This window comes from Pedobacter sp. KH_004 (assembly GCF_057840755.1).
Genome location: NZ_CM174519.1, coordinates 402612 through 517954, shown reverse-complemented (window position 1 = coordinate 517954; position 115343 = coordinate 402612). Strand labels below are relative to the sequence as shown.

At 37.7% G+C, this 115343-nt stretch carries 109 protein-coding genes and 5 tRNA genes (2 of these 114 cut by a window edge); 41 read left to right on the top strand and 73 right to left on the bottom strand.

The window, feature by feature from the left end; all coding sequences use genetic code 11:
- Positions 1-418, top strand: partial view of an acyl-CoA thioesterase gene (locus AC3ITD_RS02370; protein ID WP_056849543.1) — the 3' portion only. The gene continues 104 nt to the left of window position 1, outside the view; the window shows 418 of its 522 coding nt (coding positions 105-522); its start codon lies beyond the left edge, outside the window; the stop codon is at positions 416-418.
- A 69-nt stretch (positions 419-487) separates the two neighbouring features.
- Positions 488-1678, top strand: a complete 1191-nt coding sequence (locus AC3ITD_RS02365; protein WP_489363653.1) for a cation:proton antiporter domain-containing protein — start codon at positions 488-490, stop codon at positions 1676-1678.
- Here AC3ITD_RS02365 and AC3ITD_RS02360 read toward each other — a convergent pair.
- The 4 genes from AC3ITD_RS02360 to holA form a co-directional block, all read right to left on the bottom strand.
- Positions 1668-2267: a hypothetical protein gene (locus tag AC3ITD_RS02360; protein ID WP_489363651.1), complete on the bottom strand. Its 600-nt coding sequence runs from the start codon at positions 2265-2267 to the stop codon at positions 1668-1670. The two genes, AC3ITD_RS02365 and AC3ITD_RS02360, sit on opposite strands and share 11 nt — an antisense overlap.
- A gap of 45 nt (positions 2268-2312) precedes the next feature.
- Entirely contained in the window at positions 2313-2717 is a 405-nt protein-coding gene (locus tag AC3ITD_RS02355) for an EVE domain-containing protein (protein WP_489363649.1), read from the bottom strand.
- 129 nt (positions 2718-2846) lie between these two features.
- Positions 2847-3206, bottom strand: a complete 360-nt coding sequence (locus AC3ITD_RS02350; RefSeq protein WP_489363647.1) for a VOC family protein — start codon at positions 3204-3206, stop codon at positions 2847-2849.
- Between the two features lie 444 nt (positions 3207-3650).
- Entirely contained in the window at positions 3651-4673 is a 1023-nt protein-coding gene (holA, locus tag AC3ITD_RS02345; protein WP_489363645.1) for a DNA polymerase III subunit delta, read from the bottom strand.
- A 133-nt stretch (positions 4674-4806) separates the two neighbouring features.
- Here holA and AC3ITD_RS02340 point away from each other — a divergent pair, with 133 nt between their 5' ends.
- On the top strand, positions 4807-5265 hold the full coding sequence (locus tag AC3ITD_RS02340; protein WP_489363643.1) for a type I restriction enzyme HsdR N-terminal domain-containing protein: 459 nt from the start codon (positions 4807-4809) through the stop codon (positions 5263-5265).
- Between the two features lie 280 nt (positions 5266-5545).
- On the opposite strand, the gene AC3ITD_RS02335 is transcribed toward AC3ITD_RS02340, so the two are convergent.
- The 8 genes from AC3ITD_RS02335 to AC3ITD_RS02300 all read right to left on the bottom strand — a co-directional run bounded on the left by AC3ITD_RS02335 (position 5546) and on the right by AC3ITD_RS02300 (position 16558).
- Complete coding sequence (locus AC3ITD_RS02335; RefSeq protein WP_489363641.1) at positions 5546-6736, bottom strand: Gfo/Idh/MocA family protein; 1191 nt, start codon at positions 6734-6736, stop codon at positions 5546-5548.
- A complete protein-coding gene (locus AC3ITD_RS02330) occupies positions 6737-8101 on the bottom strand; it encodes a 3-keto-disaccharide hydrolase (protein ID WP_489363639.1) in 1365 nt (454 codons plus the stop codon). It abuts the gene before it with no gap.
- Positions 8102-8210: 109 nt separating this feature from the next.
- Complete coding sequence (locus tag AC3ITD_RS02325; RefSeq protein ID WP_489363637.1) at positions 8211-9566, bottom strand: Gfo/Idh/MocA family protein; 1356 nt, start codon at positions 9564-9566, stop codon at positions 8211-8213.
- Positions 9567-9581: 15 nt separating this feature from the next.
- Positions 9582-10445, bottom strand: a complete 864-nt coding sequence (locus AC3ITD_RS02320) for a sugar phosphate isomerase/epimerase family protein (protein WP_489363635.1) — start codon at positions 10443-10445, stop codon at positions 9582-9584.
- A 409-nt stretch (positions 10446-10854) separates the two neighbouring features.
- Positions 10855-13545 (bottom strand): valine--tRNA ligase, encoded by a 2691-nt coding sequence (locus tag AC3ITD_RS02315; RefSeq protein WP_489363633.1) that lies wholly within the window; start codon positions 13543-13545, stop codon positions 10855-10857.
- Between the two features lie 397 nt (positions 13546-13942).
- Positions 13943-14248, bottom strand: coding sequence for a Uma2 family endonuclease (locus tag AC3ITD_RS02310; protein WP_489363631.1), 306 nt, complete (start codon positions 14246-14248; stop codon positions 13943-13945).
- Positions 14249-14376: 128 nt separating this feature from the next.
- The gene (locus AC3ITD_RS02305; RefSeq protein WP_489363629.1) at positions 14377-14556 is read right to left on the bottom strand and encodes a hypothetical protein; all 180 of its coding nucleotides are present in this window, start codon (positions 14554-14556) and stop codon (positions 14377-14379) included.
- A 28-nt stretch (positions 14557-14584) separates the two neighbouring features.
- Entirely contained in the window at positions 14585-16558 is a 1974-nt protein-coding gene (locus AC3ITD_RS02300; RefSeq protein WP_489363627.1) for a heavy metal translocating P-type ATPase, read from the bottom strand.
- Positions 16559-17131: 573 nt separating this feature from the next.
- Between AC3ITD_RS02300 and AC3ITD_RS02295 the strand changes: the two genes are divergently transcribed.
- Both AC3ITD_RS02295 and AC3ITD_RS02290 read left to right on the top strand, forming a co-directional pair.
- Positions 17132-19168: a M13 family metallopeptidase gene (locus AC3ITD_RS02295; RefSeq protein ID WP_489363625.1), complete on the top strand. Its 2037-nt coding sequence runs from the start codon at positions 17132-17134 to the stop codon at positions 19166-19168.
- Positions 19169-19437: 269 nt separating this feature from the next.
- Positions 19438-20214: a DUF2625 family protein gene (locus AC3ITD_RS02290; RefSeq protein WP_265797961.1), complete on the top strand. Its 777-nt coding sequence runs from the start codon at positions 19438-19440 to the stop codon at positions 20212-20214.
- 13 nt (positions 20215-20227) lie between these two features.
- Here AC3ITD_RS02290 and AC3ITD_RS02285 read toward each other — a convergent pair whose 3' ends face one another.
- A complete protein-coding gene (locus AC3ITD_RS02285; protein ID WP_489363622.1) occupies positions 20228-20572 on the bottom strand; it encodes an MmcQ/YjbR family DNA-binding protein in 345 nt (114 codons plus the stop codon).
- A gap of 146 nt (positions 20573-20718) precedes the next feature.
- Here AC3ITD_RS02285 and mnmC2 point away from each other — a divergent pair, with 146 nt between their 5' ends.
- The 7 genes from mnmC2 to AC3ITD_RS02250 all read left to right on the top strand — a co-directional run bounded on the left by mnmC2 (position 20719) and on the right by AC3ITD_RS02250 (position 25643).
- Complete coding sequence (gene mnmC2, locus AC3ITD_RS02280; RefSeq protein WP_489363620.1) at positions 20719-21393, top strand: tRNA (5-methylaminomethyl-2-thiouridine)(34)-methyltransferase MnmC2; 675 nt, start codon at positions 20719-20721, stop codon at positions 21391-21393.
- 112 nt (positions 21394-21505) lie between these two features.
- On the top strand, positions 21506-22453 hold the full coding sequence (locus AC3ITD_RS02275; RefSeq protein ID WP_489363618.1) for an aldo/keto reductase: 948 nt from the start codon (positions 21506-21508) through the stop codon (positions 22451-22453).
- Positions 22454-22534: 81 nt separating this feature from the next.
- Positions 22535-23644, top strand: a complete 1110-nt coding sequence (locus AC3ITD_RS02270; protein WP_489363616.1) for an AI-2E family transporter — start codon at positions 22535-22537, stop codon at positions 23642-23644.
- Between the two features lie 3 nt (positions 23645-23647).
- Positions 23648-23944 (top strand): hypothetical protein, encoded by a 297-nt coding sequence (locus AC3ITD_RS02265; RefSeq protein ID WP_265797966.1) that lies wholly within the window; start codon positions 23648-23650, stop codon positions 23942-23944.
- 35 nt (positions 23945-23979) lie between these two features.
- Positions 23980-24429, top strand: a complete 450-nt coding sequence (locus AC3ITD_RS02260; RefSeq protein WP_489363613.1) for a DoxX family protein — start codon at positions 23980-23982, stop codon at positions 24427-24429.
- Positions 24430-24439: 10 nt separating this feature from the next.
- Positions 24440-25246 (top strand): nucleoside triphosphate pyrophosphohydrolase, encoded by an 807-nt coding sequence (gene mazG / locus AC3ITD_RS02255; RefSeq protein ID WP_489363611.1) that lies wholly within the window; start codon positions 24440-24442, stop codon positions 25244-25246.
- A 1-nt stretch (position 25247) separates the two neighbouring features.
- Positions 25248-25643 carry a hypothetical protein gene (locus tag AC3ITD_RS02250; protein ID WP_265797969.1) on the top strand — a complete coding sequence of 132 codons (396 nt, stop codon included), beginning with the start codon at positions 25248-25250 and terminating at the stop codon, positions 25641-25643.
- On the opposite strand, the gene AC3ITD_RS02245 is transcribed toward AC3ITD_RS02250, so the two are convergent.
- A complete protein-coding gene (locus AC3ITD_RS02245) occupies positions 25640-26014 on the bottom strand; it encodes a YchJ family protein (RefSeq protein ID WP_489363608.1) in 375 nt (124 codons plus the stop codon). The two genes, AC3ITD_RS02250 and AC3ITD_RS02245, sit on opposite strands and share 4 nt — an antisense overlap.
- Before the next feature lie 78 nt (positions 26015-26092).
- Between AC3ITD_RS02245 and AC3ITD_RS02240 the strand changes: the two genes are divergently transcribed.
- Positions 26093-26893, top strand: a complete 801-nt coding sequence (locus tag AC3ITD_RS02240) for a tRNA pseudouridine synthase A (protein ID WP_489363606.1) — start codon at positions 26093-26095, stop codon at positions 26891-26893.
- Between the two features lie 60 nt (positions 26894-26953).
- Positions 26954-27358, top strand: a complete 405-nt coding sequence (locus tag AC3ITD_RS02235; protein ID WP_489363604.1) for a hypothetical protein — start codon at positions 26954-26956, stop codon at positions 27356-27358.
- Between the two features lie 80 nt (positions 27359-27438).
- On the opposite strand, the gene gyrB is transcribed toward AC3ITD_RS02235, so the two are convergent.
- Positions 27439-29397, bottom strand: coding sequence for a DNA topoisomerase (ATP-hydrolyzing) subunit B (gyrB, locus tag AC3ITD_RS02230; RefSeq protein ID WP_265797973.1), 1959 nt, complete (start codon positions 29395-29397; stop codon positions 27439-27441).
- A gap of 1036 nt (positions 29398-30433) precedes the next feature.
- Here gyrB and AC3ITD_RS02225 point away from each other — a divergent pair.
- Together AC3ITD_RS02225 and AC3ITD_RS02220 are read left to right on the top strand one after the other, a co-directional pair.
- Entirely contained in the window at positions 30434-31033 is a 600-nt protein-coding gene (locus AC3ITD_RS02225) for an OmpH/Skp family outer membrane protein (RefSeq protein WP_265797974.1), read from the top strand.
- Between the two features lie 66 nt (positions 31034-31099).
- Positions 31100-31576: a nucleoside deaminase gene (locus AC3ITD_RS02220; protein WP_489363601.1), complete on the top strand. Its 477-nt coding sequence runs from the start codon at positions 31100-31102 to the stop codon at positions 31574-31576.
- 37 nt (positions 31577-31613) lie between these two features.
- Here AC3ITD_RS02220 and AC3ITD_RS02215 read toward each other — a convergent pair whose 3' ends face one another.
- On the bottom strand, positions 31614-33533 hold the full coding sequence (locus AC3ITD_RS02215) for a redoxin domain-containing protein (protein WP_489363599.1): 1920 nt from the start codon (positions 33531-33533) through the stop codon (positions 31614-31616).
- A gap of 107 nt (positions 33534-33640) precedes the next feature.
- Here AC3ITD_RS02215 and AC3ITD_RS02210 point away from each other — a divergent pair, with 107 nt between their 5' ends.
- Positions 33641-34411, top strand: coding sequence for an EcsC family protein (locus AC3ITD_RS02210; protein ID WP_489363597.1), 771 nt, complete (start codon positions 33641-33643; stop codon positions 34409-34411).
- On the opposite strand, the gene AC3ITD_RS02205 is transcribed toward AC3ITD_RS02210, so the two are convergent.
- A complete protein-coding gene (locus AC3ITD_RS02205; protein ID WP_265797977.1) occupies positions 34408-34809 on the bottom strand; it encodes an RNA-binding S4 domain-containing protein in 402 nt (133 codons plus the stop codon). The two genes, AC3ITD_RS02210 and AC3ITD_RS02205, sit on opposite strands and share 4 nt — an antisense overlap.
- A 186-nt stretch (positions 34810-34995) precedes the next feature.
- On the opposite strand from AC3ITD_RS02205, the gene AC3ITD_RS02200 reads away from it, so the two are divergent.
- Both AC3ITD_RS02200 and AC3ITD_RS02195 read left to right on the top strand, forming a co-directional pair.
- Complete coding sequence (locus AC3ITD_RS02200) at positions 34996-35814, top strand: 2,3,4,5-tetrahydropyridine-2,6-dicarboxylate N-succinyltransferase (RefSeq protein WP_056849511.1); 819 nt, start codon at positions 34996-34998, stop codon at positions 35812-35814.
- Positions 35815-35846: 32 nt separating this feature from the next.
- On the top strand, positions 35847-37034 hold the full coding sequence (locus AC3ITD_RS02195) for a glycosyltransferase family 4 protein (RefSeq protein ID WP_489363594.1): 1188 nt from the start codon (positions 35847-35849) through the stop codon (positions 37032-37034).
- Here AC3ITD_RS02195 and AC3ITD_RS02190 read toward each other — a convergent pair whose 3' ends face one another.
- Positions 37035-37601 (bottom strand): DUF4136 domain-containing protein, encoded by a 567-nt coding sequence (locus tag AC3ITD_RS02190; protein WP_489363592.1) that lies wholly within the window; start codon positions 37599-37601, stop codon positions 37035-37037. It abuts the gene before it with no gap.
- 196 nt (positions 37602-37797) lie between these two features.
- Between AC3ITD_RS02190 and AC3ITD_RS02185 the strand changes: the two genes are divergently transcribed.
- The 4 genes from AC3ITD_RS02185 (at position 37798) to miaA (ending at position 41604) form a co-directional block, all read left to right on the top strand.
- Positions 37798-38364, top strand: coding sequence for an L-threonylcarbamoyladenylate synthase (locus AC3ITD_RS02185; RefSeq protein ID WP_489363590.1), 567 nt, complete (start codon positions 37798-37800; stop codon positions 38362-38364).
- A gap of 109 nt (positions 38365-38473) precedes the next feature.
- Entirely contained in the window at positions 38474-39880 is a 1407-nt protein-coding gene (locus AC3ITD_RS02180; RefSeq protein WP_489363588.1) for a CCA tRNA nucleotidyltransferase, read from the top strand.
- 98 nt (positions 39881-39978) lie between these two features.
- Positions 39979-40623 carry an IS1096 element passenger TnpR family protein gene (locus AC3ITD_RS02175; RefSeq protein ID WP_489363586.1) on the top strand — a complete coding sequence of 215 codons (645 nt, stop codon included), beginning with the start codon at positions 39979-39981 and terminating at the stop codon, positions 40621-40623.
- Between the two features lie 75 nt (positions 40624-40698).
- Positions 40699-41604 carry a tRNA (adenosine(37)-N6)-dimethylallyltransferase MiaA gene (gene miaA / locus AC3ITD_RS02170; RefSeq protein WP_489363584.1) on the top strand — a complete coding sequence of 302 codons (906 nt, stop codon included), beginning with the start codon at positions 40699-40701 and terminating at the stop codon, positions 41602-41604.
- A gap of 46 nt (positions 41605-41650) precedes the next feature.
- Here miaA and AC3ITD_RS02165 read toward each other — a convergent pair whose 3' ends face one another.
- From AC3ITD_RS02165 to rpsU, 20 genes are all read right to left on the bottom strand, one after another.
- Positions 41651-42925: an SGNH/GDSL hydrolase family protein gene (locus AC3ITD_RS02165; protein ID WP_489363582.1), complete on the bottom strand. Its 1275-nt coding sequence runs from the start codon at positions 42923-42925 to the stop codon at positions 41651-41653.
- A gap of 11 nt (positions 42926-42936) precedes the next feature.
- Positions 42937-44160, bottom strand: coding sequence for an OmpP1/FadL family transporter (locus AC3ITD_RS02160; protein ID WP_489363580.1), 1224 nt, complete (start codon positions 44158-44160; stop codon positions 42937-42939).
- 90 nt (positions 44161-44250) lie between these two features.
- On the bottom strand, positions 44251-44562 hold the full coding sequence (locus AC3ITD_RS02155; protein ID WP_056849503.1) for a DUF3467 domain-containing protein: 312 nt from the start codon (positions 44560-44562) through the stop codon (positions 44251-44253).
- 136 nt (positions 44563-44698) lie between these two features.
- Positions 44699-48985 (bottom strand): DNA-directed RNA polymerase subunit beta', encoded by a 4287-nt coding sequence (gene rpoC, locus AC3ITD_RS02150; protein ID WP_056850016.1) that lies wholly within the window; start codon positions 48983-48985, stop codon positions 44699-44701.
- Between the two features lie 80 nt (positions 48986-49065).
- Positions 49066-52869: a DNA-directed RNA polymerase subunit beta gene (gene rpoB / locus AC3ITD_RS02145; protein ID WP_489363577.1), complete on the bottom strand. Its 3804-nt coding sequence runs from the start codon at positions 52867-52869 to the stop codon at positions 49066-49068.
- A gap of 157 nt (positions 52870-53026) precedes the next feature.
- Entirely contained in the window at positions 53027-53404 is a 378-nt protein-coding gene (gene rplL / locus AC3ITD_RS02140) for a 50S ribosomal protein L7/L12 (RefSeq protein ID WP_029279312.1), read from the bottom strand.
- 64 nt (positions 53405-53468) lie between these two features.
- Positions 53469-53990, bottom strand: a complete 522-nt coding sequence (rplJ, locus tag AC3ITD_RS02135) for a 50S ribosomal protein L10 (protein ID WP_056849501.1) — start codon at positions 53988-53990, stop codon at positions 53469-53471.
- Positions 53991-53992: 2 nt separating this feature from the next.
- A complete protein-coding gene (rplA, locus tag AC3ITD_RS02130; RefSeq protein WP_025143259.1) occupies positions 53993-54691 on the bottom strand; it encodes a 50S ribosomal protein L1 in 699 nt (232 codons plus the stop codon).
- Positions 54692-54711: 20 nt separating this feature from the next.
- On the bottom strand, positions 54712-55155 hold the full coding sequence (gene rplK / locus AC3ITD_RS02125; RefSeq protein WP_010601094.1) for a 50S ribosomal protein L11: 444 nt from the start codon (positions 55153-55155) through the stop codon (positions 54712-54714).
- 249 nt (positions 55156-55404) lie between these two features.
- Positions 55405-55944: a transcription termination/antitermination protein NusG gene (gene nusG / locus AC3ITD_RS02120; RefSeq protein WP_029283241.1), complete on the bottom strand. Its 540-nt coding sequence runs from the start codon at positions 55942-55944 to the stop codon at positions 55405-55407.
- Between the two features lie 9 nt (positions 55945-55953).
- Positions 55954-56151 carry a preprotein translocase subunit SecE gene (secE, locus tag AC3ITD_RS02115; RefSeq protein WP_025143264.1) on the bottom strand — a complete coding sequence of 66 codons (198 nt, stop codon included), beginning with the start codon at positions 56149-56151 and terminating at the stop codon, positions 55954-55956.
- Between the two features lie 92 nt (positions 56152-56243).
- Positions 56244-56317 (bottom strand) — tRNA-Trp (locus tag AC3ITD_RS02110).
- 61 nt (positions 56318-56378) lie between these two features.
- On the bottom strand, positions 56379-57566 hold the full coding sequence (tuf, locus tag AC3ITD_RS02105; RefSeq protein WP_056849498.1) for an elongation factor Tu: 1188 nt from the start codon (positions 57564-57566) through the stop codon (positions 56379-56381).
- Between the two features lie 120 nt (positions 57567-57686).
- Positions 57687-57758, bottom strand: a tRNA-Thr gene (locus tag AC3ITD_RS02100).
- Between the two features lie 76 nt (positions 57759-57834).
- Positions 57835-57910, bottom strand: a tRNA-Gly gene (locus AC3ITD_RS02095).
- A 77-nt stretch (positions 57911-57987) separates the two neighbouring features.
- Positions 57988-58073, bottom strand: a tRNA-Tyr gene (locus AC3ITD_RS02090).
- A gap of 37 nt (positions 58074-58110) precedes the next feature.
- A tRNA-Thr gene (locus AC3ITD_RS02085) sits at positions 58111-58183 on the bottom strand.
- 230 nt (positions 58184-58413) lie between these two features.
- A complete protein-coding gene (hpf, locus tag AC3ITD_RS02080; RefSeq protein ID WP_056849497.1) occupies positions 58414-58761 on the bottom strand; it encodes a ribosome hibernation-promoting factor, HPF/YfiA family in 348 nt (115 codons plus the stop codon).
- 14 nt (positions 58762-58775) lie between these two features.
- Complete coding sequence (locus AC3ITD_RS02075) at positions 58776-59660, bottom strand: phage lytic cycle repressor MrpR family protein (RefSeq protein WP_489363571.1); 885 nt, start codon at positions 59658-59660, stop codon at positions 58776-58778.
- A gap of 159 nt (positions 59661-59819) precedes the next feature.
- A complete protein-coding gene (gene rpsU, locus AC3ITD_RS02070) occupies positions 59820-60014 on the bottom strand; it encodes a 30S ribosomal protein S21 (protein WP_010601088.1) in 195 nt (64 codons plus the stop codon).
- A 166-nt stretch (positions 60015-60180) separates the two neighbouring features.
- Here rpsU and AC3ITD_RS02065 point away from each other — a divergent pair, with 166 nt between their 5' ends.
- Positions 60181-60555 carry a hypothetical protein gene (locus AC3ITD_RS02065; RefSeq protein ID WP_489363569.1) on the top strand — a complete coding sequence of 125 codons (375 nt, stop codon included), beginning with the start codon at positions 60181-60183 and terminating at the stop codon, positions 60553-60555.
- A gap of 111 nt (positions 60556-60666) precedes the next feature.
- On the opposite strand, the gene AC3ITD_RS02060 is transcribed toward AC3ITD_RS02065, so the two are convergent.
- The 5 genes from AC3ITD_RS02060 to AC3ITD_RS02040 form a co-directional block, all read right to left on the bottom strand.
- A complete protein-coding gene (locus AC3ITD_RS02060; RefSeq protein WP_200926367.1) occupies positions 60667-60843 on the bottom strand; it encodes a DUF6496 domain-containing protein in 177 nt (58 codons plus the stop codon).
- Between the two features lie 218 nt (positions 60844-61061).
- Positions 61062-62213 carry an acyl-CoA dehydrogenase gene (locus AC3ITD_RS02055; RefSeq protein ID WP_265797991.1) on the bottom strand — a complete coding sequence of 384 codons (1152 nt, stop codon included), beginning with the start codon at positions 62211-62213 and terminating at the stop codon, positions 61062-61064.
- A gap of 534 nt (positions 62214-62747) precedes the next feature.
- Complete coding sequence (locus AC3ITD_RS02050; RefSeq protein ID WP_424056733.1) at positions 62748-63821, bottom strand: IS110 family RNA-guided transposase; 1074 nt, start codon at positions 63819-63821, stop codon at positions 62748-62750.
- A 224-nt stretch (positions 63822-64045) separates the two neighbouring features.
- Positions 64046-64231 (bottom strand): ComEA family DNA-binding protein, encoded by a 186-nt coding sequence (locus AC3ITD_RS02045; RefSeq protein ID WP_489366620.1) that lies wholly within the window; start codon positions 64229-64231, stop codon positions 64046-64048.
- 62 nt (positions 64232-64293) lie between these two features.
- On the bottom strand, positions 64294-64689 hold the full coding sequence (locus AC3ITD_RS02040) for a ComEA family DNA-binding protein (RefSeq protein WP_489363565.1): 396 nt from the start codon (positions 64687-64689) through the stop codon (positions 64294-64296).
- Positions 64690-64781: 92 nt separating this feature from the next.
- Here AC3ITD_RS02040 and AC3ITD_RS02035 point away from each other — a divergent pair, with 92 nt between their 5' ends.
- The 3 genes from AC3ITD_RS02035 (at position 64782) to AC3ITD_RS02025 (ending at position 69169) form a co-directional block, all read left to right on the top strand.
- Positions 64782-66533 carry a bifunctional lysophospholipid acyltransferase family protein/GNAT family N-acetyltransferase gene (locus AC3ITD_RS02035; protein ID WP_265797993.1) on the top strand — a complete coding sequence of 584 codons (1752 nt, stop codon included), beginning with the start codon at positions 64782-64784 and terminating at the stop codon, positions 66531-66533.
- A gap of 1103 nt (positions 66534-67636) precedes the next feature.
- Entirely contained in the window at positions 67637-68767 is a 1131-nt protein-coding gene (locus tag AC3ITD_RS02030; RefSeq protein ID WP_489363563.1) for a hypothetical protein, read from the top strand.
- A gap of 126 nt (positions 68768-68893) precedes the next feature.
- A complete protein-coding gene (locus tag AC3ITD_RS02025) occupies positions 68894-69169 on the top strand; it encodes a hypothetical protein (RefSeq protein ID WP_265797995.1) in 276 nt (91 codons plus the stop codon).
- Here the strand turns inward: AC3ITD_RS02025 and AC3ITD_RS02020 are convergent.
- A complete protein-coding gene (locus tag AC3ITD_RS02020) occupies positions 69166-69408 on the bottom strand; it encodes a hypothetical protein (RefSeq protein ID WP_265797996.1) in 243 nt (80 codons plus the stop codon). The genes AC3ITD_RS02025 and AC3ITD_RS02020 overlap by 4 nt on opposite strands.
- A 60-nt stretch (positions 69409-69468) precedes the next feature.
- Between AC3ITD_RS02020 and AC3ITD_RS02015 the strand changes: the two genes are divergently transcribed.
- Positions 69469-69777 carry a hypothetical protein gene (locus tag AC3ITD_RS02015; RefSeq protein ID WP_265797997.1) on the top strand — a complete coding sequence of 103 codons (309 nt, stop codon included), beginning with the start codon at positions 69469-69471 and terminating at the stop codon, positions 69775-69777.
- Positions 69778-69838: 61 nt separating this feature from the next.
- On the opposite strand, the gene AC3ITD_RS02010 is transcribed toward AC3ITD_RS02015, so the two are convergent.
- The 7 genes from AC3ITD_RS02010 to pheT form a co-directional block, all read right to left on the bottom strand.
- The gene (locus AC3ITD_RS02010; protein WP_489363560.1) at positions 69839-71038 is read right to left on the bottom strand and encodes a hypothetical protein; all 1200 of its coding nucleotides are present in this window, start codon (positions 71036-71038) and stop codon (positions 69839-69841) included.
- A 101-nt stretch (positions 71039-71139) separates the two neighbouring features.
- Positions 71140-73917, bottom strand: coding sequence for a TonB-dependent receptor (locus AC3ITD_RS02005; RefSeq protein ID WP_489363558.1), 2778 nt, complete (start codon positions 73915-73917; stop codon positions 71140-71142).
- A gap of 150 nt (positions 73918-74067) precedes the next feature.
- The gene (locus AC3ITD_RS02000) at positions 74068-74583 is read right to left on the bottom strand and encodes an Mpo1 family 2-hydroxy fatty acid dioxygenase (protein ID WP_489363556.1); all 516 of its coding nucleotides are present in this window, start codon (positions 74581-74583) and stop codon (positions 74068-74070) included.
- A gap of 641 nt (positions 74584-75224) precedes the next feature.
- Positions 75225-76796: a ribonuclease Y gene (gene rny, locus AC3ITD_RS01995; protein ID WP_056849484.1), complete on the bottom strand. Its 1572-nt coding sequence runs from the start codon at positions 76794-76796 to the stop codon at positions 75225-75227.
- A gap of 296 nt (positions 76797-77092) precedes the next feature.
- Entirely contained in the window at positions 77093-77383 is a 291-nt protein-coding gene (locus AC3ITD_RS01990; RefSeq protein ID WP_489363553.1) for a cell division protein ZapA, read from the bottom strand.
- A 33-nt stretch (positions 77384-77416) separates the two neighbouring features.
- Positions 77417-77707, bottom strand: coding sequence for a hypothetical protein (locus AC3ITD_RS01985; RefSeq protein ID WP_463483525.1), 291 nt, complete (start codon positions 77705-77707; stop codon positions 77417-77419).
- A gap of 31 nt (positions 77708-77738) precedes the next feature.
- Positions 77739-80138, bottom strand: coding sequence for a phenylalanine--tRNA ligase subunit beta (gene pheT, locus AC3ITD_RS01980; RefSeq protein WP_489363551.1), 2400 nt, complete (start codon positions 80136-80138; stop codon positions 77739-77741).
- Positions 80139-80390: 252 nt separating this feature from the next.
- Between pheT and AC3ITD_RS01975 the strand changes: the two genes are divergently transcribed.
- Positions 80391-80525, top strand: coding sequence for a nucleotidyltransferase domain-containing protein (locus tag AC3ITD_RS01975; protein ID WP_489363549.1), 135 nt, complete (start codon positions 80391-80393; stop codon positions 80523-80525).
- 194 nt (positions 80526-80719) lie between these two features.
- Positions 80720-80932, top strand: coding sequence for a HepT-like ribonuclease domain-containing protein (locus tag AC3ITD_RS01970; protein WP_489363547.1), 213 nt, complete (start codon positions 80720-80722; stop codon positions 80930-80932).
- Between the two features lie 205 nt (positions 80933-81137).
- Here AC3ITD_RS01970 and AC3ITD_RS01965 read toward each other — a convergent pair whose 3' ends face one another.
- The 8 genes from AC3ITD_RS01965 to rpsT all read right to left on the bottom strand — a co-directional run bounded on the left by AC3ITD_RS01965 (position 81138) and on the right by rpsT (position 86152).
- A complete protein-coding gene (locus AC3ITD_RS01965; RefSeq protein WP_056849478.1) occupies positions 81138-81326 on the bottom strand; it encodes a hypothetical protein in 189 nt (62 codons plus the stop codon).
- 1 nt (position 81327) lies between these two features.
- The gene (locus AC3ITD_RS01960) at positions 81328-82722 is read right to left on the bottom strand and encodes a radical SAM protein (RefSeq protein WP_489363544.1); all 1395 of its coding nucleotides are present in this window, start codon (positions 82720-82722) and stop codon (positions 81328-81330) included.
- Positions 82715-83485, bottom strand: a complete 771-nt coding sequence (locus tag AC3ITD_RS01955) for a prolipoprotein diacylglyceryl transferase (protein WP_489363542.1) — start codon at positions 83483-83485, stop codon at positions 82715-82717. The genes AC3ITD_RS01960 and AC3ITD_RS01955 overlap by 8 nt, the downstream gene beginning before the upstream one ends.
- Before the next feature lie 10 nt (positions 83486-83495).
- Positions 83496-84332 carry an endonuclease/exonuclease/phosphatase family protein gene (locus tag AC3ITD_RS01950; protein WP_489363540.1) on the bottom strand — a complete coding sequence of 279 codons (837 nt, stop codon included), beginning with the start codon at positions 84330-84332 and terminating at the stop codon, positions 83496-83498.
- 796 nt (positions 84333-85128) lie between these two features.
- On the bottom strand, positions 85129-85308 hold the full coding sequence (locus AC3ITD_RS01945) for a JAB domain-containing protein (RefSeq protein WP_489363538.1): 180 nt from the start codon (positions 85306-85308) through the stop codon (positions 85129-85131).
- Positions 85256-85417, bottom strand: coding sequence for a JAB domain-containing protein (locus tag AC3ITD_RS01940; protein ID WP_489363536.1), 162 nt, complete (start codon positions 85415-85417; stop codon positions 85256-85258). The genes AC3ITD_RS01945 and AC3ITD_RS01940 overlap by 53 nt, the downstream gene beginning before the upstream one ends.
- 42 nt (positions 85418-85459) lie before the next feature.
- Complete coding sequence (locus tag AC3ITD_RS01935; protein WP_489363534.1) at positions 85460-85825, bottom strand: UPF0758 domain-containing protein; 366 nt, start codon at positions 85823-85825, stop codon at positions 85460-85462.
- Between the two features lie 72 nt (positions 85826-85897).
- A complete protein-coding gene (rpsT, locus tag AC3ITD_RS01930; protein WP_010603296.1) occupies positions 85898-86152 on the bottom strand; it encodes a 30S ribosomal protein S20 in 255 nt (84 codons plus the stop codon).
- 243 nt (positions 86153-86395) lie between these two features.
- Here rpsT and purN point away from each other — a divergent pair, with 243 nt between their 5' ends.
- From purN to rodA, 7 genes are all read left to right on the top strand, one after another.
- The gene (gene purN, locus AC3ITD_RS01925) at positions 86396-86974 is read left to right on the top strand and encodes a phosphoribosylglycinamide formyltransferase (RefSeq protein ID WP_265798377.1); all 579 of its coding nucleotides are present in this window, start codon (positions 86396-86398) and stop codon (positions 86972-86974) included.
- A gap of 456 nt (positions 86975-87430) precedes the next feature.
- Positions 87431-88957: a bifunctional phosphoribosylaminoimidazolecarboxamide formyltransferase/IMP cyclohydrolase gene (gene purH / locus AC3ITD_RS01920; RefSeq protein WP_489363531.1), complete on the top strand. Its 1527-nt coding sequence runs from the start codon at positions 87431-87433 to the stop codon at positions 88955-88957.
- 456 nt (positions 88958-89413) lie between these two features.
- Positions 89414-90436: a rod shape-determining protein gene (locus AC3ITD_RS01915; RefSeq protein WP_010601761.1), complete on the top strand. Its 1023-nt coding sequence runs from the start codon at positions 89414-89416 to the stop codon at positions 90434-90436.
- Between the two features lie 74 nt (positions 90437-90510).
- The gene (gene mreC, locus AC3ITD_RS01910) at positions 90511-91350 is read left to right on the top strand and encodes a rod shape-determining protein MreC (protein ID WP_265798374.1); all 840 of its coding nucleotides are present in this window, start codon (positions 90511-90513) and stop codon (positions 91348-91350) included.
- A complete protein-coding gene (locus AC3ITD_RS01905) occupies positions 91343-91858 on the top strand; it encodes a rod shape-determining protein MreD (RefSeq protein ID WP_489363527.1) in 516 nt (171 codons plus the stop codon). Before mreC ends, AC3ITD_RS01905 begins: the two co-directional genes overlap by 8 nt.
- Positions 91858-93864 (top strand): penicillin-binding protein 2, encoded by a 2007-nt coding sequence (gene mrdA / locus AC3ITD_RS01900; protein WP_489363525.1) that lies wholly within the window; start codon positions 91858-91860, stop codon positions 93862-93864. Before AC3ITD_RS01905 ends, mrdA begins: the two co-directional genes overlap by 1 nt.
- 1 nt (position 93865) lies before the next feature.
- Positions 93866-95128 (top strand): rod shape-determining protein RodA, encoded by a 1263-nt coding sequence (rodA, locus tag AC3ITD_RS01895; RefSeq protein ID WP_489363523.1) that lies wholly within the window; start codon positions 93866-93868, stop codon positions 95126-95128.
- A gap of 471 nt (positions 95129-95599) precedes the next feature.
- Here the strand turns inward: rodA and AC3ITD_RS01890 are convergent, their stop codons facing one another.
- Positions 95600-96793 (bottom strand): DUF8457 domain-containing protein, encoded by a 1194-nt coding sequence (locus AC3ITD_RS01890; RefSeq protein ID WP_489363521.1) that lies wholly within the window; start codon positions 96791-96793, stop codon positions 95600-95602.
- A 122-nt stretch (positions 96794-96915) separates the two neighbouring features.
- Here AC3ITD_RS01890 and AC3ITD_RS01885 point away from each other — a divergent pair, with 122 nt between their 5' ends.
- Both AC3ITD_RS01885 and AC3ITD_RS01880 read left to right on the top strand, forming a co-directional pair.
- Positions 96916-97497, top strand: a complete 582-nt coding sequence (locus tag AC3ITD_RS01885) for a thymidine kinase (RefSeq protein ID WP_265798321.1) — start codon at positions 96916-96918, stop codon at positions 97495-97497.
- A 59-nt stretch (positions 97498-97556) separates the two neighbouring features.
- Positions 97557-98345: an SDR family oxidoreductase gene (locus AC3ITD_RS01880; protein ID WP_489363519.1), complete on the top strand. Its 789-nt coding sequence runs from the start codon at positions 97557-97559 to the stop codon at positions 98343-98345.
- A 185-nt stretch (positions 98346-98530) separates the two neighbouring features.
- Here AC3ITD_RS01880 and AC3ITD_RS01875 read toward each other — a convergent pair whose 3' ends face one another.
- A complete protein-coding gene (locus AC3ITD_RS01875) occupies positions 98531-101908 on the bottom strand; it encodes a DEAD/DEAH box helicase (RefSeq protein WP_489363517.1) in 3378 nt (1125 codons plus the stop codon).
- A gap of 205 nt (positions 101909-102113) precedes the next feature.
- Here AC3ITD_RS01875 and AC3ITD_RS01870 point away from each other — a divergent pair, with 205 nt between their 5' ends.
- Positions 102114-102881, top strand: coding sequence for a DeoR/GlpR family DNA-binding transcription regulator (locus AC3ITD_RS01870; protein ID WP_489363515.1), 768 nt, complete (start codon positions 102114-102116; stop codon positions 102879-102881).
- 61 nt (positions 102882-102942) lie between these two features.
- On the opposite strand, the gene AC3ITD_RS01865 is transcribed toward AC3ITD_RS01870, so the two are convergent.
- The 8 genes from AC3ITD_RS01865 to rhaT all read right to left on the bottom strand — a co-directional run bounded on the left by AC3ITD_RS01865 (position 102943) and on the right by rhaT (position 111952).
- Positions 102943-103662 carry a glycerophosphodiester phosphodiesterase family protein gene (locus AC3ITD_RS01865; protein ID WP_489366618.1) on the bottom strand — a complete coding sequence of 240 codons (720 nt, stop codon included), beginning with the start codon at positions 103660-103662 and terminating at the stop codon, positions 102943-102945.
- Positions 103659-103883: a hypothetical protein gene (locus AC3ITD_RS01860; RefSeq protein WP_489363513.1), complete on the bottom strand. Its 225-nt coding sequence runs from the start codon at positions 103881-103883 to the stop codon at positions 103659-103661. The genes AC3ITD_RS01865 and AC3ITD_RS01860 overlap by 4 nt, the downstream gene beginning before the upstream one ends.
- A 6-nt stretch (positions 103884-103889) precedes the next feature.
- The gene (locus AC3ITD_RS01855; protein ID WP_265798316.1) at positions 103890-104489 is read right to left on the bottom strand and encodes a histidine phosphatase family protein; all 600 of its coding nucleotides are present in this window, start codon (positions 104487-104489) and stop codon (positions 103890-103892) included.
- A gap of 39 nt (positions 104490-104528) precedes the next feature.
- Positions 104529-105560 carry a GntR family transcriptional regulator gene (locus AC3ITD_RS01850; protein ID WP_489363511.1) on the bottom strand — a complete coding sequence of 344 codons (1032 nt, stop codon included), beginning with the start codon at positions 105558-105560 and terminating at the stop codon, positions 104529-104531.
- Between the two features lie 179 nt (positions 105561-105739).
- Positions 105740-107119 carry an FGGY-family carbohydrate kinase gene (locus AC3ITD_RS01845; RefSeq protein ID WP_489363509.1) on the bottom strand — a complete coding sequence of 460 codons (1380 nt, stop codon included), beginning with the start codon at positions 107117-107119 and terminating at the stop codon, positions 105740-105742.
- Between the two features lie 17 nt (positions 107120-107136).
- On the bottom strand, positions 107137-108417 hold the full coding sequence (locus AC3ITD_RS01840) for a sugar isomerase (RefSeq protein WP_489363507.1): 1281 nt from the start codon (positions 108415-108417) through the stop codon (positions 107137-107139).
- A 294-nt stretch (positions 108418-108711) separates the two neighbouring features.
- The gene (locus AC3ITD_RS01835) at positions 108712-110832 is read right to left on the bottom strand and encodes a bifunctional aldolase/short-chain dehydrogenase (RefSeq protein ID WP_489363505.1); all 2121 of its coding nucleotides are present in this window, start codon (positions 110830-110832) and stop codon (positions 108712-108714) included.
- A 25-nt stretch (positions 110833-110857) separates the two neighbouring features.
- Complete coding sequence (rhaT, locus tag AC3ITD_RS01830) at positions 110858-111952, bottom strand: L-rhamnose/proton symporter RhaT (RefSeq protein ID WP_489363503.1); 1095 nt, start codon at positions 111950-111952, stop codon at positions 110858-110860.
- Between the two features lie 379 nt (positions 111953-112331).
- Between rhaT and AC3ITD_RS01825 the strand changes: the two genes are divergently transcribed.
- Complete coding sequence (locus tag AC3ITD_RS01825; protein ID WP_489363501.1) at positions 112332-113051, top strand: SDR family NAD(P)-dependent oxidoreductase; 720 nt, start codon at positions 112332-112334, stop codon at positions 113049-113051.
- Here AC3ITD_RS01825 and AC3ITD_RS01820 read toward each other — a convergent pair.
- The 4 genes from AC3ITD_RS01820 to AC3ITD_RS01805 all read right to left on the bottom strand — a co-directional run.
- Positions 113048-113911 carry an alpha/beta fold hydrolase gene (locus tag AC3ITD_RS01820; RefSeq protein WP_489363499.1) on the bottom strand — a complete coding sequence of 288 codons (864 nt, stop codon included), beginning with the start codon at positions 113909-113911 and terminating at the stop codon, positions 113048-113050. The genes AC3ITD_RS01825 and AC3ITD_RS01820 overlap by 4 nt on opposite strands.
- A 10-nt stretch (positions 113912-113921) precedes the next feature.
- Positions 113922-114389 carry a pyrophosphohydrolase domain-containing protein gene (locus AC3ITD_RS01815; RefSeq protein ID WP_056851782.1) on the bottom strand — a complete coding sequence of 156 codons (468 nt, stop codon included), beginning with the start codon at positions 114387-114389 and terminating at the stop codon, positions 113922-113924.
- A gap of 158 nt (positions 114390-114547) precedes the next feature.
- Complete coding sequence (locus AC3ITD_RS01810) at positions 114548-115270, bottom strand: LytR/AlgR family response regulator transcription factor (protein ID WP_265798308.1); 723 nt, start codon at positions 115268-115270, stop codon at positions 114548-114550.
- A 9-nt stretch (positions 115271-115279) separates the two neighbouring features.
- Positions 115280-115343: the final stretch of a hypothetical protein gene (locus tag AC3ITD_RS01805; RefSeq protein ID WP_489363496.1), read on the bottom strand. Its footprint extends 173 nt past the window's final position; 64 of the gene's 237 nt are visible here — the last part of the coding sequence; its start codon lies off the right edge, out of view; its stop codon occupies positions 115280-115282.

Below are 115343 nucleotides of genomic sequence, written 5' to 3'. Positions count from 1 at the left end.
ATTGCATTGGATGGATATTGCTGCAGCTATTTCTGCTCAAAAACACTGCAATCGTATTGTAGTGACTGCTTCTGTAGATAACGTTTCTTTTAAACACCCCATCAAATTAGGTGATGTAATTACTATTGAGGCCAAAGTTACAAGAGCTTTTAATACATCAGTAGAAGTGAGGCTGGATGTTTGGGCAGAAAATATTCCCAGTGGTGCCCGCCAGAAAAGTAATGAAGCCTATTATACTTTTGTAGCGGTAGATCAAAGCGCCAGAACTATTCCAGTACCCGAACTTATTGCAGAAACTCCAGAAGAAATTGAGCTTTTTGAGGGTGCTTTAAGGAGAAGACAGTTGCGCCTGGTTTTAGGCGGCAAAATGAATCCGGACGATGCCAGCGAATTGAAAGCGCTATTTTTTAAAGCATAATTTTTACAAAAAACTTCTTGGTGCTTAACATGTTTGTTTTATTTTAGTAGCTTAACATTCGCTCAAAATATGACTACATATACCATACTGATAATTTTAAGCGGATTAGTTATCTTTTCCTATCTGTTTGATTTAGTGGCAAGTAAAACTAAAATACCATCGGTTTTACTACTGCTTTTGCTGGGCATTGGCCTTCGTTTTTTAGTAGAGAACTTAAAAATTCAAACCTTCAATTTTCTATCCATTTTACCAACTTTAGGTACCGTTGGATTAATTTTAATTGTTTTTGAAGGTTCATTGGAGCTTAAATATGATCGAAATAAAAACAAGATTATCAAGAGTGCGTTTTTCTCTGCGCTTACTGTGTTACTTGGCACAGCCACCATTATTACCGTAATTATTTACCAAATTTCGCATAAAGATTTATACACCTGCATTGCAAACGCCATACCTTTTAGTGTAATCAGTTCTGCCATCGCCATTCCCTCTGCAGCGGCTTTGGGTGGTAAGGATAAAGAATTTGTGGTGTACGAATCTTCGTTTTCTGATATTTTAGGGATTATCATTTTTAACTTTGCCATTACCAATCATTCCCTCACCACATCAGCATTTATCGGACTAGGTTTAAGTACATTTTTGATTATTCTTTTATCGGCAATTGCTTGCGTTGTTTTATTGTATATCATGGGCAGATTGGTGCACCACATTAAGTTTTTCTTGATTATTTCCATTTTGATACTCGTGTATGCCATCGGTCAATCTTATCATTTATCGTCGCTGGTATTAATTCTGAGTACAGGATTATTTTTGAATAATGCCGATACCATTCAAAACGTTTGGTTCAGAGGTGTATTTTTATACAAAAATCTCTCTGCTGATTTATCTCAACTGTACCAGTTATCAGCAGAAAGTGCATTTATTTTAAGAACCTTTTTCTTCGTCATTTTCGGCTTTACCATGAACATAAACGAACTTAATAATTGGCCCATTATTGCCAACGGACTTATTATTTTAGCCTCAATTTATGTGATCAGACTTATTTTCCTAAAGATTTTCAAGAAAGATTCGATTGCCCCGATTTTATATATTGCACCGCGGGGATTGATTAGTATATTGCTTTATTTCAATTTACCAGCTTCGCTGAAAATTGCTGAAGTAGGGCCTTCATTCTTGTTTTTGGTAGTATTGGGATCTAGTTTGGTAATGACTTTAGGAATAGCATTTAGCAATAAAAAAGTAGAGGAAAGCACTACGGCTTAAAGCCCGCCGACAATGCTTTAATTTTGTTTAGCTCGGCCAGGGTATTTGGATTCTGCTGATAATAAACGGAATAGTAATTAAGTGCTTCCAGCTGACCATAATCAAACCCTTTACTAAATTTATAGTTAGCAATGCTTGGATTTATATTGTGCAAAGACCCGGCAATAATATTTGCAACGCCTTCCATCGCTGTTCCAAATATAGCCCCGCCAACAGCTCCAGCAAGTTCTTCATCTGGTGTAGGCTCTTCTCTTCCCCATTTATCTACCGCTTTTCCTTGCTGGTTGGTGTATTTGTATTCGTTGGGATCTTTCTTTCCAACGTATTTAAAAACATAACTCTGCAATTCATAGCTTGCTTTCGTTACCCTTAATTTTATTGACTTTATTTCGGAAGTTTTTATTTCATGGTATTTTTCATCAGAATAAAGCAGAACCGTTTGAGAATCTATTTTAAAAAACAAGCCTTTAATTTTGCTGTCATTCGTTTTTACAATGGCAATGTAGGGTTTAATTCCATCCGAAATTTGCGCTTTGCAAAACAACGTACTGATTGATAAAATAGCTAAAACTACGATTCTTGTTTTCATAATACGGTGTTTAAAATGAATAATTATCCTGGGTTTGATAAAAATTTAACTGCCCATTTCTAAAATCTTATCAAATTCTTCCCCTTTTAGCGGCATTACAGAAAGGCGCCCCTGGCGAACTAATGAAATATCCACCAAACTAGGTTCAGCTTTAATTTGCTCAAGAGATACAGGGTTTTTTAAGGTTTCAACTGGCGATAAATCTACCACTACCCAATTGGCATCATCAGTAGTTGGATCCTGATAGAATTCTTTCACCACTTTGGCAATTCCAACTACATTCTTACCTTCGTTGCTATGATAGAAAAGAACTAAATCCCCTTCTTTCATGGCTTTTAAATTATTTCTAGCCTGATAATTGCGCACACCATCCCAAAAAGTTCTTCCATCTTCGTTAAACTTTTGCCAGCTGTATTTGAAGGGTTCTGATTTTACTAACCAATGATTCATATATAGATTTAAGATTCAAATTTACAATTAAGAGTTGATTTTATAAACCAGAATCCTCCTAAAATGACAATGGCATTCCTCTTTTAGAAACGTCTTTGCGATAATTAAGCTGAAAATTTTTCGATTACGTTAACCTTCTAATGTTGGGTTTTCTATTAATCCGATCACATTACCAAAGGGATCAAAAATACTTCCTACCCAAATCGGTCCGCCTACATTTTTAGGTTCTTCATGAATTTCGACTTCTAATTCTTTAAACCGTTCGAAAACACCTTTAATATCACTAACACCCCAATAAGTAGTGGAATGGTTTCCATTGCTAAAACCCGAATCATCCGGATCTAGACCAAGTTCGAAACCACCGACGTTGTAGCCAGCGTAATAAGGCTCATCAAAATACGGTTCAATATCAAAAACTTTTTTATACCAATTTTTGGCAGCAGTTAAGTCGCCAACGTAATAAACTATAGTTCTTAATCCTTGTAGCATGGGGTTTAGGGTTAATTTATTTATATTTATTTTATGATCAAATAAACAATTTATGGCTAAGATAAAAATAATAACATTGGCTCTTTTAGTCTCAAGTAATTACATAGTCAATGTCCAATCAATCGACTTGGTAAAAAAGTAGCTGTCTCTGATGCTAAGTCTTTTAGACTCGATCAGATTTCGCTTAGGGTATTTAGAAAAACTAAAAATCCAAATTCTAATTATTTCAAACCCAATCAAAATACGGCAAGTAATATAGCGCTAATTACAGATTCAATCTATGTAAAACAATTTAGAATATCTGCCTATCAACAAACTACAAAGAGGGAACGGCTGGTCATTATCTACTTATTGAACGTATAGCATTTATGGGTGCAGTACTAACAGTATCAACTGTTGCGTTAAGTAACCTTTCCTTTTAATCGACCAATTTTTATCAAAGAATTAATGAATGATCTTAAAAACCAATTCTTTAAGAAGCTCGCCATCGCTAACATTGCCCGAACTTTCTAAGCCTTTACTTTTCAAATCGTATTCTCTGAGTAAGCTAATTACATGGAAAACTTTCCCAGTGTGGTAGTTTCTGGCGGCAACTTCATAATCTTTTATAAAAAAAGGAGGAACACCCAAAGCAGATGCCGCATCTGCCTTATTTGGAATATAATGATACTTTAAAAGCTTGGTAAAATAACCACCTAGATTAGCTAACACCATAACCGTGGGATTGGCTTTTGGGTTGCTCGCAAAGTAATTGATAATTTTATTGCATTTCAAGACATCACGAATAGCTAAGGCTTTTTGGAGCTCAAAAACATTATATTCTTTGCTAATTCCAATATTCTTCTGTACCAAATCTGTATTGATAATTACATCTTTAGGCACATTTAGCATCAGCTTTTCAATCTCATTCGCAATTTTAGAAAGATCTGTTCCTAAATATTCGGCCATCAAAGCCGAGGCTTGCTGATCGATTTTATAACCTTTTTCTTTGATAAAATCTTCAATCCAGGGAACGAGTTTATAATCTCTAACAGGATCTGATTGAAAAATCAAACCACTCTTATTGATCGCTTTATAGATTTTCTTACGCTTATCGAAGTTTGCATACTTATAAGCAAGCACTAAAATGGTACTATGCAAAGGCTTTTCGAAATAATTCAGTACAAATTCTGCCTCTTTACTGCCAGTGTCTTCTTTTCCCCATTTTAAATCCTGCGCTTCCTTAACAATTACCACCTGATAATCTGACATCATTGGATATCGTTTTGCGGCGCCTAAAACTGTCGCCATATCCGTATCTTTTCCATACAAAACTGTTTGATTAAACCCTTTTTCGGCATCACTCAACAGCTTGTCTTCAATATAATCGGTTACTTGATCGATATAATAAGATTCTTCCCCGTGTAAAAGATAAACAGGTTTGAATTTTCGCACTTTAATATCTTTTATAATTTCAGTAGCAGTCATTGCCGTAAAATTACAATTTAGCTTTTATGATTTTGATAAATGTTTATAAACAATATTAACTTTGAACATTATTAATTGTGGGGCAAATTGGTAGCGCCAAATTAATGACTGACAACTTCCGACTCACAACTGCATGTTCAACCCTACCCCACTTAATCTTCCGCCTTATCCATTTAAAATTACCAGGAAAGATGATGTAGTTTTTATTTTTGATGAATTAAGGAAGAAACATTTGGTGTTAACACCAGAGGAATGGGTACGGCAACATTTTATCCAAGATTTAATCGCCAGCAAAAAATTCCCAAAAAGCCTAATTCAAATTGAAGGTGGACTGGTTTTGAATCAACTGCAAAAACGAAGCGATATTCTGGTTTATAACAATGCCGGTGAAAAGTTAATGCTTATTGAGTGTAAAGCTCCGAAGGTTAAAATTACACCTTCTGTGTTCGATCAGGCATCACGATACAATTCCATCCACCAGGCCAAGTGGATTGTTTTAACAAATGGTTTACAGCACGTTTATGCCAAAATGGATTTAGAAAAGGGAAGCCTTGTTTTTGCACAAGAGCTCCCGGATTATTCTGATTTGTAATTTTGATTTCCAACAGTTCCTGCCGAAGCTATGCTGTCATCCTTAGGTACGAAGGATCTGTTTCATAAATCGCTGATTCTTCATTTTTAGAATTAACTTCTTTATTTCCCGTCATTGCGAAATCGATTTTTCATCGATTGAAGCAATCTCATTTACGTGATGATTACTGGGTTGAGGTTGCCATGAAACTATGAAAAATAGTTTCTCACAATGACGACCGCCGCGGACACCATAGGCGTTAATTTTTATACCAAAAACAACTCCTCAGAATCTCAAAACCTTAAAAACTATATTCTTTCTTCCAAACCTGTTTATTACCAGAATAGATCGCTTCATTACACATAGCCACGCAAATGGAAGCCTGCGTACCAGTATTAATGTTAGATACAGGTTTTGCACCACTTGTAATCGATTGATGAAACTCATCCAGGGCATAGTTGGTTCCATCCATCGTGGGCTTATCCAAAATCGGGATTCCACCATCTTTGTTGATCACAATCTTGGTAGCGCCGGTTACGCCATCAACAATTCCCAATTCCTTTCTGGTTACTTCCTCCGGATAAAAAACACCTGTATTGGTGAGTAGCGAAACGGAACCTTTGGTTCCTTTAATTTTGAACAAGTATCCATCATGTGCATTGCCACAGGTAGCGCCGAAATTGCCAATCATTCCTTTCTCCTGATAGCGCAAAGTTGCCTGGATGTTATCGTAAGTTTCTCTGCCATCTTTAAAAATATCTATCCCTCCCGAACCCATAATTTCATCTGGTTGCGTTTCAAATGCCCAATTAATGAAATCGATTTGGTGTGATAAAAGTTCTGCGGCTAAACCACCAGAGTATTCCTTATACATCCTCCAATTTATTTTCCGCTCCAAATCAGGGCTCGGAACACTTCTGCGCCAGGTTCCGTTCCTATCCCAGCGGCAATCAATCTGCGAAACCTTGCCCAGGTAGCCGCTTTGAATCATATCCTTAACCTTGAAATAAAGCGGAGAATACCTGTATTGATAACCTACCTGAAAAATCTGTTTAGGATATTTTTGAACCAACTTTTTTAACTCCAATGCCTGGGCAATATTATAGGTCATTGTTTTTTCTACATACACATGTTTACCAGACAGAACAGCGTCTTTTGCAATTTTAAAATGTTCGCTTAAGGGCGTGGCAATAAAAACAGCATCTATATTTTTATTATCTAAAACTTGTTTATAATCATTTATGGGTTTTGCATCAGCAGGCACATACTTTTCTGCTTCTTTGAGCCTAAAATCTAAAACATCGCAATAAGCTACCGCTTTAAATTTTGCCGGCATTGATTTAATAACAGATAAAACCCCTTTCCCACGATCTCCGCAACCAATCATTGCAATATTGATTACTCGATCTGCACTAAATGCATACAAAGCATCTCCAACTAATAATCCCGAGGCTAAAGCTGCCGAACTTTTAAAAAATGACCTGCGATGCATCTATATTTTCTTTATTTTGATTGTTCTGAAATCGACCTTGTTTCCATGATCCTGAAGCAAAATGTGTCCTTGTGGCGCTTCCCCAAAGTTTTTCCAATCTTTGTATTTACTTATCGCAACTAGCTTTTTAAACTCCTCCGATCCACGTACATATTCCAAAACCTTAACACCATTTAAATAATGTTCAACCTTGTTGTTTGGATAAACTACTAAACGGCCATTGTTCCAGCTGCCAATTGGGCGAAGATAGCGGGCTTCTTTTTTAGACGTCATTAAATCATATAACGAGGCCAACGTTCGGTTTCCGTCTCTGCCTAATTTCGCATCGGGGTGCAATACATCATCTAAAACCTGATATTCCAAACCAATTGCCGAACCTGTATTTTTTTCACTCAGCGTAACGAAATATTTTACGCCACTATTTGCACCTGGGCTAAGCTTAAATTCGAACGACATATCGAATGCGGCAAACTCTTCTTTGGTAACGATATCACCGCCATTTGTAGATTCGGCTCCTCCAGATGGCTCTACACTAATTACACCATTTTCAATTTTCCAACCCTTTGCCGGGAAAGTTGTTTTGTAAGCCCCAACCCACCCGGCGTTGCTTTTACCATCAAAAAGGAGTTTATATCCTTCTGATTTTTCGTAGGTAGACAGCGTATTCGGGGTTAAATTCACTGTGTATATTCCCTTCGGAAAAGATTTAGACTTCAATCCTTCTGTTTGGATATTGATATTTTTGAAATAAACCTTTTTCCCATCGTTTTCCAGGTTATTTCCAATGCCATGCACTTGCAAACCAATAAAACCTGATTGATCAAGGGTATCAATTACATAGGCAACCGGAGTTCCGTTTACCCAGGTTTTTAGCTCATTGCCAATATTTTCTATTCGGTAGTGATTAAACTCATTCTTCTTATAAAGTGATTTGGCTGATGGATTTAATTCTAAAGGATAAAGCCATAACCGCCTGGCTTCATCATAAATCCCACCAGTCCAAGATCTCGATGTAGGATCGATTTCCATTTGTCTCCCGTACACTAATCCCCTTCCATTATTTCCTTCAGGCTTAATATGACTTCGGGTTTGCACTCCAGAATTTGTAGTTTCGCCTTCCAGTTTAATATCGAGTTCGAGCACATAATCGCCATATACTTTTTCGGTAATTAAAAAGGAGTTTGGCGTTCCTTTGGTCATGGTACCAACTATGGCTCCATCTTCCACTTTGTAAGGTGCTGTTCCGGCTACGGCTTTCCATCCATTTAAGGTTTTACCATCGAAAAGTGGTTTTGCTTTTTGTGCAGCGGCAGATAGACTGATGAGTGAAAACGCAAGAATGCTGTATTTTTTAATGTTTAACATGGTTTTGAATTTGCCGTCATTGCGAGATACGAAACAATCTTAATCCTTTGGGTTTAGATAGCGACCTTTGTAAAATTACTTCTTGTTTCGCAATGATGATGTATTGAAATTAATATTTAAAAACTTTTCCGTTTGCAATTACTTCTTGTCTGTTTTCGTCGAAGGTAGATTTCGCTCCTGTGCGAACCGCAGCATTAGTCATGATGTTGGCAATGGAGTGCGAATAGCCCGCCTCTACCGGAGCATTTGGCGTTTTACGACTTCGAACACATTCCATCCAATTTCTCATGTGACCCGAAGTAAGCGAATCGCCACCCATATTTGCACCTGTAGCTGCCTTTATTTCGGTTTTACTTAAATCAAAATTTGGTAGCAGGTTGGCTTTCATGCCCATCGCAGCAGCTTCCTTTTCTTTTAATCCACCTTTTGGAGATACTTTATTGGTGATCAAATTTAATTCACCACCATTGGAGTAATAAACTTCTCCAACATCGCCAACGCTGTTTTGCATTCTGGAAGTGAAAGTAACCTGAAATCCATCTTCCGTATTGGGCTGACCATAATCGAAAACTGCAACCATCGAATCCCAGTTCCTACGACCATCTTTCCAGGTGTAAATTCCTCCATTCGCCACTACACTTCGAGGATGTTTTAAATTGGTAAACCAATGAACAGTGTCGATCTGGTGAGACATCCACTGGCCTGGCATCCCTGATGAATAAGGCCAAAATAAACGATATTCTAAATACTTCCGTGGATCGAAGGCTTCGTTTGGCCGGTTTAACAGAAACCTTTTCCAATCTATATCTGCCTCCTTGAGCTTCGCAACTAATTCAGGCCTACGCCATCGTCCGGGTTGATTTACGTTCCAAACCAAGTCTACAGCCGTAATAGGTCCGAATTTTCCCTCCTGAATAAATCTTGCGGCGTTTGCATAATTTTCACCGCTTCGTCTTTGAGAACCAATCTGAACAATTCTATCAGTTGCTTTAACTGCTTTGAGTGCAGCTTTTGCATCATTCATCGTTTCGGCGAAAGGTTTTTCTACATAAGCATCGCAATTGGCTTTAACCGCTTCAATAGTATGCAACGCATGCTGAAAATCGGCTGTACTGATAATCACAGCGTCTAAATCTTTCATAGCATACAGCTCGTCGTTATTTTTACAAGCTTTAATATCATGACCAAACTTTTCTTTGAGATGTGCAATACCTAAATCGCGGCGGTAGTTCCATAAATCGGAAAGACCAACAATATCAAAATTCAAGTCTTTGTTGTGATTTAAAAAACAAGGCAGCAGAGTATCCTTAAATCGATCTGAAAACCCAACCACGCCTACTCTTACCCTATCGTTGGCGCCGATTATTCGTCCGTAGCTTTTGGCACTCATACCCATTGTGCCAGCGTAGGTTGCTGCAGCAAAAATGGCAGATTGTTTAATAAATTTTCTTCTGGAATCTTCCATGGAATGATTGAGTAATTAGTTAATATAAACGTTTTCGATTTGTTTGCATAAGTATTTGAAGCAGAATTTGATTTGCCCTTCCGAATAGTTGCTACCTGCCTCCACGAAAATTGGCCCTTTATAGTTAGCCGCCTTTAGTGCCGCAAGGTATGGCGTAAAATCATCACCCATAATTCCGGGTAATGTCCGCTCTGCATCCTCCGCAATTTCGCAATGAATAAGTAAATCTTTTGCATCAATAATATTTTGAGGAGGCTCATGCTCCCTCCTCATATGGAAGATATCTGCGTTTAGCCTGAAGTTGGGATGGTTAACTGACCTGACAATTTCAGCTGCAGATTTCACCGTATTGATAAAATTGGTTTCTTTAGTCTGAAGATTCTCCAGCGCTATTTTAACATTATATTTGGCCGCAATTGGTGCTATCTTTTTACAAAGTGATACAAATGCACCTTTTGCTTTTTTAACATCGTAATCATCAGGTAATCTGCGTGCTCCCCCACTTCCTAAAACAATCAAACTCACTCCAGCTTTTTGGGCACGACTAAAGAGACTATCCACATACCCAAGTACAACTGCATCATTAACATCCGGACCGGCGATTTTCATATTGCCGGGAAACATCACGTTGCACATATATAATTTCGATCGCAATTTACTGATCGACTGGAGGTTACTATTGAATTTTTCTTCTGATAGAGAAGGTGAAATCATTCTGCCAACTGATTCTCCAATAAACTTAAATCCAGCGGCACGAATTAAACTATCTTTTTCTATCGGGGCAACGATACCCAGTGGAACAAATGATTTATTTATCGATTGAAAACCAAACACAAAAGAGGAAAGAAGAAATATGAGGATGATCGTTTTTAGTTTCATGTTCAGTTTTACTTGGAAGATATTTTATACATCTTTTCCATTTAGGTAAAATCTAGTTTTTATTCCATTTGGTTAGTGGCTTTTAAGCCATATATCTTCACAAAATAAGGCTTTTAACTGAAAAACACTAAAACGGTTTAGTAACATTTTAGAAACGGGGGAAGTTTGCCAGATCATTCCGAACATTTTACGGGGAATCCGAGCAAAGCCAATGCGCCTTGTTAATTCCAATTCATATCTAGCCTTAAATAGTGGTAGAAAAGAAAATGTCGGATCACAATAGTTAAGTAAGGTTTAAAGAGCTAACTTTAGGCGCTAGTTCTAAAAGCGAAAGCCCTTCAGAAAATAAATCCTGAAGGGCTTTATAATTTCTTCAATTATAGAAACCGCCAAATTTTATTAAGATAGCTTAACCTAGTAACGCTAAACTTTCCTCAATAATCTTTATTTTAGCTTCTGCATCTGCCTTTTTATTGCGCTCGTTTGCAATAATTTCTGGTTTGGCATTTTGAACGAAACGTTCGTTGCTCAATTTGGCATCAACCGATTTTAGGAAACCCTGTAAATAAACCAAATCAGCATTTAAACGAGTGCGCTCGGCATCAACATCAATGTTTTCTGTTAAGGGAATGAAAAATTCATCTTTACCAGCCATAAATGCTGTTGCACCTGCAATCTTATCATTCACCATTTCAGCCTGAGAAACATTTGCTAATTTGAATATGACATTCAGCCATTTTTCATAGTCGATCTCAGAATTTACTTTTAAACTTAACGGCAAAGCTTCTTTCGGAGAAATCTGTTTTTGATTGCGCACATTTCTAATCTCGGCAATCACGGTTTTAATCACCTCCGCGTCTTTCAATAAATTTTCGTCTATTGAGCCACCTTTCGGGAATTCGGCAACGATACAGCAATCCATTTCTCCACGCTCTGCAAACAAATTATCATGCCATAATTCTTCCGTTAAGAAAGGCATATTTGGGTGCAATAACTTAATGATATTCTCAAAAAAAGAGATGGTTGCTTTATAGCTTTGAGCGTCAATTGGCTGTTGATAGGCAGGCTTGACCATTTCTAAATACCAGGCACAGAAATCATCCCAAACCACCTTGTAAGTGATCATTAATGCTTCCGATAAACGGTATTGTTTAAAGTTCGCCTCAATTTCTACAAGCGCTTCATTGAAACGATTCTCGAACCATGAAATGGCCTGTGTATTTGGATTTTCTAAGCTTTCATCAACTTCCCAGCCTTTAACCAAGCGGAAAGCATTCCATATTTTCGAAGCGAAATTACGCCCCTGTTCGCAGTAACTTTCATCGAACATTAAATCATTTCCTGCCGGAGACGACATTAACATCCCTACACGCACTGCATCGGCTCCATATTTTTCAATCAATCCTATCGGGTCTGGAGAGTTGCCTAAAGATTTAGACATTTTCCGCCCCAGCTTATCACGTACAATTCCGGTTAAGTAAACATTAGTAAATGGTTTCTTGCCCATAAACTCATGCCCGGCCATAATCATGCGCGCCACCCAGAAGAATAAAATTTCAGGCGCCGTAACCAAATCATTGGTTGGGTAATAGTAATTGATATCTTTATTATTGGGATTTTTAAATCCATCGAAAACCGAAATTGGCCATAGCCAGGAAGAGAACCAGGTATCCATTACGTCCTCATCTTGCCTTAAAAAAGGTTCCAGCTGATGCTTAAATCCAGCCTTTTCAGTTTCTGAATGATTTTCGTTTAAATGTTTTTTATTCCAGAATTCTTCTAAGGCTTCATCCTTTGTTTTGGCAACTACCCAATTTCCTTTATCATCGTACCAGGCCGGAATGCGTTGCCCCCACCAAAGCTGACGGGAAATATTCCAATCGCGAACATTCTCCATCCAGTGACGATAGGTATTTTCGAATTTATTGGGAATCAGGTTTACCTCACCATTTAAAACATCATCTAAAGCTGGCTGAGCCATCTCTTTCATCTTTACAAACCACTGCATAGAAAGTTTTGGTTCAATTGCAGCATCTGTACGCTCAGAAAAACCAACCTGCGATTTATAGTCTTCAACTTTATCCAAGTGACCCGCCTCTTCCAGCATTTTGGCAATTTTTTTACGGGCAACAAACCGGTCCTCACCCACTAGAATAACCGCCAATTCATTTAAAGTTCCATCATCATTCAAGATATCGGTTACTGACAAGTTGTGTTTCACACCTAGCTCATAATCGTTCAAATCATGTGCAGGGGTAACTTTTAAACAACCTGTTCCAAACTCAATATCAACATATTCATCCTCGATAACCGGAATTTCATGGTTCACTAGTGGCACAAAAACCTTTTTACCTTTTAGGTGGGTAAACCGTTCATCGTTCGGGTTAATACAAATTGCGGCATCAGCCATTATAGTTTCCGGACGGGTGGTAGCTACGACAAGATAGTCGGAAGCTTCACGTCCAGAGTCAGCAGTCTTTTCACCAACTATCGTATAGCGGATGTAATACAGCTTTTGGTTTACTTCTTTACGGATTACTTCCTCATCAGAAACAGCCGTTTTACCTGCCGGATCCCAATTCACCATTCGGATACCACGATAAATCCAGCCCTTTTTATACAAGTGAATAAAGGAATCGATAACGGCTTCAGAAAGATCTTCCTCCATCGTGAAACGTGTACGGTCCCAATCGCAGCTTGCGCCTAATTTCTTTAATTGTTCTAAAATAATCCCACCATATTTCTCTTTCCACTCCCATGCGTATTTCAGAAATTCCTCGCGGGAAAGGTCTTTTTTATTAATACCCCGTTCCTTTAACATCGCCACTACCTTTGCTTCGGTTGCGATAGATGCATGATCAGTTCCCGGAACCCAGCAAGCATTTTTGCCTTGCATACGGGCTTTACGAATCAACACATCCTGAATGGTATTATTTAACATGTGCCCCATATGCAGCACCCCGGTAACATTTGGCGGTGGAATTACAATAGTGTAAGGTTCACGCTCATCAGGCTCGGAATGAAAAAACTTTTTCGATAGCCAATAGCTATACCATTTATCTTCTGTTTCTGCAGGATTGTACTTCGTGGAAATGCTCATGAAAAATTATTCAGTATCAATTTAAGTGGCAAAAATACGTTTTTAGGGGCAAAACTTAAAGTAGAATTCATTTGACAAGCCAGATGTGCATTTCATTGCAAAGTCAGTCCTGCTTTTCGTTGCAATCTTTTTGCGAAAGTTGGTCTAAGTTTGTTTAAGGCCTGCATCAAAAAGTATTTACACTACAATCAGTTTAGAAAATTCTGTCTGCTACTCCGTTGATCATTCGGCCAATGCAAATTGCATATTTTGGCTGAAGCCAACCAACAAAATTTAAAAGGCCAGGAAGCTAAAGCAACATGCAATGAAATGCGAAAAAATTATCGGGTCTTCCTTCATTTCCGTTGATTTTAATCAACGGAAAAAATTAAAATCTTAATCCAAATCTGCAAAAACATCATCCAGAAGAAGCTCGAAACGGGGCAAAACAGATGAAGTAATTCTTTTCGCTCAGGATAAATATTTTTGAAGGCTGAAATTTACCAATATTGTTAAGAGTGTAAATAAGAATGCTTTGATCACTTTGGCTAACCACCCAATATTCTTTCACACCAAACTCTTCATAAACCTGATATTTATTTAGCAATTCCTTTTTGTTATTCCCTGTTGAGAGAATTTCAACAACAATATCAGGAGCACCAATGCAACCGCGATAATCCAATTTACTTTTATCGCAAATTACACAAATATCAGGCTGGAGCACCGTAAAAACATCCTTATCAGCTTTACTTTCCTTCGGAAATCGAACATCAAAAAGGGGCAGAATAAACTTTACAGTTTTGTTTTTTTGAGAAAGTTAACGAGAGGATTGAAAATGTTTCTCGATATTTCCTAATGCACCCGTGAAGCCGCAGAGCTCATTTCAAAGATTTTTCCTTTAATCAGCTCTACCCTCTCTTCAAAAAGCCAGTTTAAGTAATTCGCATAGCTATAAGTCAACGATGCATCAATATCATTGAGTTGACGAACGGGTTCATCATGTATTTCAGGATATGGAATTGGCTCAGACATAACCAAATATACTCAATTCTGTAGTAAATCAAAACCGCATCTTTTGAATCCTGACGGCGTTCAAGATAGCCAATAATGCTACTCCAACATCTGCGAACACTGCTTCCCACATGGTTGCCAAGCCCCCTGCCCCCAAAATTAAAACCAAAACTTTCACTGCAAAGGCCAAGACTATATTTTGAATGACTACTTTTTTTGTTGCTTTGCCGATTTTGATTGCAGTTGCAATTTTCGACGGCTGGTCAGTCTGAATTACCACATCGGCTGTTTCTATCGCCGCATCACTACCCATAGCGCCCATGGCCATGCCAATGTCGCTGATGGCCAAAACGGGTGTGTCGTTTATTCCATCGCCCACAAAAGCGACAACTTTAGTTCTATCCTTTTTAATTTCCTCGAGTTTAGCAACCTTATCTTCCGGCAGTAAATCACCGAAATAAGAATCAATACCTAAAACACCAGCCACCTTTTTTACAATCGATGTCTTGTCTCCACTTAACATGACAACTTGTTTTACGCCATTTTCATGCAGTTGTTTAATAGCCAATACTGCATCCTCTTTAATTTCATCTGCAATTAAAACGTAGCCGGTATATTTCCCATCTACAGCCATCACTACAATACTTTCTTCTAAATCCTTTATTTTAGTGTCGAAATCGATTTTAAATTTCTCCAAAAGTTTAACGTTTCCAGCCAGAACTTCTTTGCCGTTAACCACCCCTTTTAAACCCATTCCAGCAATTTCCTCAATATTTTCTGCAGTATGAATGTCTTTTTCCGCGGCATATTCTACAATGGCTTTCGCGATAGGGTGTGTAGACTTCCCTTCAACAGCAGCTAATAATGTTATAAATTCATCTTCATCAATTAAACTCTCTACCTGCTGAACGTTGAATACTCCTTTGGTAAGCGTTCCGGTTTTGTCCATTACAATTGTATTTAGTTTGGCCATCAGATCTAAAAAGTTAGAACCTTTAAACAAAATTCCATGAGCAGAGGCAGCGCCAATCCCACCGAAATAACCAAGGGGAATAGAAATAACCAAAGCACAAGGACAAGAAATGACCAGGAACACAAGTGAGCGGTATAGCCAGGTTTGAAAATGATAATCTCTACCCAAAAATAAAATCGGGACAGTAACCAGAGCCAACGCTAAAAAGAATACGATTGGCGTATATATTTTAGCGAATTTACGGATAAATAATTCCGTTTTTGCTTTACGGGTTGTGGCATTTTGTACCATCTCTAAAATCCGCGAAAGCGCACTATCTGCAAAAGCTTTGGCTACTTTAATTTCAATAACCCTATCCAAATTCAGCATTCCCGCTAATACCTTTTCGCCTTTATTAATGGTTTTTGGCTTACTCTCACCTGTTAAAGCAGCAGCATTGAAACTGCTTTTTTCTGATAGCATGTCACCATCTAACGGGATTTTTTCACCAGCTTTAATCTGAATAATTTCCCCAATGGCTACTGTTTCCGGATTTACGGTTTCGTATTTCCCGTTCCGCAACACACTGGCTACATCAGCCCGAACATCGAGTAAGGCAGAAATATTTCTCTTCGCCCGGTTCACTGCGGCCATTTGAAAAAGTTCGCCGATGGTATAAAATAACATGACTGTAACACCCTCAGGGTATTCGCCAATAGCGAAAGCGCCAATGGTTGCAATAGACATCAAAGAAAATTCGGTAAAAAAATCTTTGGCTTTGAAAGTTTCCCAAACCTCTTTTAAAACCGGAATGCCTACAGGTAAATAAGCTACGATATACCAATACGGACGAATGATTTTAAATGCATCGATCTTTAAAAAATTATCGAAAACAATACCAATAAGTAACATGATTAACGTTACTGTCGCGGGCAAATATGCCTTAAATGAAGACGGATCGCCACCGTGATCATGATCGTGCTCATCACCTTCTGCGTGCTTATGCTGGTGCTGATCTTGGTGTGGTTTGCTACTGCAACAGTTATCTTCTTTATCCTGTGGATGACTCATTTATTTCTTTTTCGTTGTGAAAAGCAACATCAGTTTCTCTTCGGTTTCTGTGTTCCCGCTACCGTTTCAAATCCTCACCTGGTGAAAAATCGGGTTTCGGGTTTTCTACTTTATCGGGTTTAGGTGGCTAAAATAGATGCACAATTTAAAGTTAGCTAAACTCGACGAAAGCGATACCCTTTTTTGTCGCATTACTTCAAAGCTTCACACTGCAATCATAAAAAAGGTAAAGCGTAGGGCGGGACTGTATTACCGGATAAAATACTAAATGCCCATTTCCGAATTCTGTTCAACTAATAGATAATCTTTCAAATTTAAACTTTATTCTAAATCATTCTTAATAGCTAAAATTTTCTGAAGTACACAATAAAAGATGTTAAAAAATGTTAATACTGTAATAAGATTCAAAAATCATGAAATCGTTAAAATTCCATTTTTCACCAGCTGAATTTATTAGACGTTTGGGCTTAGCCAAAATTTACTATTGGTTTAACAAGTAATATTCTTGGTATATTGTTTCAGTATTAATTAGTATTTCATAAATTTCGCTGTTAAAACTAACTTTAAAAGCGAATGAAATACCAAAATTTGAAAAGTTATTTTGCAGGGCTAGCTATAGTTGCTGCTGCCTTTTCTGCAAATGCACAAACTACCAGAAAATTTATCGACCCGGCAAATATGGATTTATCCGTAAAACCAGGCGATGATTTCTACACTTACGCAAGTGGTACCTGGATAAAAAACAATCCGGTTCCGGCGAAAGAAACCCGCTGGGGATCATTCAACGAGCTTCGCGATTTCAATATTAATGCCGTAAAATCTTTAGTAGAAGAAGCTGCCGCAGATAAATCTGCGCCTGCAGGTTCGGTAAAACGTAGAGTAGGCGATTTTTTCGCTGCCGCAATGGATACAGTTGCCATAGAAAAATTAGGCTACACCCCTATTAAAGCTGATTTAGAAAAAATTAAACAAATTAAGGATATTCAAGGCGTGCTTGACCAGGTGGCTTACATGCGTATGAGTGGAATTGGGAGTCCAATGTTTGGCCTTGGTGTGGGTCAGGATCGTAAAAACGTTAACAAATACATGGTTAACATTGGCCAGGGCGGAACCACTTTACCTGATCGTGATTATTACCTGAAAGATGATTCAAGAAGCGTAAAAATTCGTGAAGCCTATAATACTTACATTACTACCCTGTTTACTTTAACCGGAAGCACAGCTGAAGAGGCCAAGAAAAAGGCAGAAACAGTATTTAAAATTGAAAAGCAGTTTGCTGAGGCCCAAATGAGCCGCTTAGAGATGCGTGACCCTTATGCAACTTACAACAAACTTACTGTTGCTGAATTGAGCAAAAAAACGCCTGACATTAACTGGGCAAATTATTTAACCAAGTTTAAAATCAAAGGTCAGGATACCCTATTGGTTTCTTCTCCTAAATTTATGACCAGCCTTGATGGAATGCTAAAATCTATCCCGGTTGCAGATTGGAAAACTTACTTAGAATGGAACGTTTTAAAAAGTTCTGCCGGAAGCTTAAGTTCGCCCTTTGTTAAAGCAAGTTTTGCTTTTACCCAGGCACAAACCGGTCAGAAAGTTCAAACACCACGTTGGCAACGCATGTCATCTTTAACAGATGGCACTATTGGCGAGTTATTAGGTCAGTTATATGTAGCTAAATACTTCAAACCAGAAGCGAAAGCCCGTATGGATGCGATGATTGTAAACCTTCGAAAAGCGTTCGAAATCAGAATTAAAGGTTTAGAGTGGATGAGCGATGAAACAAAGAAAAAAGCACTGGAGAAACTTGCCGCATTCGAACCTAAAGTGGGTTATACCACTAAATGGGAAACTTATACAGGCTTAAACATTAACAGGGGAACTTATTTCCAAAATCTTCGCAATGCAAGCGTTTGGGGTTACAATGAAAATGTAAACCGATTAGGCAAACCGGTAGATCGTACGAAGTTCGGTATGACGCCACCTACGGTAAATGCTTCTTACAGCCCAACAATGAATTCAATTACCTTCCCTGCCGGGATTTTACAATTTCCATTCTTCGATCCAAATGCAGATGATGCTTTAAATTATGGTGGAATTGGCGCAGTTATCGGACATGAAATGAGCCATGGTTTTGATGATAGCGGCAGCCAGTATGATGCAAAAGGTAACTTAAAAAACTGGTGGACTGCTGAAGACCGTAAAAAGTTTGAAGAAAAAACAAAAGCTTTGGGTGAGCAATTTGATGCTTACACTGTTTTAGATACGGTTCATGTTATCGGCAAACTAACAATGGGCGAAAACATTGGAGATTTAGGTGGACTTAACGCCGCTTATACTGCATTTAAAATGACTAAACAAGGTCAGAGCAACGATAAAATTGATGGTTTTACACCAGATCAACGTTTCTTCTTGGCTTGGGCGCAGGTATGGAGAGGCAATATTCTTCCAGAAAGTGCAGCTCAGTTAATTAAAACAGATCCACACTCACCTGGTCCGTACCGTACAATTGGTGCTCCGGTAAATATGGATTCTTGGTACCAGGCGTTCGACGTAAAACCTGGCGATAAATTGTACAAAAAACCAGAAGACAGAATTAGAATGTGGTAACACTGAAATAAATGATTTAAAGATCGAAGTCGAAAGCTTTCTACATCAGTTTTTAAATCCCTATAGTTTTTCATCTCGAAGAGGAATATCAAACCTATCATGCAAACGTCCCGGCCATCCGGGACGTTTTGTTTTACCAAGGTTTTCTGCAACATGCAAAAGTCAAAACTATATTCATCTATAAATTAAGAAAGCTGAGCAACAAAAAATATGGTTAGTTTAGTAAATATTAAATATCATCCTATCTTTGAATAACATAAGTATCATACATGAGAAGCATTATTAAAGCACTTTTTATTTTAGGTTTAGCCTTGTCAGCTAATATCAGTTTTGCACAGGATAACTTGATAAGCCTGGATGCACTGATCAACAAAACCGATCCTGCGTGGCCATTGGTTAAAAAATGGATTGATGCAGCAAAAAACAAAGTTGAGGTTCTGCCTGTAGATTCTGCTAAAGCGAAACAGACATTATATAACGCTCAGGTTTCTACCTATGCCACCCTCGGATCTGTAATTTACAATACCGGAGGTATCATGGTTGATAATGGTTGGATCAGAATTTTAGGATCGGGAAGTGAGCGTTTAAACAGAGATATTGCCAGCTGGAATAAAGAAAAAACCATTAAAGAATTTGGTGATAAAATCCCTTACCTATTAATTGCCGACGATGCAATCGGCGGCTTTTTCGCTATAAATTATGGTGGTTTGGGGCCCGATATTAAAAATGTTTACTACCTTGAACCGAATACGTTAACCTGGCAACCGCTTGGAGCTGGATATGGAGAGTTCTTAATTTTTTGCTTCGATAGCGATCTAAATAAATTTTATAAAGGCTTACGTTGGAGCACCTGGAACCAGTTTATTGGAAACCTGGAGGGAACTAAAACCTACAGTTTCCGACCATATTTGTGGGAGAAAGACACCGACATAGAAAAATGTAGCAGAAAGCTGGTTGGCATCGAAGAAATGTATCGTTTCAACATCTTAAAATCGAAAGAACTTAACGCAGATGCGGGAATCAAAAAAGACGATTCAAAACAGTAATGCTGAAAGCGATCTATAATTTCTGATATTTGGCCTGTGTTTTCTTAGGAAGTTTGGCTAATACCAAAGCTCTTGACTGCGCTAGAAGACTTTCTAGTTCCTTGTCGTTAAGCACATCCAAGCTAGCAACTTGAATCCATTGGCGTTTTGCTAAGTGATAGGCTTGCGCAATTCCATCTCTCGCTGTCAGGGTATCGAAATCGTCAGGGTTGCATTTAATGGAGAAACTTGATCCGGAATCAATCGCGACGATTACATAAATTTTCTCCTCAATCATAAAACACAAATGATCCCATTTCATACCTTCGGTAGTACCTGGTAAACTTAAGCAGTATTCTCTAAATGATTCGATATCCATTTTAAGTTTAGGGTTTAGGGTTTCGGGTAAAAACAGCGAATTTCGCTATGTTTGCAACTATTATAATTTTAAAACGAAAGTAATAATTCTTCACTAAAATAGTGAAAGCCAAATATCTCATAATTCTGGTTCCATTTTAATTAATCATGAATATTCTTACCCAAACCGCCGACGGTTCTAATACACTTTACAATGAAACGATAGGCGAACATTATCATAGTAAACACGGCGCCTTGCAAGAAAGTAAACATGTTTTCATCAATGCTGGCTTAGCGCATGCTGCGACTGAAAAAACTGAAATATCGATTTTGGAAGTAGGCTTTGGAACTGGGCTCAATTTTCTCTTGAGCTTCGATTATTGTATGCAAAATCAAATCAAACTTGATTATGTGAGCATCGAAGCATTTCCACTTGCCATAGATCTATTAAACGCAACAGGTTACGCTGCATTCGTATCGCCAGATATCTGGGAAAATTTTATCACCAACTATGAGCAAAGTTTAAAATCGAAGCAGCATTTATCTTCGCACTGCGATTTAGAAATTGCGCACACCGAACTTGCAACTTTTACTACAGATCAGAAATTTGATGTAATTTATTACGATGCTTTCTCTGTTCAACACCAGCCTGAAATGTGGAGTGATGAAATTATTACCCATGTTTGCAGTTTTTTAAAACCGGGCGGAACCTTTGTAACTTATGCCATTACAGGAAAACTTAAAAGAGCCATGAAAGCTTGCGGTTTCTCTATCGAGAAACTACCTGGAGCACCAGGAAAAAGAGAGATGCTCAGGGCTTCCAAAAGAATGGAAAATGAATAATGAGGTAAATATTTAGAGACAATACTCGCCTGTCCTTTCTGACACAAATCCGACCGGCTGAAAAAAACCACTTAAGTACATAATTGTTGACCTTATACTAATAATCATCATTATGGAAAAAAGAACTTTAGGAAAAACCGACCTAACTATAGCGCCCATTGTATTTGGAGGAAATGTATTCGGTTGGACAATAGACGAGCAAAAATCATTTGAAATATTAGATCACTTCGTTGAAAGTGGATTCAATTTTATTGATACTGCGGATGTTTATTCGACATGGGTTCCTGGTAATAAAGGCGGTGAATCAGAAACGATAATTGGCAACTGGCTAAAAAAGACGAATAAGCGCCAGGAAATTATAATTGCTACCAAAGTAGGCTCTGACATGGGTCAGGGAAAATCCCTTAAAAAAGACTATATCATTAATGCTGTAGAGCATTCGCTTTCGCGTTTGCAAACGGACTATATCGATTTATATTTTTCACATTTCGACGACGAAACTACGCCTGTTGATGAAACTTTGGGAGCTTATGAATCACTGATTAAGGCAGGAAAAGTACGGTGGCTTGGTGCCTCGAATTTTTCGGCTGATCGTTTAAAAGAATCTTTGCTCTTCTCTGCAAACAACAATATTCCACGCTACGAAGTTTATCAACCCGGCTACAACCTTTTTGATCGGGAAGAATTTGAGCAATTACATGAAAAAATATGTCTCGACCATGGGCTGGGTGTCATCACCTACTATTCGCTGGCAAGTGGATTTTTAACAGGAAAGTATCGCAGCGAAAACGACTTGAAAAAAAGTCAGCGGGGTGGTGGTGTTAAAAAATTCCTAAACGAAAGAGGTTTTAAAATTTTGGATGCGCTAGATAAAGCTGCAAAAACGCATGGCGTTGAGCAAGCATCGGTAGCATTAGCATGGCTAATGCAAAGGCCTTCAGTTACCGCCCCAATAGCAAGTGTTACTGATTTAAGTCAGCTGAAATCATTTACGGAAGCAGCAACTCTAAAACTCACTGCTGAAGATATTTCTCTTTTAGATCAAGCGAGCAGCTATTAAAAATATTCTCTTATATTTAAATGCCCGATTAGTGAAACAATTAATCGGGCATTTTGTATTAAACAGGATTTTTATATAGCCATGAAAGAAAAACTCACTTTTCTACCCAAGCTCGCCCTTGTACTGTTCTGTTTAATAAGTTTAACCTACATCGCTATTTTAGGGCATTCGTTGTTGGCGCCACTTTTATTTTCTTTCCTGATGGCAATTCTACTTTTGCCAGTCAGTAACTTTGTGGAACGAAAATTTGGATTCAAGAGAAGCCTTTCTACCATCTGTTCCGTTATTCTAATGATTGCCGTAATCGGCGGAATAGTTTACTTTTTTGGCAACCAACTGAGTTCATTATGGGCAGACTGGCCCCTGCTGAAAGAAAAAGCGAATGTTTCTTATCACGAGTTACAGAAATGGATTTCAACTACCTTCCACGTAAATACTGAAAAGCAGCTTGCTTACTTGAATGATAGCACTGAAAAAGCGCTGGCTACAAGTGCTACAATTGTTGCCACTACCTTGGCCACATTATCATCAACCTTGTTGTTTATGGGTTTTACGCTTCTTTTTACCTTCTTTATACTTAACTACCGCCGGGTACTTTTCACTTTTTTAACCTCGGTTTTTGCAGCACAACATAAAGAAAAGGTTACCGAAATTGTGAACCAAATACAGTTTATCATCAAAAAATATATCATTGGTCTATTCTTACAGATGCTAATCGTAACGGTTTTGATGATCACGGTACTAAGTTTACTGGGGGTAAAGTACGCTGTTTTACTTGGCCTTGTGGCCGGCATCTTCAATGTTGTACCCTACCTTGGAATTTTCTTCGCTTTGCTGGTAAGTTGCTTAATTACTTTTGCCACTGCCGGTGCAGGTAAAGTACTGCTTGTTTTAATCGCTTATATTGGCGTTCATGCTATAGACGGCAATATACTGATGCCTCTTGTAGTAGGTTCTAAGGTAAAAATTAACGCTTTATTTGCCTTTATTGGCATTATAATTGGCGAGATGATTTGGGGAATATCAGGCATGTTTTTATGTATTCCATACTTAGCTATTTTAAAAATTATTTTCGACCGCGTAGATACCTTGAAACCTTGGGGCATTTTAATGGGTGAAGAACATAAACCAGAAAAGAAGAAGCGGGTGTATCGCATCACGAAAAAGATTAAATTAGAAGAAAAAGATTAACAAATGCCTGAAAATAGGTCACCTCACATATTAAGTACATCAGCCAATTTATTAGGAATTTGCTTCATCGTATTAACTTCGCTAAAGAAATTAAACCTGGTAGATGATTCTATAATTGATGAATTTGCGGTGGTGGCAGTGATGCTTTTTATGACGAGTTGTATATTATCATTCATATCAATGCGAAGGGAAAGACAGGAAAGTCAGAACTTGGAAAAAGTTGCCGATTTTGTTTTTCTAACAGGTCTGGTCGTGCTATCTGTAGCTACTATTTTAATCGCCTTCAATTTAATCAAGTAATTTTGCCCGGTGTCATTCATTATTAACTACGGAAAGTGAAACCTCTATTTATTCTTCTTGTTGTTTATATAGCATTGATGGCTTTCGGTGCCCATACCGCGTTTGATAAAGGCGAAATTTTCGCAGGAAACATTGCGATGGCGGTGATGTTGGTCTTTACTGCAATTGGACACTTTAAATTTAAAACTTCCATGGCCGCAATGATTCCACTATCTATCCCCAAAAAAGTAGAAATTGTAATCTTTACAGGAATATTGGAAATTGCGTTTGCCGTTGGACTTTGTATTGAAAGTACTCGCTATTATTCCGGAATCGGCCTGATCGTTTTCTTATTGGCAATATTGCCAGCTAATATTTATGCCGCAAAACATCAAATTAACTACGAAAATTTATATAAACCGGGCCCAGGTGTAAAATATTTATGGTTTAGAATTCCTTTTCAGCTTTTCTTAATCGCCTGGGTTTGGTACTTTAGCGTTCGCTAATAAAAATACCATGCCTAAAAATCCTATTCCTGTTACAGCTAACAATCCCGCTGACGCTTTTAACCGCTTGCTAAGTGTTTTAGATACCTTGCGTACGCAATGTCCGTGGGATAAAAAACAAACGATGGAAACCTTGCGCCACCTCACCATTGAAGAAACTTACGAGTTAAGTGATGCCATACTGGAAGGCGATTTACAGGAAATCAAAAAAGAATTAGGCGATGTAATGATGCATTTAGTATTCTATTCAAGAATCGCTTCAGAAACCAAAGCTTTCGATATTGTTGATGTTTTAAATGGCGTTTGCGATAAGCTGGTTAACCGTCATCCACATATTTATGGTGATGTAGAAGTAGAAAATGAGGAAGATGTAAAAAGAAACTGGGAACAAATCAAACTAAAAGAGGGCAATAAATCGGTTTTAGCTGGCGTTCCAGCTTCTTTGCCCGCCTTGGTAAAAGCTGCCAGAATTCAGGAAAAAGCCCGCGGAGTTGGTTTCGATTGGGAAGATAAAAGTCAGGTTTGGGAGAAAGTTGAAGAAGAGCTTCAGGAATTTAAAGCTGAATTTAACGTTGCAGATCAAACCGCAATCGATATAGACAAGGCAGAATCAGAATTTGGTGATGTGCTTTTTTCATTGATCAATTATGCAAGATTTATCAACATCAACCCCGAAAATGCTTTGGAAAAAACAAATAAGAAGTTTATCAAACGTTTTCAATACTTAGAAACCAAGGCAAAAGAAAATGGTAAAGCCCTGGCAGATATGACGCTGAGTGAAATGGATATTTATTGGAACGAAGCAAAGAAATTGTAGCATGAACTTTGGAGAAAACGAAGCCCCGAAAAATCTAATTGGTATAATTACTTTTAATGTTACCGCAACGCAAACTGTTGATGGAGGTGTTATTCCGTGGGTTAATATAGGCAAGGCAAATGAGGAAATCTTGAATCTGATAGATGCTGATGAAATCGTGATACCTGAACATGAAATTACTGTTGTTATCGATTACCCGCTAACAAGCCCAATATCTTTTCAGTTGTTTTCTGCTATCGGTTTCTCCCGGAAGTTATTACTGATAGAAATTAGAGAGCAGTTTTTAAGCTTAGCCAAAGCAGAAACGTTAGATGTTTCAGCGATTGATTTGGTAGCTTTGGATGTTTACAGAACCAATTCTGATAAAATAGAAATTACTTTGGATATTGATGTTTAGTAAAAAATACCATCAACATAATACCATTTCCCCTCTTCGAATTTGAAGTTCGATTTTTCATGGAGCACTTCAGTTTGAAATTTGCTATTCAGATAATAGGCCTTAAATTCAACTTTATCATACGTTGCTGAAATAATTTCTAGCTTAAGCCATTTGGTATTTTTAGCACTTTTTAGATAAGCGTCTTTCGAATTTTCTTTACGTTTACTGATGTGCGTAGTTTCGAAAAGATAATCTGCATCTGCTACAACAAAGGCCGAATACCGCGAACGCATAAGCATCTCGGCTGTAGGCGCATTGGTGGCTTTTAAATGGTATAGCCGACAGCAATTTTCATATTTTAGTTCCGTTCCGCAAGGACAAATCATCATTTAGCTTTTGATTAACGAACAAATTTAGGATTAAATATTTCCTCTGCTAAAATTTCCGTAAAATTGCACTCGAAAATAATGAGGTATTTCTTTCACATTGCATATCAAGGACAGTACTTTAGCGGTTGGCAGAAACAGCCTGGCGTTAAAAGTGTACAAGAGATTATTGAGCAAACCCTTTCTAAAATATTAAAGTTACCAATAGTCATTAACGGCTGTGGAAGAACGGACGCACATGTTCATGCAAGTCAATTTTTTTTTCATGCAGATATAGAAAAAGCGATTGATTTTGATTTGCTGTATATCCTAAATAAAGCGCTTCCCTATAACATTGCTGTGTTCGACATTATCAAAATGGAAGGCAAGCCACATGCCCGTTTTGATGCCGTTCAACGCAAGTACGATTATTTTGTACACACCTACAAAGATCCTTTCTTAAGTACTCAAAGTTCATTTTACCAGGTCAATGATCTCAATTTTGATAAAATGAAAGCTGTGGTAAAGCTTCTGCCAAAATATAAAGATTACAGGGCTTTTTGTACCCATCCAGACAAGTATGAACATACCATTTGCAATGTAATGGAAGCCGATTTATCGGTAAATCCGAAAGGAGATCGTTTCCGGTTTCACATCGCGAGCAACCGTTTTCTAGGTAAAATGATTCGCATTACGATGGGTAAAATTTTAATGGTAGGTAAAAATGAACTGAGCATAGAAGAGTTTGAAAATGACCTGATCACCCTGCAAGCATCAAAATTATCGTTGCCAGCGCACCCAACCGGATTGTATTTATCAAAAGTAACCTACCCCTACTTAAACCTAGAACCTAGAACTGATTTTATTAGCCCCTTACCAGGAACTGAATGGATTTCGGTATAATTGTAGCATTTTCAATGTCAGTTTCGTTTTACCAATAAAACAAAAACAACAACAATGAAAATGCTTAGCTACATACTCCTTTCAGTTTTATTAACCAGTTTCGGTTGCAAGAAAAAGAACCTAGAAACCAACTCAAGCATCGAGTTTGCGTTGAACAAATCGCAGATGGTTAATTCTGCAAACGTCACGGTCACCAATATCACAGATAACCGTTGCCCTCCAAATGCAGATTGTATTACCGCTGGTAAGGCTGAGGCGCAGCTCTCGGTAAAAGTTAATGGCGAAACCAAAGATTTAACGCTGTGCATTGGCGGAGATTGCAACAAAGCCGGCTTATCAGATCAACAAACTTTCAGTGTTGCAAGCGTAAATTATACCGTTAAACTTGTTGAAGTAAATCCATACAATACTTTTGAAAAAGCGATTGTGCCAAAAACGGTAAAACTGCAAGTAACAAAAATGTAATTCCGATTTCAGTCAAATAAAAAACCTTTAAGATTTATAACTCTTAAAGGTTTTTTATTTGCTTTCAGCTTGAAGCTTATTTAAGCGTCAATTTTAGCATATTTTGCATTACGCTCAATAAACTCTCTACGTGGGGCAACTTCATCGCCCATTAACATAGAAAAAGTATGGTCGCATTCTGCTGCACTTTCAATTGTGGCTTGTAGTAAAGTACGGGTAGCAGGATTTAATGTAGTATCCCAAAGCTGCTCGGCATTCATCTCACCCAAACCTTTATAACGTTGAATATGCACACTATCTTCTTTACCTGCACCTTTTAAACGTTGTACAGCCGCATCGCGTTGTACGTCATTCCAGCAATATTCAAATTCTTTACCTTTTTTAACCTGATAAAGAGGTGGTGATGCAATGTAAACATATCCAGCTTCAATTAAAGCCCTCATGTAACGATAAAAGAAAGTCAGAATCAACGTTGTAATGTGCGAACCGTCGATATCAGCATCCGTCATGATAACGATTTTGTGGTAACGGAGCTTAGTTAAGTTTAATGCCTTATCATCTTCCGGTGTACCAATGCTCACGCCAATTGCAGTAAACATATTTTTAATCTCGTCGTTTTCGTAGATTTTATGCTCCATCGCCTTTTCAACGTTCAAAATTTTACCTTTTAAAGGTAAAATAGCTTGAATATTTCTATCGCGACCTTGTTTAGCGGTACCGCCCGCCGAGTCACCCTCTACAAGGTAAATTTCACATTTTTCAGGATCACTGTCAGAGCAATCGGCTAGTTTACCTGGCAAGCCAGAACCACCCATAACACTCTTCCGCTGAACCATTTCACGAGCTTTACGAGCCGCAGCACGAGCAGTAGCCGCCAAAATCACTTTGTTGATGATCATTTTAGCTTCCTTTGGATTTTCTTCCAAATAAGCACCTAACGCCTCACCAACCGCAATATCTACAGCACCCATCACCTCACTGTTACCCAACTTAGTTTTGGTCTGCCCTTCAAATTGAGGCTCTTGAACTTTAACAGAAACTACAGCAGTTAAACCTTCTCTAAAGTCATCACCGGTGATTTCCATTTTCAGGTTTTTCAACAATCCTGATTTATCAGCATAACTTTTTAAAGTACGAGTTAAACCTCTACGGAAACCGGCAATGTGTGTTCCACCCTCATGTGTATTAATGTTATTCACGTAAGAGTGAACGTTTTCCGAATAACTGTCGTTGTATTGGAAAGCCAATTCAACCGGAACACCATTTTTTATACCGTCAATATAAATTGGTTCAGGTAAAAACGATGCACGGGTACCATCTAAAAACGTTACGAACTCTTTTAAACCACCTTCAGATTGAAAAACTTCTGACAAAAATGAACCATCTTCCAGCGTTTCACGCTCATCAGTAAGTGTTAATTTAATTCCTTTGTTAAGGAAAGCCAATTCGCGTAAACGACTGGCAAGGGTATCATATTTGTATTCAGTAGTTTGCGTAAAAATAGTAGCATCCGGACTAAAAGTTACGATCGTACCTCGTTTGTCGGTAGTTCCAACTTCTTTTACGTCATATTGCGGAACACCAATTTTGTATTCCTGCATCCAAATTTTACCTTCGCGATGCACTTCTGCCTTCAAATCGGTAGATAATGCATTTACGCAACTTACCCCAACACCGTGTAAACCACCAGAAACTTTGTAAGTATCCTTGTCAAATTTACCACCTGCGTGTAAAACTGTCATTACAATTTCAAGCGCCGATTTATTTTCTTTCGTATTAATACCAGTCGGAATACCACGACCATTATCTTCTACTCTAATCGAATTTCCTTCTAAAATTCTAACGTCAATAGTATCTGCATGACCGGCCAAAGCCTCATCAATCGAGTTATCTACAACTTCGTAAACCAAGTGGTGCAAACCTTTTACACCAGTATCACCTATGTACATCGAAGGGCGCTTACGCACCGCTTCCAAACCTTCTAAAACCTGTATATTATCTGCCGAATAATTTGACTTTAAATCTTGTTCTTCGCTCATATATTAATTAAAAACTATAAGTATCAAAAATACGGAAATTTTGGCAATTAAACTAATATGTGGATAAGTTTTAAGACGTTAAAAACTTATCCATAAAATGGCTTATCGGCCATTTAAATGAGGATCTGGAAAGCAAAACCACCCCTTCCGATGGATGTCAGTCCCGCTGTTCATTACAAGGCTCAATGAAGAATTGAGCGCTTTCCATTTTCATGGGGCTTAGGTGGCTAAAATCTGCAACTATTAACGACAAAAACCCGAATTAAATCACGTCAAAACACATGAAAAGTTCCTACGGAACGAAATACCAAATCTTTATTTTTTTTCTACGGAGGAGACGTCCAGATGGGACGAAGCAAGTGTTTAAATAGTGGCAGTGGTGATATAATGACATATCAATTTGTCACGGTTTGTTTCCTACATTTAGCTGATGGTATAAGCCTTAATTGAGCTACTAAAAAAGCAAGCAATGTATTTTTTATTCCGTAGGAATATTTCATCGGAAAAAAAACAGACGACGCATTTTTTCGTACCGTAGGAGCGTTTGATTGGTAGAAAAAACATCAAATTATGTCGTTCTATGAGAACGTGTCAAGGGCAGAAGGAAAATATTCGAATTATCCTTTCGTTCCGTAGGAACGTTTCATCGGTAGAAAAATATTTGATCGGGAAAAAACAAGCGAAGCATTCTTTCGTTCTGTAGGAACGTTTCCTGAATAAACAACAACAAATGAATTCATAGCTCTTGGAACGTTTCATGGATTTTGAACACTGCAACCATAAATTTAAGCACTACCCGCACCACTTAAACCCGACAAAAGTGAACACGAAACCCGATTTTTCATGGGGAGAAGTAAAGCGGCTAGGGGGACAAGCTTTAAAACAAATCACAACATTTGCTTTTCAAATAATAATTCACAACTAAACTTCGTTAAGTCAACCTATAAACGATTATAATTGAAAAGTTTATGGGCAGAAACTATTTATTGCATACTTAATTATCATTTTTATCTTTGCTGAAATTTATTAAACAATAATGGAAAGAAGAACCTTTAAAACCTTTGGCTTATTTGCGACTGCTGCTCTAATTACAGCATTTTCTTCATGTCAAAACAAAGACGCTAAAACAACTGAAACTAAGAAAACAGATAGCACCACAGCAGCAGTAGCGCCAAGCGAAAAAATTGTTTACGTTAACTCTGATTCTTTATTAACCAAATACGAATACTTCAAAGATTTGAAAGTAAAATTTGAAGGTAAAACCAAAAATGCTCAGGCCGATATGCAGGCTAAAGGTCAGGCTTTTCAGAGAGAATTGGCTCAATACCAACAATCTGCTCAAACTTTATCTGCCGATCAACGCAAATCGACTGAAGAACGTTTAGGTCGTAAACAACAAGAATTACAAGCTTACCAACAAAATGCTGGTGCAGCTTTACAAAATGAGCAAGCAGCCGAAAATGAAAAACTTTATGATAAAGTTGCTGATTATTTAAAAGGTTATGCAAAAGAAAAAGGCTATAAAATGGTTTTAACCTATTCTAAAGGTAACAGCGCAATTTTATTTGCTGATGAAACTTTAGATGTGACTTCTGAAGTGATTAAAGGCTTAAACGCTCAATACAGCAAGAAATAAATTTAAAATAGATATATCAAAAATGTCCCGATCATCGGGGCATTTTTTTTTGCTTAGATATTTATCATGGAAAACGATCACAAAGAATTTATGCGTATGGCGATTGCGCTATCAATACAAAATGTTACAGAAAGTATTGGCGGACCATTTGGGGCAGTGATTGTGAAGGATGGAAAGTTTGTTGCTGGCTCGGCCAATAAGGTTACTTCTACCAATGATCCAACAGCTCATGCTGAAGTATCGGCCATTCGTTTAGCCTGCCAGAAATTAAACACTTTCGATTTAAGTGGTTGTGTAATTTATACGAGTTGCGAACCTTGCCCGATGTGTTTAGGAGCCATTTATTGGTCGCGGATTGAAACAATTTACTTTGCCAACACTAAGGTTGACGCAGAAAATATCGGCTTCAGCGATAAATTTATTTACGAAGAACTGGAAAAGCCAATGGATAAACGGTCATTACCTGTGGTACAAATGATGCGAGATGAAGCGATGCAAGCTTTCAAACTTTGGGGTGATTCAGCAATGAGAATAGATTATTAAAAACCAGGTTCAGCAAAAAGCTGAACCTGGTTATATTCTATTTGCTAGTTTCTTTGGGCAGTAATAAGCCCACCATTGAATCTATTTCTTTCACCACACCATCATCCGAACCTGAAAAACCAACTGCCTTAAACCTAATATTCCCTTCCCCATCAATAATAAATTTAGTAGGAATGCCGTCTACCTTGTATGCACTTACCACGTCAAATTTTGAAGGATCTTTAACATTCTTGGTATCATACAAGATATTAAAATTCAGTTTTTTCTCAGCTACGAAATCCGTCACCACTTTTTCTCTGTTTTCTTCGTTCTGCCAGGTATTCACAAATAAAAATACCACATTTGGGTTGGCTGAATATTTAGCCAAAGCTTTTTGCATTCCTGGAAAAGAAGCTACACATGGTCCACACCAGGTTGCCCAATAATCAAGAATCACCACTTTACCCTTAAAATCAGAAAGACTAACTTTTTCACCTTTTAAATTAACCAGTGAAAAAGCTGGTGCTGGTACGCTAATCATTTTCTTTGTCCACTCTGCTTTTGATTTCTCTATTGCTACCTTTTCTAAACCCGCTATGTAAGTTTCATAGGTTCCGGGCTTTTTCAATTTACCATAAAGTATCTTGAATTCAGTTTTTAAAGAATCTGAAGCTTTACCATCTTTTATTAACTTTTCGGCCTCTAAATAAGCTTTATCATCCTGTCCATTTTTAATAAGATAGGTTACTAAACGGGCAGATCCATCTGGCGAAGGACCAGAAAGTTCAATGGCTTTTTCTTGTAGCGAAAGCGCTTCTTTGAAATTATCCTGATGATACTGCAGCAAGGCATAAGTATCAGCATACATGCCCCAAGATTGGTTTAAAGATTTTAGATAATCTTCTTTTGTGCTAAAATAATCTGGCTTTTCATCATTTTTAGCTTGCTCTACCAAATCCAGAGATTGTTTAGATAGCTTGCTCGCCAATTCTAAGTTTTCCTTTTTCTCTGCACTTGACCAGGCGAAGGAGTTAAATAATCCAGCTTTTGAAAGCTTGTTACTTACTTTATTGGCGTAAAGTTCAAATTTCTCATAGTTTTTAGCTTTTATAGCCGACGACGCTAAGATATTATACACTGAATTTATTTTATTCTGATCTATTTTCTTTGAAGGGTCGAATTTATATTTTGCAATTAGTTCATTTGCTTTCTGCTCTTGTTGGGCAAAATCTTTCGTAGCATAAAGTGCATTCATTTCTTGTCCATACGCATAATTTCCTAATGGAAATTTTTTCAAGGTAATGGCTTTTACCGAATCGGCTTGCGGCTTTTTCTTTAATAAAGTGTAGAGCGAAGTTGCGGCAACCAAATCTTCCTCTTTAGGATCTTTAATGCTCCCCAGGCTTTTTATATTGTCGTTAATCAGCTTGGCTCCTACTTCCTTGTCAACTTTGTATTCCATAGACAAATATGAAGTAAGATTTTTCTTTTTTAATATTGGTTTCAGCGCAAACGCTTGTTTGTAAAGTGAAGCTGCCTTTTCAGGGTCGAGGGTTAAACCCAAATAGTAGTTGCCTGCTAAGCCATACAGAAACGCTTCATTAATATAGGTTTCAGGTAAAACCTTCCCTGCTTTGGTGTATTCAAGCACATAACCTTCAGGCGATTCGTCCTTTTGATCGCCAGCTGAGAAAACTAAACCGATTAAAGTTACACTGTCGGCTGTAGAAATTTCTCCCTTGTATAATTCTCCGTCTTTGACAATATCTATTTTTGCTTTTTTAGGATTTGTGCCTGAAAAGAAAGTATAACTGGAGCAAGTTATATCAGTTAAATTTTGCAAATTAGTGCCTTTTGGTTGATAAGTAAAAGTAACTTTGCTCCCGGCTGCCGGTTTTTCTGATGAAAATTTAACGCTTTGAGCATTGGCGGTTCCTGCTAAGACCACCAATAAATAGAGAAATTTCAATGCTTTCATAATGAATGATTTAAATGAAAATTAAGACAACTAAATATATAGTTTAAATTTCAAAAAATCAATAAAGAATTAAAAATTTAAGGAACAATTTTTGCAATAAACGCAATATGAATTACGAACAAAAAATAACGAGTGAAGTTGATTTCTGGAAATTTAAAATTTTACAAAAGCCATCACTTTTTAATAAGGTGACTAATTCTGTTCAAAAAAAAATTAACAGTTATATTCCTGATAAAGTTCACAATGCCATAACCATAGCGATAAAACAAATGGTTAAAGCCGTACTTTTTGGTTCTACATTTACCACTTCAAAACCATTAACCGATTTGACATTGATGCATCGAGAAGCATTAATCAAACAAAAAATTGAAAGCTATAAGAAAACCGGCGCAGCAGAAGGTGGAATTACGGGAGCCGGAGGATTCTTAATGAGCTTAGCTGATTTTCCCTTATTGCTGGGCATTAAAATGAAAATGCTTTTTGATATCGCTGCCGTTTATGGTTACGATGTTAAGGATTACCGTGAACGCTTATTTATCCTTCACATTTTTCAATTGGCATTTTCCAGCAAAGAAGAGAGCCAGAATGTTTTTGTTAAAATGCAAGACTGGGATAATAAAGCACACCAACTTCCAACAAATATCGATGAATTTGACTGGCTTACCTTTCAGCAGCAATACCGAGATTATATTGACCTGGCTAAGCTGGCTCAAATGTTACCCTTTGTTGGCGCTGCAGTGGGTGCGGTTGCAAATTACAAATTGATCGATAAGTTGGGGAAAACTGCAATGATGAGCTATAGAATGCGCTTTTTCAGCATGCAGTATGCAACAATAAGTACTGAAGAAACTGAAAACCAGAATTTGAGAATTAGTTAATCTTCATCATCAAACAAACCGCTAATTAAGTCATCAGTCTCCCTCCGATCTTTTTTAGTTGGTCGGCCAGTACCCCGATCTCGCTTTAAGTTAGGCGAGTGAAAAGCTGATTTAAAAGCATGGGTTTCCTCTAGCGGAGTCAAATCTTTGTATTTAGTTAAGGCAGTTGGCGAATCTGTTCTGTTATAAGAAAAATCAACAACTTCAATCACTTTCTTTTCTATTCCTTTTGATACCTGATAAACGTCGCCAATCTTCACGATAGCTGAGGGCTTTATATTTTGTCCTTTTAATTTCACACGGCCAGCTTTACAAGCTTCAGTAGCCAGGCTTCGAGTTTTAAACAACCTAATCGCCCACAAGTATTTATCTATCCTAAGTTTTTCCGTTTCCGCCATAATGCTTTGTTAATTGGTGTTGTTTACGAGGTGCATATCCTAAAATTCAAGTGTCTGACTTATAAAAACCAAAGTTAAACAACCTAAACTAAAAACGAAACCACCAACCTGATCAAAAAAACCAAACACCTAAAAATCTAAAAAACCAAAAAAATTGAGTTATTTTGCGTAAAATTTAAAAACATCATGTATTCAGATTTAAAGAAATTAATTGAAGCCGCTTGGGAAGACAGAACGCTCTTAAAGTACAGCAACTATTGCGAAGCTATTGAAACCGTAATTTTAGGATTAGATAAGGGTGAAATTCGCGTTGCTGAACCAGTTTTGAACTCTTGGGGCATTAATGAATGGGTAAAGAAAGCGGTAATTTTATATTTCCCAATTCGCGAGATGAAGGAAATAAAAAGCGGACCATTTGTTTACCACGATAAAATGGACTTAAAAACCGATTACAAAGCAACTGGAGTTCGTGTGGTGCCAATGGCAAGTGCTCGTTACGGTTCGTTTTTGGCTAAGGGCGTAATCATGATGCCATCTTATGTGAACATTGGTGCATATGTTGATGAAGGCACAATGGTTGATACCTGGGCTACTGTCGGTTCATGTGCACAAATCGGAAAACGGGTTCACTTAAGCGGTGGCGTGGGTATTGGAGGTGTTTTAGAACCTGTACAGGCTGCTCCGGTAATTATTGAGGATGATGCGTTTTTAGGATCGAGAGCCATTGTAGTGGAAGGTGTAAAAGTAGAAAGAGAAGCAGTTCTTGGTGCAAATGTGGTTTTAACTGCATCGACTAAAATTATTGACGTAACGGGACCAACGCCTATCGAATATAAAGGTATTGTTCCAGCTCGTTCCGTGGTAATTCCAGGTAGCTATACTAAAAAATTCCCATCAGGAGATTATCAAGTTCCATGTGCTTTAATTATCGGTAAACGTAAAGAAAGTACAGATAAAAAGACTTCACTTAACGATGCGTTGAGAGAAAATAATGTAGCAGTATAGTAATTAATTAAGAGTTGAAAGTGGAAAGTAACATGATGCAAGAAAATCGCGAAAGTTTGATTTCTCTGCAAGAGAACTTTCAACTTTCAACTTTAAACATTAAACTCCGAATTGGTTTCGACGGTAAACGGGCTGCGAATAATTTAACGGGTTTAGGCAATTATAGCCGATCGTTAATTGAAGCCTTATCCAAACAATTTCCTGAAAACCAATACCTCGTTTATTCGCCGAAAGTAAAATCTTCAAGGCAGATAGATGCTTTTTTCGAAGCGGAAAACATTCAGCTAAAACTGCCAATAAACGGTACTTTTTTGTGGCGCTCACTAAATATTCTGAAAGATTTACTGAGAGATAAAGTTCAGGTTTTCCATGGCCTAAGTCATGAAATTCCTTTCGCTATTCAGCATACAAAAATCAAGTCCATTGTTACGATTCACGATTTAATTTTCCTACGGTATCCCCAGTACTATAAATTTATCGATCGGAAATTGTACGAGTGGAAGAGCAGATCTGCCTGTAAAAGAGCTGGTCAAATCATCGCAATAAGCGAAAAAACGAAGGCCGACATCATTGAATTTTATGGCATAAATCCTGAAAAAATTGAAGTCATTTATCAAAGTTGCGATGATAGTTTTAAAACGGCCTTTCCTCAAACTACACTTGATAAAATCCGAACCACTTATAAACTACCGCAGAAATACTTATTAAATGTTGGTACCATTGAAAATCGGAAAAACCTCAAACTGATTGTCCAAGCATTGAAAGATGTGAACGAAGAATATAAGTTGGTAGTTATAGGAAAGAAGACAGCCTATTTTAAAGAAGTAGAAAAGGAAATTAAGCTTTTGGGATTAGGCGACAGAATTATTTTCCTTAAGAACATTCCTTTTGCAGATTTGCCGGGCATCTACCAAATGGCTAGTGTATTCGTTTACCCCTCTTTTTATGAAGGCTTTGGGATTCCCATTATCGAAGCCCTCTATTCTGGAATACCCACAATTGCGGCGATTGGTTCTTGTTTGGAAGAAGCTGGCGGGCCAGACAGTATTTATGTCAACCCCAATGATCCCGAAGGTTTATCAGCAGAAATAACTAGGGTCCTATCATCTTCAACTTTACAAAACGAGATGAAAGAAAAAGGGCTGGAATTCGTTCAAAAATTCAACAGCCCTCTAGTAACGCAGCAATTAATGAATTGCTATCAAAAAGTTTTAAGCTAATTATTTAGCGGCAAGTGCATTTGGCGGATACTGCGCCAAAATTTCTCTTACGCCTGTATACAATCTTTCTTCTCGTTTATTTAAATTATCAAGGTTAAAGCCAGAACCTCTTCCATGCCAAAATAATATTTTTTTGTTGGGATCTAAAAAGTCGATAATGATGGTTCCTTCGATGTATTGGTTTACATAAGTCGGACCACCGCCCCAACCCCAGCCTCCCCAGCCACCACGCCAGCCCCAGCCGCCGCCCCAACCCCAACCACCAAAGCCAGAGTTGTATACGTCAGTTTTTTCTCTTCCTACCACAACAAGGTTGACCAGCATACTAGGTTTATCTGCCTTAACAAATCCCTTTGCGTTCATTTCAGCTTCTACAGCAGCCATCAATCTGCGTTTATCGAGATTATTAAGCCTTACCCGCTCAATTCCTTTATCGTAGAAGTTATAAGTTTTGTAAGAGGTGAAATCTACGTTTTTATCATAGTCGGATGCTGTCCGAAGACTCGAACATCCTGTTAATGCCAATACAACTGTAAATAGCATTAGTAGTGTTTTAAATGTTTTCATTTGTACGTTGTTTTTATTTGAATAACCTGAAATAAATATAGTGATTTTGTATGTACAAAAATACCGAGATCAATAATTTTACATTTTTATTGTCAATTAAAAAACGAATAAATATTGATTTAGTTTTAGCTTATAGCGCTTAGCTTTAGGATATTATGAAAATTTAACATTTGATAGAAAAAGCTAACTTTGCAGTATGCTAAAAGATGAAATTAATAGAGCTTTAGAAGTGATTAAAAACGGCGGAGTAATCCTCTATCCCACTGATACCATTTGGGGTTTAGGCTGCGATGCAACGAATGCTGCTGCAGTAGAAAAATTGCTTAAAATCAAGAATCGGCCGGCAGAAAAAAGCCTGATTGTACTTTTGGATGTGGACAGCAAGCTTCAAAGTTACGTTAAAGAAATTCCTGAGGTGGCCTATGATTTAATTGAATACGCAGAAAACCCCTTGACAATCATTTTTTCTGATGCAAAAAATTTAGCTCCAAATGTGATCAATACAGATGGAAGCGTGGGCATTCGTATAGTTAAACATGATTTTTGTACGCCACTCATTCAGCGGTTTAGAAAGCCTGTAGTATCAACATCAGCGAATATGAGTGGCAAACCATCACCACAGTTTTTTGATGATATCGACCCTGAAATTATTGAAGCTGTTGATTATGTGGTAGACTTTCAGCAAGAAGACCGCAGCATCAAAAAACCATCTACTATCATGAAACTAAGGCCAAGCGGTCAATTTGAATTTATCCGCAAGTAAATTTTAGTACTTTTGTAACCTATTTAAATCGCCTTCGCCCTAAATGTTTAGGGAGGTATGTGTATATGCTAATCCCAAATGATCAGGATAGCATGACGATTTCAAAACTATGCAGCAACATCTTCAAAATCCAATTTTTAAAACACTATCTGCTATTGCCGATAAAAATAACACTGAAGCCTATGTTATTGGGGGTTTTGTGAGGGATTTATTTTTGAACCGACCTTCGAAAGATATTGATGTGGTTGTGGTTGGCAGTGGCATTGCGTATGCCGAAGCCGTTGGTAAAAAGCTAAATAGCAAAGTGGCTATTTTTAAAAACTTTGGCACTGCAAATATTAAATATCAAGATTTAGAAGTCGAATTTGTTGGGGCGAGAAAAGAATCTTACCGATCAGATTCCAGAAAACCCATTGTAGAAGATGGTAGTTTAGAGGATGACCAACTCCGCAGAGATTTTACAATTAATGCCTTGGCCATTAATTTAAACGCCAATCATTTTGGCGAACTATTAGATCCATTTAATGGAGTCAAAGATTTAGAAAACAAGCTCATCCGTACGCCATTGGATTCAGAAGTAACTTTTTCTGATGATCCATTACGTATGATGAGGGCTATTCGCTTTGCCGCTCAATTGAATTTCGATATAGATCCGGCTGCCTTAAACGCAATTAAGACGCAGAAAAAAAGAATTAGTATTGTTTCCAAAGAGCGAATTACGGATGAAATGAACAAAATCATTTTATCACCAGTTCCTTCTGTTGGTTTCAAACACCTGTTTGATACCGGATTGCTTGAGATTATCTTCCCTCAAATGGCCCAGCTTTATGGTGTAGAAATTATTAAAGGGAAAGGACATAAAGATAACTTTTACCATACGCTTGAGGTATTAGATAACATTTGCGCAGACACTGATGATTTGTGGCTGCGCTGGGCTGCAATTCTGCATGATATTGCCAAGCCCGCTACCAAACGTTTCGAAGAAGGCCACGGCTGGACATTTCATGGCCATGAAGATAGAGGAGCGAAAATGGTTCCTAAAATCTTTGCTCAGCTTAAGCTTCCATTGAACGAAAAAATGAAATTCGTGCAAAAGCTCGTTCAATTGCATTTGCGCCCAATTGTTTTAGCACAAGAGACCGTTACCGACTCTGCAGTGAGAAGACTTTTATTCGATGCTGGTGAAGAGATTGAAAGTTTAATGATGCTGTGCAATGCTGATGTTACCACCAAAAACGAATATAAAAAAACCAAATACCGAAGAAATTTTGAACTAGTTAAGATAAAGCTGAAAGATGTTGAGGAACGTGATCAACTTCGTAACTGGCAACCACCAATAACCGGACTTGATATTATGGAAACTTTTGGTTTACCAGCAGGTAAAGAAGTGGGGCTAATTAAAAATGCGATACGCGAAGCTATCCTCGAGGGAGAAATTAAAAATGATTACGATGAAGCACATCACTTTATGCTAAATCAAGCAAAACAAATGGGTTTAAATCCTGTTAATAAGTAATTTAATGCCCATACATCAATTAAACGCAACCTTTTTATATTTTTTGTTGTTTGTGGTGATATAAATTAACTTTATTTTTACGGTTCCAAAATACAATAATGGCTATTTATAAATTTAGAATTACTTTCGAAGATTTTGATGATGTTGTGAGAGAGATCGACATTAAATCAAACCAAACTTTTGAAGACCTGCACAAGGCTATTCATAAATCTACTGGTTACAATGCCGAGAAACCATCATCATTTTACGTAAGTACTGATAATTGGCTAAAAGGTGATGAAATTGCCTACCTACCCAATGAGCGAAAAAAAGACCGGGTAGTTTTAATGGAAAATTCTAAGTTAAGTGGTTTTATTGAAGATCCTCATCAAAAATTTTATTACATCTATAATTTCGATCGCCCTTACGATTTTCATGTAGAATTAGTGAAAATCGTTTTAGATCCTGATCCGAATATCGAATATCCGTTTTTAGCGAAGAGTACTGGTGAGGCTCCTAAAATTATGGAGCAAAATGGTCCGCAAACGGTTGACCCTCGAGGTGCTGTTGCAGCAGCAAGTGAGTTTGATTTTTTAAATGAAATGAACTTTGTACCAGAAGATACAGACGAATTGGAAGCAATGGGTGAAATGGGAATCAATGAGAAAGAATCAGATGATGATGAAGAAAGTGAAGATGATGAATTTGGTGACGAATTCTCTGACGGAGATAACTTCGATGATGATCAAAAAGAGGATTATTAATCTATCCCATAATTAAAGTAAACTTAAAGCTGTCAAATATTTAAATTTGACAGCTTTTGTTTTTAAATCCAGTTTATGCCGAATAAAAAAACGCTAATATCTATCGTTGGTCCAACCGCTATTGGAAAAACAGCTTTGGCTATTCAAGTTGCTCAACACTTTAATACCGAAATTATTTCGGCAGATTCTCGTCAGTTTTTTCGGGAGATGGAGATTGGTACCGCAAAACCTTCTCCTGATGAACTTGCTGCCGCAAAACATCATTTCATCAATTCACATTCGATTAATCAGCTGTTCAGCACCGGCGATTTTGAAGTGGAAGGCCTGCAAAAGCTAGCGGAAATTTTCGATCAGCATCACACAGCAATCATGGTCGGCGGATCTGGCTTGTATGTGAATGCGCTAATTAATGGTTTGGATGAAATGCCAGAAATTGATTTATCTATAAGAGAAAAATTAAATAAACAATTTGAAATAGAGGGCTTGAATAGCATTCAGGAGCAACTCTCATTACTAGATCCCGAATATTATGCGAAGGTGGATCAAAACAATCCGCAGAGGATGATCAGAGGCCTGGAAGTTTTTCTATCAACAGGAAAAAAGCTTTCGTCAATGCTTTCTGCCACAAAAAAAATACGCCCATTTAATATGATTAAAATAGGTTTAAATACAGACAGAGCCATTTTATATGATCGAATTAATCAGCGTGTGGATGAAATGATTACGAATGGACTGGTAGAGGAAGTGAAATCTTTATGGAGTTTCAGAAAATCTAACGCTCTTAACACCGTTGGTTACAGTGAAATTTTCGACTATCTGGATGGCAAAATCGAATTAGACGATGCCATTAATGCCATTAAACAAAATACACGTCGCTTTGCAAAAAGACAGTTGACTTGGTTTCGTAGAGACGAAGAGATAAAATGGTTCGAGCCCAATGATAAGGAAAATGTAATTAGCTATATTGAAGGTAGATTATAAATAAAAAAGGATTCACAAATTGTGAATCCTTTTTTGTTGAAGTCGATTATTTATCGGGGAACTTCACACCTCTATATCTAGTAATATCAATGGAAGGAATGGTAGAATTGTATTTGCTGTTAATGGCATCGATAAACACATTTGCAATTACCGCGTTTCCTCTTGGTGTAAGGTGAACGCCATCCAACGAAAATGCACCACCAGTGATAAAAGCAGAATTAATATTAATTCCCTGAATAGGGATACCAGCTTTAACCATATTTAAATAAGTGTAAGTATCCGCTACAGCTAAACCTTTACTATTAGCAAGCGATTTAATTGTACTGTTATAGCTGTTTACATAATCTTTAACGCGTATAATCTCATCTTTATCCAACACCCAATTGTTGGCAATTGGATTTCTTGGGTCCAGCCCATAAGGAATTGCTCCTGTACCAAACAATCCAGCAGTTTGGAAAGGTAAACGAATCAAATCTTCACTGGTAGCGGCTCTAACACCAGTTCCAGTTTGAATAAATACTGCAACCGCAGCAGGATTTATTGCTTTTGCAGCAGCTAATAACGCCGGTACTGTTACTGTATTAAAGTAAGGCACGGCCGTGACATCAGGAATAGTTCCTACCACCCCTTTTTGACCTCCAGCAGTTAATGCATTTATCAAATTAGAATACAACATTGAAAATGTAGCTTTATCCGTTAGCACATTTGTTGCGTCGGTGGTTACGCCTCCATTTGTTGCCCAGCCCAATGCGTCGTTATTTCCTAACCATAAAGAAAAAAAGCTGTGATTTCTTCCTTGTATAAACTGAAAATAAGTTGTTGTTCCTACTTGTGTATCACTGAGTAAACGTTCCATATACATATTTGCAGCACTGTAAGGGGCCGCAAAAGCCAAATCAACACGCATTCCTGGAATGCCCAGGTTCTGAACTTCTCCGGTATACTTTGCCAAGTGGGTCGCATCGCGATAAGCAAGATTCGTGGTTACATTTGCCAAAGTAGGACTTCCATTTACCAAAGCCGATAAGTTTAAATATCCAGAACCATTTGCTTGAGCATCAGCGAAAAATGGCGAGGTGAAAGCTCCACCCCCCACAGTAGCCATTTGTGCGGCTAATAAATTCGGATAGGCTACTTTTTGCCCTTCCAGGTAAAGGCCACCGTCTGCAAAACCAGCAGTGAGTGAATTCCCGACAGCAATATATTTACTGAAATTTGCTTGCCCCGCGTTGGTGCCTGCAGGCGTTTCAATTTCTGGCTTACATGAAGCTGCAAATAAAAAAACGGCAGCGAAAAGACTATTTAATATATATTTTTTCATTTAAATTTCTCCTACCACTTATAAGTTAATGAAAGACCCGGTGCATAAACTAACGTTTTGAAAGTACCATCTAAACCAGTTTCTATATTTTTTTGCTTACGCGATTGAACATCTTCAAAGAAGAACGAAGCATTTACTTCAAAACGGCTTGTCGGTGCATAGCCTACCCCCGCACTTAAAATATAACGATTTGCGTCTGGAGCTTCTGGTGTAACGTATCCATCCTGCACAGGAGAAAATGCATAACCCACCCCAGCTCGTAATGATACTTTTTCAGATGCCTTGTGATTTACACCTAATTTAAACGAAGATCCATCGCGATAATTGCGGGCAGATTTAGTATCGGCCAAAGCAGGAGTATTGACAGCATAATCAAAAGCCAATTCCTCGTAGATTCTCCACTGTACCCAACTCGCATCAAATGCAAGAGTAGTACTTTTTGAAAGTGGAATGCCAATACCTAGAGTTGTTGTAGATGGCAATGGCAATTCTGCATTAAAAGTATTTCCGGCTGGGAAGGATGACCTTAATGACTCGGGAACATCAAAAGTTGCCGATCCACCCTCCAATTTGGTAATCACTTTTGATTTGTGAACCACCGCAAAGGTAATATTGCTCAATGTGTTAATGTATAAACCTGCATTCCATCCATAACCACTTCCAGTTCCTTCTAAAGTGGCATGGCCGGAGCGTCCGTCAGGATAGTTCACAGGCAATGCCCTTTGTAAATTAACATCTCCGTAATTATAAACGAAGCCTGCTCCAATACCAATCCGATCGGTAATTTTAACACTTATTGTAGGTTGAAAATAGACTGCCTTCAGGTTTAATGATGTCAATGCATATCTGCCAGACCAATCATTACCCCAGTCTACCAAACCTCCAAATGGAGTATAAACACCTAAACCCAACTTCCACTTATTTGATTTCGGACCCCAAACGGCATAAGCTTCAAAAGGCGGTGCAATTTTATTTTTAACGTTTTCAGTGATGTTTGATCCGTTTTGTTTAAAAGCAGATTTAAAAAGTAACGGATTAACTCCCGCAGAAATAGAATTTTTTTCTAAAAAAGTAACTGCACCGGGATTGAAGAATACAGAAGCTTCGTCTAAAGCCAGTGCCGAGCCGGCGCCAGCCATTCCTATTTGTTTTTGTCCCTGTAAATTGACCTGGAAACCTTGTCCCAGCACCCATAGCGGAGCCGAAAATAATAAGGCTAATAAAAGTTTTCTCATAGTTCGATAAATGGTTATAGCAGAAATGCCTACTATGCTAACATAGCAAGCAAAAATTTGTTTTTAAGATGACCCTGAAAACTTTGCAGGTTACGCTTGAGCGGTAGGCCCTCCAAAACCCATTGGAAACGGTGGTTCCTCTTGCGTTTTGATTCTACCATTTACCGCTTCAAACTTCTGGATATTGTCATCCAAAGCAACAAGTAATCGTTTGGCGTGTTCTGGCGTTAAAATAATTCTTGATTTAACTTTTGCCTTCGGAATTCCCGGCATTACACGTATAAAATCCAATACAAATTCGGTATTGGAATGAGTAATAATGGCAAGATTTGAAAAAATACCTTCAGCGATTTCTTCAGATAGCTCTATGTTTAATTGATTTTCGTTTTGTTGTTCTTCCATGATGTGGTAAATTTTGCACTGTTCTTAATAGAGCATTTAAAGGTAATATTTTATCATTAAGACTAAAAAAATATTTAAAACAAAAAGGGCTGCTTCAAATAAATGAAACAGCCCTTTCTGAAAAAAATGAAGTATATTATGCTTCTACTTCTTCTTGTTTCGAAGCCAATAATTTATCGTATTCTTCTTGAGAACCAACAATGATTCTTTCGTAACCACGTACACCAGTACCTGAAGGGATTAAGTGACCAACGATCACGTTTTCTTTCAAGCCTAACATGTTATCGCGTTTACCTGCAATTGCCGCCTCATTTAATACTTTCGTAGTTTCCTGGAACGAAGCCGCAGAAATGAACGATTTAGTACCTAATGATGCACGAGTAATACCTTGTAAGATGGAACTAGCTGTTGCTGGTCTTGCATCTCTAACCGTGATCTGTTTCAAATCTTTACGTTTCAATTGAGAATTTTCGTCTCTTAATCTACGCAATGATACAATTTGACCTGGTTTTAAATCTGTCGAGTCGCCTGCATCTTCCACAACTTTTTTGTCGTACATTGCATCGTTCTCTTCTGCAAAATCCCAACGATCTACAGCGTTATTTTCTAAGAAAATAGTATCACCTGGATCTTCGATGTGAACTTTCTGCATCATCTGGTGAACAATTACCTCGAAGTGCTTATCGTTAATTTTTACACCTTGCAAACGGTAAACCTCTTGAATACCATTTACTAAGTATTCTTGAACCGCTGCTGGGCCTTTAATTGATAAGATATCTGCAGGAGAAATTGAACCATCTGATAAAGGCATACCGGCTTTCACAAAGTCATTATCCTGTACAAGGATGTGTTTCGACAATGGAACAAGGTATTTTTTAACTTCACCATCTTTAGATTCGATTGTAATCTCACGGTTACCACGTTTAACACCACCTAAAGTTACTACACCATCAATCTCAGTTACTACAGCTGGGTTTGAAGGATTACGAGCCTCAAATAATTCCGTTACACGAGGCAAACCACCTGTAATATCTCGGGTTTTACCAGTTGCACGAGGAATTTTAGCGATAATCTGACCAGTTTGAATCGCTTCACCTTCATCAACTGAAACGTGAGCACCTACTGGAATGTTATAACCTTTGATAAATTCACCTTTCTTATCTACAATTTGAACAGAAGGGTTTTTAGTTTTATCACGTGTATCAATAATTACTTTTTCACGGTGACCAGTTTGCTCATCTGATTCTTCACGGAAGGTAACACCTTCAATAATCGCATCAAATTGTGCTTTACCGGCAAATTCTGAAAGAATAACCGCGTTATATGGATCCCACGAACAAATTTTATCTCCTTTAGATAACTTATCTCCTTCTTTTACGAATAAGAAAGCACCATATGGAATATTGTTGGTAACGATCACTCGGCCTGTACCTGGCTCAACAATTTTAAACTCACCTGAACGACCCAATACAACTTGTACTGTACCATCTTCAGTTTGTGTATCAACTGTACGGATATTTTCGAATTCGATAACACCATCAAACTTAGCAACGATGTTTGATTCTGCAGCAATGTTTGATGCAGTACCACCCACGTGGAAAGTACGAAGTGTTAACTGAGTACCCGGCTCACCGATTGATTGTGCTGCAATTACACCAACTGCCTCACCTCTTTGAACACGTTTACCAGATGCCAAGTTACGGCCATAACATAATGCACAAACACCACGTTTAGCTTCGCAAGTTAATACTGAACGAATTTCAATACCTTCTAAAGGCGATTCCTCGATCAATTTAGCAACTTCTTCATTAATATCTTCACCAGCACCTACTAATAATGTATTATCCAAAGGATTGTATACATCATGTAATGAGGTACGACCTAAAATTCTATCAAATAATGGTTCAACGATATCTTCCTGATCTTTCAAGGCAGTAGTATACATACCTCTTAAAGTACCACAGTCGTTATCATTAACAATCATGTCCTGAGCAACGTCATGTAAACGACGAGTTAAGTAACCCGCATCCGCCGTTTTCAAAGCCGTATCCGCCAAACCTTTACGAGCACCGTGAGTAGAGATAAAGTACTCTAATACCGATAAACCTTCTTTAAAGTTTGATAAGATCGGGTTTTCAATGATATCACCACCCGAACCTGATTTTTGAGGTTTCGCCATCAAACCACGCATTCCGCAAAGCTGACGAATCTGCTCTTTCGAACCACGTGCACCTGAATCAAGCATCATGTAAACTGAGTTAAAACCTTGGTTATCTGACGATAACTGAGTCATAACAAAAGTAGTTAACCTGTTGTTGATACGAGTCCAGATATCGATAATCTGGTTGTAACGTTCGTTGTTGGTAATGAAACCCATGTTATAGTTGTTTCTTACCTCTTCAACTTCAGCTGCAGCTTGCTCTAATAGAGTATGTTTTTCTACCGGGATGTTTACGTCTTGTAAGTTGAACGATAAACCGCCTTGGAAAGCCATTTTGAAACCTAATTCTTTGATATCATCTAAGAATTGAGAAGCACGGGCCATACCAGTCATTTTCACTACTTCACCGATAATATCTCTTAACGATTTTTTAGTCAACAACTCATTGATATAACCTACCTCTTCAGGTACCAATTGGTTAAATAATACTCTACCAACAGTAGTCTCTGTTAATTTATTAACGATAGAACCATCGTTTTGCTTAACATTTACCCTTACCTTGATGAAAGCATGAAGATCTAATTCTTTCTCATTGTAAGCAATAATTACTTCCTCTGGAGAATAGAAATTAGAATCCTGTCCTTTTACTACTCTTGTATCATCAGTTCTACGGCCTTTAGTAATATAATAAAGACCCAAAACCATATCCTGAGAAGGTACTGTAATTGGTGTACCGTTTGCAGGGTTTAAGATATTGTGTGCAGCCAACATTAATACTTGGGCTTCCAAAATTGCTGCGTTACCTAGCGGTAAGTGGACAGCCATCTGGTCACCATCAAAATCGGCGTTGAATGCAGTACAAACTAACGGGTGTAATTGGATCGCTTTTCCTTCAATTAATTTTGGCTGGAAAGCCTGAATACCTAATCTGTGTAAGGTAGGTGCACGGTTTAATAAAACCGGGTGACCTTTCAATACATTTTCTAAGATATCCCAAACTAATGGATCTTTTCTATCAACGATTTTCTTAGCAGATTTAACTGTTTTTACCACACCACGCTCAATCATCTTACGAATAATGAATGGTTTGTAAAGCTCAGCAGCCATATCTTTAGGAATACCGCACTCGTGTAATTTAAGGCTAGGCCCAACAACAATTACCGAACGAGCTGAATAATCCACACGTTTACCTAATAAGTTCTGACGGAAACGACCTTGTTTACCTTTCAAGATATCTGAAAGTGATTTCAAAGCACGATTACCTTCAGTTTTTACCGCGTTAACTTTACGTGAGTTATCGAATAACGAATCTACAGCTTCCTGCAACATACGTTTCTCATTACGTAAAATTACCTCTGGTGCTTTAATCTCGATCAAACGTTTTAAACGGTTGTTACGGATAATTACACGACGGTATAAATCATTTAAATCTGAAGTTGCAAAACGACCACCTTCTAATGGTACTAAAGGACGTAATTCTGGTGGAATAACCGGCACGATTTTAACAATCATCCACTCAGGGCGATTCTCAATACGTGTATTAGCACCACGGAAAGCTTCAACAACCTGAAGACGTTTTAAAGCCTCATTTTTACGTTGTTGAGAAGTTTCGTTAGCAGCCTGGTGACGTAAATCATAAGATAAAGTATCTAAATCAATACGTTTTAATAAATCTTCTAATGCTTCAGCACCCATTTTGGCGATGAATTTATTAGGATCTTTATCGTCTAAGTATTGGTTTTCTTTAGGTAATTTATCTAAGATATCTAAATATTCTTCTTCGGTTAAGAAGTCCATATAGTTGATACCTTCTTCGGCCATTAAGCCTGATTGAATAACTACGTAACGCTCGTAATAGATAATTAAATCTAATTTTTTAGTAGGTAAACCTAATAAATAACCGATTTTGTTTGGTAACGAACGGAAATACCAGATGTGCGCAACAGGAACTACCAAAGCGATGTGCCCCATACGCTCACGACGTACTTTCTTCTCTGTTACCTCAACACCACAACGATCACAAACGATACCTTTATAACGGATACGTTTGTATTTACCGCAATGACATTCGTAATCTTTTACCGGGCCAAAAATACGCTCACAGAACAAACCATCACGCTCAGGTTTGTAAGTACGGTAGTTAATGGTTTCCGGTTTCAACACCTCACCGCTTGAACGTTCCAAAATAATTTCTGGAGACGATAAGCTAATCGTGATTGATGTGAAATTGCTTTTTAATTTATTATCCTTTTTGTAAGACATATGCTTTTTTGAGTTAAAAGTTAAAAGTGCAAAGTTGAAAGTAGCCGGAGCTTTTAACTTTCAACTTTATACTTTATACTTTAGTCTAACGTAATATCTAAACCTAAACCGCGTAACTCGTGCACCAATACGTTAAACGATTCTGGAACACCTGGAGTTGGTAGGTTTTCACCTTTTACAATGGCTTCGTAGGTTTTTGCTCTTCCGATTACATCATCCGATTTAACGGTTAAGATCTCCTGAAGAATATTAGCTGCACCGAATGCCTCTAATGCCCAAACCTCCATCTCACCAAAACGCTGACCACCAAACTGGGCTTTACCACCCAATGGCTGTTGTGTAATTAACGAATATGGTCCGATTGAACGGGCGTGCATCTTATCATCAACCATGTGACCTAATTTCAACATGTAGATAATACCTACCGTTGTAGTCTGATCGAAACGCTCACCTGTTAAACCATTGTATAAGTAAGTTTTACCTGAAGCAGGAACACCCGCTTTAGCAATCCACTCTTCTACTTCATCATGAGTAGCACCATCAAATATTGGAGTTGCGAATTTCACGCCCAATTCCTGACCCGCCCAAGCCAAAATAGTTTCATAGATCTGACCAAGGTTCATACGTGAAGGTACACCCAGTGGGTTCAACACGATATCAACCGGAGTACCATCAGCTAAGAAAGGCATATCTTCATCACGTACAATACGTGCTACAATACCTTTGTTACCGTGGCGGCCCGCCATTTTATCACCTACTTTTAATTTACGTTTTTTAGCAACATAAACTTTTGCCATTTGTACAATTCCCGATGGAAGCTCATCACCTACACTAATCGCAAATTTATCACGTTTGTAAGCTCCAAGTTCTTCGTTAACACGGATACCGTAGTTGTGAAGCAACATTTTAATCATCTCGTTTTTGTCATCATCAGTTGTCCATTTGTTAGGGCTGATGTGTGCAAACTCAAGATCTGCTAAAATCTTCTGAGTAAATTTAGCGCCTTTAGGTACTAATAATTCTTTATAGATGTTAAATACACCTTGAGATGTTTTTCCATTTACAATAGTGAATAATTTGTCTACTAATTCTGCTTTTAACTTCTCAGTAATGTTATTGTAGCTCTTATCTAATTTCTCAATTGCTGATTTCTCTTCAGCTTTTGTAGTTTTCTTAGCACGGCTGAATAACTTAGTATCAATTACCACACCTTGGATTGAAGGAGGAGTTTTTAAAGACGCATCTTTAACATCACCTGCTTTATCTCCAAAGATTGCACGTAGTAATTTCTCTTCTGGTGAAGGATCAGATTCTCCTTTTGGAGTGATCTTACCAATTAAAATATCACCTTCTTTTACATCAGCACCAACACGGATAATACCGTTTTCATCTAGGTCTTTTGTAGCCTCTTCAGAAACGTTCGGGATATCTGGTGTTAATTCCTCTTCTCCACGTTTTGTATCACGTACTTCTAATTCAAACTCTTCAATATGCAATGAAGTGAAAACGTCATCACGAACAATACGTTCGTTAATTACAATCGCATCCTCAAAGTTGAAACCTTGCCAGGGCATGAAAGCCACTTTCAAGTTTCTACCTAATGCCAATTCGCCGTTCTCTGTTGCGTAACCCTCACAAAGCACTTGTCCTTTAGTAACTTTCTGACCTTTCTTAACGATAGGTTTTAAGTTGATACAAGTATTCTGGTTGGTTTTTTTGAACTTAATTAAACGGTAAGTTTTGCTATCACCTTCAAATGAAACTAAACGATCATCTTCGTTACGCTCATATTTAATTGTGATTTCGTTGGCATCTACATATTCAACAACACCATCACCTTCAGCGTTGATCAATGTTCTTGAGTCACGGGCAACGCGACCTTCCAAACCTGTACCAACAATTGGTGCTTCAGGACGTAACAATGGTACGGCCTGACGTTGCATGTTCGATCCCATCAAAGCCCTGTTCGCATCATCATGTTCCAAGAACGGAATTAACGAAGCAGCAATTGAAGTAATCTGGTTAGGTGCAACGTCCATTAAGTCTAATTTCTCAGGCTCAATAATCGGGAAGTCACCCTCATAACGTGCTTTAACGCGTGGTGTTATAAAGTTACCTTTATCATCATATTCTGCATTTGCCTGAGCGATGGTTTTACCATCTTCATCTTCTGCAGATAAATAAATAACGTCTGAATCAACCACTACCTTACCATCTTCAACACGTTTGTATGGTGTTTCGATGAAACCTAAATTATTGATTTTTGCATGCACACAAAGTGATGAAATTAAACCAATGTTTGGTCCCTCAGGAGTTTCGATAGTACATAAACGACCGTAGTGAGTGTAGTGAACGTCACGTACCTCGAAACCAGCTCTTTCACGTGATAAACCACCTGGGCCTAAAGCTGATAAACGGCGTTTGTGCGTAATCTCTGCTAATGGATTCGTTTGATCCATAAATTGAGACAACTGATTTGTACCAAAGAAAGAGTTGATTACTGATGATAACGTACGAGCGTTAATCAAATCAGTTGGTGTAAACACCTCGTTATCGCGAATGTTCATACGCTCACGGATTGTTCTAGCCATACGGGCTAAACCAACACCAAATTGTGCGTACAATTGCTCACCTACCGTACGTACACGACGGTTTGATAAGTGATCAATATCATCCACTTCTTCTTTTGAGTTGATCAATTTGATCAAATATTTAACAATTGCAATAATATCTGCTTTTGTTAAAACTTTAACCTCATCAGGAGTATTCATTTTCAATTTACGGTTGATGCGGTAACGACCAACATCACCTAAATCGTAACGTTTATCCGAGAAGAATAAACGATCAATGATACCACGAGCAGTTTCCTCATCAGGTGGTTCTGCGTTACGCAAAGCACGATAGATGTTTTCAACAGCTTCTTTCTCTGAGTTAGAGGTATCTTTTTGTAATGTATTATAAATAATGGTATAATCTGCCTGACTAGCGCCATCTTCTTTTGATAAGATGATGCTTTTTACGCCAGCTTCGATAACCATATCAATGTGTTCGTCTTCTAAAACGGTTTCTCTTTCAAGAATCACTTCATTACGGTCGATAGAAACTACCTCACCTGTATCTTCATCTACAAAATCTTCAACCCATTTCTTTAAAACTCTTGCAGCCAGTTTACGACCGATATATTTCTTTAAACCTGATTTACTAACTTTTACTTCGTCAGCAAGATCAAAAAGTTCTAAGATGTCTTTATCAGAATCGTAACCGATAGCACGTAATAAAGTGGTAACCGGGAATTTTTTCTTACGATCGATGTAAGCATACATCACGTTGTTCACGTCAGTAGCAAACTCGATCCATGAACCTTTGAAAGGAATAACACGGGCAGAATACAATTTGGTTCCATTAGTGTGACGGCTTTGGCCGAAGAACACACCTGGAGAACGGTGTAATTGCGAAACGATAACACGTTCTGCACCGTTGATAACAAATGTACCTTTTGGTGTCATATACGGGATCGTACCTAAATACACATCCTGAATAATAGTTTCAAAATCTTCATGTTCAACATCGTTACAAGAAAGCTTAAGCTTTGCTTTTAATGGAACATTGTAGGTTAATCCACGCTCAATACACTCGTGTATATCGTAACGTGGCGGATCAACAAAATAATCAAGAAACTCTAATACGAAGATATTTCTTGAATCTGTTATTGGAAAGTTTTCAGCAAACACTTTAAACAAACCTTCGCTAGAGCGATCGTCTGATGTGGTATCTATCTGGAAAAATTCTCTGAATGATTGCAATTGCACATCCAGAAAATCCGGATAGTCTATAATGTGCTTACTAGTTGCAAAATTTACTCTTTGTTCGACTGTCTTTGCCAATGGACTAAAAGATTTTAGTTTAAGAATAAACTATTTGTTTGGTTCGGATTTTAAACAGGCTCATTAACCAAACAAAATGAGATGTTTATAAACAGGTAAAGACACCGACATTTTCAGTCGGTGTCTAATACATTTTTAGCCTAGCTAAATTAAGTGATTACTTAATTTCAACTACTGCTCCAGCTTCTTCTAATTGTTTTTTAAGAGCTTCTGCTTCGTCTTTAGTAACACCAGCTTTTAATTCTTTTGGTGCTCCGTCAACTAAGTCTTTAGCTTCTTTCAAACCAAGACCTGTTAAGTCTTTTACAAGTTTAACAACTGCTAATTTAGCGCCACCAGCTTCTTTAAGAATTACATCAAAAGATGTTTTTTCTGCAGCAGCAGCAGGTGCATCACCACCAGCAGCAGGACCAGCAACTACAGCAGCAGCTGCAGGCTCGATACCATACTCGTCTTTTAAGATTTGAGCTAATTCGTTAACTTCTTTAACGGTTAAGTTTACTAATTGCTCAGCAAACGATTTTAAATCTGCCATTTTATTAAGATTTTAAATTTTTACGTAAAATAATTTTGTTTTATTTGCGAACTTAAGGTGTTCGTTAACCTTCTCTTTCTTGAAGAGTTTTAACAATTCCTGCAATTTTGTTACCGCCTGATTGAAGCGCAGATAGAACATTTTTAGCTGGTGATTGTAATAACCCAATGATATCGCCAATAAGCTCTTCTCTTGATTTTAAGCTTACTAAGTTATTCAATTGATCATCACCAACATATACTGATGAATCTATGTATGCTGCTTTAAGCACAGGTTTATCAGAAGTTTTTCTCAAAGTTTTAATCAACTTAGCCGGAGCGTTTGCTGTTTTTGAGAATAATAATGATGATGAACCTTTAAGCGCTTCGTATATCTCAGAAGCATCGCCATCTAAACCTTCAATCGCTTTGCGAATTAAAGAGTTTTTAGCAACCTTCATAATGATATCACCTTCGAAACATTTGCGGCGGATGTTATTAATCTGCTCAACAGAAAGGCTAGAAGTATCAGCAATATAAAAATTGCCATACTCTTGCATTTGTCCTTGTAGTTCTAAAACTACGTCGTTTTTTTCTTCTCTGTTCATGATTAAATCCCCGCTACTGATTTAGTTTCAATTGCAATCCCAGGACTCATTGTAGAAGACACGTGAATGCTTTTAAAATAAGTTCCTTTTGCAGCAGATGGTTTTAATTTTGAAATTACTTGAATGATTTCAAGTGCATTCTCATAAATTTTGTCTGCTGGGAATGATACTTTTCCTATCGAGGCGTGTATGATACCCGTTTTGTCTACTTTAAAATCGATCTTACCTGCTTTAACCTCAGTTACAGCTTTACCAACTTCGTTAGTTACTGTACCTGATTTTGGGTTAGGCATTAAGTTCCTTGGACCTAAAACACGGCCCAATTTACCTACCTTAGCCATACAAGCTGGTGTAGTGATAATAATGTCTACATCGGTCCAACCACCTTCAATTTTAGCAACATACTCGTCTAAACCAACGAAGTCTGCGCCAGCTGCTTTCGCTTCTTCTTCCTTATCAGGAGTTACTAAAGCTAAAACACGTACAGTTTTACCTGTACCGTGTGGTAAAGTAGCAATACCACGTACCATTTGATTGGCTTTACGCGGATCTACTCCTAAAGATACATCAATATCAACTGAAGCATCGAATTTAGTAGTAGTGATTTCTTTTACCAAAGCAGCAGCATCCTTCAAAGTATAAGCTTTACCAGCTTCTATTTTAGCATGTGCCTTTTTTTGATTTTTAGTTAATTTCGCCACTGTTGTAAACTGTTTTTTAATTAATTGTTCCAGGGTGCGTCACCAGAAACGGTGATTCCCATACTGCGTGCTGTTCCAGCAACCATACTCATTGCAGATTCGATTGTAAATGCATTTAAATCAGGCATTTTATCTTCAGCAATAACTTTAATCTGGTCCCAGGTCACCGACCCAACTTTCTTACGGTTAGGCTCAGCAGAACCACTCTGTAATTTAGTAGCATCTTTTAACTGGATAGCTACCGGAGGGGTTTTGATGATGAAATCGAATGACTTATCAGCATAAACAGTAATTACAACTGGCAATACTTTACCTGCTTTATCTTGGGTACGAGCGTTGTACTGTTTGCAAAACTCCATAATGTTCACCCCTTTAGCACCTAATGCAGGTCCTACTGGTGGCGATGGATTTGCCGCTCCGCCTTTGATCTGTAATTTGATCATTGCACTGACTTCTTTTGCCATTTTGTGTTTTTTGTTTATTTAAAACTCAATGTTAAATATTGGAAGCATGTAACATTTATTTTCCTTATAGTTCCTATAAAACTTAAAGGACTGCAAAGATATGGATAATCTTGCAGTCCTACAATAGTTTAGGAAAAATATATTTTATATTAACTATATATATCTTTCCTTAAAAGAAAAAGCTTTTCCTTTTGAGAAAAGCTTTTATTATATCTTAGTAAATTCTTAAATCTACAATCGTAAATCCCATTATTCTTTTTCTACTTGCATATAGTTAAGTTCCAATGGTGTTTTACGACCGAAAATCTTAACCATTACTTTTAATTTTTTCTTCTCTTCGTTCACTTCTTCAATCACACCAGAGAAACCATTGAAAGGTCCATCCATTACTTTAATGCCTTCACCAACATAGTAAGGCACATTCATGGTTTCGCCTTGCTCGCTCATTTCATCAACCACACCTAAAATACGGTTAACTTCTGCCTGGCGCATTGGAATTGGATTACCAGCTTTATCACCTAAGAAACCAATAACACTATTAATTCCTTTAATGATGTGCTCTAATTCTCCATCTAATGTTGCTTCGATTAAAACATAACCAGGATAAAAGTTACGTTCTTTGGCAATTTTCTTACCATCTTTCATTTGGTAATATTTTTCCATCGGTATTAAAACCTGAGGAACCAAATGAGAGAAACCTAAACGGCTGATCTCAGCATCAATGTATTGTTTTACCTTCTTTTCTTTACCGCTAACCGCCCTTACAACGTACCACTTTAGATCGCTCATTAGTAAATATTAATTAGAAAGTGATTTATAAAAAGTATCTAACACAAACGTAGAGCCTTTATCCATTGCAAAAATAACCAATGCAATAATCAAAGAAGCTACTAAAACAAGAATCGCAGAGCTTTGCAACTCTCCCCAAGTAGGCCATGTAACCTTATTGGTCATTTCATCGTATGATTCTTTTATAAACTCAACTACTTTAGCCATATTTATTATAATGATTAAATGATTGAATTAGTGAGTGAGAGAATGGTTAACATTCAATCATTAAAACATTCACTAATACAATCATTATTTTTTGGCACGGGAACAAGGATTCGAACCCTGATCAAAGGTTTTGGAGACCTCTATTCTACCGTTGAACTATTCCCGTGGATAAAATTAGCTAATCAGCATAGAAGCCAATTAGCTAATTTTTATATAATAGCTTAAAATTAAGCTAAGATTTCAGTTACCTGACCAGCACCTACTGTTCTACCACCTTCACGGATAGCGAAACGTAGACCTTTTTCCATTGCGATAGGAGAAATCAATTTCACAGAAATTGTAACGTTATCACCTGGCATTACCATTTCAGTACCTTCAGCTAGTGAAATTTCACCAGTTACATCTGTAGTACGGAAATAGAATTGAGGACGGTATTTGTTAAAGAATGGCGTGTGACGACCACCTTCAGCTTTTGATAATACATAGATCTCAGCTTTGAAATCAGAGTGAGGAGTTACTGAACCTGGTTTACAGATTACCATACCACGACGGATATCAGTTTTCTCAATACCACGTAACAATAAACCTACGTTATCACCAGCTTCACCGTAATCTAAAATTTTACGGAACATCTCAACACCAGTTACTGTAGATTTTAAGTTCTCAGCACCCATACCTAAGATCTCAACTGGATCTCCAGAGTTGATTACACCACGCTCAATACGACCTGTAGCAACAGTACCACGACCAGTAATTGAGAATACATCTTCAACAGGCATTAAGAAAGGAAGTTCAGTTAAACGTGGAGGAATTGGAATGTAGCTATCAACAGCATCCATTAATTCCATAATTTTACCAACCCATTTAGCATCACCGTTTAATCCACCTAATGCAGAACCTTGGATTACTGGAATATCATCACCTGGGAAATCGTAGAAAGATAATAATTCACGAACTTCCATTTCAACTAGTTCTAATAATTCTGGATCATCAACCATATCCACTTTGTTCATGAATACAACCAATGAAGGTACACCAACCTGACGAGCCAACAAGATGTGCTCGCGAGTTTGTGGCATTGGACCATCAGTAGCAGCAACAACGATAATTGCACCGTCCATTTGAGCAGCACCAGTTACCATGTTCTTCACATAATCCGCGTGACCTGGACAGTCAACGTGTGCATAGTGACGGTTAGCTGTTGAATACTCAACGTGAGCTGTATTGATTGTAATACCTCTTTCTTTTTCCTCTGGAGCAGAGTCAATTGAATCGAATGAACGTGCCTCAGTTAAACCAGCATCAGCCAAAACTTTTGTAATAGCTGCTGTTAAAGTTGTTTTACCGTGATCGACGTGACCGATTGTACCGATGTTTAAGTGCGGTTTACTGCGGTCAAATTTTTCTTTTGCCATTTTATTTATAACTAATTAGTAGGTTAACTTTTTATTATTTTTATTTTTTGTTATTTCAACACAAAAAACCTTGTCTACTCTGTAATATATAACAGATTTAACAAAGCTTTATTACACCTGAGCCAACTATGGGAATTGAACCCATGACCTCTTCCTTACCAAGGAAGTGCTCTACCGCTGAGCTAAGTCGGCTTTTCCAATTATCAATCTTCAGTTTTGTCAGTTATCATAAAACTGCAACCTTTAATTGCCAACTGCTCAACTTTATTGGAGCGGAAGACGAGGTTCGAACTCGCGACCTATAGCTTGGAAGGCTATCGCTCTACCAACTGAGCTACTTCCGCTTACTAATTTACGATTGATGATTTACGAATTACGATTTTACAATCGTCAATTTAAAATCTTCAAATCTAAAATCAGATGGTGGGGAGAGAAGGATTCGAACCTTCGAAATCTTGCGATAACAGAGTTACAGTCTGTCCCATTTGGCCGCTCTGGAATCTCCCCTACTTTATTTTAAAATACCAACACTTTAAAATAAAAGAGCCTCCTATCGGAATCGAACCAATGACCTACTGATTACAAGTCAGTTGCTCTACCAGCTGAGCTAAGGAGGCTTTTAATTTTGTGCAATGATACGAAAAATCTTCATTTTTCATACTATTAGCGTGTTTTTTAAAAACTTTAATCTTTTAAAAGAACTTACCTTTTCTTTGTTGCTTAACACCGTTTCCGAAAGGGAATGCAAATATACACACTTATATTTCACTTCAAAATAAATTTGAAAAAAAATAGCGAACATTTTCTGTTCGCTACCCTATAAATTATACTTTATTTAAATATACACTTAATAATCAGTCGCTTCGCTTTCAGTTAAAATTGCTTTATGCTCACTTAATTTTGCACGTGTTTTTTCTTTGTGCTTCGTGATTTGTTTCCTCAACGACTCAATCGCTAAATCGGTCGCCTCTTCAAATGATTTACATTGTTCTTTAGCGAAGAGTGTTCCACCCGGCACAATGAGTTTAATCTCACTGATCTTATTGGCTTCATCCTCTACGTTCTCTAATTTTAAATACACTTCGCCGCTAATGATCTGGTCAAAAAACTGATCTAGCTTGTTTGCCTTTTTCTGGATAAAGTCTAACAACTTACTATCTGCACTGAAGTGGATTGATTGAACTCCGATTTTCATTTTTCCTCCTTTTTTTACGCCTTTGGATGGGCTTGTTTATAAATTGTTTTTAATCTTTCGATTGAATTGTGGGTGTAAACCTGGGTTGCAGCCAAACTGGCGTGGCCCAAAAGTTCTTTAATGGCATTTAAATCTGCTCCTGCATTTAACAGGCTTGTCGCATAACTATGCCGCAACACGTGTGGACTTTTCTTTTCATTGGTTGATATGTGGTTTAGGTATGAAGTTACAATACGGTATATTAGCTTTGGATATGCCGCTGCACCTGTATTCGTAACGATTAAGTTAATCAAATTGTTATTAAAATTCTGCAATTTTTTTTGATCAATATAGCTATTGATCTGATTAATAAGCTGTTTATTTACCGGAATAATTCGCTCCTTATTTCTTTTACCCAACACCTTAATCGTTCCTGAATAAGTATCTACATCAGCTTCTTTTAATTGAATAAGCTCCGCCAGGCGGATTCCTGTACCAAAAAGCAATTCGATAACCAAATGATCTCTAACAGACTCAAAACTATTGTCAAAATAATTTTCCGAATCAAGTAGAACGTTCATTTTCTGCGAATCAACAAATACCGGAAGACGTTTCGGAATTTTAGGAGCCTTGATTAAAAGTGTAGGATTTTGATTTACCTGCTCTTCCCGCATTAAAAACTTATATAGACTTCTTAAAGCAGAAATTTTTCTGTTGATTGTGTTCTCTGAAGTTTTTCGCTCCATCAAATCAACCATATAGCTTCTGATATGCCTATGCTTAACTTCTGTGAAGTTTACTTCGAAAGTGGTATGAATGTATTGCTCAAACTGATCCAGATCAGTTTGATAGGAAGTGATGGTATGCGAAGAATAGCGCTTCTCGTGAGTTAAATAGGTAATAAAACTTTTTAGCAACATGCAATATCTCCTGCTAGGTATAGATATGAAGTTACAAATTGTTTTGATATAAAGAAATCATTAACTAATTGTTTATTGTAAAGATTTCGATGATAGCCTAAAACAAAAAAAGTCCCGACCTAAAAGATCGGGACTTTAATATTCTATATCGTGAACAACTTATGAAGTTGTATCTTGATTCATATTCTGAATGTAAACAGCATGTTTAATTTCAGTACGACGAGCAACGGATTTTTTCTCGTATGCTTGGCGACTACGTAGTTCTCTCAATACACCAGTTTTTTCAAACTTTTTCTTGAAACGTTTTAGGGCTTTATCTAATGATTCGCCGTCTTTAATGTTAATAATGATCATAACGCTGAAATACCTCCTCTCGTGGTTTTTAAATTATTCCCCTATTAGCGGGGCTGCAAATGTAAGTAAATAATTGAATATGAGAAAGATTTTTAAAAACAAATTTTATTCAAACATTAATTGTTTTATAATGATCTTTAATTACTTTTAGTGATACATTTAACATATGACAACCGGTAAAAAAACAATCTCGATCATTGCAGTTTTAGTAATTATTATTTTAGCTATAGTATTTTACTATCGTTATTTCTTTGTGTTTGGCGAAGGTGTGAAAGCTGGCGAGCTAAACTTTGTTGTTAAAAAGGGTTATATCTTCAAAACCTACGAAGGGAAAATAATTCAGAGTGGTTTGAGATCACGGACTACCGGGAGTGTGCAAAGCAATGAGTTCGAGTTTTCAATTGCAAACAAAGAACTTGCTGAAAAGATGATGGCCAATAGCGGTAAATTTTACGAGCTGCATTATAAACAATACAATCATGCTTTACCCTGGAGAGGATTTAGCGAATATGTAGTAGATAGTATTATAACCGCTAAGTAGTCTTTAGTCTTTAGTCTCTAGTCTTTAGTCTTTAGTCTTTAGTCTTTAGTCTTTAGTCTTTAGTCTTTAAATCAACTGACCTGTGCTCAACTTGTTTTCCAATTAACAGATTTAACTTTTCTTTTTCGGAACTTTTGCGCCTTCTTTTTTCGCCTCGGATAAACCAATGGCTACCGCTTGCTTCTTCGACGTTACTTTCTTGCCAGATCCTGTTTTAAGCTTTCCCTCTTTCATCTCATGCATGGTTTCCTCTACTTTTTCACCTGCTTTTTTCGAATATTTTGCCATAGCTTTTGTTATTAGTCATTAGTCATTAGTCATTAGTCATTAGTCATTAGTCATTAGTCAAAACCGCCGTTATCAAAGCTTGGTTTTAAAATTTAGCAAAAAAAATCCGGAGGTGGTTAAACACTCCGGATTACTCATAATGTATATTTGGTTTAATAAGTTTGAGATCGAGGTTGAGCTCAAGCAATGCTAAATCTTAACCTAAGCCTTAGCTTCAATTAATTCAATATTTCTCTGGCGATGACAATTTTTTGTATTTCTGATGTGCCCTCTCCTATTGTACACAATTTACTATCGCGATAAAATTTCTCTACCGGGAAATCTTTGGTATAACCATAGCCGCCAAAAATCTGAACCGCTTCTGTAGCCACTTTAACGGAAACCTCCGAAGCGAAATATTTAGCCATAGCCGATTCTTTCGTCATCGGCAAATGCCTGTTTTTTAAATCAGCTGCCTGTCTGATTAACAATTCTGAAGCTTCAATCTCGGTCGCCATATCAGCTAGTTTAAAACTTATGGCCTGGAAGCTAGAAATAGGTTGTCCAAATTGCTGGCGTTGTTTCGAGTAAGCAACTGCAGCATCAAAAGCTCCCTTTGCAATTCCCAATGCTAATGCGGCAATAGAAATTCTTCCCCCATCCAAAACTTTCATGGCTTGTTTAAAGCCTTCGCCTACATTACCCAACACATTGGCTTTAGGCACACGGCAGTTATCAAAAATCATTTCTGTAGTTTCTGAGGCCCGCATACCTAATTTATTTTCCTTTTTGCCGGCCGAAAAACCTGGCGTTCCGCGTTCCACCACAATTGCAGAGATTCCTTTCGAACTTCCCTGCTCCCCTGTTCTTACCATTACAACGGCAATATCGCCACTTTTACCATGGGTGATCCAGTTTTTTGCGCCATTAATGATGTAATCATCACCGTCTTCAACGGCAGTGGTCATCATCCTTAATGCATCAGATCCGGTATTGGCCTCTGTTAAGCCCCAGGCACCAATCCATTCTGCAGTAGCTAGTTTTGGTAACCACTTTTGTTTTTGCTCCTCATTGCCGAAAGCCAAAATATGTCCTGTGCAAAGCGAATTGTGTGCAGCAAGTGATAATCCAATAGAACCACAAACTCTCGCCACCTCTACAATTACATCAACATATTCTTGGTAACCCAAGCCCGAACCACCATATTCTTCAGGAACTAACACACCCATTAAACCCAAATCGCCTAATTGCTTAAACAACTCTACAGGAAAATGTTGCGCTTCATCCCATTCCATAATATTTGGACGTATGTTTTTCTCAGCAAAATCGCGGACCATTGCCTTTACATTTTGTTGAGTTTCTGTTTCTGAAAAATTAAAGCTAACGCTCATTAAATTTATATTTTAAGTTAGTTCTGGCAATTATAAACAATTATTTTATAGTTAATTGCCATTATAAATTTGCATGTATACAGAATGAAATGGTATTCGGTTCAATAACATTAATGATTAATTTTAAAGGTATAAATACGGTACAGCAGCTATTTTATATTTTTTAGTTCATTACGTATGAATTTTAGTTATTTGCAGAGGTTTAAATTAAATAAACCCGGATTAAGCGGAAATACTCCTATGATTAATATTAGGCACTTAGAAGAGAACAGGCCAAAACTTTCCTTTAGAACAGCAGACATTCGATATCCGCCGTTCTTCCAGGCATTTGTTTCTCATTACAAATATAATATTTTGCTTCCAATCATTCCCAACCTCCTATTAGTAGTCAACACTTTTGCGCTACAGGTATCAATTTTTTTCTGATTTGGATAAAAGACAGGCTACAAACTTTTTGAATGTATTTTCTTACAGGTATTTCCTAGTAGTCTCTGTCGGTATTATAATGGGATAATCCACGGTAGCAATCTTAACTTATTTTATTATTCCTTTTTCATATCCTTGTTGTTTTAGTAATATATAATAAATCCGATTTAACATCTTTCTTGCAATTCTTATTATGGCTCTTTTACCACTCATCCTTTTTTTGTACTCATTGTATGCGAGCAGCATTGCCGGGTCCAACCTGATCGCTGTCCAGGCAGCCTCTGTTAGTAAACTCCGGAGCAATGAGTGGTGCCTTGGTGTTAGTGGGCCGACACGTTCGGAATCCCCACTTGAAAATTCAGTCGGGCACAGGCCAACAAAAGCGTTAAGCTGATAAAAAGTACGAAATCTTTTCACATCGCCCAGCTCGCTCAAAAGGGTAAGGGCAGTGAGTGCACCGATTCCCGGAACGGTCATTAAAAGGCTCGCCTGTTGAGCGTATACCGTTGAGCGGAGCATGGCCCTCAAATCCCGACTAATCTCCAGTAACTGTCCCTGGAAATATTCAACTTGTCTGATCATTCGTTCTAAGGTCAAATCTGCATGTTCAAAACCCAATTGGGTAGACTTAAGCCAAAGCAGGAATGCCCTGGTCCACTTACCTTTGGTAAATATAGGGGGGATGGTGATTCCAAACTTATAAAGCAGGCTCTTGATTCTTGATTTACATCTGTTCAGGTCACGGGCTATACGATAGCGATAGCGAACAAGCGAGCGGTCGCTTTCCTGTATTAAGCTGGGCACATAGATCCCCTCAAGCATACCCCCTGCCAGGGCAGCACCTATCCTTCGGGAATCGTTGACATCATTCTTGGTGCGAATGCCCTTATCAGTCTGGGGGACATCAGCCGCGTTAACAACCAGGCAGTCAATACCAGACTCACTAAAAATCCGCTGTGCCCAGAAACCGCTGAAACCAGCCTCGTAAGCCAGCCTGAAATTGGCATTGGGATAATGATGGCGTAAATGTTTGATAAGAATCCCAGGATTGGATTCCTGCTGGAATTTCCTTAGGTAGACCTGATTGTGGAAGATGGTCACATTCCAATGCTTCAGGTGAACATCAATTCCAACATTTATCTGTTCTCCTGAAAAATCTACAGTTTCACGTATATTTGACATAAGCCTTAATTTTGAGTATAAAATTATTCTTTTTATTGTAGCAAGTTTGACTACTACTCGAACTAAGGCTTGTTATTAATACATGGATACTTTTTTTTGAAGCAACTCTAAATGTACTGTCATGCTGAGGCACGAAGCAGCTGCAACCGAAGCATGACAAAAGTTAAAAAAAGATTGAAGTGAAAGCGGGACTATCGAAACCGATTAGCACTAAAACTGCTTTTCTAAAAAGAAATATAAGGTGTAATCTTATCGATTACTTCTTGATTGAGGATTAGGACTTTCTTTAAATCAGCCGGAGCACTATAATTTCCATGCTGTTTTCTGTATTGAATAATGGCATTAATTTGTTTGTAGGAAAGATATGGATTCCCTTTCAAGTCGTTAAATTGTGCGGTATTAACATTGATGACTTTTAGCGCTACCGGACTTATTGAAATCTGATTTTTAATCTCCTCGTAACGAACCGAATCTAAACCATGGTGTACATCTTTTGAAGATCTTCAACCTTATAGAATTTGCCGCCTTTATTGGTATAATTCACAATAGCTTGTGCCTGTTTTACAGATAAACCTAAAGATTGCCATCCTTCAACACCTAAACTATTCGGATCAAAATTAAATAGTTTTACCTCTCTGGATCCTCCCGAACTCTCAATTCGATCTCTGTTATAATGAAAATCTTGTTGGTCGGTTATTTCTAATTTATGGATTTTGGCTAGTGAATCAGGACTGTCCTTTTCTACCGTTTGCACCTTCTCGTATATAATAGGTATCGCCTTTAATATGATGATAATAAATATCAACAACAGTAATCCATTGAATTCGCCCTTACTGAAACCAAAATGTTTATTGAGCCAAATTCTCATGTGTGATATGACGTGTGTATTATAAATATAAATCTTATTTTTGGGATTGCAAAGCTCACGGGTTTTAGCTATCAACAATCTAAGAATATTATATGAAGATCATTACTACCTCTGAGTTTGCGAAAGCAACCAAGATAGATAAACTCGGTGTGCCAGGTTTGGCCGGCTTGATGATGGAGCTCATGAAACTGAATGACATTAACGATGTTTTTGCTCAAAATCAACACTTTAAAGGCTTAGAATTTGTAGATAAAATTTTGGAAACTATTGGAGTTTCTATTGAATTTGACGAAGATGATTTAAAGAGCATTCCTAAAACGGGGCCATTTATTGCCATTGCAAACCATCCTTATGGCGGGGTTGAAGGTTTGGCCCTTGTGAAACTTTTATGTACTGTTCGTCCGGATGCGAAGGTAATGGTCAATTTCATTTTGAAAAAAATACCTAATCTAGATGAATTTTTTGTAGCGGTAAATCCCTTTGAAAATGTGCAACATTCATCGAGCATAAGCGGTTTAAAAACTACTTTCGATTTACTGAGAAATGGAATACCAATAGGAATATTCCCTGCGGGTGAAGTTTCTACCTTCAAATTAGATGCACAACAAGTTACTGATAGGATGTGGCATCCGGTAGTTGGGAAGCTAATCGCGAAGGCAAAAGTTCCGGTTGTTCCCATTTATTTCCACGGCAATAATGGTGTTTTATTTAATATTTTAAGTTTTATTCATCCTACCCTTCGTACTGCTAAACTTCCATCTGAGTTTTTGAATAAGCAGGGTTTAACCATCAAAGTTCGTGTTGGAAAAGCGATTGCTCCATCAGAGGTTTCGCACATGAATAGCAGCAACAAGTTAATGGATTTCCTTCGTGCCCGAACCTATGCGCTTGGCGTTGGTTTAGATCAGGAAAGAAGATTATTTAATCCGCTTAAATTATTTAAGATAAAGAAAAAGCCAGCCGAGATTATTGAAGAAACTTCTCGTGAGTTGATTAAGACCGAAGTGAGCAAGCTGGAAGATTTTAAAGTATGGACGGAAAAAAACTACGAGGTTTATATTGTTCCCACGCTAAAAATTCCAAATGTTTTACGTGAAATAGGTCGACTTAGGGAAATTACTTTTCGCGAAGTTGGTGAGGGAACCAATAAAAAAATCGATTTAGATAATTACGATATTTATTACAACCACCTATTTATTTGGGATAAAGATCTGGAAAATATTGTGGGTGCCTACCGCATTGGAAAAGGCGATGAAATTTTAGAAAGCATGGGTCGCAGAGGTTTTTATCTTTCCGAACTTTTTAAAATGAAAGATCAGTTTTACCCTATGCTAAAACAAGGCATTGAACTGGGCAGATCGTGGATTAGAAAAGAATATCAAGGTAAACCGCTTCCATTATTTTTATTGTGGAAAGGTATTTTAAAGTATCTTATTGATAACCCTCAATATAGATATATGTTCGGACCGGTAAGTATTAGCAACAGTTTTTCTAAATTTAGTAAGGCGCTGATTGTTGATTATATCACTAAAAACCATTTTGATTATGAAATGGCGAAATACGTTAAGCCACGTAATAAATTCAAAGCAGATTTACTTCCAATTTCAACCGACACGTTAGTTGATAGTAGTGAATCTTTTAAAGATTTAGATAGCATTATTGGCGACATTGAAAATTCGCATATTAAAATTCCTGTTTTATTAAGGCAGTATATGAACTTGAATGCAAAGATCATTTCTTTCAATATAGATCCGAAATTTTCAGATTGTCTGGATGGTTTCTTAGTAGTAGATACACATAATATTCCGCCAGAGATGTTGGAAAAACTAGGCAAAAACTTATAGCTTTAAAATAAAAATACCCAGACATCCATCTGGGTATTTTTGTTATCAACTAACCTAAACTTTATAAATACTAACCAAATATTTATGCCACAAATATGAGGATGTATTGTTAAGAAGAAATTAACTTAAGATTATAAAATGGATGTTTTTTAAAGGTAATTGTCATCATAGCTATCAATTATTTACACACCATAATAGCTGTTTGCTTTCCATCGCCAAGCTTAAATGCTTCCTTACTAAATAAAATAAAACCATTATCCATAAAAAGATTGCCTTCGCTATTTTCTTTATAAAAGGCATTGATAACCACTTCTCACCTTTCTCGGCAGTGATGGCTGGTACTGGATCATGCAAAAGCTAATCAACTTATTGAATTTGATAAACTGCGAGGACAGAAATAGTCGCTATCCTAAATCAATCAATTTCTCTTACCAACATTTGGTGTAAATATTCAACCATCGTTTCCTTATACTGATGGAAATTTTCTCTAAAAGATAAATATGGTAAGAGCCTTCAGAAAGTTCGAACTTATCTAGTTCAAAGTATTCAGTTAACCCTTCTGGTAGTATAAAAGATAATATTGAGCTGTCCAAAATAATAATGTTGAACAAAATTAAATAAACTTCTCAACTCCCCAACTTTTTTGCTTGATCCGAAATTGTCTCTGCTAGAATTGACGATATGTCAATATCGCTAATGGGAATGGCTTTGTTTTTTTTTGCCTTTTGCGTTTAGGCACCTGAGTGATTTTAACAAAAAAAGGTTACAACAATCGCTGTTGTAACCTTTATCTAAATTAACGCTCTCAATCTTTATGATTGTGATGCAAGGCTCTCACCCCTTGCGTTGGCAAAAGTATAATTTATGTTTGAATTAACAACAAAAATTTTCAAAAATTTCTATCTAATTTCCCATAGCCGCAAATCCGTGTTAAATATAGGTGAACATCACTCAAAATTCTTAACATAAAGAAATTGTTGATTTTAAGTTAATAAGATGTAAATTTAATGTAACCAAATATTAATGAGTTGAAAACAGGCTTTTACATAAATAAATTTCGACAGGTACTGCTCACATGCTTGCTGCTTTGTGGAATTTCCGTAATGGCTCAAAATCGGTCATTTGAATTTTATGATGGTACTTTTAACTTCAATTTAGATTCATCATTAATTATTTCTACCGTTAATAAGCCAACGGCTGCCGAGGCGCTAAATTTTTACAGTAAAATTGAGTCAGCAGATAGCCGAACAATCATTTCAGCGCTTAAGGCTTATCAAGAAAAACACCATCTTAACGATTGGATCTACTATCAACTGATCAGGAAAACAGCCGAAGAGATTAGTCCGAAGGCGGAGAATTATTTTAGTTATACGCTTTACAAATGGTATTTACTGAGTAAATGCGGCTACGATGCCAGAATTGCAATCGGCAATAATCAGATTGTGTTTTATGTTAATAACGATGAAGATATTAGCGATATCCCTTTCTTTATGATTGATGATAAAAAATATATGTGCTTAAATTATCACGATTATGGAAAGCTATTTAAGCAGAGTGTTTACGTTCCTGTTAAAATTAAGATACCAGAAGCCACTAAACCCTTTTCTTATAAGGTAACACGAATGCCCGAGTTTAAACCAGAAAATTATGAAGAAAAGGATCTTCAATTTAGCTATAAACAAAAGGTTTACCACTTTAAATTAAAAGTGAATGACGAAGTGCAAAAGATATTTAAAAATTATCCGGTAGTAGATTACGAAAGCTATTTTAATATTCCATTGAGTAGAGAAACCTACGGCTCTTTGATTCCAATTTTGAAAGAAAACACCAAACACCTGGACCAAAAAAATGGGGTAGATTATTTGATGCGATTTACCCGATATGCTTTTTTATATGAAGATGACGGCCAGAATTTCGGTAAAGAGAAAAGATTGTCTCCAGAACAAACTTTACTAAATAAATATAGCGACTGCGATGACCGGGCAGCATTGTTTTTCTTTTTAGTGAAGGAAATCTATAATTTACCGATGATTGCCTTGCTCTACCCTACACACTTAACAATGGCGGTTCAGTTCGATAAACCTGTAGGGAGTTTCATTACCTATCAAGGTAAAAAATATTCCTTCTGCGAACCAACCCCACAAACGCAAAATCTAAAAATTGGCCAGATTTCAAGTAATCTAAAAAATGCCAGTTACGAAGTCGTTTACGCATACGAGCCAATTAAAAAATAGCCGTATTCCAAACAATTGATGTTAATTTAATATTAACAAAACGTAATCTTATTGCTAAAAACCGAAACTATACTGCTTTTACGGTACTTTAGTTCACTAAATAATTTTAGTTTAAAAACAAACCCTATGTCGGCAGTCATTTATAATATTTTGAAAGAATTTTTTGTTGAGGTTCATGGCCATCCTGTTAAGGCCAGAATTATGTCGCCGATTAATGACGAGAACAGCTTCAAGTTTCAAATCAGCCACTATTTTAAAAGCAAAAGTGATGCCGATGCGAATGAGCCGGCAGCTACATTTACCTCTTACGCCAACGCGGAAAGACATTTGTTAGCTTACCTGGAAGCCTTTCAGAACACCTTGGATTTAGGTGGTGAAATAGCTGAAGGCAGTAATTTCTAAATATTTTCCTTATCGTCTTTTTCTGGCTGGATTTCTTCATCGATCATTTCCTGCTCGAATTTCTTTTTGTCTTTTTGGTTTCTCTTAATGATAAATACAATTAACAGAACCACTATCATGGCCACTACGATTACAACTGGCAAATTTACACCCATGGTTATTTCTTTAGTGATGAACAGATCATTATAAATATAACACAAAATATTTTTGATGTTAACTCTCAATCCTACGCTTAACATAATCATAATATTAATTTAACTTCACGAAATTTTATCTTTGGAGAAATCCATATGAGTTAAATGAAGAAGAATAAATCCAGGTCGAAAAAGCAATCGGCAAGCAAAAAATTACGTAAAGAATTAGAATCTAAATTAGCAATAGCATTTAACGAAGTTGTAATCCAAGTAGGTAAAGCCAAAAAGACAGATAAAGTGATAGAGAAGTTTGCGAAACAACTTTCGAAGAAAGTGACCTTATTGCAAAAAGACGATTCTATTACACCTTTTATAAAGGAAGATGATAATTTACTCGTTACAGCAGTTGATGAGGCCATTGAAAAGAAAGTGAGTAAAAAGAAAGATAAGACGGATGCAAATAAAACCGCATAAAAAAAGGGTCAGAAATTAATTTCTGACCCTTTTTTTATATAGTTTAAACTCTTAAATTATCTTATAAGTTAGCTAACAAATCAACACCGTCAACTGTAGCCCATTTACCTTTAGCTAATGACGCACCAGTTGCAGTTGTAGAAACTGACCAGTTTGCGCCAAAGCTAGCTGCGTTTACTGTAAAAGTATTTGCTCCAGAGATGAACAGATTTGGTGAGTTGGTCACCTTAACATTTGTTAATTTAATTTTACCGGTTAAGACTTGATTATCGTATGTTAATTTATCTAAGATTTGAACAACACCACCATTGAATGCAGTCGGAGTAGTTTGACTTCCGTAACCATCTACAACGATGTTACTAAACTCACCATTACCGTTAGCTTTGAACTGGAAGGCATCTAATTGAATTTCGCCTTGAGCTTCGGTAATTGTACCTGCAGCTCTTTTCAAAGTAATGTTTGTAACTTTTGGCCAAAATGCATTGTTGTTGCTTTTTGTTTCAACTTCCATACCATAGTTACCTTTACCCGTTTGATAAGCAAACCAGTTTGTATTATCTTGACCTCTCCAGCTATCTTGCCAATCGAATGAATCATCAGAATTACCGTAAGAAATTAAGTTTTTAGCACTTACTGTACCACCATAAAATTCAAAACCATCGTCGTTACCTCTGTATGAAACTAAATTCTCTAAAGTAGTTCCGCTACCAACTGCATAGAACGAGAAACCATTATGCTCTTTATTATTTGTAGTAATTACCTGCCCGGCATATTCTACTCTAACATACTTTAGTGAACCACTACTATGTGCCGCATTGGTACCGCCATATACCTGACTTAAACCATCTTCAGAAGTTGAGGTTGTTAAACCACCACTGCCAATAATTGGAGCATCACCGTACATAATGATACCAGCCCAAGAACCAGCAACTTTAGACTTTTCTGTTAATACGATTGGCTCATCAGCTGTTCCGTTAGCGATTAATGTACCACCTTTTAAAACCACTAATCCATCTTCTCCATCCGTTTTATCTGCCGTAAAGGTAGATCCTTTTTCGATTGTTAACGTAACACCTGGCTGAATTTTCACTAAACCTTTTAAAGTATAGTTTCCAAAAGCTAAAGTTCTGTTTGCAGTAATATCACCTGTAATTTCACCTACAACTGGTTCTTTCGTTGGCGGTAAAAAATCATCATCGTCATCAGAGCATCCTGTAAAAATCGTAGCTGAGATTGCAACTGCGTAAAGTAATTTTTTCATGTTAATATGTTTTATAATGCAAAGTTAAATTCTGTATGTTTTGAATAGGTTAACATAGTTTTAAAGTTATATCAACCAATTATTAAATTAATGTTATCTGTCTAAAATGTATAGCCTAAGCCTAACGACACACCAACTCCTCTTTTATAATCCTTTACGGTTAAATCGTTTTCAACAACATTTATTTTACTATCGCCACCTAACTCAATTTGATAAGTTGGATTTAAAATATTTTCTACACCAAATTTTAGATCCCACTTGGTTGCAATTTTATTGTTCCAGATAAAATCAAGCTTACCGAAAGGTTTTTCGTAATAGCTATCTAAACCGTTTGTTCCCACAGCGTAAATACGTTCTCCATAAATATTATAAGCTAAAGTCATCGTACTTTTCCATTTCTTACCAAAATCACTTTCATGTTTAATATCAGCATTGATTAACCATGGTGAGGCACCTTGAAGTTTACGGGTTAATTTATTTCCAAGAGATTTTATTTCAGAAGCGTTTCTTACAGGATCAATAGTTGCTTTAGTAACCATTAATGAAGTATTGAAACCGAAAGAGAAGTTTGAAAGCGCTTCATTAATTCTGCTTAACTGCAGTAATAATTCGATTTCAGCACCGTAAAGAACTGCTTTTTTAGAATTATCATAAGTAATAACTAAACCACCACTACCTGCAGATTGCATGAATAATCTTTCGATTGGATTTTGAAGATACTTCGCGAAACCTGTAATTGCAAACATCTCCTTATTGGAAGGGAAGAACTCATACTTAAGATCCAAGTTATAATTCTTACTATTTGAAATGTTTGGATTACCATTTTCAATTGTAGCATCTGGATTAACAAATTCAAGTGGATAAGCTTCCATTACCACAGGCTTAGTTAAAGTTTTTGAAGCTGATAGACGGAAGTTTGCCTTATCTGTAACTGCATATTTTATGTTTGCGGCAGGAAGCACATCAAAATTATTTTTGGTGATTTTTCTAAAGGGATCATCGAAACTTCCTGATTCTCTATATCTACTGATTCGTTGTGATTGTTCAAATCTGGTTCCGACATTTGCTTGTAATTTATCATTAAGGTTTAATGCTAAGTCTAAATAACCTGCGTTAACACCTTCCTGCATTTTGGATCTATAAGTCGCATTTGTTCCTTCACGATAAGTAAAGCCACCGTTTGCAATCTGACCGCCCAAAATACCATCAGGTTGATTTGTTGGAAATACAGCTGTATTTGATGCTAAGTCCTGAGATACTAAAAATCTAAAATCAGATTGAATTTTATTGAATGATCCATTATAACCTACTGATAGCTTATGGGCTTTCGTTATGTCACTATTCCCAAATTTCCAGTTGTATTCCAACATGCCCGAAGCAAAGAAATCTCCATTAAAATCCATGTACTGCCTAACTACACTATTACCAGAATAGCTTAATGCTGTGGTATTGGCATCAATTTGTGAACCTTTGAAAGATTTACGGTCTGGCAACTGATATTGCGTTTTAGAGTATGAAACACCTGCTCTCACACTGTGCTTATCATCTGCAGTAATTTTATAATTAGCGAATAACTGTCCAGTAAAGAAATCTGTTTTCTGCAATTGATTTAGTCTAATGAATGCATTGTTAACTGTTGCCTGACTGTTGGTATAACCCAACTGATCTTGGATAAGATTTTCTGTACCCTTTAAGTAAAATGCATTCATACTAAGACTCAATCTAGGACTTGCATAATTCAATGCCCCCAAAACAGATGAGTTGGTCGAAAATCTATAGCTACGTGTGTACAAGTTATTATCGTAGATACCTTGAGCGGTATTAAAAAAACGATCAACTCCTTCTCTAACCTGGAAATTATTATCTGTATTTAGTGAAAATAAATATTGGAATGAACGCCCATTATCTAAGTTGAATTTTTGAGTATGAAGAATACCTACATTGGTATTTAATGGTGCATTGCCTTCATCAACATTAAATCCTGAACCGAATTGTGAATTAGCTTCACTTGTCGACATAGTGTATGCTGATGGTACTTTACCAAAAACCTTTGGCAGGTTACGACTATCACCAGAGAAACCGAAATAATCGCCGAATGAGGTGGCATCATCAGCTCTCAAAAATTTTTTAAACGTACTGTTAGAGATAAAGCTTGTTCCAATACTAATTTTAGTTAGTGGTTTTTCTCCTTTAGCAGTTACGATATTAAATGTACCGCCAGCGAAATCACCATATAAACTTGAATTAAATGTTTTATAAGTTTCTAGAACTGAGACGATATCAGTTGGAAAAAGATCTAATGGAATTATTTTTTTAAAGGGGTTATTTGATGGAACAGCTAGCCCGTTAATCAATAAATTATTATACCTGTCTTCTAAACCCCGCACAAACAAGCCGCGACCATCAACTTTAGTAATACCAGTGATTTTAGTTAAACCTTCTTCAACGTCACTTACTCCTTTTCTTGATAATTCCTGGATTCCGATTCCTTGCTTAATTTCGATAGAGTTTTTTTGCATGGATAACAAAGCTGTTTCACTTTCTTTTCCAGCAACACCTCTAACTTGAACATCTCCTAAGGTTTGTGAATTGGACTCATCCAATATAATATTAAGCGAAGTATTTCCCCCACCTTTAACTTCTACACCTGGCAATTCTTTTGTCGCATACCCGACATAAGATGCTTCAATAGTGTGAGTTCCATCTGCTAGAGCTAAAATAGTATATTTACCGTCTGGCCCTGTCGATGTCCCTTTAGCAGTGCCCTTAATTTTAACCGTTACCCCAATCAAGGTTTCACCGGTTTTTTTATCGGTTACTGTTCCAGAAATTTTACCAGTTTGTGCGTAAGCTGCAATGCTCAGAAATGAAATCAGCATGACTAATGCCGACTTTTTAAAAATTGTGATTAAGTCCAATTTGCCTGTATTTAATTTTAGGCAAAGCTATTACCACAATGTTAGCTGTATGTTAGATGTTAATTAAGCTTTGTTTAGCTAAAGGTTAATTTAATGTTAGCTACTTTTAGATTAGTACCTAATACCCGTTTTCTTGCAGATGAAGTGCAATAACCAAATCGGACCGATTAACAGGAACTTAACATCATCTAGAAAAGATGGTTTCTTACCCTCAATTTTATGCCCTATAAATTGCCCTACCCAGGCAGCAACAAATATAGCGGCATAAATAGCATACGCCGTCCCACTCCCCAAACCAACAGCTTGCTCTATTTTCACAATGATATAACTCATTAAGCCAACCACCCAAATCATTAAAAAAAACAATACAGGCGAGAGCGTGAAATAGTAATATAGACTAAATGCCAACAGAAAAGAAGCCCAATTAAAGAAGCCATTGTAATTGCCTAAAAAACCAATGTGTGGAAATGGAATTTGCCAAACTAGGCCCAGTAAACTAAAAACGATCAATGGCACACAAATCCAATGCACCAGTTTATTGGTGGGGTTTTGGTGGCTTTCCGCATACTTATCAAAAAGTACATCAACAGGGCGTTTAGGTTCAATTTGGATAGTTGGTTTGCTCATGGTGTAAAAATATGAAAAATGTTGGAGAAAGCGTATCGTAAGGACGTCGCCCCTGCGAAATCGATTTTCATCGAAACAAGCCATCTCATCCTGTTGGTTCTATACAGATTGCTTCGGCTCGCTCATTCCCTGCCTCGCAATGACGAACTTTTTAAAGATTAGAACCAATACTAATTATGTCTTTAATCTGCGGGAAACCTAAATAGATAATTGCATTGGGCTCAAAACTCCCCGCAGATCACGATGATTTTCGCAGATAGGATTTTGTCCATCTCATCCGTCGTCATTTCGAGCGAAGCCTAGAAATCTTTGAAATTAACACGTCCCGAATACAGGCTTAAAAAATTTCTCCATTCCACTGCGTTTCAGTCGAAAAAATGATATAAAAGATTTTAGTTATAAGAAAATTCATCGAATAAGATCTGCGTTAATCTTCTTAATCTGCGGGAAACCTAAATAGATAATTGCATTGGGCTCAAAACTCCCCGCAGATCACGGTGATTTTCGCAGATTAAAAGAAGTTCAAATCGCCTATCACATGTCAACCCTAAAAACCAAAAAAGCGATGAAAAAATTCCATCGCTTAATTTATTAATGAGATTGCTTCGGTTTTAAGAAACCTCGCAATGAAGGATAGACGACTACTTCGCAAATGCTACCGAACGTGTTTCACGGATAACAGTAACTTTGATTTGCCCAGGATAAGTCATTTCCGTTTGAATACGGGTTGAAATATCCGCAGCTAATAATTCTGCCTGTGCATCTGTAATTCTTTCGCTTTCTACAATCACACGAAGTTCTCTACCTGCCTGGATGGCGAAAGTTTTTTCTACCCCAGGATAAGATAAAGCCAGTTCTTCCAGATCTTTCAAACGTTTGATGTAACTTTCAACTACCTCTCTACGTGCACCCGGACGAGCGCCTGAAATGGCATCGCAAGCCTGAACGATTGGAGAAATCATCGAAGTCATTTCTATCTCGTCGTGGTGGGCACCAATTGCATTACAAATTTCTGGATGCTCTTTATATTTTTCGGCCAGTTGCATTCCTAAAATTGCGTGAGGCAATTCCGGGTTATCATCAGGCACCTTACCAATATCGTGTAATAAACCGGCACGTTTAGCCATCTTTGCGTTTAAGCCCAACTCAGCCGCCATTGTAGCACAGAAATTAGCCACCTCACGCGAGTGATGTAAAAGGTTTTGACCATAAGATGAACGGTAACGCATCCGGCCAACCATACGGATTAATTCAGGGTGCAAACCGTGAATTCCTAAATCGATTACCGTACGCTCGCCAATCTCCACAATTTCATCTTCGATTTGCTTTTTAGTTTTCGCTACAATTTCTTCAATACGGGCAGGGTGAATACGACCATCCGTTACCAAACGGTGTAAAGCCAAACGGGCGATCTCTCTCCTTACCGGATCGAAACCGGATAAAATGATCGCTTCAGGAGTATCATCAACAATAATTTCAATACCAGTCGCAGCTTCCAAGGCACGGATATTTCTACCCTCTCTACCAATCACTCGACCTTTAATCTCATCACTTTCGATATGGAAAATAGAAACCGAATTTTCAATCGCAGCTTCTGTAGCCGTACGTTGAATGGTTTGGATCACCACTTTTTTGGCTTCTTTGCTTGCAGTTAACTTTGCTTCATCAACAATATCTTTCACCTGCATCATCGCTTGCGTGCGGGCTTCTTGCTTTAAATTCTCTACTAATTGCGCTTTAGCTTCTTCAGCAGAAAGGCCAGCAATGGTTTCTAATTGTTTAAGGTGTTGATTTTTTAACACCTCAACTTCTTCTTGTTTTTTAACTGCAAGTTCAGTTTGCTTTTCTAAATTGGCTTTTTGCTTATCTAGTTCCTGCTCTTTTTTGTTAAAGTTTTCCATGCGCTGGTTTACCGATTGCTCTTTCTGCTTCATGGTATTCTCACGCTGATTGATAGAATTATTTTTGGCATTCACTTCTTGTTCATGCTCTGCTTTTAACTGCAAAAATTTCTCTTTTGCTTCTAAAAGTTTATTTTTTTTTAAGATTTCTGCATTGTTCTCTGCATCTTTTAAAATCTTTTTCACCTTGTTTTGGGCTGCAATTTCCTGCCCTTTTAACAGGTTGCGCAGTAGGAACCTGCCTACCGCTATACCGATACCTAAGCCTGCTATTAAGGCAAATATGTATCCTAGAATTTCCGTTATCTCCATTTTGTTTTTTAAGTAAAAAAAAACCGCAACTAATTTTTTTAAAGTCTCATCATTTTAAACCTCAACTAAGCATAATTGGGATTTAAGCCATTTTCAGGTGCATGAAGCAGATGAAATACGCCCTCTTAACCCCATAGATATTGAAGTGTTAAGTTTTATAAATTTGAAACTCAAAAAACTAGCCGCGGCTATGTTTTTATGCTAATTAGAGCGACGCCATCCTGAATTTATTCCAGGAACTTAATTGTTAAGACTTTGAAACAAGTTCAAAGTGACAAATCGCCAAAGAACGAACCTTATTTTGTAAAAAAACCGTCGAGTAAAATATCCAACTCTTCAACTTTATCAGCAACGGCAGTATCCTGGTTTTGCACTTTATTTTCCGTTCTTAATACAGCGGTTGCATAATGCAAAACTGCCATAGAAAGAAGATCCTGCTTATCTCTAACCGCATAATTATCTTGATAATCTTTTATGCGCTCATTGATCATTTTAGCTGCCCGTCTCACAATTTCTTCCTCTTCTGTATTCACCTTAAGTGGGTAAATACGGTCGGAAATGGTTATTTTAATCGAGATTTCTCCCATTTGTTAGCTTAGTTTCTGATTTCTTCGCATCATTTATTTTTTAAGTAATGCGATACTTTTATCAATCTCCCGCACAAAATCGTTAATTTTTTGTTTAATGTCAAGCGACTTTTCACTTGTACCCTCAATACTTTTGGCCAATTTAGTAACCCTTAATTTTTCTTCAAGCTCTACATTTTTGACTTTCGAAGTATCAAGCGCCACTTTTAACGATTGATTTTCAAGCTTTAATAAATCATTTTCTTCTTGTAATGCATTACATAACTCAATTAATCGAGCTGTTTTTTGTAATACCTTATCTAATTGATCTGCAACAGAAGTCATGAATTTATTTCTAAAAATACGAATTTATATTTTATTTCCTAATTTCTGCACCCGCTTGCTGGGTTAAATTCGCGATTAATTTTTGCATCGTATTTTCGATCTGCTTATCAGTCAGTGTTTGTTCTTCATCCTGCAAAATGAAATTCAACGCATAAGATTTTTTACCTTCCGGCAATTTATCCCCCACATAAACATCAAAAACACCTACTTCTTTAATCAACTTTTTATCCGTTTTAAAGGCAATCCCTTTTAAGGTATCAAAAGTTACGGCCTGGTCAATCAACAACGATAAATCTCTTCGCACCTGCGGATACTTGGAAACCTCTTTATTGATGATCTTGTTTTTCCTTACAATGTCCAGTAACCCAGCCCAATCAAAGTCAGCATAAAAAACCTCCGCATTTACATCTGCAAGTTTACGATCAGCTTTACTTGCTGCCCCGAAACTAACCAGCGTTTTATCTCCACGGAAATATTTAATTCCATAAGCGAAGTTCTCATCATTTAAAACATCCGTTTGATAACTGGAAATCCCTAAACGATTGATAATCGCATCAACAGCCGACTTCAAATTATAAAAACCTACCGATTTGGAATTTTGATTCCATTGCTCACTTTGTTTTGCGCCAGATATTAGTAACAACAACCGCGGGCGCTCTACATATTGTTCGTTAATTAAATGATAGGTTTTACCAAATTCATAAAACTTAACATCAGCATTTTTACGGTTTTGATTATGAGCCACACTTTCCAGCGCTGGCATTAACATGCTTTGGCGCATTACATTCAAATCGCTGCTTAGCGGGTTTAAAATAAAAACCGCTTCATCAAGATTTTTTGAATAAGTCGATTTCGTTAATGAATTACACATAATTTCAGCGTAACCGTTGGCACTTAACAAATCTGCAACAGTATTATGTGTGTTTTCTTTCTCTGGCTTTAAGCTGTAGGATAACGAAGCATTTACTTTTGAAGGAATAGCAATATTATTATAGCCATAAATGCGTAAAACCTCTTCGGTAATATCACATTCGCGAGTTACATCTACCTTGAAAGATGGCACTCTCAAAGCCAGAGTATCATCAGACGTACTGGTTGCGGTAATTCCTAGAGCGGTAATGATATGCTTAATCTCTGCAGATGGAATATTTGCACCAATGAGCTTATTGATGTTGTTATAACTCACTTCAAACTCGAAAGGACGAATGTGATTAGGATAAATATCAGAAACTGATGATGAAATTTCCCCTCCAGCCAATTCTTTAATCAACAAGGCAGCATATTTCAAAGCTGTAACCGTAATTTCCGGATCAGTACCACGCTCGTAACGGAAAGACGCGTCAGTTTTTAAGCCATGTCTTTTTGCCGTTTTACGTACCGAAACCGAATTGAAATAAGCGCTTTCTAAGAAGATGTTTTTCGTTTGGGTATCAACGCCTGAAGTTTTGCCCCCGAACACACCGGCAATACACATTGGTGCGTCGGCATTGCAAATCATCAAATCATCAGCAGTTAATTTGCGCTCTACATCATCAAGGGTTACAAAAGGCGTTCCTTCAGCAACTTTTTTAACGATTACTTTTCCGCCGGCAATTTTATCGGCGTCGAAAGCATGTAGAGGCTGGCCTAAGCCATGTAAGACGTAGTTGGTGATATCTACCACATTATTAATCGGGCGAAGACCAATTACTTTCAATTTATCTTTTAACCAATCTGGAGATTCGGTAACCGTAACACCAGAAATGGTTAGGCTACTGTATCGCGGACACGCATCAGCATCTTCCACTTCAACAGGAATAACCAGATTTTCATTATCAACTTTAAACGCTGATAGATCTGGCATTTCATATTCGCTTCTGAAATAAGCAGCTAAATCTCTGGCAACACCCAAATGTGAGGCTGCATCAGCACGATTTGGCGTTAATCCGATCTCAAAAACAAAATCATCATCCATTTTAAAATGGTCTTTAGCACGAATACCGATTTCGGTATCTTCAGCCAAAATCATAATTCCATCGTGAGATTTGCCTAAACCTATTTCATCTTCCGCACAAATCATTCCCTGCGAAACCTCACCCCTGATTTTTGATTCCTTAATTTTAAAAGGTTCACCTTCCAAAGGATAAACGGTTGTTCCAACGGTAGCAACTACAACTTTTTGCCCGGCGCCCACATTTGGTGCACCACAAACAATTTGAAGATTTTCTTTGCCGCCCACATTTACCGTAGTTACACGTAAACGATCGGCGTTAGGATGTTGCACACAGGTTAAAACCTCGCCAATAACCAAACCCTCAAGTCCGCCAACAACAGGCTGAACCTGATCTACACTTTCTACCTCTAAACCTACATTAGTTAAGATTAAGGAAAGTTCTGCCGGCGTTTTATCTATTTTAACAAATTGTTTTAACCAGTTATATGATATTTTCATTTATTGAAATTTGAGATTCCAGACATGAGATTTTAGACATACGATGTCTAAAACAGTTGTTCAAGAATTATAAAACGCAAAGATAATATTTAAAGATGAAACGTTTTAGAAATTGAAAAACATTGAATGATTAATAATTTTATTTATTAAGACTATATTTGTTTATGAGCACCACTGTTTATAACAAAGCAACTCTTTTTTAATCAACTTCAGAAAAACGCAGAGAAAATAAAGTCTTTCGGAGTAGAAAAGTTGGGTGTATTTGGCTCTTTTACTACCGATCGAATTACTGAAGATAGCGATATCGATTTTCTTGTGGAATTTGATCCCTCCAAAAAAGCTTTGATAATTTTATTGAGCTGTCTTTCTACCTGGAGGATTTATTGAATCGCAAAGTCGAATTGGTAACACCACAATCATTGAGTAAACATAGTGCTCCTTATATTTTACAACAGACTCAATATGTCAGCATCTAATCGTGAGTTGATTAAACACATTTTAGATGAAATGGACTTCATTCTTAAGCAAACAAGCTACAAAGGTAAAGAAGTGTAATTTCAGATTCTGTTCTTTCAAGAGCTTTGATCAGGAGTTTAGAAATTAAAGGAGAAGCTAATTCTAAATTAGAGGACGATTTTCGTGCGTTATACCCTCAAATTGAATGGAGAAAAATTATTAATACAAGAAATAAGCTTATTCACGATTATTTTGGAGTAGATTATGATATCGTTTGGGATATTATCATCAATAAGCTACCAAACCTCAAACGTTCGTTATTAGATTCCATCGGTTGAGGTTAGCCTACCGCCCTATGCTTAAATTGGATAAAATGATGGCACAAGCTCCGGCGCCGATCACGATCATAATTACCGATATAATAATCAGCATTAATCCTGGCTTTATGGGTTGGTTTCTGAAGGATCTGATGATCACCTGAACTAAACCTATGATAAACAATACCGCCACCGCAAGCCAGTAAAAAATAATTAGCCCCATTGCTTATCCGTTAGCGAGTAACACCGCACAAGCGCCGCCACCAATTACAACCAGTATAATCGACGCGATTAACATTTGAACACCCAACTTTGTAGGTTCGTTGTTAGATGATTTTACAATGATGGTGATGATCCCGCCGATAAACAGTCCGACAATGGCGAGGCCATAAAGAAATAAGAGGATGATGATCATATCAATTCATATTTAGTTTTTCTCTAATAGTGTCGATCTTGTTATCACGATAAAAAATGTTCATCGTTTCAAAAGGCACCATCTTATATTTATCACTAACAATGTGAACGCAAGATTTCTTCACAGCTCTTACATCAAAATCAAGCGGATCCATAAAATTCATGATGATGATGCGGAACAGATTATCGTAACTTAAATTATCCGATTTCACCCTCGGTAAACAACACATCAATTCTCCAAAAGTATCTTCTGCACAATCTACAGAAACACCGGTACTAAATAAATTTAACATGTGCTCCTTCAACTTTTCGTCATGCTCAAAAACGATAGTGTTTTTGGAGTTGTTCAATAAATCTTCAGGGTTGATTAAATGTGTCATCGGGATCACTTCGTCGCCAATTTTGAGCGCATAAGCCATACAAAGCGCATCTGGATTGCAAGGAACCGGAATCAAATCTTGCGGAGTAAAAGTAGGATATTGTTCATATATCTTCCTTCGAACCTCCGTTAACGTAATTCTTCCCTTTTGGTCATTGTAATCATCATTCCTCCCGGCAACCTGGGTAGGCTGAAAAGTCACCCCACGAACGCAACGCTGTTTAAGTGCGTACTCCAAAATAGCTCCAATTTCGTGATCGTTCAGGCCATTTTGTAAAGTGACCACCAAAGTTGTCGATACATTAAATTGATTTAAATGGTCTATCGCTTTCTTCCTTACTTCGGTTAAATCTTCTCCCCTTAATCTGGTTAACACCTCCGAACTAAAACTATCAAACTGTAAATAGATTTCGAAATCGGGCATATATGAAGCCAGTTTTTCTACGAAGGAAATATCTTTAGCTATCCGAATTCCATTGGTATTAACCATTAAATGTTTAATGGGCTTTGTTTTCGCCAGATCCAATATTTTAAAAAACTCTGGATGCACGGTGGGCTCGCCACCAGAAAGCTGAACCACATCTGGCTCTCCTTCATTTGCAACCACCACATCCATCATTCGTTCAATTTCTTCTAGTGTACGGTGACGACCATAATGTGGCGACGACATGGCGTAACACGTTGGGCAGGCCAGGTTACAACGATCGGTTACTTCGAGAACGGTTAAACAGGAATGCTGCTCGTGATCGGTACATAAACCACAATCGTACGGACAACCGTAATGTACCTTCGTATTAAACTTCAGCGGCATTTCCGATTGTTTGTTGTAATTTCTAATTTGTTTATAATACTCCACATCATCAGCAATCATTACTTTACTATCGCCATGCGTTTTACAATTTTTAAGCATGAAGACTTTCGCGTCCTGAAAAACAATTTTCGCATCGCAAAGCATCAGGCATTCCGGACAAAGACTCTTGGTATAATCGTAATAAATATAATCCCTGGTGTTAGCCATATTGAACTTTTTTAGTAAAAACTGATTTTGATATTCTGATGATGAATTTATAATAATAAGCAAAAATCAGCAAAGCAGACCAATGAATGCTGCTTAAATTTAGGAATAATGAATGATACGGCTTGATAAATTCGATGAGAAATCTGAATAAAAAATAGAGCACCATGAATAATTTAAAACGATCTCCATTGATCAGATTCTTATTTTTTAGTGCGTTAAAGAAAAATAAAAGGACTATCAAATAAAACATTTCATAGAGCATAATCGGATGTCTCTTTATCCCATCGCCCAAATCCATTCCAGTAAATAATTGGGTAGCGATACCAAAAGTCGGCTCATCTATTCCCATTGAAAAACAACCGATTCTACCGATGAATAATGCGATTATAATCGGCAAAACATAAATGTCTCCCGAAGCAATATGAACGCCGATGATTTTTTTAATAAGCTCTACTCCGAACAAACCTCCAAGCAAGCCGCCAATAATGGTTTTGCTTTGATAAAGAATGGAAAAATTGAGCTGTGCTAATAGCGCCGGAGTTTCTAAAACTGCCACCACCCTCGAGCCGATCAAAGCACCCACCATCGCTCCAAGCATGATCCATAACCTGTTTTCATCAGAAATGGGATCAACAATCCCCTTCTTTAAATAATAATATACCCGAACACCTACAATGAAGGCCAGGGTTTCAAACAAATAATGATAATGATATTGATTACCAAAAAGTTCGAACTGAAAAGGAAAGGGGGAGTTAGATTTCAATAGCTTTCAGTTAGAACCATAATCTTGCAAACACTGGTAAATGATCAGATGGATATCTTTTATCTTTACTGTCAGACAGTACAGCGAATTTTTGAACTTTAAAACCTTTGTTTACAAAGATATAGTCGATTCTATTTTTTAAATCGCTGTTAAAATCAAAAGCGTTGAACGTCCCATTCGGACCATACGCAGGCTCTATACTGACTTCTTTTGCATCAGTTAAAAAAGATTTTATAGTGGCAATAGCTTCGGTTTCTGGAGTAACATTTAAATCGCCTGTAAAAACAACCGGCAAAGCAGGGGCAATTTCCTGTATCTTCCGTTTTAACAGCTTGGCAGATTCAATTCTCGCCTTCTCACCAATGTGATCGTAATGGGTATTAAATACCAGAAATTCTTTTTTGTTGATTCTATCGTAAAGCCTTACCCAGCTACATACCCGATTTAATGCGGCATCCCAACCTTTCGATGGCACATCTGGTGTTTCTGAAAGCCAGAAAGTCCCTCCGTCTTTTTTGGTAAAGCGATCTTTATCGTAATATACCGCAGAAAATTCTCCCTTGCGTTTTCCATCCTCTCTCCCCACACCAACTACATGAAAATTAGAGTTTTCAAGCAAGGCATCAAATTGTTCAGGCAAAGCCTCTTGTACGCAAAGGATATCAGCATCGTGGAATTTTACCAGCGCTTTCACATTTTCCTTACGGTTAGGCCAGGCATTTACACCGTCGGAAGCGACATTCAAACGAATGTTATAGGTAATAATGTTGATTGGCGCTCCTTTCTTTTGGGCAAAGGTTACAACAGAAATAAGTATTAAACAGAATAAGGTTTTAAAGAATTTCATAAGATGGGTTATTTTTTCAATTTTCCAATATTACTAATTTAGTGTTAATTCAGTTTTAAGTAGTCAAATTGTTATAAATATCCTGGCTGAGATTAATCGATGCATTCATCTTCTTGAACACAAAACACTACCAAGGGCGTCATCTCGACCGGATTGCAACGAAGCGGAGAGATCCTTGAACCTCGTTGTAGCTTTGCTCTACTTTAAAAGATATCTTCGCTACGGCCGAAATGACGACGCCCTACAATAGTTCGCTTGCTATAGCCCCCTGCTTCCGGCATAGGAGATGATGGAAGAAAAAAACCTCTATCCGCCTATCGGCACCTGTCACCTCATTGCTATAGCCGCCCTGCTTGCTGGCATAGGATATGATAGAAGGTTATACCGTTGAAACTTGTGCACTAACTTTCAGTTATCAAGCACAAGGCAACGCGTTCTGTTCCGACGAAGGGTCGGAACAGAACGCGTTGCCGCAATGATAGTTTCAACGAGGATAGCCGACATCAGATCCACATGTTTCGATTCATCGGGAAGCCTTGACTTTATTAATAGTTTATTTTTGTCTTTTAAATGTATTAATGGGCTCGCCGAATGGCTCGGTTTAGTTACCTTTTTTGTCAAGAAAAAGGTAAGAGGCCGCCGCCGATGAGGCGAAAGAGAACAACTGAAAATAGATCCTTCGACTACGCTCAGGATGACACACACTTTTGGCTGAAACTTTCTAAAACATCCCCGCATACTCGAGGATGACGGATTTGGCACCTAGTTTTCCGGCATAGCAGCTGATGGAAAAATCCTAAATCAAATCCTCATCTTTATAACTATAATAATAATCGTTCGCAAAAATCAAGTGATCAACCACATATAGCCCTAGCATAGCTCCAGATGCGACAACATTTCTGGTAAGTTTATTATCGCTTTCACTAGGTTTTAAATTTCCCGATGGATGATAATGCGCCAGAACTATAGGCAGCATTATTTTCAATGGCTACTTTAAAAATATTTTTTGGGTCGGCTACCGTTCCAGCTTGCCCGCCTTTGCTAATTAGATGTTTGCCAATAATGTGATTAGATCTGTTTAGCAATAAAACCCAAAATTCTTCATGGTTAAGATCAGCAAAGGTGTGTTAAAGGTATTTATGGACATCGCTGGATGCGGTAATTTGGGTAAGCTGCTCTTGCTGTGTTTCCCTTCTTCGCAAACCAAGTTCCAAAGCGGCCACTATCGAAATTGCTTTCGCCTCCCCTATGCCTTTAAACTTCGAAAGATCTTGGATAGATGTTTTTCCAAGTTTGGTCAGGTTGTTATCGTAGAAGGCTAAAATTCGTTTGCTTAAATCTACAGCTGTTTCATTTCTGTTGCCCGATCCCATTAAAATTGCGATCAGTTCGGCATCGGTTAAATGCCTGCGACCATGCTGTAAAAGCTTCTCTCTTGGCCGATCTTCTTCAGCCCATAATTTGATTCCTAACTTTTGATCGTATTCATCCATAATTTTTTACGCAAAAAAACATCCCAACTTTTGGTTGGGATGCCTTTTACTAATATCGTAAAAAAAACTTAGCTATGCTAAACCGTTAACGAATTTCGTTAATTTCGATTTGTTGTTAGCTGCTTTGTTTTTGTGAATGATGTTCTTTTTAGCTAAACGATCTAACATAGAGATCACTTTAGGCAATAAATCTGAAGCAGATTTTTTATCTTCTGCAGCACGTAATCTCTTGATGAAAGTACGGGTAGTTTTTGCCTGATATCTGTTACGTAAACGTTTTGTAGCGTTTGCTCTAATTCTTTTTAATGAAGATTTATGATTTGCCATTTCTATTTAGCCTTTTATTTTTTCTTAATCGTTTCCTATAATTCGGGTTGCAAATATAGAGTTTATGTTTTTAAATTACAAAACAATTTAACTTTTTTATCCACATACATTGCAACACATTTTCCAACAGCAAAAATACATTAAATTTAATCATTAATAACACTTTAACCCAGGCTAATAAAAATTAACTTCTATTGAGAAAACCTGCTTAAAAATACTATTTTTGGGGAAAACGATTTTTGAGTGAAAAAACGAATAGCCATTTTCGCATCCGGCTCAGGCTCTAACGCCCAAAAGCTAATGGAGCATTTTAAACGCAGTAACGACATCGAAATTTCTTTGGTATTAACTAACAACGCTGATGCTTACGTACTCCAAAGAGCAGATAACTTTGAAATTCCGTCTCACATTTTCGATAAGCAAGAGTTCTACAAAACGGAAGAAGTGATCGATTTACTGAAAAACTTAGATATCGACTTCATTGTTCTGGCCGGTTTCCTTTGGTTAATCCCTCAAAATTTAATAGCCGCTTACCCAGGAAGAATCATCAACATCCATCCTGCAATTTTACCGAAGTTCGGAGGAAAAGGAATGTATGGCGACCATGTACACAACGCCGTAATGGCTGCCGGTGAAACTGAAGGCGGCATCACTATTCATTATATAGATGAAAACTATGATGAAGGAGAATATATTTATCAGGCCAGATATAAAATAGACAAAGGCGACAACCTGGAAATGATAAAATTTAAGGGACAACAATTGGAGCATCTACATTATCCGAAGGTTGTTGAAAGTCTTGTAAAAAAAATAAAGAAGTAGTGAAGGCTACCTCATAAAATATAAATCCAAGCGCTCGATGTAGCCACCCTACTATCCTGCATAAGAACTGATGGAAGAGGAAAACGTTAAAGCTTATGCGGCAACGTTCAAAAACCACAATCCATATCATCGCAGCTTGTGATGCCAATATAAAAGCTTTGAAGAATTCACCCAGCATTAGATTCAATCCTTGATCTTTTGCTACTTTTCCATCAAGGAAAAAGTAGACTGCCGCCGCCGATGAGGCAAAAAAAAATCATAAGCGAAGCCTTCAAGGCGCTTTAAGATCCCCGCCTAAGCGAGGATGACGATAACCGAAGCAGTTTCCGAACAAAATCTTCTTGTAAACAATAAGATTGCCCCAGTCTAAAAATAAGATAATCCATTTTTACAGCCTTAGCATACCAAAAAAATCATCATGTTTTACTACCTTTGCGGCTCAAAATTTACAGTAGAATGAGTCAGCCCATTAAAATCAAAAACGCTTTAATTTCAGTATATTATAAAGATGGTTTGGAGCCATTAGTAAAATTGCTAGCCGCTCAGGGTGTGCAGTTATTTTCTACCGGTGGAACTGAACAATTCATCAAAGACTTAAACTTACCTGTTACAGCGGTTGAAGATTTGACGGGCTATCCATCTATTTTAGGCGGTCGCGTTAAAACTTTACACCCGAAAGTATTCGGTGGCATTTTAAATCGCAGAGCATTAGCAGGCGATCAGGAACAAATTGCCGAATACGAAATTCCGGAAATTGATTTGGTTATTGTTGATTTATATCCTTTTGAAGAAACTGTAAAAGCTGGTGGAACACCCGAAGAAATTATCGAGAAAATCGATATTGGTGGAATTTCATTAATCCGTGCCGCAGCTAAAAACTTTAATGACGTTGTGATTATCGCTTCGAAAAACGACTACCCTACTTTACAAGCTCAATTAGAAGAACAAAATGGTGAAACCACGTTGGCACAACGTAAAGCATATGCTAAAAAGGCTTTTCATACTTCTTCTCACTATGATACGGCAATCTTCAATTATTTTAATGAGGAAGATCCACTTGATGTTTTTAAACAAAGTGTGGCCGATGCTAAAACCTTGCGTTATGGTGAAAATCCACATCAAGGTGCAGTATTTTATGGCGATTTAGATGCCATGTTTACGAAGTTAAACGGTAAAGAACTTTCCTATAATAACCTGGTAGATGTGGATGCTGCCGTGGCTTTAATAGACGAATTTGAAGATCCGACTTTTGCAATCTTAAAACATACAAACGCTTGCGGCATTGCCTCCCGCCCTAGCGTTAAACAAGCTTGGATGGATGCATTAGCTTGCGACCCGGTTTCTGCTTTCGGCGGTGTGTTAATTACCAATGTTGAAGTTGATTTAGCAACAGCTGAAGAGATTAACAACTTGTTTTTCGAAGTTTTAATTGCACCTTCTTACCAACCAGAAGCGGTGGAATTGTTCAGCAAAAAGAAAAACCGCGTTATTTTACAACGCAATAATGTAGAGTTGAGCAAAAAACAATTTAAAACTTTGTTAAACGGCGTAATTGAGCAGGATAAAGATTTAATTATCGAAGGTCCGGAGCAAATGACAACCGTAACCGATAAGGCGCCAACTGCTCAAGAATTAAAAGATTTGCATTTTGCAAATAAGATTGTGAAACATACTAAATCTAACACCATTGTTTTGGTTAAAGATGATGTGTTAATTGCAAGTGGCGTGGGTCAAACTTCCCGGGTTGATGCGCTAAGACAAGCTATTGAAAAAGCAGCTTCTTTTGGTTTTAGCGTAAAAGGAAGTGCGATGGCATCTGATGCTTTCTTCCCTTTCCCTGATTGTGTAGAAATTGCTGCAGATGCAGGCATTACTGCAGTTTTACAACCAGGTGGATCAATTAAAGATGCAGATTCCGTTGTGAAAGCAAATGAAAAAGGTATTGCTATGGTAACTACCGGAGTAAGACACTTTAAACACTAGGTAAAGCAAAAGGTTGAAGGCTTAGAGGTTCAAGGTGATGCATTATACCATCATTGCCAGCATGAAGCCTGCTTCTCGCAGGCTGACAATCTTAAGCGTTAAAAAGCTTTGGTAATAAGATTGCTTCGTACCTCGCAAAGACGATCGTTTTAAAAAGAGAGAAGCTGGTTTGATAAACCAGACGCGAGTAATAAACCCTGGCCTGCGGTAGGCAGGCGATTGATTGAAATACTTTTTGATAACGGTCTTCGACAATCTTAAACTGACATTCGCAAAAAATTGAACAAAAAGTGGGACTATTTAAACCAAAGATTGCAGGTTTTGATTTTCAGAATAATTTAATTGCCTTAAAAACAATTTAATGAACGAAGAAAATAAAACTTAAAACAATAAAAAACCTATTTTTACATTAGGAATAGTATAGATTTAACAAATTAAAGAAAATATAACTCATACATGGGATTATTCAATTGGTTTACGCAGGAAGTGGCCATCGATTTAGGCACTGCGAATACCCTAATTATACATAACGACAAAGTAGTGGTAGATGAACCTTCTATTGTTGCCTTTGATCGCACTACAAACAAAGTTATCGCTATAGGTCGTCAGGCGATGCAAATGGAAGGTAAAACTCATGATAATATTAAAACTGTTCGCCCTTTAAAAGATGGTGTAATTGCCGATTTTAATGCAGCTGAGGCGATGATCAAGGGCATGATCCGTATGCTAAATGGCGGTAAAGGGTGGATGTTTCCCTCTCTACGGATGGTAATCTGTATTCCATCAGGTATTACTGAAGTAGAAAAACGTGCTGTACGTGACTCTGCTGAAATTGCCGGTGCTAAAGAAGTTTATTTAATTCACGAACCAATGGCTGCTGCAGTAGGGATTGGAATTGACGTGGAAGAACCAATGGGTAACATGATTATTGATATAGGTGGCGGTACGACAGAAATTGCGGTTATCGCCTTATCAGGTATCGTATGCGATCAATCTATCCGCGTTGCGGGAGATAACTTCGACTCTGATATCGTAAATTACATCCGTCGCCAGCACAACATCATGATTGGCGACCGTACTGCGGAGAAAATTAAAATTGAAGTGGGTGCAGCTTTACCAGAGTTACAGGATGCGCCTGCCGATTTTGCTGTTCAAGGTCGTGATTTAATGACTGGTGTTCCAAAGCAGATCACGGTTTCTTATACTGAAATTGCACATTGTTTAGATAAGTCGATCTCTAAAATTGAGGAAGCGATATTAAAAGCATTAGAGATTACCCCTCCAGAACTTTCTGCCGATATTTATCAAACTGGTATTTATTTAACCGGTGGTGGTGCTCTATTAAGAGGTTTAGACAAGCGTGTTGCTGCCAAAACGAAGCTACCTGTTCACGTGGCAGAAGATCCACTTCGTGCAGTAGTTCGCGGAACTGGTATCGCCCTTAAAAACATTGGCGGTTATAAATTTTTAATGCAATAAATCAGGTTATACGTTGTAAGTTATAAGTTTTAAGTCTTGTAACTTACAACGTAATACTTATAACTTATCACTAAATGCGTAACCTTTGGATTTTCATCAGCAGATACAACGCATTTTTCCTGTTTATCATCTTTTTCATCATTGGCATTTATCTTACGGTAAAAAATAATGCCTATCAGCGAAGCGTAACCTTAAATTCATCTAATGAAATTGTGGGTACTGCATACGAAAGGCTTAATATTTTTAAAAGATACATGAATCTGGGTATGGTAAACGACAGTTTAGCGGCCGAAAATGCTAAACTGAAGACACATTTATTAAACCTGACTACAGTTGATACTACTAAAGATGTAAAAGTAATTGATACCCTTACCGATCAGCAATACACCTATTTGGCTGCAAAGGTGATTAAAAACTCCATTACCCTTCGCAATAACGTAATGACTATTAACAAGGGCAGTTTGGATGGGATAAAAAGTGGCATGGCTGTAATTGCGCCACAGCGTGGCGTAGTAGGTTTAGTTCGTGATGTTTCTGAACACCTGGCAACCATTCAATCGTTATTGCACAAGGATACCCGAATTAGCGTAATGCTTAAAAAGAATATGGCTTTGGGCTCGTTGGTTTGGGGAGATTCAAATTTCGATATCAAAAAAGCATTGATCAAGGAAGTTCCCAATCACATTAAAATGCTGGTGGGCGATTCTGTGGTAACCTCGGGCTTTGGTTCATTTCCAAAGGGGATTCTAGTGGGGAGGATTATTAAACCAAATGTAGCAACCAACGATAATTTTTTATCTGGTGAGTTAAATCTATTTACCGATTTTAGTACGTTACAATACGTTTACGTGGTAAAAGACAAAAGAGCTGAAGAGCAGAAAGCTTTGGAGAGCTTAATTAAGCCAAATGAATAGTAGAATAGTCATTGTAAATATAATCAGATGGATTTTACTCCTTTTTGTTCAGATATTTCTGCTCAAAAACATGGGCTTTTACGATCTTTCTACCCCCTTCGTTTACGTTTTGTTTTTACTCTTATTGCCCTTTGGCATACCTAACATTTTACTTTACGTTTTGGCTTTTGCAACGGGCTTAACACTCGATGCATTTTACGATACGATGGGCGTTCATGCTACGGCCTGTATCGTTTTGGCCTTTGTTAGAATATCTTTTATTTCAATTAGTTTAAACCGCGATGCAATTGACGACCCTGAACCTTCATTAAGTTATATGGGTTTCCAATGGTTTTCGCTATATGCTTTACTCTGCATTGTTGCACATCACCTGGTGCTGTTCTTTTTAGAAACATTTAGGTTAACCGAAATTGGCTATACCTTAATGAGATGCGGCTTAAGTTGTATCTTTACACTGCTTATTATTTTATTGGTAGAGTTTATATTCTATAGAAGACCATCCCGCTAATGGATCAATTATTTAACCGAAAATATATCGTTCAAGGATTATTTATTGTAATCGCCCTGATTTTATTGGGGAAATTATTTTATATCCAGATTGTTAGTGATAAATACTTTCTTTCTGCTGAAAGTAATGTGCTACGCAAAATTTATAAGTACCCTGCCCGTGGCGCCATTTTAGATCGCAACGGAAAAGTTATCGTTCAAAACGAGCCTGTTTACGATTTAATGGTTACGCCAAACGAGGTTAAAGAATTCGATACGCTGGCACTTGCCCAGGCTTTAGAAATTTCCATTGATGATGTGCGTAAAAACTTACGCAAAGCCAGAGGAAAATCTACCTATCAATCGACCCCTTTTCTTAAACAAATATCTGTTCAAAGTTATGCCCGTTTGCAAGAAATTCTATACCGTTTTCCAGGATTTAGAACACAAGACAGAACGGTAAGGCACTATCCTGACAGCGTTGGAGGCCAGCTTTTTGGCTATGTAAAAGAAGTTGATAGTGCTGATATTGCCAATTCGGAAGGATTCTACAGACCAGGGGATTACAAAGGAAAAAGCGGTTTGGAAAAATCATACGAAGAGATTTTACGGGGAAAAAAAGGGGTTGTTAATACGGTATATGATGCTCATAATACACCACAAGGAAGTTATGCTGATGGCAAATACGATATCAATGCCGTTTCAGGTGAACGACTGATATCTGGTATTGATATGAGAATTCAGAAACTTGGCGAAGAGTTGATGAAAGATAAAGTGGGTGCAATTGTGGCCATTGAGCCTGCTACCGGCGAAATACTATCTTTGATTAGTAGCCCAGGTTACGATCCTAATTTACTGGTGGGCCGAGATCAGGGCAATAATTATATGAAGTTCATTGTTGGTAACCCTTATCGGCCATCATTGGTGAGGCCAATCATGGGTTATTATCCTCCAGGCTCATCTTTTAAACCTGTAGATGCCTTAATTGGCCTGCAAGAAGGTGTAATCGATCCAAATACAACTTTCTTCTGTCCGCATTATTATCAGGCTGGAAACAGAAAAATTAAATGCGAACACTTTGATGGTTCAATTTCTTTACGAAGAGGCATAGCCCGATCTTGCAATACCTATTTTTGTTATGTTTTTCAGAAGTTGATAACCAAAAATGGGATGAAGAACCAAAGAAAAACCTATCAAGAATGGCGGGATAAAATTGCGAAATTCGGCTTCGGAGAAAAATTGGATATTGATATGCCTTATGAAAGAAAAGGATATTTTTATGAAGCAGATCATTATGATAAAATTTATGGCAAACGTTGGGGCTACACCAATGTAATTTCGCAAGCTATCGGACAGGGTGAAATTACGGCGACACCGCTGCAGATGGCCAATGCAATGGCAATCATTGCTAACCGCGGCTACTATATCAAACCCCATATCATTAGGGCAATGGGCGATAAGATTAAAAAGGAATACGTAGATAAAAAATATGTTGGAGTTGATGCCAAGCACTTCGAACCCGTGATTGATGGCATGCAAGATGCAGTTAACACCAGTTGGGGAACCGCAATATTATCCAGAATACCTGATGTGGTGCTTTGTGGTAAAACAGGTACAGTGCAAAATCCGCATGGTAAAAACCACTCCGTTTTTATCGGTTTTGCCCCACGCGATAATCCGAAAATTGCAATTGCGGTTATTGTAGAAAATGCAGGTTTCGGAAGTACTTATGCCGCTCCCATCGCCAGTTACATGATTGAAAAGTATTTAAAAGGCAAAGTAACAGGCTCAAGAGCTGCACAGGTGGAATGGATGAAAAGCCAAAACCTTTTACCGGTTTTAAAAGATAAAACGAAGCCAGTTAAGATCGTGACCAAAGCAGATAGCTTATTAATTAAAAAAGCGGATTCAACTAAAACAGTAAAAGATAGCTTGAGCATAAGGGCCGCAACTATAAAACAAAGTGTGGCTACCAAGCCAAAAGGAAACAAAACCGTTCCATCAGAAAACCCTGTAACCCAAAAGTAAGATGCAGCAACAACAGGGAAACCGTTTCTTTTTCAATGTAGATTGGATTACCGTTTTGATTTATATTGCCTTATGCGCCATTGGGTTTGTCAACATTTACGCTTCTGTTCCTCCAGAGAGAACGATGGCCTTTGGTTTTAACGAACTTTACGGCAAGCAGCTTATTTATGTGATTTCCGGATTAATTTTAGGCTTAGCCATTTTGTTATTTGATGGCAGGCTTTTTAACGTCTTCTCTCCTTTTATTTACGGAGGTACGTTATTATTGCTTCTCGCGGTATTAGTTATCGGAAATAAAGTGGCAGGTAATCAGGCCTGGATCGCCATTGGCTCCTTTAAACTGCAGCCTGCCGAATTCGCCAAATTTGGAACTGCTCTACTTTTGGCCCGATACGTGGGTAGTTTTAATCCTAAATTCCGCGATTTTAAATCAATAGCCATAGCAGCATTAATTGTTGGTGCACCGTTGCTATTAATTATGCTTCAGCCCGATACAGGCTCGGCTTTGGTCTTTCTAGCCTTTATGTTCCCGCTTTATCGCGAAGGTTTATCTGGTTATTTCCTTTTGATATTTCTGGGAATGATCGTATTGTTTGTAGCCGATTTCCTGGTACCTACATGGATTTTGATTACCATTATCACCGCAATTGCAGGTTTATTTATTTACAATAACCGCAGGAAACAGAAGATTATTTTCTCTACAGTTTTCGTTACCGTTTTTGCTATTGGTTACCTCTTCCTAATTAAAGTTGCTTACGAAAAGGTTTTGGCACCACACCAAAGAAGTCGTATTGAGCTGATGCTTGGCCTAAAAACAGATAACAGAGGTGCCGGTTATAACGTAATTCAATCTCAAATTGCCATAGGCTCTGGACAGGTTACCGGTAGAGGATTTTTAGAAGGAACACAAACTAAATATGGCTATGTGCCGGAACAGAGTACCGATTTTATCTTCTCAACCATTGGTGAAGAATGGGGATTTTTGGGCTGTTCTGTAGTCATTGGTTTATATAGTTTTTTACTGTTGAGGCTGATTAACTTAGCCGAAAGACAGCGATCTACTTTTTCCAGAGTTTACGGCTACAGTGTAGCCTGTATTCTCTTTTTCCACGTCTTCATTAACATAGGGATGACCATTGGAATTATTCCGGTGATTGGAATCCCCCTGCCGCTAATTAGTTATGGAGGTTCTTCGCTATGGAGTTTCACCATTTTGCTATTTATCTTTCTGAAGCTAGATTCGAATAGAATGGGATTTTTTTAGGAGCGAGAGTAAGGATTAAAGAGTAAAGATCAAGGAGTAAGGATCAAGGAGTAAGGATATAGTCGTACAGTCAGCGGGCTATTTCGCTGCTAGTCGAGATTTGCAATCTCGACTCAAAATATGTTATTGCAAATCCTGACGAAAATACGAATGAGATTGCGAAGCTAATGAAGGATTAGCTTCGCAATGACCATTGTTGGAACGGAATTGCAAATCACAATTGACAAGAATGAGATTGCCACAGCTAATGAAGGGTCCGCATCACAATGAAGATCGTTGGAACGGGATTGCAAATCACAATTGACAAGAATGAGATTGCTACAGGTAATGATGGATTAGCTTCGCCATGACGATCTTTGGAACTCACTGCGAGTTAAGGGGTTTTGCCTTGATGCGATCAGGCTTAAAACTTATAGCCTATAACTTACAACTCAATAAAAAGTCCTGACACCTAAACCCGTAATAGGCAACTCATTTAAACCTTCTATTCAACAATTCGTAAAACTGGTCGACTGTTGCCTGTTTGCTGGCCCAATCATTTTTAGCAGCATAATTTGTCTGCAAAAAGCTATCTGCTGCTTCAAAACTATTCATCTTATTTACAATATCAATCGCTTCTGAATAGGCCAGATTGTATCCTTTAAATAAATCTTTAATGAATAGTAATTTTTCATTTAAACTGATGCCTTGTTTTAAATCAGCTATTGGTGCTTTAATTGGCTCTTCGTTGTTTGCATGTGTTTTGGCCAATAAATCATTTAAACTAGGTGCTGGCGTTGATGAGATCGGCTGAACTGGAGGTCTAACCGGAATGGCTTCCGGAATAAACATGGGTTTTTCTTCAACCACTGGCGGCGAAATAATAGGATCGTCCATCTCTACATCTCTTAATGCTTCGATAGGTTTAAAATCATCAATCTGAGCCTCAACCTCTTTCTTGATCTCTTCCTTGGCCTCAACCGCTTCCTCTTTAACTTCTGGTTCATCATCATGAGGAATTAAAAATGGCTCCGGACCAATTTCATCTTCCTCAGTCGTTACGGTTTCTTCCTCAACAAAATTTGGCTGCTCCTCTTTTTCATGGATCATTTTCTTTTGAGCAAGTACCTGCTCTTCATCTTTACTCAGCGGACGATCGAAAATATCTTCAACCGACTTTTCTTCGTAATCGAATTTATCATCAGTACTGTGATTGCCTAAAACAAACTCAAAAGAATGATCATCCTGATCGGGTTTAAAGAAATCTTTTTGTAAAACTTCGTCTGCAACATCTTCATGAATTTTTTCGTCATCCAAAACTTCTTGCTCCTGCTTTACGTCCACTCTTTCTTCCTCCTCCTCTGCAGTGGCAATTTCCTCCAGCTCAGCGGTGTCGAAACTTTCCTCTTCCTCTAAATAACTTTTATCCGCCCAAATTTCATCTTCTAAAGTTTCTGGTCGAGCCGCAAACAGCACCTCATGCGTAGTTACATTTCGCTGTTGCGAAGTGCTGTTCAACTTTTGAACAATACGAACATGATCAGCTAAAAAATCCGCATTCGCTAAAAACAGCTCCACTTCTAAATCGTTTAATTGTTCAGGATTTTGAGCCAAGAACTGGTATTGCTCATTTAATTCATTTAGAATATTGCCTACTTTTTTAAAGATATCTTGTTGGTTCATCATGAAGTGATAACGATTTTTTGGTCGATTTATGTTGGTAACTATGTATTCAAAAATAACACATAATTATGATATTTGTTCGGTTTAAAATTAAAGAGAATCCACCGGGTTATAAAAAATAGGGCATGTTATTTAGCGAACAGAATTTTAGAAGAAGGGGAGAATTTTCAGGAAGTATTGAAGTGGTATGTGGCTCTATGTTTTCTGGAAAAACTGAAGAGCTAATCCGCCGACTAAAAAGAGCCCAAATTGCTAAGCTGAATGTAGAGATTTTCAAACCTCGGACAGATACCCGCTATCATGAAAGTGCAGTGGTTTCTCATGATTTAAATTCCATAAACTCCACTCCTGTTGATAGCGCTTCGGCCATTTTACTATTGGGGACCAATACCCAGGTTGTAGGCATTGATGAGGCCCAGTTTTTCGACAATGAACTTCCGGATGTTTGCAATAAGTTAGCGCTCAAAGGCATCAGAGTTATTGTTGCCGGGCTCGACATGGATTTTACGGGCAAACCTTTTGGACCCATGCCCGCTTTGATGGCCATTGCCGAGCATGTTACAAAAGTAAACGCCGTTTGTGTTTGCTGTGGCAACCCTGCGCTTTACAGTTACCGGACAGTTGCTGATGAAGCTACCGTTTTACTCGGCGAAAAAGAAAGTTATGAGCCACGATGCAGGGCTTGCTACAATTTGGGTAAGGGATAACCGATTTCAAAACTGTTTTCTTATCCGATTGTTAGTCAATACTAAATACTAAAATTCAATTGAAAACGATTTCCATTTTAGGTTGCGGCTGGTTTGGTTTTGCTTTAGCAAAGAAATTAGTTGAGCTTGGTTACGAAGTGAAAGGATCTACCACTTCGGCCGAAAAACTTGATTTACTTGCAGAAGAGAAAATTAATCCGTTCGTAATCAATTTCACAGCTGAGCAAATTATAGCCGACAACGAATTCTTTGATGCGGATGCGCTTTTTATCTGCATTCCTCCAAAAAGAAACTCTACTGAACTTCTTGATTACCCTCAAAAGATAAAATCAATTTTGGCAGCCGCCAAAGATAAATCGAAACAGGTCGTATTAATCAGCTCGACAAGTGTATATGCTGATGAAAATAAAACAGTAAACGAAAACAGCGAGACACATCCCGATACCGATTCGGGGAAGGTAGTATTGTCTGCAGAAAACGTCTTAAAGTCTTCTCTACCAGATCAGTTTACCATTATTCGCTTCGCGGGATTGATTGGGCCTAATAGAAACCCCGGCAGGTTTTTTGCTGGCAAAACTGATGTTCCAAATGGTTTAGCACCTGTTAATCTCATCCATCAAACTGATGCTGTTGGTATTGCGGTTGCAATTTTAGACAAACAGGCTTACGGACGGATTTATAACGCTTGCTCTCCTCACCATCCCACAAAAAAGGAGTTTTACACCGAGGCGGCGAAAACATCTGGTTTAATGGAACCCTTTTTTACAGACGAAATGAAAGATTGGAAGGTTGTGGAAAGTGTTAACGTTCCTGAGTGGTTAAAATACGATTTCCAGATTGTAATTTAGTTTCTAGCTCACGCTTCAAAAAAACCTGTCATTCTGAGCGCAGCGAAGAATCCCTAACCTACACAAAGCGCTATCTCAACTTGCCGCAACACCTGAAACAAAATCTGTAAATTATTAATGTTGGATCTTTGATTTAACAGATTCTTCGCTGCGCTCAGAATGACCAAGCGTTGATCGAGATTTAATCAGCTCAACAGCCCCAATAATTCCTTTTTGCTTAAGTTCTTAAAAAATCCACCATCGGTTTGAATCAAATTTTTAACCAGATCCTTTTTTGTAGCTTGCAATTTCATAATTTTTTCTTCAATCGTATCCGGGCAAATTAGCCTTACTGCCATTACATTATTATGTTGCCCAATGCGGTAAGCTCTATCAATGGCTTGATTTTCAACCGCAGGATTCCACCATGGATCAACGAGATAAACATAATCTGCCTGGGTTAAATTCAAACCTGTTCCTCCTGCTTTCAAACTGATCAGAAACACAGGAATATCATTATTTTGCTGAAAAGATTGAACAACTTCTTCCCGATTTTTGGTTTGTCCAGTCAGATACTCATATTTAATATGACGTTTTTCGAGTTGTTTTTTAATTAAATCGAGCATGGTTACAAACTGAGAAAACACTAAAATTTTATGGTTTAACGCCTTGTTTTCTATTTGTTCCAAAAGTACATCGATTTTTGATGACGCCTGTAAGTAAGATTTTCCATCGGCCAACAAGGCTGCAGAATTGCAAATCTGCCTCAATTGAGTAATGCTTTTTAACACGTGCATGGAACTTTTGGGCAGCTCGTCTTCAGTTTTATTTAAAATATAATCCTGAATTTCCTTTTTGTTTGCCTCATAAACTTCTCGCTGCTCCGCTCCCATTTCACAGTATAAAATGATTTCTGTTTTATCAGGAAGTTCTGTAGCTACCTGCTCTTTGGTTCTTCGAAGAATAAATGGCCTGATCTTCTGCTGAAGTTCCTCTGCTCGTCGCTTATCTTTGAACTGATCAATCGGGGTAGAATATAAATCAGCAAATTGCTGTTTACTGCCAAATAAACCCGGGCAGGCAAAAGACAATTGCCCGTATAAATCAAAAGTATTGTTCTCAATCGGTGTACCGGTCATCACAACTTTATTCCGCGATTGCAACAACCGAACTGCTTTGTATCGCTGCGATTCAGCGTTTTTAATGTTTTGCGATTCATCCAAAAAGATGTAGTTAAAGCGATAATCTTTCAAAAAACGAATATCAGAAAGCAAAGTCCCGTAAGAGGCTAATATCAGCTCAAAGCGATCGAAAGTATCGGTAGTTTTAGTTCTTTCACTGCCATAAATCGTTTTTACCTTTATTGATGGGGCAAATTTTTCTACTTCAGCTTTCCAGTTGAAAATTAAAGAGGCTGGCACAACAACAAGATTAGTATTGTGCTTTACTTTATCTCGCTGAGAAAGGATAAAAGCGAGAATCTGGATCGTTTTACCCAAGCCCATATCATCGGCCAGACAAGATCCAAAATTAAAATCATCCAGAAAATTGAGCCAGTTTAAGCCATCTTTTTGGTAATGCCTTAAAGTGGCTTGTAAAGTCACTGGAACTTCAACTTCCGTTATCGAATCGGTATTTTCAAACTTCTGGCGATAAGATTGAAGCTCATTTTTAACTTCACCATCAAGCAAAGCATCTTCATAAAGCTCGTTAATGGTGGCAAATTTAATTTTTGGCGTCAATATAGCATCTTCAGTTAATTCACCAGCGTTAAAGTAATCGGTAAATTTTTGCAGCCAGCTTTCCGGCAAAATACCTTGCGTGCCATCGTCGAGGGTAACAAATTTGCTCTTGTTCCTGACTGATTTATGCAAATGCTTTAAGGCGACTTTTTGCTTTCCAAATTTTACGTCCACTTTGGTTTCAAACCAATCGGTTCCGCTTAAAACCTCAATGTTAATATTTGCTTTGTGTTGATTAAGTTTATTATTTTTCAGCTTATTGAAGCCCAGAATGTGGATTCCTTTATTCCGCCAGGTTTCAAATGCATCTAAAAACCAGGCTTCCTCTAAAAATCTTTTCCGATGAAGGTAAAAGGAATCATTACTCTCCTGATCGTAAAAAAAGGGATGCTGCTTTAACAAATTGCCAATAAACTGTAATTCAGCATGATCATCACGATGAACAGTAAAAACATTTCCCAATTTATCTTGTGCGTGAATCTGCTTTTTCGAAAGTACCGGAATTTCCTGATTTCCGTAGCGCATTACCGGAGTGATGAGAATAAAATCTTCCGATTCGGATAGGTAAATCAGCTGCTCGGTTTCTAAATCAAAACCCTTTTCTTCAATTTGTTTTTTTGTTGCAGGCTTTAAGTAAGAATAATCTACATGAATGCTTCCTTCCAACTGCACTAAAATTGTTATTTGGAACTCAGGATATTTCGATTTATGAAGGATTAAGCGATTACTTTGCTTCTTGAAAAATCCAATTATCCGCAACAAATCCAACCGGGTAAAGAGGTAAAGCTGATCTTTGAGCTGGATAAAATATTGATGGACCAGCGTTAACTGATCAAGTTCATAGGATTTCCCTTCGATGCTTAAGCGCCCGGTAATTTCAAAGAAATCGCCTTTTTGATTAACAGTTAAGCGCAAATCAACTTCCATTGCTTTAACAGTTACGGCAGCTATTGTTGATGCCTGAATGGCTGAAGATTGCTTATTGCTTTGAATATAGAAAGGTAAATTTAAAGGATTTTTAACAACGGCCTTTAAAGCGTTAATTTCTTCTTCACTTTGTTCGTTGTTATAATTTTGTTGAAAAGCAGCAACTCCACTATAAAATTTTAATACGTCGCCTTCTTCCGCCTTAAAAATATGGGTGTTGGGATTTACACTTTTTAATGGATTTTTTACCTTTCCGTTTTTGGTAATCTGCGCCTCAAAAAGCTCTAAAGTTAAATTGTTGTAGTAGCGGTGTTGCCCCAAAACTAAAATCAGATTACCAGCATCAACGTTCGGCTTTTTACCTGTCTCCTTTGGCAACAACATTTGCTCGAGTTGTTCTTTCGCTTCGCGATTGAAAGGTTGCAGTGCTTCAATTTTCGGTTTGATTTTTATTTCACCATCTTGTAAAGTCAAATTAAAAATCGACTCCAGATCTTTCTCATATTCTAACCCGTAATTTACTGCAATTTTGAGCAGCTGCTGTTTTCTGAGGTTTTTATCGAAAAAAATCAATAATTCTTGTCGATACAAAATGTTGTATAAAACCTGCGCCTGATGTTCACATAACTTAGTTTTTGGTGTTTCGCAACGGCAAGAAAGTTTTACATTTTTTTCATTCTGCTGAACCTGAACAATGGGGAAAACTGCCGCAGAGTCGTAGCTACTGAAAGCGGCAAAATCAATTTCAATTTGTTCTGCAACTAAACCGTAAAACCCTTTTACATCGGTATGTATCTGTTGATTTAAATGCTTTAAAATTACGATGGCACTCAAATATTGGAGATTAAAATTCTCAAGTATATAGTCGTAAGGATTTAATTCTATCGTTTGATCGCTGCGATTCTCGTCACTCATTTAAATTGGAAATAATGGATAAAAATACATTTACCCTGCGATAATGACGCAATAGGCTGGGAAGTTTTTACCAACAGCCTGTTCGAAAGTTAATTTAACATAAACACATTGAAAGGTAATTTAACTAAATATAATTTTGAATCCTCTGATTTTAAATTATGTTTGTTCACATTAAATAAATTAAGCTCCAAACCGAATATTGGCCATGAAAAACATTACCGACAGACACGAATTCATCTTAAAAAAATTAAAGGAAGACGGAAAAGTAAGCATCATCGAGCTTACCGATTTGATGGAAGTTTCTGGAGTTACCATTAGAAAAGATTTAAAACTTTTAGAAGATAAAAATTTACTTTTCAAAACTCGTGGAGGTGGATCGATTAACAATCCCTATGCAAACGAACGGACGATTAATGAAAAAGCATTCATCAACGCTGATGAGAAACAAAAGATTGCAAAAGCAGCCCTTTCTTTAATTGAAAAAAATGATTCTATCACTATAGGTTCTGGAACAACGGTTTTTGAATTGGCCAGATGTCTATACCCAAATCAGCATTTAACGGTCATCACTCCTGCGCTAAAAGTGGGCTTGGAGTTGACCACACGCCCTAACGTTGAGGTTTTACAGCTCGGCGGTTTAATTCGCTCCAACTCCTCATCAGTAGCCGGCTCATATGCAGAACGGGTACTAAGTGAAATATCTTGTGGTGTACTATTTTTAGGAGTAGATGGCATCGATATGGATTTTGGTTTCTCGATAACCAATTTAGCCGAAGCCACACTTAACCAAAAAATGATAGATACTGCCCAAACTGTTGTAATTATGGCCGATAGTAGCAAATTTGATAAGCGTGGCCTCGGCAAGGTTTGTGGCTTCGAACAGGTTCATTACATCATCACCGATAACGGCATTTCTGAATTTATCGTGAATCAAATTGAAGAAAAGGGCGTCAAAGTCATCATTGCTGATTAATTAATTAGGGCTTACATCTACGCATTCGGGTTTTGCTAATTCTGGGACAATGTATTGGTAATTATTTTTTAAGGTTTACTTTGCCCATAAACCTGGCTTTCGGATTATTTTTTGGCTGGAGCGTTGTAATGGCCTCAGCCACTTCAATGGGCAAATCCGATTCTAAAATATCTGCTCCCTGTTCAAAGGTTTCTCTATAATTTTTAGCCCGTTCTTCTTTTGTCGCCAACTTATCGTAAGTGGGTGCTGCAGATATCATACACATCACGCCGCGGGCATGCAGCATATCAAAAAGCTCTTTATTTTCAGGTTTGTTAGTTGGCCCGATATAAGCAATCATGCTTTTCCAGGGAATGCCTACAGCCTGGTATTCCGATAAAGCTTTCTTAGTTTTCACAAAAGCAGAAAACATCCGGTCAGGATTTTGATCGTAGTAAAACTTAGCATGTTGGGCATCATGGATAGTAATCATGATTACTTTATTGGGATTTTCCTTTAAGATTCGTTCCTGCATTTCCAAAGGCACATCTTTACGATCTAAATTAACCACTGTTTTACCAGCACTCCAATCAATTACCTCTTTCAGGGTCGGGATTTTGTACTTCGTAACATGCCCTTCTGAATCTTTCAATCTAAATTTTTGAAGCTGGGCAAAAGTATAGTCCGCTACCTTACCAGTACCGTTTGTAGTTCGGTCAAGCGTAGCATCATGCATTAAAACCAAAACGCTATCTTTAGTGAGCCGCGGATCAATCTCAAAAAAAGCTGGTGTAAATTTCAGCGTATTTTCAAAAGTGGCAATGCAGTTCTCTGGAAAACTTTAACCGTACCACCCCTGTGGCCGCTAATAATGGGTATAGTTTTTCCTGTGTATTTAAAAAATTCACGCAGTTCGTTTACGTTTTTAATTTTTAGCGTGTTGATATTGGTTTGTGCAAATACACAAATAGTTGTGGCAAAAACAAGCTTGGTCAAAAGGATTGCTTTTATGGTAGTTTTCAACTCGAACTATATTTTGCTGTTTAAAAGTTTAAGCATCATTACGCCGTCATCATCAAATTCAATTTCCGTTATCGATGAATTTTGCTGCGCCAACTGGCGATAATTTTTTAAGGGCATTCCGAGTTTGCTGGCCATAAAAATGCGGTTGATGCCGTTATGCCCAACAACCATGATGGTTTGGTTACGATGTTTCAACATCATTCCATCAAAAAAGCTGGTTACCCGATCTACAATCTCTATAGCCGATTCTCCGGTTCCACCTGCTTTATTGATTTCGGGAGCATCCATCCAATTGCTCCACAATGAAGCATTTTCTGCAATGAATTCTGCTTTCGTTTTGCCTTCCCAATTGCCAAAATCGACTTCAATTAATCGATTATCTACAAACACCTCTCTTTTTCCAGATGCAATTTCGGCGGTTCTTTTTGCACGAAGCAGTGGAGAAGAATAAACTGCATCAATTTTCATATCGCTCAGCTGATCGCAAATAAATTTTGCCTGCCTGAGCCCTTTTGTCGTCAATTCGATATCAGTTCTACCGCAATAGCGATTTCCATCTACATTATAAGCAGTTTCTCCGTGCCTTAATAAATATACTTTAAGCATAAATTTCTTCGTGTTTAAGCAAATAATCAACCAAAAAAATTAAAGTGAATTACGAAGATTTAAGTAGAATGGAACTTCGAGTTTTCCGGTTTTTCCATTTAATACAAATTCTGCTGCCTGTGTACCAAGCTCATGGAAATCTGTAGAGATAGTGGTTATTCCGTCTAGAATGAAACGTTTGAGAGGGGTTTCGTTGTAAGAAATTACACCAACATCTCGTCCGATTTTTAGTTTAAGGACAATTAATCGTTCTATTAGCGTTACCAAATCATCTTCCATCAGGTTTATATAAACTTCGCCTGGCTTTATTTCTTCTTCCTTAATATTATGAATCACTTTGTGATCAAAAGCATATTGCTGGCAAAATCGATAGAAACCCGTTAAAATTTCTTGTGGAAAATAACTGTTTTTTGGGAAAATAATTTTGATTGTACTGTACTGAGATAATCGTGGCAAGGCCTGGTCTAAGGCAGCATAAATGTCTTGAGCGAAGTTTTCATAAGCAGCTGCAAAATCGCCGGTAATCCCTGGTAGCAACTTATCCAAAATAATTAATTTCTCTTTTGGGATGGTGTTGATAATTTCGTGGGCATTTTCACCCCCTTCTAAAAAATGCGGTATGATGACAAAATGGGTGTAGTCGTCAATTTTAGAGATGATCATTTTTTTGAAGAATGCAAAGTCGTTGTTATAGATATAGAAATCTATAGCTGCTTTTTCTCCAATTGCTTTCGTAAACGAATCATAGATGATCTTTTTGTGGGTACTCAGTTTATTGAATAGCAAACAAACTTTGAGTTTTCTGGAAAAATCTATGTTGGTAATAAAATATCCTTTACCAGGAACAGAATCGACAACGCCAAGTTTACGTAAATTACGATAACCTTTTTCTGCCGTATCTCTCGACATTTCCAGACTGAAGCTGAGCTCATTAATTGATGGCAACAAACTTCCTTTTTTTAGTTTGCCAGATTCGATGCCACTTAGTATCGCATTAGTAAGTTGCTTATACTTTGGCGTTGATGAATATTCATCAATCTGAATTAAGGAAATTAGGTCGTCTGTTTTCACTATATGCTGGCTCTAAGCCCGAATATAGCAAATTAATGTGGTTTGAGGTCGGGTAAATTAGAGATTATTTCATTCCGCTCATTTTTGTAACCCTAACACAATTAAGCCACTCAGCTTACTGTGTTAAAGAGCTTTAGGTACCCATTTGCATCCCCAATGATTTCGCATCCGAGATGCCTCTATATCGTCCGTCGAATTGCAGAGTAATATTTGAGCTGAATCATATCAGTTGGTGCCGGGTTTTCATTCCAGGCATCGTTAATCGCGAGTGCAGTTCCAATGGAAGTGGCTTGCGAAACCGAAGATGCATAAACCTCAATATCAGGAATAGAGGTGGCCAGCAAGTGCATGTAGATGGCATTTTTACCAAATCCTCCATCGACAAATACTCTTTTTACGCCTGAATTTAGAACCAGGTTTAAAGAATAAATCTGTTGCTTTACCAGATCAAAAATAAGCTGATGGTAGGCTTCTTCAGCAGTTTGAAAAAGATTCAAATCACGATCCGGGAACGCGGAATTGGCAGAAAACTCTGTTTGAGCAGTTAAGTTTTCTGGTACTTTATTGGCCAGCTTTAAAATCATGGAAGGATTAAACTTCAGGTGCTTAAATAAATAAGCGGCTCTATCGAAGTGCTCAGCAATACGTTTTAACTGCACCTCATGTTCGTAGCCCGCAAAGATTCGGGAAGCTTTAATCGGTTTGCCTTTGTAATGCATGTAACAAAGGCAGTCTTGTTTCAATTCTTCTTTAGTAAGCGGCTCTTGATTAAAAGGATTTAAACTGATGCACCAGGTACCCGTTGAGATTAGAATAAATGGCGTGTTAAAGTTTGCCAGGTAAGGAATTAGGGCGGCTGAACTATCATGCAAACCAACGCCAACCTGAAACGTTGCGCCATTAAACGTGGTTGCGATGCTTGAATCGGCAGGCGTAAATTCACCAAATTTCTCCTCAATTTTTTCTGAAGTAACCCATTGATGATACTGATGTTGGTTAAAATCCCAAAGTTGTGTATGGCAGCCAATGCTGGTGATATCGCTAACGGCTTTACCGGTAATCAAGAAGCTCAAGTATTGTGGCAAATGCAACGCATACTTCACTTTGTCGAATAAAGCAGGTCGCTCTTTTTTAAGTCTGTAAAGCTGCATTCCAGAATTCAAACTGCCTAAAATTGGCGAGGCAGTTTCTAAAGAGATCTTTTCCTCGCCGCCGTATTTTGCATAAAATTCTTTTTTTAATTCTTCTGGATATTCCTTCAGATAATTATAAAGCGGTGTTAAGGGTGATCCATTTTCATCGAGATACACAAAACTGGCGCCATAGGTAGAGAAATTGACAGCTTTAACGTCAAACTCTTTCATTTGCAAAACCTGATGCAAAGAATCGTAAACCGAGGATTTCAGGCTCTCCAGATTTTCACATGGCTCACCATCTTCATCCACAGTTTCTACGAAACGGGCTGAACGTTCGTAAACAATCTGATAATTTTCATCAATAAGAAAAAGTTTTTTGTTCGTTTTCCCAACGTCAAATATTGCAATAACCGGTTTTGGCATCTCTTTAGCTCCCTTTTTTATAAACCTGTTGCTACAGTAATTCCTCTATGGTTAACTAAATTTGATCTCACACTCAAATCGCGGTACAAGCTTATCGGAGCCAAAGCTGCTCCAGCTCTTAACCTTGCTTCAGCCACTAAAGCTCTTAAATCGCTACGGAAAGTATTTTGTAAAATTTCCTGTGCCTTTGCCACGTCGTTATTATTCTGGGCAGCATTTAAAGCTTTACGATCTACCAATAAGGCTTGAGCATAAGCAATCATAATGGCTTCTACCGATTGTAGTAGATCTTCTAAAGGGTCTTTCACATTGTGAGAGGCATCTATCATCCATCCTAAATCTTTAGCATGGTTCATTCCTTTTGCATCCATACCCTCAACTAGCTCATTAAAAATGAGGAACAATTGATAAGGCTTGATACTTCCGGCAGTTAAATCATCATCACCGTATTTGGAATCGTTGAAATGGAAACCACCTAACTTTCCTTCCATCAAAAGCAAGGCAACAATTTGTTCGATGTTTGCATTTGGTAAATGGTGACCCAAATCTACCAGGGTATAAGCTTGCTTACCTAATTTACTTGCGTAAAGCAGCGACTGACCCCAATCTCCAACCGTTGTGGAATAGAAATTTGGTTCGAATGCTTTATATTCTACGAACAATTTCCAATCTGCCGGCAAAGCCGAATAAATTTCTTCTAAACTTTCTAATGTATTTTCGAATGCCCTACGGAAATTTAACTGACCAGGGAAACAAGATCCATCGGCCAGCCAAACTGTTAATGCATCAGAACCTAGCGCCACACCATGCTTAATTACTTCGATGTTATGCTCAATTGCTTGCTTGCGAATGGTTTTATTTACATTTTGTAAGGAACCAAATTTATAGCTATGTGCCGAACCAGCCTGATCTTGAAAAGTGTTTGAATTCATAGCGTCGAACTTCAGTCCGTAGCCCGCTGCAAGGCTTTTCAAACTTTCTGCATTTTGTGGGATATCCCAAGGGATGTGAAGCGATATAGCACCGCTTGCCCCATTTAATGCATGAAGCAAACCAACATCTTCAATTTTTTCTTCAATTGTGCGGGGCTCGCCGCCTGTAATGGCGAAACGACCGAAACGTGTACCACCAGTACCTAAAGCCCATGATGGAATCGCAATCTGAAAATCAATCAATTTCTGGATTACACTTTCTAAATCAACATGCGACCAATCTTCTTTTAAAAAGTTGAGCTTGCGCTGATGTGAACTAATAAGGGAATCATTGTGTTTTTCTATTTGGTTCTGCTCGATATTCATGAGAATACTTGGTTTTGTTAGGTTAATAATTAAGCGATAAATCGCTTTGATTTGATCCTCAATGTAGATTGAGAATTTTTAAAGTCATTTCCAGTCTGTGGCGAACCACAGACCGAGAGAACAACTTACTAAAACTAATTTTAAATATGATTCTTGATATGTGTTTCCAAAGATCGTTTACTTCACTTACTTTTTTCGGTCTTTGAGGACACAGATCGAGGGGCAGCAATTTATATTTACTAAAATTTTAGCCAGAATGAGATTGCTTCGTACCTCGCAATAACGGCGTCTTTTTTATCTGGCAAAGGCCATTGCTACGCCACCATCAACATTTAACATGTTGCCGGTAGATTTACTTAACAAGCCACCTACAAATGCGAAACATGCATTTGCAATATCATCAGGTAAAATAATCTGGTTTAGCAACGTGCGTTTTGCGTAATATGCAGGCAGTTCGGCAACGGTAATTCCGTAGGCTTTTGCTCTACCTTCAGCCCATCCGCCAGCCCAGATATTACTATCGCTAATCACGGCATCAGGATTAACCACATTCACACGGATGTTATCAGCACCCAATTCAGCAGCATTTAATCTGCTTAAATGCAATTGCGCCGCTTTCGCACTTCCGTAACCTGCATTGTTTGGTCCGCTCACCAATGAGTTTTTGCTTACAATATTGATCATGTCGCCACCAATATCCTGCTTTTGCATCGTTTTGGTAGCCGCTTGCGTAATAAAGAACTGACCCTTAACTAATACGTCGTATAGTAAATCCCAATCTTTTTCAGTGTGATCGCCGATTGTTTTAGAAATGGATAAACCAGCATTGTTCACTACGATATCGATACCTCCAAAAGCCAAAGCTGCAGCAGCAAATGCGCCATCGATATCTTCCTGACTGGTTACGTTTAGAACCGCAGTACTGTATGAATCTTTTCCAAATTGTTTTTCGAAATCAGCACCGGCTTCTGCTAAACGCTCGGCATTCATGTCGTTCAAAATAACAACGCCACCTTCAGCAACGAATTTTTTTGCAATTGCTTTTCCAATACCACCAGCACTACCGGTAATCAAAGCGATTTTTCCAGTTAAGGGCTTTGGCTTCGGCATGCGTTGCAGTTTTGCTTCTTCCAATAACCAATATTCGATGTTAAAAGCTTCCTGATGCGGTAATGAAGTATATTCGGAAATGGCTTCAGCACCTTTCATTACATTAATGGCATTAATGTAAAATTCGGCAGCTACCCTTGCCGTTTGTTTATCTTTCGAGAAAGTAAACATTCCGATTCCAGGATATAAGATTACCACCGGGTTAGTATCTCTAATAGCTGGACTGTTATCATGTTTACAAGTTTCGTAATAATCAGTATACATTGCCCGATATGCCTCAAAAGCCGGCAAAAGCATTTCTTTTACTGCTTTGGTATCCGATAAATCTGCATCAGTTTTTAAATCCAAAACCAGCGGACTGATTTTCGTTCTCAAAAAATGGTCAGGGCAACTTGTTCCCATTGGCGCCAAACGAGAAAGATCATTAGAATTGATGAACTCTAACACACGAACGTCATCAGTGAAATGACCAATCATGTGTTGTTTTGACGAACATAATCCACGCAAAATCGGAGCTAAACTAGCAGCCTGTTTTTTACGGCTTTCCGCATCAGCACTTTCTATTTTTTGTCCGCCAAATACCGGACCTTTTTTGCCATAATTTTGCGCCAGGTATTCTGAACAAATTTCGATTACATCAAGAGTGTTCAGGTAACTTTCGTAAGCAGTATCTCCCCAGGTAAATAAACCATGAGAACCCAACATAATTCCGCGGATACCTGGGTTTTCATCTAAACATTTTCTCAGTGTTAATCCCAGTTCGAAACCAGGTTTTTTCCACTCTACCCATCCAATTGTACCGCCGAAAAGCTCTTCGGTAATTTTCTTTCCATCCTTTGCTGCCGCGATCGCGATCGCCGCATCCGGATGCAAGTGATCGATGTGTGCAAAAGGCAAAAAGCCATGCAACGGAGTATCAATTGATGGTGCTTTTGAGCTCAAATCGAAAATGCAGTGATTGAACAATTCAACCATTTCATCTTCATGCTCCACACCGCGGTAAATATTTTTCAAACTGCGCAAGCGGTCAACATAAAGCGCTGCTAATCCACTTTTTTTCAAAGTGCCCAAATCGCCACCGGAACCTTTTACCCACATTACTTCGGTTTCCGAACCCGTTAAAGGATCTTTTTCCATCAGTTTACATGATGTATTTCCACCACCATAGTTGGTTAAGCGCAAATCGGCACCTAATAAGTTTGAACGGTAAATTAGTAAAGCTACTTCATCGCCAGCTAGCTTTGCGGCTTCCTCTTCATTCCACAAATAGCTTACGTGTTTATAATTTTTCGTTTCGATCGACATTATCGTATTTTTTATTTTTTGTGATTTATCCTTTAAGTGAATTACCGTAACCTACAATTAGTACGGAAACAATGATGGTGATGATCCCAGCCAACACCGTAATGAATGTTTTTCTGGATACGCCTTTCCATTCTTTTAACACCAAGCCCCAAACATTGGCAATTAAGATGATGAAGGCCATGTGTAATATCCATGAACTTGCGCCATTGCCCATTTTGCTCTCTCCCATTCCATAAAAAAAGAATTGTAGAAACCAGGTGGTACCTGCAAGTGCTGAAAATATATAGTTTTTTAAGAGTGGTGTTTTTGCGTTGGTATAATCGCCGAATGTTTTATTTCTGGCGTTCAAAATCATACACCAAATGAAGTTGGTAGTTAAACCACCCCAAAGTACAATGATGTAAGTAACATTGTTGGAGAAAAGAAAATTACCGGTTTCTGATGGGTTTGCTGCTTTCCAGATAGAATTTGCGGCATCAGCCAATGGCTTACCGGCCTCAATACCGAAATTGAAACAAGCACTTAAAACACCTGAAACGATACCAACGAATAAACCTAAACCGAATTTAAACTCGGTTTTTACTTCCAAACCATGTGGATCGGTAACACCCGTGTTAATTTCTTTTTCCTTCATCATTCCGGCTTTACCGCAAATCACGATTCCAAGTACACAAACAATCAGCCCGAGCAATACCATTCGGCCCCAATCGGTTTGCAAAAACATCGTGAAAGTGTCTTTGCCTTCCTGCGGAAAAACATCGAAATAAATAGAAGGCAAAATTGAACCGAGCACCATGCAAAGGCCGAGAATAATACTGCTGCCTAATGAAACGCCGAGGTAACGAACACCAAGGCCATAAGTTAAACCTCCAATGCCCCAAAGAACGCCAAAGAAATAAGCCAATGCTAAAGTTTTTCCTTCCGCTGTGGCAATAATATCAGCAAAGTTCGGAATGGTTAAATAAGCTGCTAAAGGTGGAACAATTAGCCAGGAAAAAATGCCGCCAACTATCCAGTAGCTTTCCCAGGCCCAACCTTTTACCTTTTTATATGGTATGTAAAAACTCCCGGAGGCGAAACCGCCGATGAAGTGAAAAATAACGCCTAAAAATGCCTGCATGCTCTAATTTTAAATATTTGGTTGGTCTAAAATAGAAAATAAGGATACCTCTACTGTTATGCACTGTCATGTTAATCGCTGAAAATTCAAACCTGACCGATTAAACCGGAAGGCGACAATCCATCGTTTATTCGGGTAGACTTACCACGGTTAATAGTGCCCATTTGCAATGATATCTGTAGCAACTTATTTGTTACTACGTATTCGAAGTGATATTTCCCTGTTCCCACTTCAAAAGTTCTATTCCGGGAAATTTCGTCGCTTTGTTTACGTGATTTACTTTATCCACATCTGTGAAGATTTTTAGAGCATAACCTCTCCATTATGCTATAATATTCGAACTACCAAACTAAAATGGCCTTTTTGAAGTATAGCTATCATGGATTTTAATAATAAGAACATTTTAGTGGTTGGAGGAAGCTCAGGAATTGGATTGGCTTTGGTAAAAAGCCTGACAGAAAAAGGGGCAACAGTTTACGCCGCATCCAGAACAATAAGCAAGGAATGGCCAGCACAAGTTAAACATCAGGAATTAGACGTTTTGCAAGACGTAAATGCGTTAGCTGATTTTTTACCTGAAACATTGCATGGTTTGGTGTATTCTGTAGGAAGCATTACTTTAAAACCTTTTGGTAGGGTCTCGGAAGATGATTTTTTGAATGACTACCGCCTAAACGTGGTTGGAGCCGCTAAAGTAATTCAGCAAGCATTTAAAAATCTGAAAGCAGCCCATTCTGCTTCAATTGTTTTGATAAGTTCGGTTGCGGCAACAACGGGGATGGGATTTCACAGCAGTATTTCGACTGCGAAAGCAGGTATTGAAGGTTTGACAAAATCTTTAGCAGCAGAGTTTTCGCCTGTAAACATTCGGGTAAATGCAGTGGCACCGTCACTTACCGATACGCGTTTATCAGCTAGCTTATTAAACACTGACGACAAAAAAACAGCATCGGCAAAAAGACATCCACTTGGAAAATATGGGCAACCAGAAGATATAGCCGCAGCAATTTCATTTTTATTAAACGATGAAAGCAACTGGGTAACTGGTCAGATTATCAATATTGATGGCGGTATGGGCAACCTCCGAACCAACCTTTAATTTATTCTCGTCGTAATTTCGCCAACAATTAATGAAATTACCTCCGGCGATTTAATAATTTTGAAATGACCGATATCCTCAAATTTAATTGCTGTGATCTCTTTGTTCTGAGTTAAAAAATCCTGCAGATAAGGGTAAGGTGAGATGTGATCTTCTGGATCGTAAATTACTAAATGCTTAATCGACGCATCCAAATGATACAGATTTAACAGATTGAAATGGTTGGCAGGGACTTTCACTTCAAGCTCAAAATTGCTAAAGAAAATATCCTGATCTGCTTGATTCACACCTATAGATTCCAAGCTCTGCACAAAATTTTCTTTCAGTTTGATTAAAGGAGCAATGCTCATTGCCAATTTTGGTTGAATAGCTAAATCTTGTAACGCCAAAATGTTGGCCATAGCGCCCAGGGAGTGGCCAATTACGAAATCGACAACTTCATATTTTTCTATAATCGCCTTAACCGAATCTTTATAAAGTATGAGATTGGAAAGTTCTGAAACCGAACTTCCGTTTCCGGGTGCATCGAAAGCAATTATTTCTACATCTTCTAATTTGCGGAGCTCCATAATCAGCTCGTAAAAATCGAGTGCTTTAGAAGCCCAACCGTGAGTAAGCAATATTTTGGTCTTGCCATCGCCCCAGCTAAAACAGTTAATCGCAATGTCGCTTGACTTAAAGTATTCGTCATACACAGATAAGTTAAACTTTTTCGCTTCGGCAATAAGCTGCTCCTGATGTAATCGGAGCGGCATTTTTGGAGAGTAAAGCACGAATTTACGAATCAGTGCATCTCGATTTTCTCCTGGTTCAACAACCGATGTCTTAATATCTGCAACTATCTGTTTTAGTATCTTCAATGTTCAGATGTTATACCAGGTGTGATTTTAAATCAGCTGGAGAGTAATTAATAGACTTCAACGTTTTATCATCTGCTTTTCTAAAAACTAAAAACAAACCATCAACCTCTTTATAATAGGATTCTGTTTGATCTTTATCGAAGTAATGTTTGATGGTCAGTTCTGCTTCTTCAACAGTTTTACAAGCTTTGCTCATATTGGATCGATGCACTTCATCAAACAGCGTTTTAAACTTTCCACCTAAACCAAACTCATGAATGGCTCCAGCTAAAACGTATTGCAAATCGCATAATGCATCGGCAACCTCTACCAAATCATCATTCTCAATTGCTTCCTGCAATTCTTTTAATTCTTCAGCCAGAAGCGCAACACGCAGGTTTGCCCTTTGTTTAGCAGGAATAACAGGCGATTCTAAGATTGGATGTTTAAACGTAGTATGAAATTCAGCAACCTGATTTAGCGAATTGGTTTCTTGCATTTTTTGTTTGATTTAGTATCGGCAAACTTAACAAATATTGTTCGATTCTTAAATGGCCTGTTAAAGCTAGCCTGTCAATTGCGCACATTATCAACGAACATCAGCTTTCAATTTATCTTTAGAAAATTCGCAGTCAATTATTTATCCAGGGTCCAATTCTACTTTCGATCCTTTATAATTTTGAAAAATTCTTCTTTGTAAGTGTCACCAATCGGAATCGATTGATCATTGATGTAAATTGTATTTCCATCAATCATTTTGATTTTCTCCAAAGAAATGATGTACGATTTATGTACCCGATAAAATGGCGGCTTTGGCAAATCAACTTCCAATTCCCTGAGGGCCTGATAAGTAATGATTCTTTGTGTAGCGGTGTAAACCGACACATAATTCTTCAGGCCTTCTATATATAAAATATCATCGTAGTTTACTTTGATAAATTTATTTTTCGTGTCGCCCTTAATAAAAACAAAATCGTTTCCACTTGTTTGCGATGGGGTATTGATGACTTCGTACCGCGAAGGCGAAATAATTTGTTGCGCTTTTATCGCCGCTTTATAAAAACGTTCGTAAGATATTGGTTTCAGCAGATAATCCACAACATCCAAATCAAAACCATCTAATGCATACTCAGGATAGGCAGTGGTTAAAATTACCTTACATTTTCCACCACAAATTTTTAAAAACTGTATACCTGTTAGTTCTGGCATTTGAATATCAAGGAAAACAAGATCAACCTTGCCTTCCTGAACTAAACTTAGTGCCTCAAACGGATTAGTTGTGGTTCCTACCAATTCTAAAAATGGCGTTTTAGAGATGAAGGTTGCAATTATATCTGATGCGTAAGATTCGTCATCAACAGCTAAACAGCGGATTACCATATGTAGTTTTTAAAGTTGCCTCCCTATTTTAGGAATAAAATTTTCAAGGTTAATTCGTTTATTTGAATAGTTA

What these genes read in the sequence shown, in the direction of transcription:
- AC3ITD_RS01960 (WP_489363544.1), bottom strand. Translation starts at nt 82,722, where the DNA reads ATGGCTAACACCAGGGATTATATTTATTACGATTATACCAAGAGTCTT.
- AC3ITD_RS02320 (WP_489363635.1), bottom strand. Translation starts at nt 10,445, where the DNA reads ATGAAACTAAAAACGATCATCCTCATATTTCTTCTTTCCTCTTTTGTG.
- AC3ITD_RS02290 (WP_265797961.1), top strand. Translation starts at nt 19,438, where the DNA reads ATGAGAAGCATTATTAAAGCACTTTTTATTTTAGGTTTAGCCTTGTCA.
- AC3ITD_RS02055 (WP_265797991.1), bottom strand. Translation starts at nt 62,213, where the DNA reads ATGAGCGTTAGCTTTAATTTTTCAGAAACAGAAACTCAACAAAATGTA.
- gyrB (WP_265797973.1), bottom strand. Translation starts at nt 29,397, where the DNA reads ATGAGCGAAGAACAAGATTTAAAGTCAAATTATTCGGCAGATAATATA.
- AC3ITD_RS01835 (WP_489363505.1), bottom strand. Translation starts at nt 110,832, where the DNA reads ATGTCGATCGAAACGAAAAATTATAAACACGTAAGCTATTTGTGGAAT.
- AC3ITD_RS02040 (WP_489363565.1), bottom strand. Translation starts at nt 64,689, where the DNA reads ATGAGAATTTGGCTCAATAAACATTTTGGTTTCAGTAAGGGCGAATTC.
- rplJ (WP_056849501.1), bottom strand. Translation starts at nt 53,990, where the DNA reads ATGAACAGAGAAGAAAAAAACGACGTAGTTTTAGAACTACAAGGACAA.
- AC3ITD_RS02050 (WP_424056733.1), bottom strand. Translation starts at nt 63,821, where the DNA reads ATGTCAAATATACGTGAAACTGTAGATTTTTCAGGAGAACAGATAAAT.
- AC3ITD_RS01985 (WP_463483525.1), bottom strand. Translation starts at nt 77,707, where the DNA reads ATGACTTCTGTTGCAGATCAATTAGATAAGGTATTACAAAAAACAGCT.
- AC3ITD_RS02020 (WP_265797996.1), bottom strand. Translation starts at nt 69,408, where the DNA reads ATGTTAAGCGTAGGATTGAGAGTTAACATCAAAAATATTTTGTGTTAT.
- AC3ITD_RS02005 (WP_489363558.1), bottom strand. Translation starts at nt 73,917, where the DNA reads ATGCTGATTTCATTTCTGAGCATTGCAGCTTACGCACAAACTGGTAAA.
- AC3ITD_RS02350 (WP_489363647.1), bottom strand. Translation starts at nt 3,206, where the DNA reads ATGCTACAAGGATTAAGAACTATAGTTTATTACGTTGGCGACTTAACT.
- mrdA (WP_489363525.1), top strand. Translation starts at nt 91,858, where the DNA reads ATGGATCAATTATTTAACCGAAAATATATCGTTCAAGGATTATTTATT.
- AC3ITD_RS02180 (WP_489363588.1), top strand. Translation starts at nt 38,474, where the DNA reads ATGCAGCAACATCTTCAAAATCCAATTTTTAAAACACTATCTGCTATT.
- AC3ITD_RS02160 (WP_489363580.1), bottom strand. Translation starts at nt 44,160, where the DNA reads ATGAGAAAACTTTTATTAGCCTTATTATTTTCGGCTCCGCTATGGGTG.
- rpsU (WP_010601088.1), bottom strand. Translation starts at nt 60,014, where the DNA reads ATGATCATTATTAACATTAAAGACGGCGAATCATTAGATAAAGCCCTA.
- AC3ITD_RS02210 (WP_489363597.1), top strand. Translation starts at nt 33,641, where the DNA reads ATGAATTACGAACAAAAAATAACGAGTGAAGTTGATTTCTGGAAATTT.
- AC3ITD_RS02265 (WP_265797966.1), top strand. Translation starts at nt 23,648, where the DNA reads ATGCCTGAAAATAGGTCACCTCACATATTAAGTACATCAGCCAATTTA.
- purH (WP_489363531.1), top strand. Translation starts at nt 87,431, where the DNA reads ATGAGTCAGCCCATTAAAATCAAAAACGCTTTAATTTCAGTATATTAT.
- mazG (WP_489363611.1), top strand. Translation starts at nt 24,440, where the DNA reads ATGCCTAAAAATCCTATTCCTGTTACAGCTAACAATCCCGCTGACGCT.
- AC3ITD_RS02000 (WP_489363556.1), bottom strand. Translation starts at nt 74,583, where the DNA reads ATGAGCAAACCAACTATCCAAATTGAACCTAAACGCCCTGTTGATGTA.
- AC3ITD_RS01810 (WP_265798308.1), bottom strand. Translation starts at nt 115,270, where the DNA reads ATGGTAATCCGCTGTTTAGCTGTTGATGACGAATCTTACGCATCAGAT.
- AC3ITD_RS02270 (WP_489363616.1), top strand. Translation starts at nt 22,535, where the DNA reads ATGAAAGAAAAACTCACTTTTCTACCCAAGCTCGCCCTTGTACTGTTC.
- AC3ITD_RS01965 (WP_056849478.1), bottom strand. Translation starts at nt 81,326, where the DNA reads ATGATCATCATCCTCTTATTTCTTTATGGCCTCGCCATTGTCGGACTG.
- rplL (WP_029279312.1), bottom strand. Translation starts at nt 53,404, where the DNA reads ATGGCAGATTTAAAATCGTTTGCTGAGCAATTAGTAAACTTAACCGTT.
- rhaT (WP_489363503.1), bottom strand. Translation starts at nt 111,952, where the DNA reads ATGCAGGCATTTTTAGGCGTTATTTTTCACTTCATCGGCGGTTTCGCC.
- rpoC (WP_056850016.1), bottom strand. Translation starts at nt 48,985, where the DNA reads ATGTCTTACAAAAAGGATAATAAATTAAAAAGCAATTTCACATCAATC.
- AC3ITD_RS02330 (WP_489363639.1), bottom strand. Translation starts at nt 8,101, where the DNA reads ATGTTAAACATTAAAAAATACAGCATTCTTGCGTTTTCACTCATCAGT.
- miaA (WP_489363584.1), top strand. Translation starts at nt 40,699, where the DNA reads ATGCCGAATAAAAAAACGCTAATATCTATCGTTGGTCCAACCGCTATT.
- AC3ITD_RS02165 (WP_489363582.1), bottom strand. Translation starts at nt 42,925, where the DNA reads ATGAAAAAATATATATTAAATAGTCTTTTCGCTGCCGTTTTTTTATTT.
- AC3ITD_RS01855 (WP_265798316.1), bottom strand. Translation starts at nt 104,489, where the DNA reads ATGCTTAAAGTATATTTATTAAGGCACGGAGAAACTGCTTATAATGTA.
- AC3ITD_RS01885 (WP_265798321.1), top strand. Translation starts at nt 96,916, where the DNA reads ATGTTATTTAGCGAACAGAATTTTAGAAGAAGGGGAGAATTTTCAGGA.
- AC3ITD_RS02215 (WP_489363599.1), bottom strand. Translation starts at nt 33,533, where the DNA reads ATGAAAGCATTGAAATTTCTCTATTTATTGGTGGTCTTAGCAGGAACC.
- AC3ITD_RS02075 (WP_489363571.1), bottom strand. Translation starts at nt 59,660, where the DNA reads ATGTTGCTAAAAAGTTTTATTACCTATTTAACTCACGAGAAGCGCTAT.
- AC3ITD_RS02275 (WP_489363618.1), top strand. Translation starts at nt 21,506, where the DNA reads ATGGAAAAAAGAACTTTAGGAAAAACCGACCTAACTATAGCGCCCATT.
- AC3ITD_RS02205 (WP_265797977.1), bottom strand. Translation starts at nt 34,809, where the DNA reads ATGGCGGAAACGGAAAAACTTAGGATAGATAAATACTTGTGGGCGATT.
- rpsT (WP_010603296.1), bottom strand. Translation starts at nt 86,152, where the DNA reads ATGGCAAATCATAAATCTTCATTAAAAAGAATTAGAGCAAACGCTACA.
- rny (WP_056849484.1), bottom strand. Translation starts at nt 76,796, where the DNA reads ATGGAGATAACGGAAATTCTAGGATACATATTTGCCTTAATAGCAGGC.
- AC3ITD_RS02200 (WP_056849511.1), top strand. Translation starts at nt 34,996, where the DNA reads ATGTATTCAGATTTAAAGAAATTAATTGAAGCCGCTTGGGAAGACAGA.
- AC3ITD_RS02295 (WP_489363625.1), top strand. Translation starts at nt 17,132, where the DNA reads ATGAAATACCAAAATTTGAAAAGTTATTTTGCAGGGCTAGCTATAGTT.
- hpf (WP_056849497.1), bottom strand. Translation starts at nt 58,761, where the DNA reads ATGAAAATCGGAGTTCAATCAATCCACTTCAGTGCAGATAGTAAGTTG.
- AC3ITD_RS02285 (WP_489363622.1), bottom strand. Translation starts at nt 20,572, where the DNA reads ATGGATATCGAATCATTTAGAGAATACTGCTTAAGTTTACCAGGTACT.
- AC3ITD_RS01845 (WP_489363509.1), bottom strand. Translation starts at nt 107,119, where the DNA reads ATGCCAAAACCGGTTATTGCAATATTTGACGTTGGGAAAACGAACAAA.
- AC3ITD_RS01990 (WP_489363553.1), bottom strand. Translation starts at nt 77,383, where the DNA reads ATGGGAGAAATCTCGATTAAAATAACCATTTCCGACCGTATTTACCCA.
- AC3ITD_RS02030 (WP_489363563.1), top strand. Translation starts at nt 67,637, where the DNA reads ATGGCTCAAAATCGGTCATTTGAATTTTATGATGGTACTTTTAACTTC.
- AC3ITD_RS01840 (WP_489363507.1), bottom strand. Translation starts at nt 108,417, where the DNA reads ATGAATATCGAGCAGAACCAAATAGAAAAACACAATGATTCCCTTATT.
- AC3ITD_RS02235 (WP_489363604.1), top strand. Translation starts at nt 26,954, where the DNA reads ATGCTTAGCTACATACTCCTTTCAGTTTTATTAACCAGTTTCGGTTGC.
- AC3ITD_RS01815 (WP_056851782.1), bottom strand. Translation starts at nt 114,389, where the DNA reads ATGCAAGAAACCAATTCGCTAAATCAGGTTGCTGAATTTCATACTACG.
- AC3ITD_RS02035 (WP_265797993.1), top strand. Translation starts at nt 64,782, where the DNA reads ATGAAGATCATTACTACCTCTGAGTTTGCGAAAGCAACCAAGATAGAT.
- mnmC2 (WP_489363620.1), top strand. Translation starts at nt 20,719, where the DNA reads ATGAATATTCTTACCCAAACCGCCGACGGTTCTAATACACTTTACAAT.
- pheT (WP_489363551.1), bottom strand. Translation starts at nt 80,138, where the DNA reads ATGAAAATATCATATAACTGGTTAAAACAATTTGTTAAAATAGATAAA.
- AC3ITD_RS02305 (WP_489363629.1), bottom strand. Translation starts at nt 14,556, where the DNA reads ATGTCTGAGCCAATTCCATATCCTGAAATACATGATGAACCCGTTCGT.
- holA (WP_489363645.1), bottom strand. Translation starts at nt 4,673, where the DNA reads ATGACTGCTACTGAAATTATAAAAGATATTAAAGTGCGAAAATTCAAA.
- AC3ITD_RS02015 (WP_265797997.1), top strand. Translation starts at nt 69,469, where the DNA reads ATGAAGAAGAATAAATCCAGGTCGAAAAAGCAATCGGCAAGCAAAAAA.
- AC3ITD_RS02060 (WP_200926367.1), bottom strand. Translation starts at nt 60,843, where the DNA reads ATGGCAAAATATTCGAAAAAAGCAGGTGAAAAAGTAGAGGAAACCATG.
- AC3ITD_RS02155 (WP_056849503.1), bottom strand. Translation starts at nt 44,562, where the DNA reads ATGGAAGAACAACAAAACGAAAATCAATTAAACATAGAGCTATCTGAA.
- AC3ITD_RS02325 (WP_489363637.1), bottom strand. Translation starts at nt 9,566, where the DNA reads ATGGAAGATTCCAGAAGAAAATTTATTAAACAATCTGCCATTTTTGCT.
- AC3ITD_RS01870 (WP_489363515.1), top strand. Translation starts at nt 102,114, where the DNA reads ATGAAAAACATTACCGACAGACACGAATTCATCTTAAAAAAATTAAAG.
- AC3ITD_RS02220 (WP_489363601.1), top strand. Translation starts at nt 31,100, where the DNA reads ATGGAAAACGATCACAAAGAATTTATGCGTATGGCGATTGCGCTATCA.
- AC3ITD_RS01935 (WP_489363534.1), bottom strand. Translation starts at nt 85,825, where the DNA reads ATGGATGAATACGATCAAAAGTTAGGAATCAAATTATGGGCTGAAGAA.
- AC3ITD_RS01915 (WP_010601761.1), top strand. Translation starts at nt 89,414, where the DNA reads ATGGGATTATTCAATTGGTTTACGCAGGAAGTGGCCATCGATTTAGGC.
- AC3ITD_RS02335 (WP_489363641.1), bottom strand. Translation starts at nt 6,736, where the DNA reads ATGCATCGCAGGTCATTTTTTAAAAGTTCGGCAGCTTTAGCCTCGGGA.
- AC3ITD_RS02355 (WP_489363649.1), bottom strand. Translation starts at nt 2,717, where the DNA reads ATGAATCATTGGTTAGTAAAATCAGAACCCTTCAAATACAGCTGGCAA.
- AC3ITD_RS01875 (WP_489363517.1), bottom strand. Translation starts at nt 101,908, where the DNA reads ATGAGTGACGAGAATCGCAGCGATCAAACGATAGAATTAAATCCTTAC.
- AC3ITD_RS01905 (WP_489363527.1), top strand. Translation starts at nt 91,343, where the DNA reads ATGAATAGTAGAATAGTCATTGTAAATATAATCAGATGGATTTTACTC.
- AC3ITD_RS01945 (WP_489363538.1), bottom strand. Translation starts at nt 85,308, where the DNA reads ATGCTGCCTATAGTTCTGGCGCATTATCATCCATCGGGAAATTTAAAA.
- AC3ITD_RS02185 (WP_489363590.1), top strand. Translation starts at nt 37,798, where the DNA reads ATGCTAAAAGATGAAATTAATAGAGCTTTAGAAGTGATTAAAAACGGC.
- AC3ITD_RS02175 (WP_489363586.1), top strand. Translation starts at nt 39,979, where the DNA reads ATGGCTATTTATAAATTTAGAATTACTTTCGAAGATTTTGATGATGTT.
- tuf (WP_056849498.1), bottom strand. Translation starts at nt 57,566, where the DNA reads ATGGCAAAAGAAAAATTTGACCGCAGTAAACCGCACTTAAACATCGGT.
- AC3ITD_RS02195 (WP_489363594.1), top strand. Translation starts at nt 35,847, where the DNA reads ATGATGCAAGAAAATCGCGAAAGTTTGATTTCTCTGCAAGAGAACTTT.
- AC3ITD_RS02365 (WP_489363653.1), top strand. Translation starts at nt 488, where the DNA reads ATGACTACATATACCATACTGATAATTTTAAGCGGATTAGTTATCTTT.
- AC3ITD_RS02300 (WP_489363627.1), bottom strand. Translation starts at nt 16,558, where the DNA reads ATGAGTCATCCACAGGATAAAGAAGATAACTGTTGCAGTAGCAAACCA.
- AC3ITD_RS02245 (WP_489363608.1), bottom strand. Translation starts at nt 26,014, where the DNA reads ATGATGATTTGTCCTTGCGGAACGGAACTAAAATATGAAAATTGCTGT.
- AC3ITD_RS02010 (WP_489363560.1), bottom strand. Translation starts at nt 71,038, where the DNA reads ATGAAAAAATTACTTTACGCAGTTGCAATCTCAGCTACGATTTTTACA.
- AC3ITD_RS02340 (WP_489363643.1), top strand. Translation starts at nt 4,807, where the DNA reads ATGTTCAACCCTACCCCACTTAATCTTCCGCCTTATCCATTTAAAATT.
- AC3ITD_RS02360 (WP_489363651.1), bottom strand. Translation starts at nt 2,267, where the DNA reads ATGAAAACAAGAATCGTAGTTTTAGCTATTTTATCAATCAGTACGTTG.
- AC3ITD_RS02240 (WP_489363606.1), top strand. Translation starts at nt 26,093, where the DNA reads ATGAGGTATTTCTTTCACATTGCATATCAAGGACAGTACTTTAGCGGT.
- AC3ITD_RS02250 (WP_265797969.1), top strand. Translation starts at nt 25,248, where the DNA reads ATGAACTTTGGAGAAAACGAAGCCCCGAAAAATCTAATTGGTATAATT.
- rplK (WP_010601094.1), bottom strand. Translation starts at nt 55,155, where the DNA reads ATGGCAAAAGAAGTCAGTGCAATGATCAAATTACAGATCAAAGGCGGA.
- AC3ITD_RS02190 (WP_489363592.1), bottom strand. Translation starts at nt 37,601, where the DNA reads ATGAAAACATTTAAAACACTACTAATGCTATTTACAGTTGTATTGGCA.
- AC3ITD_RS01950 (WP_489363540.1), bottom strand. Translation starts at nt 84,332, where the DNA reads ATGAAATTCTTTAAAACCTTATTCTGTTTAATACTTATTTCTGTTGTA.
- AC3ITD_RS02225 (WP_265797974.1), top strand. Translation starts at nt 30,434, where the DNA reads ATGGAAAGAAGAACCTTTAAAACCTTTGGCTTATTTGCGACTGCTGCT.
- secE (WP_025143264.1), bottom strand. Translation starts at nt 56,151, where the DNA reads ATGGCTAAAGTAGTTGAGTTTATAAAAGAATCATACGATGAAATGACC.
- AC3ITD_RS02315 (WP_489363633.1), bottom strand. Translation starts at nt 13,545, where the DNA reads ATGAGCATTTCCACGAAGTACAATCCTGCAGAAACAGAAGATAAATGG.
- AC3ITD_RS02025 (WP_265797995.1), top strand. Translation starts at nt 68,894, where the DNA reads ATGTCGGCAGTCATTTATAATATTTTGAAAGAATTTTTTGTTGAGGTT.
- AC3ITD_RS02065 (WP_489363569.1), top strand. Translation starts at nt 60,181, where the DNA reads ATGACAACCGGTAAAAAAACAATCTCGATCATTGCAGTTTTAGTAATT.
- nusG (WP_029283241.1), bottom strand. Translation starts at nt 55,944, where the DNA reads ATGAGCGATCTAAAGTGGTACGTTGTAAGGGCGGTTAGCGGTAAAGAA.
- AC3ITD_RS01825 (WP_489363501.1), top strand. Translation starts at nt 112,332, where the DNA reads ATGGATTTTAATAATAAGAACATTTTAGTGGTTGGAGGAAGCTCAGGA.
- rodA (WP_489363523.1), top strand. Translation starts at nt 93,866, where the DNA reads ATGCAGCAACAACAGGGAAACCGTTTCTTTTTCAATGTAGATTGGATT.
- mreC (WP_265798374.1), top strand. Translation starts at nt 90,511, where the DNA reads ATGCGTAACCTTTGGATTTTCATCAGCAGATACAACGCATTTTTCCTG.
- AC3ITD_RS01890 (WP_489363521.1), bottom strand. Translation starts at nt 96,793, where the DNA reads ATGATGAACCAACAAGATATCTTTAAAAAAGTAGGCAATATTCTAAAT.